Raw genomic sequence first — 114678 nt, forward strand, 5'->3', positions numbered from 1 at the left:
GTCTATGCCGCAGTTGGGTGCGATGCCCGGGGTATCGCACCCAACCGCAGCCCCACCCCGGGCATCGCACCCAACTGCGGCATAGACCGGGGTGTCACACCCGGCTCCGGCCGCGTACCCCGAACTCACCCCCGCGCCTGGAGGACGACACACGCCTGCAGGCAGACGCCACCGGACAACCTCATCCCACGAGCGCGGCCAGATCAGCACCATGGGTGTGGAGAGGGTGACCCGCAGAAGATCACAAGGAGCCGCAGAAGACCAGACCCAGGGACAAGCAACCGACATCATCGGCGCACACAATGCCGGACATCTGCCGCTTCCGTTAGCACCCGAAGCGCCGCTCAACACGCGTGGTGGCTGGCTGGCCTCCCGGTTGGCCGTTCCTCGTGGGCATTCGGGGGTCGGTTGGCTGGCTGTCCCGATTGGCGGTTCCTCTCGGTCGTCGGTTGGGCGGTTGTTGCGGTTATTCTGAATCTTCCAGGCGGAAGCCGACCTTCATGCCGACCTGGAAGTGGGCCACCTCGCCGTCCTGGATGTGGCCGCGGACCTCTGTCACCTCGAACCAGTCGACGTGGCGCAGGGTTTGGGCGGCCCGGCGGATGCCGTTGCGGATGGCCTGGTCGACGCTCTCCCCTGACGTGCCGACGATCTCGGTGACCCGATATGTGCGATCCCCCATGATGTCCTCCGAACTCATCGTTGATCGCATGATCATATCGTGGCGGCGTAGGGTGGAAACATGAAGGTCAGACGCCGTAACCGCCCGGAAGTGCATCAGGTGACGGACGCGCAGCCGAGCCTGTCGGCCGATATTCGCAAGCGCGAGATCTCCTACGTCATCAAGATGAGCATCCGTGTCGTCTGCCTCATCTTGGCCGTAACCGTGCCCGCGCCCTGGCCGATCCGTGCACTGTTCATCGCGGGCGCTGTGCTTTTGCCGTACCTTGCCGTGATCGGGGCCAATGAGCGGGCCGCGGGGCTGCCCGCACCCTTGGACGATGCTGAATCTAACCAAAACGAGATACCACGGCATCGACGCGAGATCGGGTCGTGACTAAGTCTTGACGCATCCCAAGGGTGGTAGGTGTACAGTTTAGCCAAGCGCTCTGGTCCCCCGTCGGAGCGCTGGTGCCGGCGTTCCGGGCCCCCGTCGGAACGCCGATGAAGCGATGCCGGGTGGTTTGCCCCCGTAACCACCCGGCATCGCCCTTTTCTGGAGTCGTGCGTGGATCTGGTAAGAGCGGCGTCCCTTTTAACTTTTGATCGATCCTCGTGACCTCTGGCTTGGCACCCGTTTACTCCTCCGGCCAGACTTCTGCTCCTCCTCCGGCAGGCTTCCGGGGTGCTCCTCGAGCGATACTTCGGTTACTCCTCTGGCAGGCTTCCGGACTGCTCCCCCTGCGAGACTTCGGTTACTCTTCCGGCCAGGCTTCGGCGAGGGCGGAGATGCGGGCCAGCGCGTCCGGCGGGGCCGTGCCGGCGCCTTGGGCGAGGCCGAGCAGGTAGGCGGTCAGCGGCGCGGCCGGGCGGGCGACGCCGTGCGCGACGTCCTTGGTCATGTCGAGGATCGCGTCGCGGTCCAGCAGGGCGGGGTCGACGCCCAGCTCCGCGCAGACCCGGGCCGTCCACTGCTCCAGCACGTTCACGCCGTCTCCCGTCGGTTGGCCAACGCCAGATCGTCGGTGGTGTCGCAGTCGAACCACGGCACCCGGTCCCGCACGGCCACCCGTGCCGGTTCCAGGGGCCCGAGCACGCCGTGCAGCGAGCGCCCATCGTAACGAGCCAGCGCGTCGGTCAGCACATCGCGCCGCCACACCCCGGCCAGCCACTGCTCGCGCCCGGTGTCGTCGACGAGCACGGCTCCCGTGCCCGCCGCCAAGAGCAGCGTTTCGACGTCAGCGGAGGTGAAGAAAGGCAGATCTCCGGCCAGCAACGCGACCCAGGGCTGACCGGCGTAGACCAGGCCCGCGCGCACGGCCGGAACCGGACCGCCGCCGGGCGGATCCTCCCTGGTGAAAACGACCTCGCCAGGATGCGCTAACTCCCGCCGGTCTCCCACGATTATCAGGCGATGCGCGGTAGACACAGCCGCCGCGACACGCTCGACCAGCGAACGCCCACCGACCAGCGCGCCTGGTTTATCCGCCCCACCGAACCTGCTGGCCCGGCCACCGGTGAGGACAATCGCGTCAAAAGGGGGGATCCCATCGCCTGCCGCCTCGGCGGCCATGCCATCCCTTGGCGCATCCGAACCCGCCGCGCCACCCTCTGGCCGACCTTCGGCCAGCGCGCCACTCCCAGGCCAGCCTTCGATCGCCATGCCACCCTCGTGCCGACCTTCGGCCAGCGCGCCGCCCCCTGGCCAGCCTTCGGCCGCGGCGCCACTCCCAAGTCGGCCCTCGGCCGCCGTGCCGTTCGCTGGCCAGCCTTCGGCCGCGGTGTCAGGGACCGGGGGCATGGTTTAGCCGCCGATGGCGGACATTGGGCGGGCGGGCTGGAGGAAGGTGGGGTCGTCGATACCGTGGCCGGCCTTCTTGACGCGGACGGCGGCCAGCCATCGCTGGGCGAGCTCGTCGTCGGACGCGCCGGCGCGCATGGCGGAGCGTAGGTCGGATTCCTCGGTGGCGAAGAGGCAGTTGCGGACCTGGCCGTCGGCGGTCAGGCGGACTCGGTCGCAGGCTCCGCAGAACGGTCTCGTGACCGAGCCGATCACGCCGACCTTCGCGGGGCCGCCGCCGACCAGGAACAGTTCGGCGGGGGCGCTGCCGCGCTCGCGGGGGTCGGCGTCGGTGAGGTCGAACTCCGCGCGTAGCGCCGTGAGCATCTCGTCGGCGGTGATCATGTTGGCGCGGCTCCAGCCGTGCTGCGCGTCCAGGGGCATCTGCTCGATGAAGCGCAGCTCGTAGCCGTGCTCCAGGCAGAACCGGAGCAGCGGGACCGCCTCGTGATCGTTGATGCCGCGCATCAGCACGGCGTTGACCTTCACCGGGGTGAGGCCGGCCTGTTCGGCCGCCGCCAGGCCGTCCAGCACGTCCTTGAGCCGGTCCCGGTGCGCCAGCTTGATGAAGATGTCCCGGTCGAGCGTGTCCAGCGAGACGTTGACCCGGTGCAGCCCGGCCTCGGCCAGCGGGCCGGCCAGCCGGGCGAGTCCGATGCCGTTGGTGGTCAGGGAGAGCTCGGCGCCCAGTGAGGAGGTCCGGGCCACGATGTCGACGATCTCGCGGCGCAGCAGCGGCTCGCCGCCGGTGTAGCGCACCTCGGTGATGCCGAACCGCTCCACGCCGATCCGGACCAGCCGGACGATCTCGTCGGCGGTCAGCAGCTCGGGCTTGGGCAGCCAGTCCAGGCCTTCCGGTGGCATGCAGTAGGTGCACCGCAGGTTGCACCGATCGGTCAGCGACACCCGCAGATCAGTCGCCACCCGCCCAAACGAGTCGACCAGCACGGGCAAACCTCCATCGCACGAGATCTCCCCAGCCTATGCCTCCGATCTCCGTCGCTCCAAAGCGGCCCTAGTGACGCCCCACAGGTTCAACGCGGACAAGACAGTGACGGGACTCCGGCCAGGCTCCTATGGAGTCACGACGCCACGTCCCGTGAGCGCACACGAACGCCTCCCTGCCAGGGCCGACAGGTCCCGTTGAGGACCCAAGATCAGTCAGTCAGATGATCGTTCAGATCCTGGCGGGAATCGTTCGCCGACATCATCACTCGGAACGGAGCCCCTCACGAGGCCTGGCCGTCCTCGCAGGGGCGCCCTCGTCCCGGGGCCTGCACATGACCCGGTGGATTTCCGCGATCGGTTAACGGGCGGCCGCATGGAGCCGCCTGTGCGATGGTGAATTTTATGATCTGGGCGGCGATGTTCCGTTTGGTGGTGGTCGCGGCCGCAGTGATCGGGATGGTTTACACGTGGATCGCCCTGGACAGCCCGCTGAACCCGCTGGTTCTGTTCACCGTGCAGAGCAATCTGCTGCTCGCGGGGTATTACTTCTGGCGGGTGGTGAGCAGGCGACCGGCTTCGGCCGAGGTCAAGGGGGCGGTGACGCTCTACATCGTGATAACCGGGCTGGTGTGGCATTTTCTGCGCATGGGCGGAGCGAGCCCGTTCGAGCGGCTGTCGCTCTCCGGCCTCGGCTTGGGCAACTTCCTGCTCCACTACGTGACACCGGTCATGGCCGTGATCGACTGGCTGGTCTTCGACCGGATCGCTCCACGGCCGAGGTGGGTGGCCGCTCTTCTGTGGCTGGTCTATCCGGTGGCGTACATGGTCTTCGCCCTGGTCCGGGGCGTTCTGCTGCCTGCGGGGGCATGGAAGCGGTACCCGTATCCGTTTCTGGATGTGGACAGGTTCGGGTATGGCGGAGTGGCGCTCATGGCGTTGGCGCTGGCCGTCTGCTTCGCGTTACTCGGCTGTGGGCTGATCGCCCTGCATCGCCTCGTCAAGCGCGCCAGCCGTACCTAAAACCAGTGGGATCTCGTGCGGCGGCTGGGCACACTGGAGGCCGACGAAAGGATCATCATGCCGAACGAGGTCGCCCCGAACGTGCTTTCGTGGGCGAGTGACCTGGACCCGGGCGCGATCACGCAGGCCGCGCGCGCCGCCCGGATGAGCTTCGTGGCGGGGCACGTCGCGCTCATGCCGGACGCGCACGTCGGCATCGGCGCCACGGTCGGATCGGTCATCCCCACCGAGGGCGCGATCATCCCGTCCGCCGTCGGCGTGGACATCGGCTGCGGCATGATCGCGACCAGGACGTCGCTGACCGCCGAGGACCTGCCGCACTCGCTGGACGCGCTGATGCCGCTGGTGGAGAAGCGCATCCCGGCCGGGGTGGGCAAGGGCCACGAGGACAGCGCGATCGACCACGCGCTGGACGCGCTGGGCCGCCCGCACACCGAGCTGACGGCCAAGCAGGCGCACACGGTCTCGGTCCAGTTCGGCACGCTCGGCTCGGGCAACCACTTCGTCGAGGTCTGCCTCGACGAGCGGAACCGAGTCTGGACGGTGCTGCACTCCGGCTCGCGCGGGATCGGCAACCAGCTGGCCACCAAGCACATCGTGGACGCCAAGAACATGATGGAGCGCCAGACGATCGCGCTGGAGGACCCGGCCATGGCCTACCTGGTCCAGGGTACGCCGGAGTTCACCGCCTACATCGAGGACATGCTGTGGGCGCAGGCGTACGCGATGGCGTCCCGCGCCCGGATGAACGTGGTGCTGAACAACGCCCTGTTCAGCATCGTCAAGAAGGGCGAAATGGTGGAAACCATCAATTGCCACCACAATTTCGCTCAGCGGGAGAAGCATTTCGGCACCGACCTGTGGATCACCCGGAAGGGCGCGATCAAGGCCGACCGGGGTGACGACGGCGTCATTCCGGGGTCGATGGGCACCCAGTCGTACATCGTCCGCGGGCTGGGCAACCCGGAGTCGTACAACTCCTGCTCGCACGGCGCCGGGCGGCGGATGTCGCGCGGCCAGGCGCGGCGGGAGCTGACCGCGAGGTCGCTGAAGGAGGCCATGCACGGGCGGACCTGGAACGCCAGCCGGGCGGCGGCGCTGGTGGACGAGCACCCGAAGGCGTACAAGTCCATCGACAGGGTCATGGCCGACCAGCGGGACCTGGTCGAGATCCGGCACACGCTGCACCAGGTCTTCAACTACAAGGGCTAGACCCCGGCGCCCCGGGCGAGAAGCAGGGCGACGCCGACCGCGGCCACGGCGATCGCGGTCAGGAACGGGGCGCGCGGGCGGCGCGCCCCGAACGTCCAGCTCGCCGCCGTCAGGATCGAGGCGGCGGCGAGAGCCGTCCAGCCGGGCAGTCCTGGAGTTCCAGGTGGCGCGAGGACGAGCAGTGCCGCGGCCAGGAGCAGCGGGACGGGGGCGAGGGCCCGGACCCGGCGGGCGCCGAGCCGCTGCGGCAGGCCGCGCACGCCGGTGGCCAGGTCGGCGTCGATGTCGGGCAGCACATTGGCCAGATGCGCGCCGAACCCGAGCAGCGCCGCGGCGCCCACCGCCCACCAGGCGGGCAAAGGGCTGCCGGGCAGGCCGGCCGCGACGAACACCGGAACCAGCCCGAACGCCACCGTGTACGGCATCCAGGACAGCGCGGTGGCCTTCACCCCCAGGTTGTACGCCCATGCGACAGCCACCGCCGTCAGATGCGCGACCGCGGCGGGCAGCCCGGACAGCAGCGACAGCGGCACGCAGAGCACCAGCGCCACGGCCGCCGCGACCCCGACCGCGCGCACGCTGACCAGCCCGAGCGCGATCGGCTTGCCCCGCTGCCCGGTCGCGATGTCCCTGGCCGCGTCCACGGCGTCGTTGCACCAGCCGACGGATAACTGCCCGGCCAGTACGGCCAGCGCCACCCCCGCGCACGCCGCGATCGACCGCCCGCTCCCCGCCACCAGCGCGGTGACCAGGGCGGTGACGGCGAGGGTCGGCCCGGGATGGCAGGCGGCCACCAGCCCGTGCGCGGGTGTCAGCCGGAGGAGGGCGGGGGGGTCGCTCACAGACCGGAAATGCCCCCGGGACATAACCCTTACACCAGATTAGAAGCGTGATAAGTCGGGCATGTCCGGAAACGGGGGGTGGGCGAGTTGAAGTTGGGCATTAGTGATTCGACAGGTAACCGTGAGACGGGGAGCCTGATGTCCCGTATTGCCGCTGTTTATGGTGCTGTGCCACCGAATCGATATCCGCAGGCCGAAATCACAGACGCGGTCGCGCGGATGTGCCCGGGCGCCGATCGGCGAGTGCTGGATCGCCTGCATCGCAGCGCGAAAGTGCAGCACCGCCATCTCGCGATGCCGCTGGCCGACTATGAGAAATTGTCCGGTTTCGGGATGGCCAACGACGTCTTCATCGAGGCCGCCCTCGATCTGGGCGCGGAGGCCGTGCTCGGCGGGCTGGCGGAGGCGGGGCTGACCGCGCGGGACGTCGACATGATCATGTTCACCTCGGTGACCGGGATCGCCGCGCCCAGCATCGAGGCCCGCCTCGCCGGCCGGCTCGGGCTGCGCCCGGACGTGAAGCGGGTGCCGGTGTTCGGGCTCGGCTGCGTGGCCGGGGCGGCCGGGATCGCCCGGCTCCACGACTACCTGCGCGGCTGGCCGGAGCACGTGGCCGTGCTGCTGTCGGTCGAGCTGTGCTCGCTGACCCTGCAGCGCGGGGACACCAGCGCGGCCAACCTGGTGGCGGGAGCGCTGTTCGGCGACGGCGCGGCGGCCGTGGTGGCCGTGGGCGGCGCCCGGGCGGAGCGGTCACACGCGACGGTGGTGGCCACCAGGAGCCACCTGTATCCGGGTTCCGAGCATGTCATGGGCTGGGACGTGACCGACACCGGGTTCCGGATCGTGCTCGACGCGGGGGTGCCGGACGTGGCGCGGAGGTATCTCGGCGACGACGTCCGCGGCTTCCTCGCCGATCACGGGCTGACCATCGAGGACGTCTCCGCGTGGGTCTGCCATCCCGGCGGCCCGAAGGTGCTCGAGGCGGTCGGCGAGACCCTGGACCTGAAGCCCGGCGCGCTGGACGTCACCTGGCGTTCCCTGGCCGGGGTGGGCAACCTGTCCTCCTCGTCGGTGCTGCACGTGCTGCGGGACACGATCGCGCTGCGCCCGCCGCCGGGCACGCCCGGGCTGCTCATCGCGATGGGTCCTGGATTCTGTTCCGAACTCGTGTTGTTGACCTGGTAGGACTGGCGGCATGGGATACACGCTGCTGGTCCTGCTGGTCGGGGTGGAACGGCTCGCCGAACTGGTCGTGGCGCGGCGCAACGAGCGGTGGAGCCGGGAGCGGGGCGCGGTCGTGTCCGGCCAGGGGCACTATCCGTGGATGGTCGCCCTGCACACCGGCCTGCTGGCGGGCTGCCTGATCGAGGTGGCCGTGGCCGACCGGCCGTTCCTGCCGTGGCTCGGCTGGCCGATGCTGGCCCTGGTCGTCGCCGCGCAAGGGTTGCGCTGGTGGTGCATCGCCACGCTGGGGCCGCAGTGGAACACGCGGGTGATCGTGGTCCCGGGGATGCCGCTGGTGACCGGCGGGCCGTACCGGTGGATGCGGCATCCGAACTATGTGGCGGTGGCCGTCGAGGGGGCGGCGCTGCCGCTGACGCACACCGCCTGGGTGACCGCGCTGGTCTTCACCGCGGCGAACGCGGTGCTGATGGTGGTCCGGATCCGGTGCGAGGAGGCGGCGCTACGCCTGGCCACGGCATGATCGACGTTCTGGTGGCGGGCGGCGGCCCCGCCGGTCTGGCCACCGCGATCCGGGCGCGCCTCGCCGGGCTCACGACGGTGGTGGTGGAGCCGCGAGCCGGGCCGATCGACAAGGCGTGCGGGGAAGGCCTGATGCCGACCGGCGTGGAGGCCCTGGAGTCGCTCGGCGTCATCGTGGACGGCTGGCCGCTGCGCGGCATCCGCTACCTCGACGCCCGCCACGACGTCGCCGCCGGTTTCCCCGGCGGGCGCAAGGGCCTGGGCGTCCGTCGCACCGCCTTACACGCCGCTCTAGCCGCCCGGGCCACGAGCCTGGGCATCGAGGTCGTCCCCGGCCGCATCGACGGCGTGCGGCAGTTCCCCGGCCACGTGGAGGCGGCCGGACGCCACGCCCGCTGGCTGGTCGCCGCCGACGGCTTACACTCCCCCATCAGAACCATGGCCGGCCTCTCCCGCCCCGTCTCCGGAACCCGCCGGTACGGCTTACGCCGCCACTACCGCGTCGAACCCTGGACCGACTACGTGGAGGTCCACTGGGCCACCGGCGGCGAAGCCTACGTCACCCCCGTCGCCCCCGGCCTGGTCGGCGTGGCCGTGCTCAGCTCCGTCCGCCGCCCCTACGACGACCATCTCGCCGACTTCCCCGCCCTCACCGCCCGCCTGACCGGGACCGCCGCGACCCGCATCCGCGGCGCGGGCCCGTTACGCCAGCGGGCCCGCGCCCGGGTGGCCGGGCGGGTGCTCCTGGTCGGCGACGCCGCGGGCTACGTGGACGCCCTCACCGGCGAGGGCCTCTCGCTCGCCTTCCAGTCGGCCGACGCGCTGGTCCGCTGCCTGGCCGGCGAAAGGCCCGGGGACTACGAACGCCAGTGGCGGCGCCTCTCGTCCCGGCACCGCGCCCTGACCGGCGCCCTCCTGGCGGCCAGGAACACCCGGCCGACCGCGCAGCTCATCGTCCCCGCCGCGCACGCCCTGCCCGGCGTCTTCCGCGCCGCGGTCGCCCTGCTGGCCTGAACGGCAGGACGGCCCGGTCTCCCGCGGGAGACCGGGCCGTCCTGTGCCGAGGTGCCTACTTCTTGACGACCTTCACGTAGTCGTACGCCTCGGAGCTCGCGAGATCGCGGGTTCCTTCGAAGCGGACGCCCCAAGTGCCAGACTTGAACGCCTTGACCTTCGTGTAGAACGTGCCGTCGGGGTTCGTCTCGATCGTGTCGACATAGCGCCACTTGTGCGAGCCCTTGGGCAGGAAGTAGACGTCGATCTCCTCCCAGCCGAGCTTGTACCAGTCATGCCAGTACTTGCGGCTTTCGTAGCAGGAGGAGGAACTGCCATCGAGTTCGACCCTTGCCTTGTCGTACTCGTAGTACCGGTCGCCGTAGCACTGGGCGACCTGAAGGCGACCGGACAGGGACAGCTTGCGGCCCTGCTTGACCGGCTCAGGGCTCGCGTTGAAGCCCACGAACCGGGTCCCCTTAGGACTCTTCGGCGGAGTCCAGGTGTGGTGCTTGACGAAGAACGAGCTGTCGCCGAAAACCTTCCGGCCGTTGACGCCCTCGGCGACAACGCGCACGCTCCACGAGCCGACCGGGTCGTTCCAGCCGATGGTCTTGGAGAACGTCTCCGCGAACCAGATCGGCTTGTACTCCGGGGCCGGCGTCTTCTCGTCATCCTTCTTGTCCCACGGACCGTTGCCGCCGTCGTGGCCGCCGCCGTCCCAATGGTGCCCCTTGGGAACGAAGTAGACCTGTGCGGACTTGAGATCCACACCCTTGACGGTGACCGATACGGTCTCCGAGTCGCGGCGGTGCTTGAGCACCACCTCGCTGGGGTTGACCACGATGCTCGTGATCTTCGGGTCGGGCCCGGGATGGTGCCCATCATTCGGGCCGGGATCCGCGTACGCGGGCCCCGCCACCGCGAGCGCCGAGGCGCCCACGGCGGCCGCCACTAAGGCGGTTGCCATTCGTCTGACCATAGAGGGTGCTTCCTCTCCCCGTTAACACACACGCTCTGAGGTAGAGCGCGCCTACGTCATAGACGCGTCAAGACAGGGAAAAGTTGCGTTAAAGACAGTGAAAAACTGATCACGATCTGGCAACGGAACCTTCATCCCGTGCGTCTAATTACGCCGTGGGCGCCGCTCGGGGCTGATATCCGCCGCATAACGCGAGGTAGCGGGGAATTCCACCCGATAAACCCCCTCTCCGGCTGGTTTGACCCGCTGGTCGAACGATCCGTCCCGCCGGGTCCGCGCGGTCGCCACCGTCTGCCAGTCCCCGCCCGTCCCCCGGAACCGGATGAGCACCTCCTTCCGCTTACGGAACGGCCTGCGGCCCAGCAAGCCGTACGGATCCAGGCGCATCAGCGTCCCGGAGACCCGGACCTTCTTCCGCTCGCTCACCGCGACCCCCTGCAGCGCCGTCTCCCGCCGCAGGTGGAACGTCGTGTACGCCTTGACCTCGTTACCCGCCTGATCAGTGGCCGTGGCGGCGATCGTCCACACGCCGCTGGGATACCACCGCGTCAGCCCCACCTGCGGATTGAACCGCCAGGTCTGCCACCCCTCCGCGGCCAGCCGGAACCGGTGGAACCCCACCGGCGGGCGGACCGCCGTCGCCGTCAGCTCCGCGACCGCGGGCTTCGCCACCGGAACGGCGGGCGCCACGGGCGGAACGGCGGGCACCGCGGGCTCGGTCTCCGGAACGGCGGGCGCCACGGGCGGGACCGCGGGCTCGGCCGAGGTTTCCGCCGAGGTTTCCGCCGGGGTTTCCGCCGGGGTTTCCGCCGGGGTGAGCTCCGGGGTCACGCCCGTCAGATTCGTGGCGCCCGCCGGCGGGCGCCCGGGCTCGACCAGCACGGTCACGCCCCGCACGCCGTGCGCCCCCCGGGCCACCACATCGATGACCAGTTTCACCGCGCCGGTGGCCCGGACCACGGGCTCCGCCGGCCGCAAACTGATGGACCTGATCGCCAGCTCCGTCTCCGCGGCCCGGGCCGGAACCCCCGGCCAGGCCAGCGTCGTGACGGCGGTCAGCGTCGCGAGAATTCGTCTCGTCATGGCGCAGAACGCTAGGCAGCCCACGGCAAAACGAACGGACCCGACACACACCCCGAATGGCAAACGAACAGGGCCGCCCGGAACGGACGGCCCTGGCGGGAAGCGGATCAGTCGCGGTACATGTCGTCGATGATCTCCGCGTACTTTGCGTGGATCACCCGGCGCTTGAGCTTCAGGCTGGGCGTGAGCTCCTCGGTCTCCGCCGTCCACTCCACCGGCAGCAGCCGCCACTTCTTCACCTGCTGCACCCGGGCCAGCTTCTCGTTGGCCGTCTCGATGGCCGCCTCCACGGCCTTGAGCACGTCGGGGTGCTCGGCCAGTTCGGCGAGGGACTCGTAGGCGATGCCGTTGGCCTGGGCCCAGCCGGGGGCGACCTCGCCGTCCAGGGTGAGGATGGCGACGGGGAACGGGCGGCGGTCGCCGTAGGCGAGGGCCTGGCCGATGAGGGGGTGTTCCTTGAGGTAGTTCTCGATGTTGGCCGGGGAGATGTTCTCGCCGCCGGCGGTGATGATGAGCTCCTTCTTGCGGTCCACGATCCGGACGAAGCCATCCTCGTCGATGGAGCCGACGTCGCCGGTGTGCAGCCAGCCGTCTTCGTCCAGGAGCTCGGCGGTGGCCTCGGGGCGGTCGAGGTAGCCGGTGGTGTTGAGCGGGCTGCGGGTGATGATCTCGCCGTCCTCGGCGATGCGGACCTCGACGCCGGGTTCGGCGCGGCCGACGGTGCCCAGGCGGTAGCTGGCGGGGCTGTTGGCGGTGAAGGCGCCGGTGGTCTCGGTCATGCCGTACACGTCGAGGACCTTGAGGCCGAGGCCGGCGAAGAAGCGCTGGACCTCCAGGGGCATCGGCGCGGCGGCGGTGGCCAGCCAGCGCGCGTTCTCGAAGCCGATCATCATCCGGATGATGCCCAGCAGCGCGGCGTCGGCCTGCTCATAGGCGGCCTGGACTTCGGGGCTGGGGGTGCCGCCGTGCTGGCCGGCCTCCACGTAGGCGAGCCCGGCGGCCATCGCGGCGCGCACGTTCTCCTGCTGCTCCTCCGGCTGGGTGGCCAGCAGGGCCTGCAGCCGGGCCATCATCTTCTCCCAGACCCGGGGCACGCCGAAGAACATGACCGGCTTGACCGCGCCCAGCGTGGCGCCCAGGTTGGCCAGGTCGGTGCAGAAGTGCACGTGCGAGACCTTGAACACCGGCAGGTAGAGGGACAGGACCCGCTCGGCGATGTGCGCGTAGGTGAGGTAGGAGATCTGGGTGCCCTGGGTGGGCAGCGAGGTCATCCGGTCGGTGGCGCCCACCTCGAACAGCACGTTGCGGTGGGTCAGCGGCACGCCCTTGGGCATGCCGGTCGTGCCGGAGGTGTAGAGCACGGTCACCGTGTCGTCGGGGCCGACGGCCCGCCACCGCTCCTCGGCCGCGGCGGGGTCGGCCGCGAGCGAGGACGCGCCGAGGGCCAGGAAGTCCGCCCAGGACAGCTGGTCGCCGGTGGCCCCCTCCAGCATGATGATCTTGGTTAGGGCCGGCAGCTCGGCCAGGATGGGCTCCCACCGGGATAACTCGCGCGGCCCGCCGAGCACGACGACCTTCGCGCCGACGTTCTGGGCCACGAAGGAGACCTGGTCGGGCGCGAAGGTGCTGTAGACCGAGACCGGCACCGCGCCCGCGTGCACGGCGCCCAGGTCGGCCAGGACGTGCTCGCTGCGGTTGACCATCATCAGCGCGACCGCGTCGCCGGGCTGGAGGCCGAGGGCGGCGAAGCCCGCCGCGATCTCCAGGACCCGCTGCCGGGCTTCGGCGTAGGTCAGGGTGGACCAGCCGCCCTCCACCGGGTCGGAGTAGGCGGGCGAGTCGGGATACCGCTCGGCCGTCTCCGCGAACTGCTGACAGATGGTCCGGCCGGCGATGTCCTGCTCGATCGCCGCACGTTCCTGAAGGACCTGAGGATCCGCCATTCCACCCTCCGTATGGTTCGTACAGGTGGCCTGCATCGCATCATGTGTAAGCAATCCCTGACAACCCCCCATTTCGACGAGAATTTTCGGCATAGAGCCGGTGATGGGATGATTATTCGGTGACTTCCGTACTCGATCTCGCCGGGATCTTCGTCTTCGCCACCTCCGGGGCGCTGCAGGGCGTGCGGAAGCGGCTGGACGTGGTCGGCATGGCGGTTCTCGCGTTCTTCACGGCGGTAGGCGGCGGCGTGCTGCGGGACCTGTTCATCGGCATCCAGCCCGCCGCCTTCCGGGACGTCGGCTACCTGCTCGTCCCGGTGGCCGCGACCGCCGTGGTGTTCTTCTGGCACCCCCAGGTGGCCCGGCTGATGCCGGCCATCCTGGTGTTCGACGCCGCCGGGCTCGGCCTGTTCTGCGCGGTCGGCACCGAGAAGGCGCTGCTGTTCGGCCTGTCCGCGCCGCACGCGGTGCTGCTCGGCGTCTGCACGGCGGTCGGCGGCGGCATCCTGCGCGACCTGCTCTCCGGCGAGACCCCCGCCCTGCTCTACGACCGCCAGCTCTACGCCGTCCCCGCCATGCTCGGCGCGACCCTGATGGCCGTGCTGTCCCGCCTGGGCGTGTACGACTTCGCCGCCACCCTCGCCGCCGCCCTGCTGGCCTTCACCCTCCGCCTGCTCGCGATGCGCTACTCCTGGCGGGCGCCCCTGGCGCGCGGGGTCACAACGCCGGAATGAGCGAGGCCCGGGGGCTGCGACCGGCCGCCCCCCTGGACGCGGCGATCCGGCGCACCGCGTCCACGAGCACGTCCGGAGGCTGGGTGAACGGCAGCCGCAGGTGGCCTTCCAGGGTTCCGTCGACGCCGAACCAGGGGCCGGGCGCGAGCCGTACCCCCGCGGCGGCGGCCGCCTCGGAGAGCGGCGTCGCGATCGGCGCGCCGAGCCGGATCCAGAGCGAACCGCCGCCGCCGGGGACGCGGAAGCTCCAGTCCGGGAGTTCGCGGCGGAGCACGTCCACCAGGGCCGCGCGGGAGGCGGCGAGGGCGCGCCGCCGTTCGGCCCTGGTCTCCTCGATGCGGTCGAACAGGCGGGCCACGACGAGCTGCTCGAACAGGGCGCTGGCGATGTCCACGGCGGCGCGCAGCACGGCCAGGCGGCGGACCAGGGCGGCGCTCGCCCTGATCCAGCCGATGCGGAGCCCGCCCCACCACAGCTTGGAGGCCGATCCGACGCTGACGACCCGGCCGTCGGTGTCGAAGACCGCCGTGGGCGGCGGCTGTTCCAGGTCGTCGACGGCGAGTTCGGCCCAGGTCTCGTCCACGATCACGGTCATGTCGTGGCGCCGCGCGGCGGCCACTAGAGCGACCCGGTCGTCGGCGCTCATGAGATGGCCGGTCGGGTTCTGGAAATCGGGGATCAGGTAGGCCAGCTGGGCCCCGGACTGCCGGGCCGCGCTGATCAGCAGGTCGAGGTGGCGCCCGTCGGCCGGGATGCCCACCGGCACGATCCTGGCCCCGCGCAGCCGGGCCAGGTCGATCACGTGCGGGTAGGTCGGCGACTCCAGCAGCACCGGGTCCCCCGCCCCGGCGTAGAGCGTCATCAGCAGGTGGATGGCCTGCTGCGCGCCGGTGGTGACGATGATCTGCTCTGGCCGGGTGGCCAGCCCGCGCGCCGTGTACCGCGCCGCGATGGCCGCCCGCAGCTCCGGCAGGCCGATCGGGTCGTACCCCATGCCCAGGGTGAACCGGTGATATCCGGCGCCCGCGTGCGCGAGCGCCTCGTCCAGGAAGCGGGACGCGGCCGGGGCGGCGGCGTGCAGCGGGAGCAGGCCGTCGTCGTCGGCGCTCACCCACGGATTGTCGGCGCAGGCGCTCGGGTCCGGCAGCGCCGTCCAGCTGCCCGCGCCCTGGCGGCTGTCCAGGTAGCCCTGCCCGCGCAGCCGGTCGTAGGCGGCGGTCACGGTGGTCCTGCTCACTCCGAGCTCCTCGGCCAGCTGCCGCTCCGCGGGCAGCCGCACCCGCACCGGCAGCCGCCCGTCCAGGATGCGATCCCGCACGGCCGAGGCCAGCGCCCGATAGTACGGCCGCGCGTCCTGCGGCACCCCGACCAGCCGGGCCAGCTGCCCCGCGCTCATATCCACCCGCCCAATATAGGGCCATTTCCCGAAATTGGCCCTTTATCAGGACTTTCCGCGCCGGAAGGATGGGGGCACTATGACTGAGCTCACCATTCCCGTCGCGTCCTTCCCGGCCCGCCTGCTCCGCCTCTACTCCGGCCTCGCCCTGTACGGCGCGGGCATCGGCCTGCAAGTCGAGTCCGCGCTCGGCAACGACCCCTGGGACGTCTTCCACCAGGGCCTGGCCGTACGCACCGGATGGTCGATCGGCACCTGGATCATCCTGGTCGGCGCGCTGGTCATGGTGTTCTGGATCCCGCTGCGCCAGAAACCCGGCCTGGGCACGATCAGCAACATCGTCCTGCTCGGCCTGTTCGCCGACGCCACCATCTGGCTCGCCCCCACGCCGGGGCAGCTGGCCGTCCGCTGGGCGTACCTGCTGGCGGCGGTCGTGCTGGTGGCCTTCGCGACCGCCCTCTACATCGGCGCGGGCATGGGCCCGGGCCCGCGCGACGGGCTGATGACCGGCCTGCACCGGGCGGGCCTGTCCATCCGGCTGGCCCGCACGATCATCGAGGTCGGCGTGCTGGCCGTCGGCTGGCTCCTCGGCGGAACCGTGGGAGTCGGCACCCTGGTCTTCGCCGCCGCGATCGGCCCGCTGACTCAGCTGTTCATGCGGTTACAGCGTGTAGCGTGACGGCATGCGGATCGAGGATTACGCGCTCATCGGGGACATGCAGTCGGCGGCCCTGGTCGGGCGGGACGGTTCGATCGACTGGCTGTGCCTGCCCCGGTTCGACTCCCCCGCGTGCTTCGCCAAGCTGCTCGGCGAGGAGTCCCACGGTTCCTGGTGGCTGGGCCCCAGCTCGGGCGGGCCCGCCACGCGCCGCGCGTACCGGGGGGAGACGCTCATCCTGGAGAGCGTCTGGGACACCCCGGGCGGCACGGTCAAGGTGATCGACTTCATGCCGCCCCGGCACACCAACCCGGATCTGGTCCGGGTCGTGGAGGGCGTGGCCGGCACGGTGGAGATGAGCACCGAGATCCGGATCAGGTTCGACTACGGCAGGATCGTGCCGTGGGTGCGGCGCGCGGACCACCACGTGCAGGCCATCGGCGGCCCCGACTCGGTCTGGCTGCGCTCCTCGATCCCGCTGAAGGGCGGCGACTACAAGCACAAGGCCACCTTCCGGGTCTCCGCCGGAGAGCGCCAGACGTTCGTGTTCACCTGGCATCCCTCGCACCAGCCCCGCCCCGAGGACATCGACCCGATCGACCAGCTCGCCGAGACCGAGGACTTCTGGACGGACTGGGTGGCCTCCGGCCGCCACGGCGGCCCCTGGCGGGACGCGGTGGTCCGCTCCATGGTCACCCTCAAGGCCCTCACCTACGCGCCCACCGGCGGCATCGTGGCCGCCCCCACCACCTCGCTGCCCGAGGACCTCGGCGGCGTCCGCAACTGGGACTACCGCTACTGCTGGCTGCGCGACGCCACCATGACCCTGGACGCGCTCATCCAGTCCGGCTACCTGGAGGAGGCCGGAGCCTGGCGGGAGTGGCTGCTCCGCGCGATCGCGGGCCGCCCGCAGGACCTCCAGATCATGTACGGCGTGGCCGGCGAGCGCCGCCTCCCCGAGATGACCCTGGACTGGCTGCCCGGCTACGAGGGCTCCCGCCCGGCCAGGATCGGCAACGGCGCGGTCGACCAGCTCCAGCTGGACGTGTACGGCGAGGTCATCAACTGCCTCTACCAGTCCCTCCGCCACGGCCTGCCCCAAAACGACCACGCCTGGCAGCTGACCCGCAAGATGCTGGACTTCATCGAGACCGGCTGGGACCAGCCCGACGAGGGCCTGTGGGAGGTCCGCGGCCCCCGGCGGCACTTCACCCACTCCAAGGTGATGGCCTGGGTGGCCGCCGACCGCGCGGTCCGCGTGGTCAAAGAGCTGGGCCGGGCGGGCCCCGCCGAGAGGTGGCAGGCGCTGGCCGATCACATCCACGCCGAGGTCCTCCGCAAGGGCTTCGACGCGGAGCGCAACACCTTCACCCAGTCCTACGGCTCCCGCGAGCTGGACGCGGCCCTGCTGCTGATCCCGATGGTCGGCTTCCTGCCGCCGGAGGACCCCCGCGTGCACGGCACCGTCGACGCCGTGGAGCGCGAGCTGAGCAGCGACGGCTTCATCCTGCGCTACCCGATCGCCGAGGCCAACAGCGTGGACGGCCTGCCCGGCGGCGAGGGCGCGTTCCTGGCCTGCAGCTTCTGGCTGGCCGAGGCCAAGGCCAGGATCGGCCGCAAGGAGGAGGCGGTGGAGCTGTTCGAACGCCTGCTGGGGCTGCGCAACGACGTCGGCCTGCTGGCCGAGGAGTTCGACCCGCGTTACGGCCGCATGGTGGGAAATTTCCCGCAGGCGTTCAGCCACGTGCCGCTGATCCACACCGCGCAGGCCCTCAGTTAGCCCCTCCGGCCAGACGGGCCAGCAGCCGGGCGAACTCGGCGGGCGGGGTGACCACCAGGCGCACCTGGCCGTCCTGGGCCACCAGGTCGGCCTGGATGCGGGTGAGCCGGTCGTGGTGCCACCAGTACACGTGCGGGCTGAGCCCGTCGGCGCGCCGCTCGTCGAACTCGCGCTGGGCGTAGACGCGCAGGCGTTCCAGGGCCCGTACGACGCCGATGCCCTCGACCGGGTGCACGGCGATCGCGCCCGAGTGCGGGAGCACGACCAGCACGCCGTCGGCGGGGGCGGGCATGCGGCGCAGGTGGGCGACGGCGGTGGGCGCGGTCAGCAGGCGCACGCTGACGCCGCCGAGGTCGAGGTGCTCGGCGGTGAGGCGCTCGTCGGCGAGGGCGTTGTCCAGCGCCACGTCGAGGGCCTCGGCGGGCGGGATCGGCCAGCAGAACGCCTCTTCGGGACGGACCGGGCGGCCGCCGATGGTGAGCACCTCGATCAGGTCGGCGCTCAGGTGGCGGCCGATGATCCGGGACGGGTCGGGGATGGACGGGTCGTCGGCGGCGTGCACCCGGGTGCGCAGCAGCGGCTTGATCCGCGGCAGGTTGCAGGCGTCGAACGGCTCGCCGGAGACCGCGTGCGAGAGGTGCTCGGAGACCAGCATCGGCCAGTCCTCGCGGGACCGCCGGGCGGCCTCGCGGCGCAGGCCGACCAGGTTGACGGTGCGGACGGGGCCGGAGCCGTCCCCGGCGCGGTCGCCCATGAGCAGCGAGGTGCCGTCGTTCTCGAAGGTGCACGTGTAGCCCATCGTCTCCACGACGAGCCCGAGCAGCGAGTCGAGGTCCACGTCCTCGGCCGCTCTGGGCTCAGGCTGCACGGGCTGCACGGGCCGGATCCGACCGCGTAGCCGCCGCAACAGACCCAACGCACCCATCCCTTCGCCGCGTTTCAGTTGAAAAGGGCATGCTGAGAAATCCAGCTTCAGGGTGCCTTGTCCGTGTCGCTAATGAGGCCAGTCAGAGAGCACGATTCGGTATCAATGACCCCATCTGCCCCTAGCCACACACTGAACTGTGGTGATCCATGCCCGATCGGCAGTCCCGCGACGATCGGCACTCCCAGCGGAATCAGCCGTTCGGCCAGAATGGGTAGAACGTTCCCGCAGTCCACCCAGGACCCGAGCGCGAAGCCCTTGACCCCGTCGAACGCCCCGTTCTGCGCCAGCTGGGTGAGCATGCGATCAATCCTGTACGGATCCTCCCCCACATCCTCAAGCAGCACGATATGCCCTTCCGCCCGCATCTCGTACGGCGTTCCGCACATCGCCGCCAGCAGCGTCAGATTGCCGCCGATCATGGGCCCGACCGCCCGGCCCTCCGACATCACCCGGTCCCCGGTGACGGCTGTCGGCGTGTGCCCGTGGAACAGCGTCGTGTGCAGGTGCCCCAGCGAGTACGGCTCAGGCCCCTCCGGGTCGGCCAGCGTGGCGCAGGCGGGCATCGGGCCGAACACGGTGGCCAGGCCGAGCCGCCGGGCGAACGCCAGGTGCAGCGCGGTGATGTCGCTGGAGCCGACCAGGATCTTGGATCCGGCCGACTTCATGGCGTCCCAGTCGATCAGGTCCAGCAGGCGGCCGGCGCCGTACCCGCCGCGGGCGCAGATGACCGCGGCCACCTCGGGATCGCACCAGGCCTCCTGGAGGTCGGCGGCGCGGGCCACGTCGGGGCCGGCCAGGTAGCCGCGGCGGGTGAAGATCCGGGAACCGAGGACGACGTTCAGCCCCAGGTCGGTGAGGACACGGCGGCCCCGCCAGAGGCGCTCGGCGTCGAGCGGTCCGGACGGGGCGACCAGGGCTACGGTATCGCCGGGAGCAAGCCTCGGCGGGGTGCGTTCGTGCACCCCCCAAAGGGTGTCAGACTAGGGCTCACCTATGCGACATCCGACCCACATTCTCGTGGTAAACGGCGTAAAGGTCCGACAGCCGGTCTTCGTGCTCGGCGCCCCGCACTCCGGCGCGGACCTGCTCGCGCGTGCCCTGAAACGTTCCCCGGGCTTCCATCTCACGATGGGCCGGGCGCCGGTGGCACGCGTGGTCTACGCGTTCGCCCGCAAGCCGTCCATCGCCAGGAGCGGCGGCGCGCCGCGGGTGCTCCGCGACGTGCTCGCCGAGGCCTGGCAGGTGATGCCGGGCGCGTGCGGGGAGTGCGCCGCGCCGTGCCGGGAGGCGGGCGGCATCATCGGCGCGGGCCCGTGCGCGCTGGAGCAGATCGGCGCGGGCACGCTGGAGAGGTTCGGCGACGCCAGCCCCGACCTGCTCTACAGCGCGCCGGTGCTGCTCCAGGCCTTCCCCGACGCGCGGTTCGTGCAGCTGATCAGGGACGGCCGGGACGTGGTCGCCGACATGCTGGCCGACCCGGCGGCGATGGCCTGGTTCAAGCCGCACATGCTGGCCGAGGACACCGAGTTCCCCAACCCGTTCCTGGGGGTGAACGCGGCCGCGCACCGGGACCGCTGGAAGGCGATGGCCACGGCGGGCAAGAGCGCCCTGCGCTGGCGCGCCGCCATCCGGCTCAGCGCCGTCCTGCGCAAGGAGCTCCCGCCCGAGCAGCTGCTCACCGTCCGCTACGAGGACCTGCACCGCTCCCCCGCCGAGGCGATCGACACGGTCTCCGCCTTCCTGGACACCAAGATCTCCACCATCGCCCTGTACGGCACCAGCGCCCCCAAGGTCGGCGCCTGGAGACGCCGCCTCACCCCGGACGACCTCAAGATCGTGGAGAAGGTGGCCAGGGAGGAGCTCAAGCGGCTGGGCTACCAACGGTGAACTGGGTCCGGTAGAGCTCGGCGTAGAGCCCGCCCCGGGCCAGCAGCTCCTCGTGGTGGCCCCGCTCGGCGACCCGGCCGTCCTGCATGACCAGGATCGTGTCGGCCTCCCTGATCGTGGAGAGCCGGTGCGCGATCACCAGTGAGGTCCTGCCCCGCAGGGCGGTCTTGAGGGCTTTCTGCACGGCCGCCTCGGACTCGGAGTCCAGGTGCGCGGTGGCCTCGTCTAGGACGACGACGGCGGGGGCCTTGAGCAGTAGCCGGGCCAGTGCGATGCGCTGCTTCTCGCCGCCGGACAGCCGGTAGCCTCGGTCGCCGACGACGGTCTCCAGCTCGTCGGGCAGGCTGTGGATCAGGTCGGCGATCTGAGAAGCCCTCAGTGCCTCCCAGACCTCCTCGTCGGTGGCGTCAGGGCGCGCGTAGCGGAGGTTGTTGCCGATGGTGTCGTGGAACAGGTGGGCGTCCTGCATGACCACGCCGACGGTGTCGCGCAGGCTGTCCAGGGTGGCGTCCCGGACGTCGACGCCGTTGAGCCGGACCGCGCCCTCGTTCACGTCGTACAAGCGGGACACCAGGGAGGTCGTGGTGGTCTTGCCCGCGCCGGAATGGCCGACCAGCGCGACCAGCTCGCCCGGCCGCGCGGTGAAAGACACGCCGTTCAAGACCTGGGCGGGTTCGCCCGTCTCGGGCCTGGCCACCGTCTCCAGCGAGGCCAGCGACACCTCGGCCGCGGCCGGGTAGTGGAAGCGCACGTCGTCGAACTCGATCGTGACCGGGCCCGGCGGGATCGCGCGGGCGCCCGGCTTCTCGGCGACCATCGGCTTGAGGTCCAGGACCTCGAAGACCCGGTCGAAGCTGACCAGGGCCGTCATCACGTCCACGTGCACGTTGGAGAGGCTGGTCAGCGGGCCGTACAGGCGCATCAGCAGGGCGGACATGGCGACCAGGGTGCCGAGCTGGAAGGTGTCGCCGATGGCCAGGACGCCGCCGAAGCCGTACACCAGGGCGGTGGCGAGGGCGGCGATGAGGCCGAGCGCGATCCGGAAGACCGTGCCGGCCATGGCCACGGTGATGCCCAGGTCGCGGACCCGGGCGGCGCGCTGGCTGAAGTAGACCGCGTCCTCGTCGGGGCGGCCGTAGAGCTTGGCGACCATCGCGCCCGCCACGTTGAAGCGCTCGGTCATGACCGAGCCCATCTCGGCGTCCAGCTGCATCTGCTCGCGGGTCAGCTGGGACATCTTGCGGCCGACCAGCTTGGCGGGGATCACGAAGATGGGCAGCATGGCCAGCGCGACGAGGGTGATCTGCCAGGACAGGACCAGCATGGTGGCCATCACGATGACCAGGCCGATCACGTTGGACACGACCGAGGACAGGGTGCTGGTGATCGCCCGCTGGGCGCCGATCACGTCGGAGTTGAGGCGGGACACCAGCGCGCCGGTCTGGGCGCGCATGAAGAACGCCACCGGCATGCGCTGGACGTGGTCGAACACCTCGGTGCGCAGCTTGTAGATCAGGCCCTCGCCGATGCGGGCGGAGAACCAGCGCTCGCCCATGCTCAGCATCGCGTCCAGCACGGCCAGGCCGGCGATGGCCAGGGCCAGCCAGACCACCAGGTCGATCCGCTTCTGCGGGATGCCGGTGTCGATGATCGCCTTCACCAGCAGCGGGTTGGCGATGACGATCATCGAATCCGCCACGACGAAGGCCAGGAAGGCCGCGATCTGCCAGCGGAACGCGCCCGCGTACCGCGTGATGCGTCGGACCGTGCCCGGCTTGAGCCGTTCGTGCATCACCGAGCTGTCGCGGCGCATGGACCGCATCACCGAGGGGCCGTAGCCCCCGCCCATCATCGCCATAGCCGTCCAAGCGTTGTAATCACGTAATCATCAACCCGCCGGACGCCGCCCCGATTCCGGCTCAGCCAGAGGCGAACAAGGTTCTGATCCGCACGATCTGCTCCCTCCGCTCGGCGATCGCCTGCTCCTCCAGGCTGCGCCCGAGGGCGCCTTGCAACAGCCGCTTGGTCGCCGTCGCGGCCCCGCGGTCGGTCGCCAGCAACGCCCCCGCCAGATCCTGTACGGCCTGCGCCAGCTCACCCGCCGGAACCGCGAGCTCCGCCAGGCCCAGCCGCACCGCCTCCTCGGCGCCGACCACCCGCGCGGTCAGGCACAGCTCGATCGCCCGGGGCAGCCCCACCAGCTCGACCAGCGGCTTGGTGCCGGTCAGGTCGGGAACCAGCCCGAGCGCCGGCTCCTTCATACAGAATTTCACATCCTCGGCCACCACCCGCAGGTCGCAGGCGAGGGCCAGCTGGAACCCCGCGCCGATCGCGTGACCGTGCACGGCCGCGATGGAGACGATGTCCGGGCGGCGCAGCCACAGGAAGCCGCGCTGAGCGTCCGCTATCCGTCTCTCGAAAGTGGTTTCCCCGAGAGACGCGGCCGAGACGAACGAGCCCTGCCCGGGCACCCCCTCTGGCGTGAACATGCGCAGGTCGATGCCCGCTGAGAAGGACGGCCCCTCGCCTTTCACGACGACGATCCGCACCTGGTCCGGAATGTGCTCCCCGATCCGGGCCAGGGCCGACCAGGTGGCGAACGTCTGCGCGTTTCGCTTGTCCGGCCGGTCCAGCGTGATCGTCGCGATCGCGCCGTCCACCTCATAGCGCAGTCCGATCTCCGCGAGCTCGCTCGCCGAGACGGCCTCCGCACTCCCCCCAAGATTCGCGTCCACAGTCACCGGCGTCCCCTTCCCCTGCGGTCGCGTCCGAGCCTACCGAACATAGTTCGGCATCTCAGACGCGGCCGCTCGTGGACATACGGGACTGAGCGGCTGCGGTCGCTACTGTGAGGCGGATCTAGCGCTTGGACTTTCCTCGGGTCGCCCCGCCGCGTCCCCTCAGAGTCACACCGGACTCGGAGAGGATGCGGTGGATGAACCCGTACGACCGGCCGGTGGAAGCGGCCAGTGCCCGGATGCTCTCACCCGCGGCATAGCGCTTCTTGAGATCGCTGGCCAGTTTTTCACGGTCGGCCCCGGTCACCCGGGTGCCCTTCTTCAGAGTCTCGGCCACGAGTACCTCCTGTAGTGCCAGACTTCCGCAGCGTTACTCACGCCATGATCAGTCATTTCGGCGAGATCGGCTACCTACTCCCAGGGAAAAGATCCGTACCCGTCAAAATTACGATCAGGCGAGGGCCACAAGATCGGAAAATTCATCGCTCCACGCGTCTTCAATTCCGTCAGGTAGCAAGATCACCCTATCCGGTTGCAGGGCGTCAACTGCGCCCTCATCATGCGTGACTAGCACAATCGCCCCGGAATAGGACCTTAACGCCGTCAAAACCTGCTCCCGGGAGGCCGGATCGAGGTTGTTGGTGGGCTCGTCGAGCAGCAGCACGTTGGCGCTGGACAGCACCAGGGTGGCCAGCGCCAGCCGGGTCTTCTCCCCGCCGGACAGCACCCCGGCGGGCTTGTCCACGTCGTCCCCGGTGAACAGGAAGGACCCGAGGGTCTTGCGCAGGTCCACGTCGGCCAGGTCGGGCCCGGCGGAGCGCATGTTCTCCAGCACGGTGCGGCCCGGGTCGAGCGTCTCGTGCTCCTGCGCGTAGTAGCCGATCTTGAGCCCGTGACCTGGGCGGACCTCGCCGGTGTCGGGCTTCTCCAGGCCGCCGAGGATGCGCAGCAGGGTGGTCTTGCCGGCGCCGTTGAGGCCCAGGATGACCACCCGGGTGCCCCGGTCCACGGCCGCGTCCACGTCGGTGAAGACTTCGAGCGAGCCGTAGGACTTGGACAGTTCGACCGCCGTGAGCGGGGTCTTGCCGCACGGCGCGGGGGCCGGGAAGCGCAGCTTGGCGACCTTGTCGGAGCGCCGCTCGCTCTCCAGTCCTGACAGCAGCCGCTCGGCCCGGCGGGTCATGTCCTGCGCGGCCTTGGCCTTGGTGGCCTTCGCCCGCATCTTGTCGGCCTGCGACATCAGCGCCGAGGCCTGTTTCTCGGCGTTGGCCCGCTCGCGCTTGCGGCGCTTCTCGTCGGTCTCCCGCTGCGCCAGATACGCCTTCCAGCCGACGTTGTAGGTGTCGATCACGCAGCGATTGGCGTCCAGGTGCAGAACGCGGTTTACCGTCGCTTCAAGTAGGCCAACATCGTGGCTGATAATGATCAAGCCGCCCTGGTGTGATCGCAAAAAATCACGAAGCCACCCGATTGAGTCGGCATCGAGGTGGTTTGTCGGCTCGTCCAGGAGGAGAGTCTCCGCTCCGCTGAACAGAATTCTGGCCAGTTCGACCCGTCTGCGCTGGCCGCCGGAGAGGGTTTCCAGGGGCTGTTTGAGCACCCGGTCCGGCAGGCCGAGGCTGGAGGCGATGGAGGCGGCCTCGGACTCGGCCGCGTAGCCGCCGAGCACGTGCAGCCGGTCCTCCAGCCTGCCGTACGCCCGGACGGCCTTGTCGCGGGAGCGTTCGTCGGCCGAGGACATGCCGAGTTCGGCGGCGCGCAGGTCGCGGATGATCTCGTCGAGGCCGCGGGCGGACAGGATCCGGTCGCGGGCGAGGACCTGCAGGTCGCCGGTGCGCGGGTCCTGCGGCAGATAGCCGACATCTCCGGAAATGGTGACAGAGCCGGTGGCGGGGATGCCCTCACCCGCGAGCACCCGGGTGAGGGTGGTCTTCCCGGCCCCGTTCCGGCCGACGAGACCGATCTTGTCACCCGAGTTGACCCGGAAGCTGGCCTTCTCGATGAGCAGGCGCGAGCCGGCGCGCAGTTCGACGTCAGTTGCAATGATCATGATGAGCGGAACACTCCGTGGCAGGCGTGGCTGAGGGGACCCGGTACGAGGAAGTCGATCGATACGCGGGGAGAAATCAATCGGGAGTGCCCATGCCAGCAATTGTAAGACCACCCGGAAGCCCGGCCACCTCGTTTAACCGCCCGCGCCAGGGGTGGGCCCGGCGCGGGCGCTCGGTTTCCAAGGGTCAGTTCGGCGAGTCGGTTCGGAAGCTCAGGTCAGAGGTTCAGGTCGGAGGGTCAGGTCGGAGGGTCAGGTCGGAGGCTCACGTCGGGGGTCAGGAGGCGCGTTCGGCGTCCAGGGCGTTCATCTTGGCGACCTTGCGGGCCGAGCCGCCCGCCTGGAATTCCGAGGCCAGCCAGTGGTCCACGAGCAGGACGGCCACCTCAGGGCCGACCACGCGGGCCCCGAGGCAGAGGACCTGCGCGTCGTTGGACTTGCGGGCGCGCTCGGCCGAGTACGGATCGCTGACCGAGGCCGCGCGGACTCCCGGGACCTTGTTGGCGGTGATGGCCATGCCGATGCCCGTGCCGCAGACCAGGACCGCGCGGTCGAACGCGCCCGCGGCCACCGCGCGGGCGACCACGACGGCGATGTCGGGGTAGTCGGCCTCCCGGGCGTCGGGCACGCCGAAGTCCACCACCTCGTGGCCGAGGGCGGACAGGTGGGCCTTGACGGTCTCCTTCAGCGGGAAGCCGAGGTGATCGGCACCCACGGCGATCTTCACGTGTCCTCCTTCATGGGCCTTGACGGTCTCCTACAGCGGGAAGCCGAGGTGATCGGCGTCCAGGGCGATCTTCACGTGTCCTCCTTCAGGAGCCGTTCCAGGATCCGTCCGGCGGCGCTGAGGGCGGCCGCCAGGGAGACCGCGCCCGGGTCGGGTGTGCCCAGGCTGCGGGCGCCGTGCACGGCGGCGCGGCCCTTGCGGCCCGCCAGGTCGGCGGTGTCAGCGGCGGCCTTGGCGGCCACGGTGGCGGCCTCCCGCCAGACCCTGGGCAGGAAGGTCTCGCGGGAGGCGCCGAAGGTGGCCACGAAGGGGGCCAGCGCGTCCACCATCGTCTTGTCGCCGACCCGCGCGCCGCCGAGACCGGTGATCGCGGCCAGCGCCGCGGCCAGGGCGGTGTGGACCTCGGCGACCGAGGGAGTCGTCGCGAGTTCCGCCCCGGCCGCGGCGAGTCCCGCGCCCCACAGCGCGCCGCTGGCCCCGCCGGCGGCCTCGCTGAAGGCGGCTCCGGCGGCGGTGAGCACGTCGGAGCCGTGGGGTCCCGCGGCCGTGGTGGCGGCCACGGCGGCGCGGAAGCCGCGGACCATCCCGGCGCCGTGGTCACCGTCCCCGGCGACCGCGTCCAGGCGGCCGAGTTCGGGTTCGATGGCCTCGATCACCTCGGCCATCTCGGCGATCATGGCGGCGACCACGTCGGCGCAGCCCGTACGGGGAAGGTCGGCTCGCGCCTCCGCGACCGGCGCGGCCATCGCCACGACGGACGCGGCCACCGCCTGAACGGACGCGGGCATCGCCTGCGCAGGCGCGGGCATCGACTGAACGGGCGCGACCAGGCTGGCGGCTACGGGCGCGGGGAGGTCGGCGGTGACGGCCTGACCGGTCCGGTAGCCGGGGGCGGGGAGGTCGGCGGTGACGGCCTGGCCGGTCCGGTAGCCGGGGGCGGCGGCCGGGGTGTCCAGGTAGGGCTCGATCTCGGGGTCCAGCCAGCACAGCGTGAGCGAGCAGCCCGCCATATCAAGAGATGTCACATACTCGCCCACTTCGGGGCGGACCACCTCGACGCCTTCCCGGGCGAGGATGGCGTCGATATCGCGATAAAGGACGAAAAGCTCCTCGTATTTGGTGTTGCCGAGCCCGTTCAGCAAAACGAGGGCGCGGCGTCCGCCGTCGGGGCGTTCCCGGAGCAGCGGGGCCACCAGCAGTTCGGCCAGCCGCGTCGCGGGAACCCAGTCGGTGGTCTCGATGCCGGGTTCGCCGTGAATGCCGAGGCCCAGCTCCATCTGCCCGGGTTTGACGGTGAACAGCGGCCCGGACCGGCCCGGGAACGTGCATCCGCCGAAGGCTACTCCGAAGGTGAAGGTGGCCGCGTTGACCCGATGTGCCAGGGCTTCCAGGTCGTCCATGGCGAGGCCCGCGTGCGCGGCGGCGGAGGCGGCGCGGAACACGAAGAAGCCTCCGGCGATGCCGCGGCGCTGGTCCCGCCTCTCGCTCGGCGCGCTGGCCACGTCATCGGTGACCAGGACGATCCTGGCGTCCACGCCCTCCCGCCTGGCGCGTTCCACGGCCGCGCCGAAATGCATGACATCGCCGGAATAGTTACCGAAGGACAGCAGCACCCCCGCGCTGCCGTCCAACGCCTTGATACACCGGTACACGTGCTCGGCCGACGGGCTGGTGAACACGTCCCCGACGACCGCGCCGTCGCACAGGCCCGGCCCGACGAGCCCGGCGAACGCGGGATAGTGGCCGGATCCGCCGCCGATGAGCACTGACGCCCGTCCCCTGGCGGGGGCGGTGACCGACATGACGCCCGAAGCGGACGGGACTCGCCGCAGGTAGCGGCCGTAGGCGGCGGTGAGGCCATCGAGGAACTCATCCTTGAAGCCCGTTTCGGCGTTGTAGACGTGTGTCATGGATCGACCTCCAGCAGTGCGGTGAGATGGTCCAGGACCTGGTCGAGGGAATGGCAGACGGCCACGGCCATCGCGGCGGCATCCTCGGCCAGCGGGTACCGCGCGTGTTCGATGGCCAGCACCCGCAGCCCGGCCGCGGCCGCGGAACGGACCCCGTTGCTGGAGTCCTCGACCGCGAAACTCGCTTTCGGATCGATGCCGAGGCGGTGGGCCGCCTCCGCATACACGTCCGGAGCAGGTTTCCCGGCCCGGACCTCGGCGCTGGAGACGGTGACGCGGAAATGGCGGCCCAAGCCCATCGTGCCCATGACCGTGTCGATGATCGCGCGCGGCGCGGAGGAGGCCAGCGCCACCGGCGCCCGCCGGGCGACCTCGGCCACCATCTTCTCCGCCCCCGGCAACAGGCTCACCCGACCCGAGTCATACGCCCCCGCGACGAACGCCACCACCGCGTCAGAAGCAGCCCGCGGGTCGGCTCCCGCCCGTCCGCCCAGGTAGGCGCCCCACTCCTGGACGCTCATCCCCTGACAGCCGCGGGTGTCCTCCGGCGTCCACGGGTAGCCGTGGTCGGCCGCGAACCGCGTCCAGCCCTCCTCCCACAGGAACTCCGACATGACCAGCACACCGTCCAGATCGAAGATCACCCCACGCCTGCTCACGACGCCTCCCAGGCGCGGGCGGGCCGGAACGCCTCAGACTTGCTCACAACGCCTCCCGGAGGTGGGCGTGGCGGAGGGTCTCCTGCCCGGCCATGGCGTCTCCCGGGCGGATCCGAACGCCTCAGACCTGCTCACAACGCCTCCAGGAGGCGGGCGCAGCGGAGGGTCTCCTGCCCGGCCATGGCGTCTCCCGGTGGTAGACGGGGTGCAGCGCCTGGTACAGGCGGCGGTAGTTGGCGAAGCGGCCGGTGTAGGCGGTCATCCTGGCTCGATCCGGCTGGTAGGTGCGTTCGATGGCCACCCGTTCCTTCAGGGTGGCGAAATCAGGCCAGTGACCGAGCCCGACCAGGGCGCATGCGGCCGCGCCGAGCGCGCCGGCGTCCTGAGGGTTCGCCACGGCGTGCAGGGGGCGGCCGAGGACGTCGGCGAGGATCTGGATCCACTGGGTGCCGATGGTGCCGCCGCCGACCGCGCGGATCGAGCCGATGGGCTGGCCGAAGGCTTGCCCGTACTCCAGCGCCCAGCGCATCTGGAAGGCCACGCCCTCCATGACCGCGCGGAGCAGATGCGCCGGGCCGTGGTTGAGGCCCAGCCCGACGAAGGCGGCGCGCGCCCGGTCGTCGAAGACCGGCACCCGTTCGCCGCTCAGCCACGGCGCGAAGATCAGGTCGTCCATCTGGTCCGCGCATCCGGCCACCAAGCGGTCAATCCTGGCGTAGTCAATCCGGCCGTCGATCCGGCCGTCGATCCGGCCGTCCGTCTCGCCGTTGGCGTGGACGCCGAGGGTGCGGCCGATCCAGGCCAGTGCCGCGCCGCCGGTGGCGATCTCCAGCCAGAGAATCCAGAGGTTCGGGTCCATGTGGCCGATCACGCCCAGCCGCCCGGCCGGGTCACGTCCCGGCTGGGCCATGCTCACCCCGAAATAGATGGCGGTGCCCAAGCTGACGTGCACGTCGCCGGGGCCGACCGCGCCGGAGCCCGCCTGGCTGGCCGGGACGTCGCCCGCCCCGACCATGACCGGGGTGCCGGGGGGCAGGCCGAGTTCGGCGGCGAGGGAGTCCCGGATCGGCCCGGCGACGTCGGTCGCGGCCCTCACCTCGGGCAGCAGCTGGACGGGGATGCCGAGTTCCTGGCAGACCGCCCAGTTCCAGTCCCGCCGCTCCCGGTCGTACAGCCGGTACGCCGACGCCCCCGCGTGGTCGACCACCGCGACGCCGGTCAGCCACATGACCACGGCCTCCTTGCAGTCCAGCAGCTTGACTGACCGCGCGAACACCTCCGGCTCCCGATCCCGCAACCAGAGGATCTTGGGCAGGATGTCCTTGGCCGATACCACCGAACCGAGCCGCTCGAACTGCTCCCCCGGCGGCATCCGCTCCGCCAGCGCGACCGCCTCCCCCGCCGACCGCTGGTCCAGCCAGCTGAGCATCGGCAGCAGGGGACGGCCCGCCGCGTCCACCGGGACCACGTTGAACATCTGCGCGGTCACGCTGACCCCGCCGATGCCAGGGTTCCCCGCGGCCAGCGCCCGGCCCACCTCCAGGGTGGCCGCCAGGATCTCCTCCAGGTCCTGGTCGACCCAGCCGCTCTCCTTGGCCCGCAGGCCGTACGACCGGAAGGCGCTGTCCAGCAGGCGGCCCTCGGCGTCGGTGACGACGCCCTTGACGCCGCTGGTGCCCACGTCGAACGCCAGGATCCTCATGAGCCGTTGCCGAGGATGTCGGGGAGGATGTCCAGGAAGCGGTCGTTCTGCTCCTCGGTGCCGACGGTGACCCGGATGTGGGAGCCGCGGAGCCGGTGCGCGCTCATCGCCCGGATGAGGATGTTCTGGGCGAGGACGGCGTCGACGACAGGCTGGACTTCCTGTCCGGTGCCGGAAATGTCGGCGAGCACGAAGTTCCCCTCAGACGGGTAGGCGACGACGCCGTCCATCTCCTGCAGGCCCTTGTAGAGCCGGTCGGCCTCGCCGCTGATGTGGCGTCGCCGCCGTTCCAGCTCCGCCGGCTCGCCGAACGCGGCCAGGCATCCCCAGATGGCCATCAGGCTGATGCTGAACGGGATCCGTACCCGGTCGACGACGTCCGCCAGCCAGGGGTCCGCGATCGCGTACCCGACCCGGAGCGCGGCGAGGCCGAAGCCCTTGGACATCGTCCGGGTCGTCACCAGGTTCGGATATTTCGTGACAAGGTGGGCGAAGGACTGGCCGTAGCCGCATTCCAGGTACGCCTGGTCGATGATGACCGGGATCTCGGTCTCCGCGAGGCGCTCCACCTGCTCGACGGACCAGCCCCTGCCGGTCGGGTTGTTCGGGCTGCACAGGAAAATGATCTTCGTGCGCGGGGTGATCGCCCGCAGCATCGCGTCCACGTCCAGCTCCCAGGACTCGGTCAGCGGGACGAACACCGGCGTGCTCCCGCACAGCCGGGACTGCGTCTCGAAGAACGCGTACGTGGGGGTCGGGATGATGGTCTCGTCGCCCGGGCCGGTCAGCACCCGGGTCAGCACGTCGAGGATCTCGGTGGAGCCGTTGCCCAGCACCACCGACTCGACCGGCACCCCGCAGTGGGCGGCCACGGCGGCCCGCAGGTCCTGCCCCGAGTACGGATACAGGTGCCCGACGGCCATCGCCTCGGAGACGGCGCGCAGCACGGCGGGCGACGGCGGGATCGGGCATTCGTTGGACATCATCCGCGCGAGCTCGCGCCGCCGCCAGGCGAAGTCGTGGTGGGTCGCGTTGTACGGCGCCGCCTCGGCGAAACCCGGCCGGACGAAGCTCTGGATGGAGCGGGTCACAGGTCTAACCTTTCGATGCGGGGCGGCGGCGGGCAGACCGCCGCCCCTGGTGGTTCAGTGCGGGGCGTCCGCGCGGGGAATGCCCGCTTGGCCTCGGGTGAGCCGGGCACGCAGGACGGTGACGTACCAGACGGCGGCGATGAGGAAGAAGATCCCGGCCATCAGCGCGGTCTGCCGGTTGGCCTCGGGGATCACCAGCTCGCCGACCACGAACAGCGACCACAGGAACGCCACCCAGCGGACCGGGGTGGCCCAGATCCCCAGGCTGAACGAGGAGGCCTTCGACAGCCGTTTGGTCGCCGACGCGTAGAGGACGGCGCCGATGGTGAGGGCGTAGACCGCGTAGTAGCCGACCGAGGCCATGCCCACGATCAGGCCCACCGTCTCCTTGGCCAGGTAGGTGCCGACCGTGATGAGCGCGACGCTCATCAGGGCGATCACCGACAGCGCCCACGCCGGGGATCGGCGGCGGGACACCTGGGAGAGCCTGGCCGAGCCCGGCAGCATCCGGTCCCTGGACATGGAGAACATCAGCCGGGAGGCCGCCGCCATGTTGGCCAGGCCGCCCGCGTACAGGGCGATCATCGCCACGATCTCGAACACCGCGGACCCGGCGGTGCCGAGCGCGCCGCGCAGGATGTGCGTGATCGGGACTTCCGCGGAGGTCGTCTCGGCCAGGTTCCCGATGTTCATGGTGAGCGCCACGAGCATGAAGAAGCCGATCGTCAGCGACACGACCAGCGCCGTGACGACCGCCCGCGGCACCTGCTTCTTGGCCATCTTGGTCTCTTCGGCCAGGTCGGCCGCGCCCTCGAAGCCGGTCAGCACCCAGATCGCCAGCAGCGACGACATCAGCAGCGCGCCGGTGAACCCGGGCCCGTCCACGGAAGAGGTGGTCAGGAAGCCTAAGTCCTGTACGGGGTTGGTGACGAAACCCACCACGAGCAGGATGATCGTCAGGACGATGGACAGGCCGAGCTCGGCGACGAACGCGGCCGCGTTATTGATCTTGGCGGCGAGCTTCACGCCGATCAGGTTGATGATGAGCTGGGTGAGGGTGACCACGATGACGACGACCAGCGTCGAGGTGGGCGTGATCGTCAGCCCGAGACGCTCCTGCAGGATGGGCGCGAGGCCGAAGTTCAGGCCGGTGAAACCCGGGATGAAGGCCATCAGACCGGCCCAGCCGACGAACCAGCCGTAGTGGGAGTTGATCAGGCGGCTGGTCCACTGGAAGGCGTAGCCGCTGATCGGCATGCGCCCGGCGAGTTCGGCCAGCACCAGCGCGACCAGGACCTGGCCGACGGCGACCACCAGGAAGGTCCAGACGAAGACGGGCCCGATCATGCCCAGGGAGTAGGCGTAGGTGGTGAAGATTCCCGCGGTGATGCACATGCAGGAGATCGAGATGGAGAGCGAACTCATGAGGCCCATGGTTCGGTCCAGCTGCGGTTCGTAGCCGAAGGACCGGAGTTCCTCGTCGTCCGTCAAACCATCCTGGATCCCCCGATCGTCGCTTTTTGGAATCACGAAATCACCCTTTCTCGGATGTGCAGGCCGGGTGAGGGGAGCCCGGCTAGGTGGTGCTGTCGTCCCCCTCGAACAGGTCCGCTCTGCCGTGCCGCAGTCGCCGTACGGTCAGGTGGAACACGCCCGGGACGTAGTGCTCGCGCGAGGCCAGCACGGGGTGCCCGTCCGCCGACTTCTCGATCTGGTCGAGACGCAGGACCGGGCTGTTGCGACGGCATCCCAGCGCGGCGGCCATCCGGGTGTTGGCCAGCGTGGCCGACACCTCCGCGACACCGCCGAGCAGATGGATCTTGCAGTCGCGTTCCAGGAAGCGATAGATCGACCCGCCGTCGTACCCCGGGGATCCCGAACGCTCCAGGATCTCCAGCGGCATGACATCCAGGCCGTGGGCCGCGGGAACGCCGTCCACGCGGATGATCCGCTCAACCGAGAAGACCCGGTCGTCGGTCTTGAGGTCCAGCGCCGCGGCCATCCAGCTCGACGCGGCCTCCTCATGCGCGCTGACCACCTCCACGCCCAGCGTCGCGTTCGCGGCGAGAACCGCTTCGGTGACACCGATGTCGAGGTCGAGCGAGGTCTGCACCCGAGGCTGCTTCTGGGCCACGAAGGTTCCGACTCCGTGCACCCTGCGCACCAGCCCGTCCGCCTCCAGGCCGCTGAGGATCTCCCGCAGCGTGGGACGACTGATTCCGTACTGCTTCGCCAGCGCGGGCTCGGACGGAAGACGCTGACCTGGCTGCAGCCGACCGTCGGCTATCTGCGCCACAAGCAGACTCCGCACCTCCTCGGAGAGAGGCAGTCGCTGTCCAGGTGGGATGAAGGATGGGCCATTCGGCATGTGTTGTAAGATGTCAGACAACTAGGAGTGGGTCAAGAGCGGTCTTTGATAACGGTTCAGTTCAGGCCGGGGGTGCGTCGGTGATTCTTATTCGTACGGCGCGGAACAGAGACGGGGTCTCGGTCAGGACGGCGAGCTTGGGGTCGGGGACCGTGAGGAAGGGTTCGCGTTCCAGGGCGAACAACGCCGTGAGGCGGCGATCTTCGCGGAGCTCGTCGATGGCTCGTTTGTCGCCGCCGACGATGAGAGCGTCCAGGCTGTCGATGTGCGGGAGCAGTACCCGCGCGGCGACATCGGCAGCGGCTTGCAGCGCCTCCGTGGACTGCTTCTCCCGGCGCCGGGCGAACCTGTGCTGCGACCAGCCGCCCGCCGCGCTGCGCCCGTGGACCAGGCGCGCGCCCACCTTCGAGGTCACCAGGCGGTCGCCGTCGAATACGCCTGCCGCGTAGCCGCCGAGGCGCACGAGGAGCACGCCGACGCGCTTGGAGCTGTTCGCGTGGGCGATCAGACCGGCGATGGCGTCACCGTCGTGAGCCAGAGGCGGGAACGGAACGTGACACTCGGCCACCGAACCATCCGGCGCGCTCAACGTGACAAGGCCGGGCGAAGCCTCCACGGAAGGTTCCCCATGACGGTCAGCGAAGCCACGGATCCACCGGCCGACACGTTCCGGCCCGACCGAGACCCATCTCCCCCCGCCCGCGGCGGGCCTTGCCGTCATAAGAAGCCAGCCTAGTCATTGCGCAACGCGAAGAGCCCGCGTGAGCGGGGGCAGGGGCGAATGGGGCAGGGGCGAAGCCCCGGAAACAAAAGGGAGGGTGGGTGGGAGATCCACTGCAACCAGCCAAATCCGGTCGCAGGGGCGAAGCCCTCGGGACAAGGGTGTACGGGCTGGTATTCACCGCAACAAACGGGGAAATGTCGGTGAACTTCATTTCACACGGCAGCTGCCGTACCTGCGAGGAGACCAGAATTCAAGGGTGTCGGTTCCCATTCCCCTCTCGGCGCCGGTCGCGACCTCTCCGCCGTCCGCGGAACACTCGCCCTCCGGGCCGTTCACCGTGTCGGGGTACATCCCCGCCTGGAACGCCGCCCCGGCCACCGGAATGCCGGGCCACGACGACCCCCAGGCCAGCACCAGCGGCCCCGCCGCCGTCTTCACCCCCGTCGTCGACCTCGACACCGGCGGCGTGATCGCGGTCCAGGTCACCACCGAAGGCCGTTACGGCGCGCACGCGACCGACCTCACGGCCACCGTGAACGCCGTACACGCCGCCTCCACCGAGGAAGCCCGGCTGCCGCTCGTCCTGTCCATCCCGGCCGCGGCCGTCATCGCGGGATCCGCCGGACTCGCCCCCCTGAACGAGGCCATGCGCGTCGGCGGCCGCCGCCCCCGCGAGGTCATTCTGGTCCTCGATGGCGACATCCACACCGAAGACCGCCCCCACCTGCTCGCGGGCATCGATGGCCTGCGCGCCGCCGGCTACCTGATCGCCTTCGGCGGCCTGGGAGTCAGCCAGCTCCCCCTCGACGTCCTGGCCGACACCTCCCCCTACGTCATCATGATCGGCACCCAGCTGGTCGACCGCATCCCCCGCGACGCCCGCCGGGGCGCCCTCGCCGAATCCCTGGTCACGATGGCCCGCGGCATCGGCGCCCACGTCCTGGCTCCCGGCATCCGCGACGAATCCCAGCTGGGCGCCATCCGGAGCTGGGGCATCCGCCTCGCCCAGGGCCCCCTCCTGGCCCCCCACGACTGGAAGCCCTCCCACGGCCGCGTCCACGTCCCCGTCCCGATCCCCGAGGCCACCCCGATGGCGGCCCTCCTCGGCCCCCGCGTCCAGGAGTTCCTCCTCCCCGCGATGACCGTCTCCCAGAACGCGAGCGCCGAAGACGTCGTCAACGCCTTCGGCTCGGAATCGTCCATCACCAGCGTCATCCTGGTGGACGAGTACCAGCGCCCGCAGAGCATGATCGACCGCAGCCGATTCCTGCTCTTCATGGCAGGCGCGTACGGCCACGCCCTGCACGCCAAGAAACCCGCCCACCGCGTGGCCGACACCGCCCGCCTGGTCCCCAAGACCACGCCCGCCATCGCCGCCATGCAACTCGCGGGCCGCGAATCCGAACGCGTCTACGACGACCTGGTGGTGGTCGACGAGGTGGGCCGCTGCCTGGGCATCGTCCACGTCAGCGACCTCATCCGCCACGTCGCCAACCAGCCGGCGAAAGTCTGACCGCTCAGAGGAGCCGTGAAATCCGCCCGGTCTCCAGCGAGTAGTACGCCCCCACCACCCGCAACCCACCACTGCGAATCCTCGGCGCGAGCAGCGGATCACGCGCGAGCTGCCGGGTCACGTTCATCGTGTGGTCCCGCACCATGCTCTCCACCAGCAGCGGATCGACGATCACCCGCCCCCGCCCGGTCATCCGCGCATACGCGGGCCGCAGCGCCGTCACGATGTGCTGCATGCCGCCCGGCAGCCGATCCCCCTTGCTGAGCGCCTGCGCCGCCGCCGTCACCGCCCCGCACCGCTGATGCCCCAGCACCACCACCAGCGACGCCCGAAGATCCTCAGGCCCGTACTCGATGGCCGCCGTGACCAGTGGATCCACCGTGTGCGCGGCCGTCCGCACGGCCAGCACGTCCCCCACGCCCGCGTCGAACACCATCTCCGGCGGCACCCGCGAGTCGATGCACGACACCACCACCGCGTACGGCGCCTGCTCGCCCGCCACCTCCAGCCGCCGCGCCACATCCTGATTCGGGTGAATCGACCGCCCCGACGCCCACCGCTCGTTCCCGGCCATCAGCAGCCGCCAGGCCTCCTCCGGGGTGCGCGGCGCCCGCTCCGGCAGCAGCTCGGGCCGATCGCTCGACCCGACCGCCACTCCGCCGACGAACCCGGCGCCCGCCAGGAGCCCTCCCGCGAGCACCGCTCCGCCGTACAGGAATCGCCTACGCTTCACACGCGCGCCACTACTCACAGTGACAATTGTCCGCGTGCGAACCCGCGTTGTCCGCCGCTTCGCGAACTACAAGCGACAGGCGTAGATATCGGTCACGAGGATGGCCTTGGCGCCCAGGTCCCAGAGCTGATCCATGATCGACTGGTGGCCCTTGCGCGGCACCATGGCCCGCACGGCCACCCAGCCCTCCCGGTGCAGCGGCGAAACGGTCGGCCCTTCCATCCCCGGCGTGATGTCGATCGCCTCATCGATCCGCTCCGCGCGGATGTCGTAATCCATCATCACGTAGTCCCGCGCGACCAGAACGCCCTGCAACCGCCGCACGAACTGCTGGAATACGGGATTGTCCGCCGCCCCCACCTGCTTGATCACCACCGCCTCGGACGTGGCGATCGGCTCCCCGAACACCTCAAGCCCGACATTCCTCAGCGTCGTCCCGGTCTCCACGACATCGGCGACGGCGTCGGCGACCCCCAGCCGCAGCGCCGTCTCCACCGCCCCGTCCAGCTTGATCACCCGCGCGTCCACGCCCTGGTCCGCGAGATACTTGCTGAGCAGTCCCGCGTACGACGTGGCGATCCGCTTCCCCATCAGATCCTCGACACCGGTGTACGCCCCCGGCGTCGACGCGAACCGGAACGTCGACCGCCCGAACCCGAGCGGCACGACCTCCTCCGCCGGGGCCCCCGAGTCGAACAGCATGTCCCGCCCGGTGATCCCCGCGTCGAGGGTGCCCTCCCCCACATACACGGCGATATCCCGCGGGCGCAGGAAGAACAGCTCAGTGGAGTTCTCGGGGTCGACGACCACCAGCTCCTTGCTGTCCTTCCGCGGCCGATATCCGGCCTCTTTGAGAATGGTCTGGGCGGCCTCGGTAAGAGCACCCTTGTTCGGTACGGCTAGACGCAACATGATTCGCCCCTCGGCATCGGATCTTCACCTGGTTTACCTGGGTTGCCGGACTCACGCGGAGTCCTACAGATGCTTGTACACCTGGTCCAACCCGATTCCCCGCGCCACCATCAGCACCTGCAGGTGATACAGCAACTGCGAGATCTCCTCAGCAGCCCGATCCGCCGACTCGTACTCCGCCGCCATCCACACCTCGGCGGCCTCTTCCACGATCTTCTTCCCGATGGCATGCACCCCAGCGTCCAGCGCCGCCACCGTCCCCGACCCTTCCGGCCTGGTACGCGCCCGCTCGGACAACAAGGAGTACAGCTCATCGAAGGTCGTCATGATCCACTCTCACATTCACGGAATCTGCCAGGTCAACCCTAGCTGCCACTTTCCCGATTCCGTGTGACCGTCCACGCTCCGAGACCCCCATGTCGGCGCACGACAGCACATCACTCCAGAAAATTGGTCAGGCCAAATCTTGACAGGGCTACACCCCGGTGGCACGCTCAACCGCACCACCAACCGCCAACTAGCGACTCCCCTCCCTGGTCACTGGAGATAGATCATGCGTCGTTGGACAATCATAGCGGCAGGCGTCCTCTTCATCCTCCCCACCGCCTGCGCCACAGAAGAGACATCAACGGGAACTGGTAAGACCACTATCGGCATGGTGACGCAAGCGTGGGACAACCCCGCGATCAAGGACATGGCCGATGCCGCCATCGCGCAGGCCGGTAAGCACGCCGATGTGGAATTGCTGGCCCAGGACAGCGCCAACATGCAGGACATGATCAGCAAGGTGCAGACCATGATCTCGCGTAAGGTCGACGCCCTCGGCATCGAGCCGTGGGACAAGCAGCAGATCATGCCGATGCTTCAGCAGGCCAAGCAGGCGAACATCCCGGTCTTCATCCTCCAGTCGGAGGTACCCGGCACCGACGGCAACGGCCTGGTCGTCTCCTCGCTCATCGGAAACGAGACCGAGGGCGGGAAGGTCGCCGGCCGGTGGCTCGGCGAGCAGCTCGGCGGATCCGGCCGCGTTCTCGTGCTGGAGGGGGCCCCGGCGGATACGCCGGGGATCGAGCGGGCGAACGGTTTCGAGCAGGGCCTGGCCGAGACCGCGCCGGACGCCAAGGTGGTCGCCCGCCAGCCCGCCGACTGGGCACGGGACAAGGCCCTGCGGGTGACGACGGACCTGCTCACCGCCAACTCCGACATCGATGCCATCTTCGCCGACAACGACGAGATGGCGTTCGGAGCGCTGTCCGCCCTGCGTGCCCGCAAGCTGGCGGACAAGGTGACCCTCATCGGCTACAACGGCACGTGCATCGGCCTGCAGGCGACCTACCAGGGAACCTTCGCCGCCGACGGGGTCCTGTTCCTGGACCTGATCGGGGCCGAGTTCATCGACGCGTCCCTGGCCACCATCAAGGGCGAGAAGGTTCCCGCCAAGATCGAGCCGCCCATCACGCTGCTGACGACCGCGCACCTCAAGGAGATCGAGCAGGGCGCGACGAGCGTGACGGTGAACGGCAAGCCGTTCGAGGTGGACGACCTGCTCCGGGCGCGGGTCACCAAGGCCATCTCGGGCACGTGCTGATGACAGCGGCGACACTCCTCAACGCCGTCGAGGTCAGCAAGACGTACTCCAGTGTCAGGGCGCTGGACAGGGTGAGCTTCACCCTCGAGCCGGGTGAGATCCACGCCCTGGTCGGGGAGAACGGAGCCGGCAAGTCGACCCTCATCAAGGTGCTGACCGGCGTGCATTCCCCCGACCCCGACGGGGGGCGGCTGGAAGTCAACGGCGAGCAGACGGTCCTGCGCAATCCGCTGCACGCGGAGAAGCTCGGCATCTACGCCATCCACCAGCACCTGCCGCTGGTGGACGGGCTGAGCATCCTGGAGAACTTCCTGCTGGGCAAGTCCCGGGCGGCGCAGCGCACGACGCGGTGGGGGATGCTCGACCGGCGCGGCGCCAGGCCCATCGTGGCGGAGGCGCTGGCGCTGATGGGGCTGGACTTCGACGTGACGACGCCGATCTCCGCGCTGTCGGTGCCCGAAGCCCAGCTGGTGCAGATCGCCCGCGCGCTGGCCACCGACGCCAAGGTGCTGATTCTCGACGAACCCACGGCCTCGCTGACCGCGGCCGACCGTGACGCCCTGTTCGACCGCCTGCGGGACATGCGCGAGCGCGGCGTGGGGCTGGTCTACGTCAGCCACCGCCTGGACGAGATCACCACGCTGTGCGACCGGGCCACGGTGCTACGCAACGGCGCGGTCGTGGAACGGCTCGGCAAGGCGAACCTGGACGTGGGCTCCATGATCGCCGCGATGCTGGACCGGCCGGTCCAGGCGATGTACCCGCCGACGGCGGAGCCCTCCGGCGAGGCGCCGATGCTCACGCTCTCGGACGCTGTGGTCGGCACCGCGCCTCCGCTCTCGCTGAAGGTCCGGGCCGGTGAGGTCCTGGGCCTCACCGGCCTGGTCGGCGCCGGGATGGTGGAGGCCGCGGAGACCCTGGCCGGCGTGCGTCCACTCGCCCGCGGCCGACTGACCGTCGAGGGCAGGCGGATCCGCGTCTCCTCCCCCGCGCAGGCGATGCGCGAAGGGATCAGCCTCGTCCCGGAGGACCGATCGCACGCCCTGGTGGCCGGGATGAGCATCGAGCGCAACCTCGCGCTGACGATCGCGGCCTGCCCGGCCGTGCGGGATTCGATCCGCGGCGCCGGCACGGTGCTGCGGCGCCAGCGGGTACGGCGGGCGGCGCTGAAGGCGATCGGCGACTTCAACATCCAGCCAGGGGATCCGGCGGCGCCCGTGGGCGGGCTCAGCGGCGGCAACCAGCAGAAGGTGGTCATCGCGAAGGCGGTGGCGACCCGTCCGAAGGTGCTCATCCTGATCGAGCCGACGGCGGGCGTGGACGTCGGCGCGCGGGCGGAGATCTATGCGATCCTGCGCGAACTGGGCCGCACGGGCGTGGCCGTGATCCTGGTCAGCTCGGACGGCCAGGAGATCTGCGGCATGAGCGACCGGGTGCTCGTCTTCCGTCGCGGTACGGTGGTCGCCGAACTGCCCCGCGGGACGGACGAAAAGGAGATCATGCTGCATGCGACAACCTCCTCCGTGCATCCCGCAGTCTGATGCCGTGACGGCGCCCCCTCCTCGCCTCTCACATCCGCACCGGGCCTCCGGTAGCGTGAAGACCGTGTCGGGCCCTCTCCACGACGTGAAAGAGCATGTCGTCAACCTGATTCTGAACGGCGAGCTCTCCCCTGGAGACGCGCTGCCTGCCGAGCGGGAGCTCGCGACCCGGCTGGGGGTCTCCCGGCCGCTGGTCCGCGAGGCGCTGCGGAGCCTGGAGGCCGTCAACATCGTCGAGTCCCGGCGCGGCGCGGGCACCTACGTCACGGATCTGAGCCCGGAGTTCCTCCTGGCTCCGCTGAGCTACGCGTTCCGGCTGGTTCGCGGTTCGGAGATCGACCTGTTCGAGGTGCGGCGCTTTCTCGAACCGCAGGCCGCGGCGATGGCGGCGATGCACCTGCCGGAGGACGATCTCAGCGAGCTCGACCAGTTGCTCGACGAGCTGGACGCCTCCGACCAGCGCACCTTCCCCGAGCTCGACATCGCCTTCCATGAGTGGATCGTGCGCCGCACGAACAACCGCCTGCTGCTCAGCGTGATCCGCGGCATCCGCGATCTGGAGTATCAGGTGCTCGCGGTGACCGCGACCAGCGCCGAGTCCCGGCTGCTGTCCGGCGTCGAGCACAGGACGATCGCCTCGGCCATCCGGGCACGTGATCCGGAGCGGGCGAAGGCGGCCATGCTGCTGCACCTGGCCCGGGTGGAAGACCAGTTCCGCCCAGGTAAAGCCTGAGAAACGCCACCCACGCCAGGCCGGTCGCGAACCCGCGACCGGCCTGAAGCGTCCTGGTCAGACCGCCGGTCCCTGGCCATCAGTCCCTGGCCATCAGTCCCTGGCCATCAGTCCCTGGCCATGGCGGCGGCCCGCAGCACCATCGCGGCGAGCAGGCGGATCTTGGCCCGGTCCGCGACTCCCGCCTGCTCCGCGTCCCGTGAGACGGCTCGCCTGAGTGTCTCGGCGTCGGCCGCCGGGTCCGCGGCCAGAGCCGACTCGGTCTCCGCGGCCCGGAACGGCCGGTCCGCCGCGCCGAACGCGACAACGCGCGGGCGTCCGCCGGGCGGCAGCAGGCAGGCGGCCCCGGCCTCGGCGAAGTCACCGTGCCGCTGCGCGAACTCGCGGAAACCCCAGCGCGTGCCCGGCGGGGGGATCTCCAGGGAGAGCCGTACCAGGATCTCGTCCTCTTCCAGCGCGGTGGACATGTATCCCCAGAAGAAGTCCGCCGCGTCCACGGTGCGAGAACCGGTGGCCGAGCGGACCTCGAGGCGGGCGTCCGCCAGGAGCATGGCGGCGGGCATCTCCGCCGACGGGTCCGCGTGGACCACGCTTCCTCCGACGGTGCCCCGGTTGCGGATCTGGTCGTGGCCCACCCAGGTCGCCGCGTGGGCGAGCAGGGGCCAGTCGCGCCGTACCAGGCTGGAGGAGGCGACGGTCGCGGTGGTCACCATGGCGCCCAGGGACAGGTGGGAGCCGGTCACCTCCATCGAGGTGAGTTCCGCCACCCCGCCCAGGTCGATCAGCACCGGCGGCCGGACCAACCGGAAGTTCATCATCGGGATCAGGCTCTGGCCTCCGGCGATCACCTTGCCGCCGTCCGCGGCGGCCTCGGCCAGCAGGGTCGCGGCTTCGTCGAGCCCGGTGGGGGCGTAGTACTCCATCATCGCGGGTTTCACGGCGACCTCCAACATCTGGACTGACCAGTTTCTCGCTGGCTAAGGATAGATTCCCTGATGAAGACCTGCAAGATTCCGAACACTATCGCCATTCACTAAGGATTGGTCAGGCCAATCGCTTGACTGGTTTCGATGGTTTCTGCCAGGCTTCCTGGCATTCCCCTTGGTTCGACCCTCGGAAGGGCAGGAGGGCACGTGAAAACCCAACAGGCGCCGGGCGCGCACACGCGGGCTCCGGCACCGCCGGCCGGGCGCGCCGGCCGGATTCTGCGCGGCGCGCGATCCTCGGTCGGCGGAACGGCGGCGGCCCTGATCATCATCTGGATCGGCCTCACGGCGGCCGCGCCGAGTTTCGCCACCGTGTCGAACCTGCTGAACATCTTCCTGGCCGCCTCGACCCTGGCGATCATCGCCGGCGGGCTGACCCTGGCGCTCATCGCCGGGGAGATCGACCTGTCCCTCGGGTCGGTGGAGGCACTGGCCGGATCCCTGGCCGCCGTCCTCATCGTGACCATCGGGCTGCCCTGGCCGCTCGCCCTGGTGCTCGGCGTGCTGGCCGGGGCCGCGGTCGGCGGGGTGAACGCGTTCTTCACCAGCAAGCTGGGCGTGCCCTCGTTCGTCACCTCCCTGGCCATGCTCAGCGTGGCGGGCGGCGCGGCCTACCTGCTCACGCAGGGCACCTCGGTGTTCGGGCTGGGACCCCAGTTCGGCGCGATCGGGCAGGGCAGCCTGTCCGGCGTCCCCGCGCCGGTCCTGATCGCCGTGGTGATCCTGGCGGTGCTCGCCTTCGTCCTGCACCGCACCTCGTTCGGCCTGAACATCTACGCCGTCGGCGGCAACCCGGAGGCGGCCCGGCTGTCGGGGGTGAACGTCCGGCGTACCAAAGCGGTCGTGCTCGTGCTCAGCGGGAGCCTCGCCGGCGTCGCGGGCATCATCCTCGCCTCCCGGCTCGACGCCGGCTCGGGAACCGTCGGGGCGGCCGACCTCATGGCGGCGATCGCCGCGGTCGTGATCGGCGGCACGTCGCTCAACGGCGGGGTCGGCAGCATCGCCGGGACGGTCGTCGGAACCGTCCTGATCGCCAGCATCCAGAACGGGCTGGTGCTGCTGAACGTCACGGCCTTCTGGCAGCAGGTGGCGATCGGTTCGCTGATCCTCATCGCCGCGCTGCTCGACCGTCTTTCCAAGATCAGTACTAAGTCGGGTCGGGAGCAGGCGAGGTGATGATGTCTGACGGTAGGGCCCAGGGCCTTTGTTCCGCCGGTTTCCCGGTCGGCTGTGCCATCCCCGGTGACCGTGGCCAGGTCACTCCTTCTCCTGCTCCCGCCACTTCGAACTGGGCGTGCGGTTCTCCCGCACCCAGCTCACCGACGCCGTTCACCGGCAGCATGCGGTTTCTCCCGCCAGGGCTTGTTGGCTCTGGGCGGGACGACGATTCCAGACATGTTGATCAGGCCGCACCGATCAGGCGACCGGTAGGCGACCACGTTCAGGCCGAATTGCCTGCCGCGTTTGTGCCGCTTGCCGATGAAGATCGCCAGCCGATCGGTCACGAAGTCCCTGATCTTGTCGAAACGCAGGGTGGAGTGCCCGTACTTGAAGTACGCAAGCCAGCCGCGCAGGAAGTCGTTGAGGTCCTGCACCACCGCTTCGACGCTCAGCAGCAGCCGGGACCGGATGGTGAGCTCCCGAATCCGCTCTCGTGCCCGCCGCATCGCCTTGTCGCTGGGCCAGCGAGCCAGGAAGTAGACCCGTTTGGCGCCGCGCAGCCCCTTCGCCCGCACCATCTTGTGGTGGAAGCCGAGGAAATCAAAACCGTCCTCGCCTTCCCGCAGGCAGATGATGCGGGTCTTGGCCTCCTTCGGCTCCAGACCGAGGTCGGCCAGCAGCCGCCGCAGCCGCGCCAGCGCGTCTTCGGCCTGCTGCCGGGATTTGCACATCACCACGAGGTCATCGGCGAACCGGATGATCACACCATGCTCGCGTTCGTCCCATACCCGGTCAATCCGGTGCAGGTAGACGTTGCAGAGCAAGGGGCTGATCGGACCGCCTTGAGCGGCTCCGGTCACCTCACGCCGGACCTGCCCGTCGGCCATCACTCCAGCGCGCAGAATCTGCCGCAGGAGCTTCAGGACGCTCTGGTCCACGACGCGTTCCTCGATCGCTTGCATCAACCTCTCGTGCGGGATCGCCGAAAAGCAGTCGGCGATGTCCGTCTCGACCACCCACCGGCGGCCCTTCCACGCCTCATCGATGACGACTTGGAGAGCATCATGCGTGCTGCGTTTCGGGCGGAACCCGAAACTGCACGGCAGGAAATCCGCCTCGAAGACCGGTTCAAGCACGATCTTCAACGCGGCCTGCACGATCCGGTCCCGAACCGTCGAGATCGCCAGCAGCCGATACCCATCCTTCGACCCCGGCTTGGGGATCAGCACCCCACGCGCGGGCGAAGGACGGTACCGGCCCTCTCGCAGTTCGGCGGCCGGCTCATCGAGCAGACGCCGCACGCCATACTCCTCGACCTGGTCCAGGGTGGTCTGGTCGATGCCGGGAACGCCGTTGTTGACGCGCACCGCGACCCAGCCACGCCACAGGACGTCCCCGCGGAGGACTTTGTCCATGAGCGTGTGAAACCGTCGTCCGGGATCGGCCTTGGCCGTCCGGTAAAGCGTGTGCTGCAGGGCACGCACCTTGTCCCGGGGAACTCCCGGAATGGCGGGACTAGCCGACGAGTCGGCACTCACCAAGCACCTCCAACCACCTCACCACGCATCGACGAAGCAGGGGCCCTTCCCTCACCGCCGGTTATGTTGTCCGGTCGGCTCAAGCAGTACTACGGCCCCCTCCGACTCCCTTCCGGCCGGCTTCCACTTCCCGAGTTCATCGGTTATAGGTCACCACGCTCCGATGACAATTTCCGCAGGTCATCGGGCCGGGGAGGGTCTCTCCAGTTCCCGCCGCCACTATCTGCACGTTCCGAGCCCCTTACGCCGAGGGATCCATCACGGCTGCACCTTCAGGATCTTCACCGCTTCCATGGCCTTCGCCCTTCTCCTCCGGGCTCGGCATCCCCACGTCCCGCCCTCACAGGCAGGTGCCATAACGACGCGGCAGGCTTCACTTCACGTTACGGACCGCACAGTTGCACGCCCCCTCAAGAGACGCTCGACGCTGGGCTTCGACCCCGCCCGTTTCCAGACGACGCCGCCAGCCTGCTACCGGGCTCCCTGACGACTACCCGGACCGGACTTCCACCGGCAAGCGACGACGAGCTTACGCAACCGATCGTCAACCACTCATTCGATCAACCACCAATCACTACTGGACGCACAGGAGTCACCGCATGAGCGCCCCCGAACAGTCCGAGATCCAGGCCCTGGACCTCATCATCCGCAACGGCATCGTGGTCAACGCGGAGTCGATGGGACAGCTGGACGTCGGGATCAAGGACGGCGTCATCGTCGCGGTCGGCCAGATCGACACCCCCGCCGCCGAGATCGTGGACGCCTCCGGATGCTTCGTGGCGCCCGGCGCGATCGACGTGCACACGCACTTCCATCACTGGGTGAGCTACGTCGGGTCGCACAACGCCGACGACTACGACACCGGCACCCAGGCCGCGGCCTCCGGCGGCATCACCACCGTCATCAACTACGCCTTCCAGGAGGAGGGCGAATCGCTGCGTACCGCCGTCGACCGTGACCTGGAGCTGGCCGAAACCCAGGCGAACATCGACTACGGCCTGCACGTCGTCGTGACGAACCAGGCCGACACCGTGGTGAAGGAGTTCCCCGCCCTGGCGGCCGACGGATTCACCAGCGTCAAGGTCTTCGGCGCGGTGACCGGATTCCAGCTGCCCGACGCGGGCATCCTGCGGGTGCTGGAGGAGGCGGCGGCCAGCGGCATCCTCGTCAACGTGCACGCCGAGGACGGCGCCCTCATCGAGCACCTCACCCAATCCTTCCGCGACCGCGGGCACACCGGCGTGGAATACCTGCCGCGGGCCCGGCCCGCTCAGGCCGAGGCGATCGCCACCCGGAAGATCGCCGAGTACGCGGCCTTCCTCAAGGCTCCGGTGTACTTCGTGCACCTGTCGACGGCCGCCGCGCTTGAGGCGGTCCGCGAGGTGCGCACCCGCTTCGACAAGATCTTCGTGGAGACGCGGCCGGTCTATCTCTTCCTTGAGGAGAGCGTCTACGAGCTGCCCGAGTCCGAGGGCAACAAGTTCGTGTGCCTGCCGCCGATCCGCTCCACCGAGGACAGCGAGGCGCTCTGGGAGGGTCTGCGGCTGGGCGACATCGACACCTACGCCACCGACCACGCTCCGTGGCGCAGCGAGCAGAAGCTCGCCGAGGCTCCGTTCTGGAAGATCCCCGCGGGCGTGTCCAACCTGCAGACCAGCGTGCCGATGCTGTTCTCCGAGGGGGTGCGCACCGGACGCCTGCACCCCTGCCGCTTCGTCGCCGTGACCTCCGCGAACCCGGCCAAGCTCTTCGGGATGTATCCGAAGAAGGGCGTCATCGCGGTGGGGTCTGACGCCGACATCGCCGTCATCGACCCGGGTGACGTGCGGGTGCTCACCGCCGACCAGATGCACTCCAAGGCCGACTACGACCCGTACGAGGGGTACGAGTGCCACGGCTGGCCGCGCTACGTCTACTCGCGCGGCGAACTGGTCGCCGAGCGGGGCCGGGCCATCAGCCGCCCTGGCCGCGGGCAGCTCATCCGGCGGGGCGCGAGCTCCTTCGACACGGTCTGAGCGGGTGGTGACGTGGCCAGCGAACGCATGCTGACGGCGGCGCAGGTGCCCGCCGGAGGCGTCGACGCCGACGCGATCGACGCCATCCACCTGGCGGCGGGCCGGCACGACCTGATCGTGTTCCCTGAAATGGCGAACGTCCCCTACTTCCCGGTGGCCCCCGGCCTGCACGAATGGCTCGCCGACACCTTGGCCGGCCAGGACGAGGAGAGCCTGCTCTCCCCCTACCGCCGCCTCGCGCGGCGTACGGGCAGCTACGTCGTCGCCGGCCTGTGCCTGCCGGGTCCTGACCTCACCCGCAACGCGGCGGTCGTCTTCGACCGGGCCGGGGAGCTGCTTCCCGGCCGAGGCCTGCTGTCCGGCGAGGTGACACTCAGCTATGACAAGACCCACCTGTGCAACGTCCGCCACTACGGTTCGGTCTTCCTCGAGGATCACTATTTCCGGGCGGGCCCCGAACTGGTGGTCTGGGACCTCGACTTCGCCCGGATGGGCGTGCTCATCTGCTACGACCGGCACTTCCCCGAGGCATGGTCGACGCTGCGCGCGAACGATGTCGGCATCGTCGCCGTGCCCACGGCCTCACCGGCGGGGACGGCGCCGACCTTCCTCGCCGAGATGCAGGCGATGACGCTGCAGCAGTCGGTGTACGCCGTCGTGGCGAACCGCGCAGGACCGGAATCACTGCCGGGGATCTGGACTACCGAATACCTGGGGCAGTCGGCCGTGTTCGGCCCCGACGGGTCCGTTCTGAACGTGGCCGGCGACGGCCTCTTCGAGCAGGCCCGCGCCCCGTACGACACGGCGGCCCTCGACTCCGTCCGCGCGGCGATGGGGCTGGCCACGAGCCGGCGCCCCGCCTTGTACCAGATCTGATCCCGTCCATTGAATCTAGGAGAGCTCACGTGAGACGAGTGGCCGATGCCGTCGCCGAGACCCTGCGGGCCCAGGAGATCGATGTCTTCTTCATGCTGACCGGCGGCGACCCCGCGCTGTGGACCGCCCTTCAGCGCCAGGGCATCAGGATGATCCCCTGCCGGAGCGAGCAGGGCGCGGCCTACATGGCCGACGGCTATGCCAGGATGACCGGCCGCCCCACCTTCGTCTACGGCCAGCACGGCCCGGGGTCGGCCAACATCTCCTCGGCGCTCGCGGACGCGTACTGGGCGATGAGCCCGGTCGTCTCCCTGACCAGCTCGGTGCCGGCGGCGACCCGCGACCGCCACGAGTACCAGCTGCTGGACCAGCTGGCGATGCACCGCCCGGTGACCCACTGGGCCGGGGAGGCGCTCCGCGGCTCCCACGTGCGATCGATGCTGCTGCGCGCCATGCACGAGGCCACCAGCGCGCCCGGCCCCGCGCACCTGGACATCCCGCGCGACGTGCTGGCCGAGCCGCTGGAGGACGGCGGCACGCCGGACGCCCCGGCGGCCACGCTGCGGGCCCCGCAGTACCGGACGGCTCCCGCGCCGGAGGCGGTCAAGGCGATCGTGGCGCGCCTGTCCGGCGCACGCCGAGTCGTGATCATGGCAGGGTCCGGTTCCCGGGTCTCGGGGGCCGACCCCGAGGTGCGGCTGCTGGCCGAGGCCCTGCGGGCGCCGGTCGTCACCTCCATCGGCGGCAAGGCGTCCATCAGCGAGGCGCACCCGCTCGCGGTGGGCGTGGTGGGCCGCTACGCGGCCGGGGTGGCCAACGACGTCGTGGACGAGGCCGACCTGGTGCTCGTGCTCGGCAGCCGGTTGGGCAGTGTGACCAGCGACTCCTTCACGATGTTCGCCTCCGCGGACCTCATCAGGGTCGACACCCGCTCGGACGCGCTGGACCCGTCAGCGGCCCTCAACGTGCTGGCGGACGTGAAGCTCACCGCCCAGGCCCTGCTCTCCGAGCTCGGCGCCGACCCGGGGGCCGCGCGGGACACCGCGTGGGTGGCCTCGGTGAGCGAGCGGGTCGCCGGGTGGCGCGAGAACGCGCTCAAGGTGCCCTCCACGGGAGGCGAGTCCGGGCAGATGCACCCCCGCGAGGTGGTGTCCGCGCTGTCCGAGTCGCTCGCACCCAGCGACGTCGTGGTCGCCGACACCGGCTACATGGCGGCCTGGGCCGGAGTCCTCTACCAGGCGCGTGCGGCGGGAACCACCTTCCTGCGGGCCGCGGGCTCGCTCGGCTGGGCGATCCCCGGAGCGCTCGGCGCCCAGCTGGCGGCGCCGGAGCGCCGGGTCGTCTGCGTCACCGGTGACGGCGGGACCGGATACAACATCGCCGAGCTGGAGACCGCGGTACGGGTGGGCATCCCGGTCACGATCGTGGTGGTCAACAACGGCACCCTGGCCTTCGAGTACCACCTGCAGAAATACGTGGAGAAGAACGTCATCCCCGAGATCAACGACTTCTCCGACGTCGACTACGGAGCCGTCGCGCGCTCGCTGGGCGCGGCAGGCGTGCTGGTACGTTCCAAAGGCGAGCTGGATGACGCGCTGGCGACCGCGGCGCGGAGCGAGGCTCCCACGCTGATCGACGCCCGCGTCGACCGGGAGGCGATCGCCCCCGTCACCTCGTACGCGAATCAGGGCATCGACCCGTCCGCTCTCTGATCTGTGCCAAGGAGGCCGCCGATGCCTTACGTCCGGACCACCGTCAACGGCCAGCCGGTCGAGCGCGAGGTGGAAGCTCGCCTGCTGCTGTCCGATTTTCTCCGCCACGAGCTGGACCTGACCGGCACGCACGTCGGTTGCGAGCACGGTGTCTGCGGCGCCTGCACCGTGCTCGTCGACGACCGGCCGGTACGGGCCTGCCTGATGCTCGCCGTGCAGGCGAACGGCAAGCCGGTGCGGACCGTGGAGTCCCTGGCCGAGCCGGGGCAGCCGCTCTCCCGCGTGCAGGCGGCCTTCAAGCGCAACCACGCCCTGCAGTGCGGGTTCTGCACCCCGGGAATCCTCATGTCGCTCACCGCGGTGCTGGAGGAGGAGGGACCTGTTTCGAAGGAGCGGGCCGTCGACGCCCTTCGCGGGCACCTGTGCCGGTGCACGGGCTACCGCAACATCATGACCGCGATCGACGAGATCTGCGCGGAGCCGAAGGAGGTGGGAGGCGGTGCCGGGTAACGTGGGGCGGCGGATGCCGCGGCTGGAGGACGACCGGCTGCTGCGCGGGAACGGGATGTATCTCGACGACATCCACCTGTCGGGCTCGCTGCACGCGCACGTCGTCCGCAGCATGCACGCGAACGCGCGGATCGCCGGCATCGACGTCGAAGGCGCCCGGCGGGCGCCGGGGGTGCGGCTGGTCCTGACCGGCCACGACCTCGGCGACCTCAACGGCCCGCTACCGCTGCTGGGCCCGCACCCCAGCCTGCTGGCGCCGCGCACCCAGCGGCCGCTCGCGGTCGACCGCGTCCGGTACGTGGGCGAGGCCATCGTCATGATCGTCGCCGAGGACCGCTACCTCGCCGAGGACGCGGCGGACCTGGTCCAGATCGACTACGAGCCGCTGCCGGAGGTCGTCGAGTTCGACGACGCCCGGCGCGGCGACCGGTTCGTGCACGACGACATCGCCGACAACGTGGCCGCCGTCGTGTCGCAGGTCAGGGGTGATCCCGAAGAGGTGATCAGGTCCGCGCCGCACACCCTCGCGCTGAGCCTGGACATCGAGCGCAGCTGCGGCAGCCCGCTGGAGGGCCGCGGCGTGCTCGCCGACTGGGATCCGCGCCGGCAGAAGCTGACCGTGTTCGATTCGACCCAGTCACCGGTCGCGATCCGCCAGGGGCTCAGCCGGATCCTGGACGTGCCGCTGGACCGGCTGGAGGTCTCCGCGCCCGACGTCGGCGGCGGGTTCGGAACCAAGATCATGCTGTTCTACCCGGAGGAAGTGCTCGTTCCCTACGCCGCGCTGCGGTTGAGCCGGCCGGTGAAGTGGACCGAGGACCGCTGGGAGCATTTCATCAGCGCCAACCAGGAGCGGGGACAGCACCACGAGGCCGTCGTGGCGTTCGACGACAACGGGCGGATCCTGGCGGTAAGCACCGATTTCGATCACGACACCGGCGCCTACGTTCCGTACGGGATCGCCGTACCAGCCGTTACGGGAACACACCTGCCCGGACAGTACGACATCGAGCACTACCGCTACAGCGGCCGGGTGCTCTACACCAACAAGCCGCCGGTGAGCCCCTACCGGGGCGCCGGCCGGCCGCAGGGCGTCTTCGTCATGGAGCGCCTGATCGGGGCGGTCGCCAAGCGGCTGGGCACGGAGCCGTGGCGGGTGCGCCGCGCCAACCTCATCCCGTCCAGCGCATTCCCGTACGACACGGGGCTTGAGCTGCACGACCGCAGCCGGGCGATCTACGACAGCGGCAGCTACGTCGAGGGCTTCGACCGGATGCTCTCGCACGTCGACGTCGAGGCGTTCCGGGAGCGGCAGCGCGCGACGCGAGCCGAGGGCCGCCACCTCGGGCTGGGCATGGCCACCTATGTCGAGGGCACCGGTGTCGGCCCCTACGAGGGATGCGCCGCGACGCTGAACAGCAGCGGGCGGATCGTGCTGGAGGTGTCCGTCCCGTCCCAGGGACAGGGCCATGCCACCACCTTCGCCCAGATCGCCGCGGACGTCATCGGCTGCGCGGCCGAGCAGGTTCACGTGGTCACGGCGGCGGGAGGCCCCACCGCGGTCGGCCACGGCACGTTCGGCAGCCGGGCCGCGGTGATGAGCGGCAACGCGGTCGCCGCCGCCGCCCACGCGCTGCGGGCGAAGATCCTCGCGGCCGCGTCAGTGCTGCTCGAATGCTCCGCGGAAGACCTGGAGACCAGGGACGGGAACGTCTTCGTGCGCGGTGCCGAGAACGCCCGGGTGAGCCTGGCCGACATCGCGAGCGGCGCCAACCCCATCCAGTACCCCGGCACGGACAGACCCACCCCCTGGGTCTCCCGGGAGCCCGGCTCCGACGCGCCGGTCTCGCTGTCGGCCACCGAGTACTTCCGCAGCGGTCAGTGGGTGTTCGGCAGCGGGGCCCACGGCGTGATGGTGGAGGTCGATCCGGGCACGGGACGGGTCACCATCGACCAGTACGTCGTCGTCCACGACTGCGGGCGGGTCATCAACCCGCTGGTCGTGGACGGCCAGGTGGTCGGCGGGCTGATCCAGGGCATCGGGGGCGCGCTGCTGGAGCGGCTGACCTTCGCCGACAACGGCCAGCCCACCACCACCAGCTTCCTCAACTTCCACCTGCCGACCGTCGACGACCTGCCCCCGCTGGTCCTCGATCACCTGGAGACCCCCTCCCCGTGGAACCCGCTCGGGATCAAGGGCACGGGAGAGGCGGGCATCATCCCGGTCGCGGCGGCGATCGCCGAGGCCATCGAGGACGCGCTGTCCCCGTTCGAGGTCCCCGTCACCTCGATGCCACTCTTCCCGGCGGACATCCGCACCGCTATCGATAGGACTGAGCCATGAATCTCGAACATAGTTTCGACATCTTGGCGGAGCCGGATGTCGCCTTCGCCTACCTGATGGACGTGAACCGGGTGGCGACCTGCGTACCGGGCGTGAGCCTGCAGGAAGAGCTGGGCGAGAACACCTACCGGGGCACCCTGAAGGTCAAGGTCGGTCCCGTCACCGTGACGTACGGCGGCATCGCCCGCATCATCTCGGCGGATCCGGTCACCAGGGTCGCCGCGATCGAGGCGGAGGGCGAGGAGAGCGGCGCCGCCGGGTCGGTTCGCGCCAAGGCCACGATGTCGGTGGTGCCGGCGGCCACCGGATCGCGCGTCACCGTGAGCACGGACCTCGCGCTCACCGGTCGCGTCGCCACCATGGGCAAGGGAGTGATCGAGCAGGTCGGCAACCGGATGGTGGCCCAGACCTCCCAGCGGATCGAGCAGGCCATCCTGGAGTCGGTCGCGAGTTCTCCGGCGGTGGACGTCACCGGCCCGCTCGCCACCGGCAGTGCGCCTCCCGCCCGGCCGGAAGCCGCCGGGGACGGATCGGCGCTGCGGGTGATGCCGTTGCTGGGATCCCTCATCGCCGACTGGGTCCGCCGGACCTTCGGAAAGATCTTTGGTGCTCGCCGGAACCGCGCGAGCCGCACCACTCCCGGGGAGCGGAAATGACGCACACGACGCACTGGATCGACGGCAGGCCGTGGGGCGGCGCCGGCGAACGGCGCGGCGAGGTTTTCGACCCCGCGACGGGTCAGGTGACGGGACGCGTCGACCTCGCATCCCCCGCCGAGGTGGACGAAGCCGTCGCCGCGGCGGCCGGCGCCTTCCACGCGTGGCGCGAGGTGTCGCTGACCAGGCGCACGCAGGTGATGTTCGCCTTCCGGGAGTTGCTCAACGCCCGCAAGGAGGAGCTGGCCGCGATCATCACCGCCGAGCACGGCAAGGTCCTCGCCGACGCCCTGGGCGAGGTGACCCGCGGGCTGGAAGTGGCGGAGTTCGCCTGTGGCATCCCTCACCTGCTCAAGGGCGGTTTCTCGGAGAACGTCTCGACGAGGGTGGATTCGTACTCGATCCGCCAGCCGCTCGGCGTCGTGGCCGTGATCTCTCCGTTCAACTTTCCTGCCATGGTGCCGATGTGGTTCCTTCCTGTCGCCATCGCCGCCGGCAACACCGTCGTGCTCAAGCCCAGCGAGAAAACCCCCGGCGCGGCCGATTTCATGGCCGCGCTCTGGAGTGAGGCGGGGCTGCCCGACGGCGTGCTCAACGTCGTGCACGGCGACAAAGCGGCGGTGGACCGGCTGCTCGACCACCCCGACGTCGAAGCCGTCTCGTTCGTGGGTTCGACGCCGATCGCGAAATACGTCTACGAGCGGGGCACCCGGGCCGGCAAGCGGGTCCAGGCGCTCGGTGGCGCGAAGAACCACATGGTGGTGCTCCCCGACGCCGACCTCGACCTGGCCGCCGACGCCGCGATCAACGCCGGCTTCGGGTCGGCGGGAGAGCGGTGCATGGCGATCTCCGCGCTGGTGATCGTCGAGCCGGTGGCCGACGCGCTCATCGCCAAGATCGTCGAGCGGATGGCGCGGCTGCGGATCGGCGACGGCCGGCACGGCTGCGACATGGGGCCGCTGGTCACCCTGGCACACCGCGACCGGGTGGCCTCCTACCTCGACGCGGGCGTGGAGGCAGGAGCGGAACTCGTGGTGGACGGCCGCAAGCAGGGCATCGACGGCGACGAGCGGGGTTTCTGGCTCGGCCCGACGCTGTTCGACGGGGTCACCGCGGAGATGCCGCTCTACACCGACGAGATCTTCGGGCCGGTGCTCTCCGTGCTGCGGGTGCCGACGTACGAGGCGGCGCTCGACCTGGTGAACGGCAACCCATACGGCAACGGCACCGCGATCTTCACCAGGGACGGCGGCGCGGCCCGGCGTTTCCAGCACGAAGTCGAGGTCGGCATGGTCGGGATAAACGTGCCCATTCCCGTGCCGATGGCCTACTACTCGTTCGGCGGCTGGAAGCAGTCGTTGTTCGGTGACTCCCATGCGCACGGCACTGAGGGCGTGCACTTCTTCACCCGCGGCAAGGTCGTGACCTCCCGATGGCCCGACCCGAGCCACGGCGGAATCAACCTCGGCTTCCCCACCCAGGACTGATTCAGTCACTTGGTTTCGATGGGCAGGCCGTCCGCCACGGCGGCTAGGACCGCCGCCGCGGCGACCCACCGCTGCCGCTGCCGCCGCTCTCGCAGCGCGTCGGCGGCGAGGCTCGTCGCAGGTCCTTCGACCGGGTCCCAGATGTCGCTGACAACCTCGGTGGCGGTCTCGATCGTCACCCCCACTGGCTGACGAGAATGTTCCCGGTGACGAGGGCGAGCGCGAGCACGACGAGGTGCGTCCCGATGAGTCGGTCGGCGCTTATCAGTCCAGCGAAGACGGCGAAGGCCCCGCCGGGTGACCGGCGGGGCTTCGGAGCCGACGTGCGAGAGAACCTCAGTTGAACGGGTTGTCGTAGAACCCGGAATTGGTGTGGTACGTGCTGTTCGGCGGGTTGAACTTCACTCCGTCCACCGTGAGCGTCACATTGCTGACGGTCCCGCCGGGCGTCACCTCGCCGCTGACGAGGTAGGCCGGGTTCGTGCACTGCGGAATCGTCACTTGGGTGCCGCCCCCGGACCACAACGTGGTCCGTAAGCCACCGTTGACGGACGCGTACAGACTGGGCCGGCTGTAGCTGGCCTGCCAGCACATCGCGATCGAGTAGCGGTACTTGGCGTTCCCGTTGTCGAACGCGATCGTCCCGTACGCCCCGGACAGCTTGAAGCCCTGCCCGTACACATCGATGCTCACCGCGATGTCGGACCCGTACGCGGCGTGCGCCGGCGCCACCGGCACCACGAGCGCGGCGACCACCGTCAGAGCAATCGTAAGGACTCGCGAAAAACGTGCCACCAATTTCCACCTTCCCTCGACGAATATCGCTTTGAGGCGATTATTTTGGCAGGACTTCTGACTGTCCACTTGCCAAATATTGACAAATATGTAACCCTCACATATTCAGAATGTTCGGACTTTGAATATTCTTTCTCGCCGCTGCTGAAATGCCTGGTCATTGGGGCACGTTCACGCAACCACGCCGCACCCGGCGGGCGTCCCTGTCCACGCCGTCGCGGCCACGCCGCCCCACCCGGGGTCAGCAGGGTCGGCCCAGGCACGGAAGAACAAGTACAATTTCTCGGCGTACGTGATCGACGGTCCGGAGAACCAGCATTTCCGACGAGCAGGGAGCAAAATGACGACCCGATGGCCGGAAATCCTCGAATATTATCGCATGCTGCTGGACGAGGAGAAATGGCTCTCCTCGGCCATGTGCTGGACGGCCGTCGAAGGAGGCCAGTCACTCACGGAAATCGCCGTGCGGGTCTCGGGGCGCCCGGAGCTTGAGGGCCCACGGGACATTCACGAACTACCGCATGGCGAAAAACTGACGGTAAGTGCCGGGCTGGTTCCGCCGGCAGTCGTCCTTTTCGAAGCGGGCGGTTTCCTGGGCAGTCACCCGCCGGTCCTGAAACGGCTTAGCACCGACTCGGACGTGTATTCGGTATTCTGGGACATCGACGGGAACAACTACCTCAGCCGCGCCTCCCAAGGACGCCTGCTGACCCGCCTCGACGTCACCGAACCCGAAGAATGGCCGGACGGATGTGAGGAAGCCTGGCCCGAATTGCGGCGCCTCCATCAGGCCGACGAGGACGACTGGCAAGCCACCGCGCTCGCCGTCGTCGAACTCTCCACCGGCCGGAGACTGACCCGGGAATGGCTGCGAAAGCCGCACCATTTCTTTCAGGCGACCTGGCCTCTTACGTACGAGAACGCGACTCCCCCGCCATCCCGCGCAACGGGTGGATTCGGCACACCGGCCGGCCTGATGGAGTCCGTCATCGCTGATTTCGAGTTCGGAGATTTCCTGGTGGTGCACGAGGCATTGGCCTCCCTACGGGCTGGGTCTTATGCGTCCGAGGAACTGATGATGCGGATCCGCCTCGAACTGGTACAGGTGATGACCGCCGACTTCTACGCGCACGACGAAGGAGAGATGGAAGACAACCCCAGGTGGCGAAGGATGCAGGCGGCTCTGGCCCTGTCGATGGCTGTCGAGGAGCCTGGAATCCGGCCACCGGGGTTCGGCGTCTTCAACCATGCGGAACTCGCGTACGGCGACCAGTGGGCCCAGGTCAAAGAGAGATTGGGCCTTCCATAACATCCCTGGGATCATCTTGGTGCGGGACAGCAAGAACCCCAAGGCCGCGTGCACCGGTTCACCGTCAGCAAATTGAACCGGCGCCGGTCCAGGCAGGGATCGTCTGGACCGGCGCGGTGCTGGGCCAAGCCCGGGTTATGCGCGGGTCCATCGCTGGTTGGCGCTGCCGTTGCAGCTGGCGATGGTCACAGTGCTGGTGTTACTCGTGCCGGTCACGGCCAGGCACAGGTTGTTGGCTCCGTTGGTGACGGTGCCGTTGCTGTTGAAGTTCCACTGCTGGTTGGTGTTGGTGTGGCAGTCCCACAGCTGGACGCGGGTTCCGGAGCCGGCGCCGGTCGGGGAGTCCAGGCACTTGCCGAGGATCTGCAGCTGCCTGCCGGAGGTGTAGGAGAACCGCTGGTTGGGATTGGTGTGGCAGTCGTAGATCTGGAACAGGGTGCCGTTGGCGGAGGCGCTGTTCGGCGAGTCCACGCACCGGCCCGCCCCGTCGTTGCGCAACCGGAACGACGCGGAGGGACTGACCGACGGGCTCGGGCTCGGCGAGACCGGTGGGGTGGGGCTGACAGTCGGGACGGCGTTGAGGGCGTTGAGAACGGAGGTGTAGGCGGGCTTCTTGTTGCCGCCGCTGAACAGCAGCGGGGTGTCGCCCGAGCGCCAGGAGTCCTGGTCGCGGACGCCCCACACGGTGATGCCGTTGCAACGCGGCACGGCCAGGCAGTCGTTCACGACGTTGGCGTACGTGGTCGCCGAGGCGCCCTGGATGTCCAGCTCGGTGATCTGCACGTCGACGCCGAGCGCGGCGAAGCTCGACAGGGCGGTGCGGAAGTTGGCGTTGTAGGGGCTGCCGCTGTTGAAGTGAGCCTGGAAGCCGACGCAGTCGATCGGTACGCCGCGCTGCTTGAAGTCGCGGACCATGTTATAGACGCCCTGGGTCTTGGCCGCGGTCCAGTTCTCGATGTTGTAGTCGTTGTAGCAGAGCTTGGCGGCCGGGTCGGCGGTGCGCGCGGTGCGGAAGGCGACCTCGATCCAGTCGTTTCCGGTGCTCTGCAGGTTGGAGCTGCGACGACCACCGCCGCTGCCGTCGGCGAAGGCCTCGTTGACCACGTCCCAGGCGAAGATGTTGCCGCGATAGTGGGCCATCACGCCGTTGATGTGGTCGATCATCGCCTGGCGGAGGGCGCTGCCGGACAGGGACTGCATCCATCCGGGCTGCTGGGAGTGCCAAGCCAGGGTGTGCCCACGTACCCGCTTGCCGTTCTGCACGGCCCAGTTGAAGACGCGGGTCAGCGTTGGTGAAGTTGAACTGGCCGCGGTTGGGTTCGGTGGCGTCGATCTTCATCTCGTTCTCGGCCGTCACCATGTTGAACTCGGCGTTGGCGATCGAGGTGTACTGCGAGTCGCTGAGCTTGCTCGCGTTGATCGCGGTACCGAAGTACCGGTTGCTCTGCGCGGCCGAGGCACCCAGCGTACTCGCGGCATTGGCCGGGGCGGATATGCCCACCACGGCCAGACCGGCGCCGAGGACGCCCACGGTGCCAATGATGAGAGCATTTCGGAAACCTGACGGACGCGTGCGGCGTCCGCCGTCCGGGACGGCATTGTCGATCACGCCTGTTCCTCCACTGGCACCTTGAACCGGACGAGATACGGCTCGCGGCGCGATGGGTGCAACGAGCCATCGCGAGCGAGCCGACGGTATGCCGCTGACCATGGGGCGCATATCCAGCTACTGAGGACCCAGTTTGAGAAATGTAACGAAATGTGTCAACAATCTCTAGAAACTTTCGAATCTCGATATGCAGTCTGAGTCTGTGAACTGCTCAGATGCAAAGATGATCTTTGAAACTTTCCTCACGGGCCGAGCAAGTAGAGCTTTTCGGGCCCTCGACCCGAAATTTTTCGTAACCTCAAAGCTTCGGGCGGGCCGTACCCTACATGCCCGATAGCTAAGGGACGGTCGGCTGGACAAGGGCGCGGAGGCATCGCGTCTCCCGCCCGGCTGCGGAATGAGCCACGCAGTTCGCCGCCGGCGACGCCCGTGATCGCGGCTGGCCGGGCAGATCGCCAGTGGCAAACTTGCCGAGGGAATGCCGTTCCCCACCTCAAGACGCTGATGCGCAACTACCGCATTGCACGCTCGACCGCGGCGCATGGGATGCTGCAGCCCCCTAGCGAGGGCATTGACCTGATCGCATCCTGTGTTCGCGGACTTCGCGGAGGGCAGTCAGTCACAGTCTGGCGTAGGCCAGGGGACATTATCCTTGGGCCGTTCGTTCACGTCCCACTCGCCTTTTCTCGCAGCCCAGGTGGAGCATGAGATGTTCGAGCTGCTGTCGAAGCTTGCGGAGATCTTCTCGTCCTATGGCCAGCAATACTTCACGGGCAGACGGGGCGCCAAGGACGCCAAGGTCGCCCAGTGCTTACTCGACGTCATCCTGACCCTCCAGGAGCTGGTCGCACGTGGGGAGCGGATCCTGCTCCTGGCCGAGGAGCCGGATGAGGAGTTCGCCGATCAGCTGCAGCGGCAGATCGACGGCCTCGAGGCGCTGCGAACGAAGCTGGAGGGCACCCGCGCCCTGCTGACGACGATCGACGTGGAGTTCTACCTCGACCTCGTCGTCTTCATCGACGTCAAGTCGGGATTGCTGAAGAGGTGGGTCCAGCAGGCGAGGCGCAGCGCCTACTCCACGACTACGCTGTTCTTCCTGCCGCCGGAAGACCTGGACGCGGCTCTGGAGAGCGGACGCTCCCATGCCAACGCGCAGGGCATGGAACTCGACCGGTCCGACTATTTGCTCGTCCTGGCCGAGCGGCTGGCGCAGGTGCGAGCCACCGAGATACGTGATATTCGCAGGGTGTCCGGCACCGAGCTGGGCCCGGAGATCGGCGCGGCCCGCACCAGGCTCGATGGGGCGAGGAAGCTCTGCCGCGCTCTCCTAGAGAGCATGGAGCAGACCCTGGGCGCGGAGGCGCTCGCCCGGCTACGCCGCGATCTCGCTCACTGACGCCTATCGGTTCTCCTTCTCAGACCTGGGTCCCTCGGATAGCCGAGAGCGGCCAGGGCGTAGCTGCCTATGCCGGTGGCGTGCACGCGGAGCTGGCCGAAGCCGAGGAGCTCGCCGACGCGTTCGGTGTTGAAAAGTAATCGCTGAAACAGCCCGGTGCCCTTGCCCGCGCCGGTGATGCGGATCTCGTCCAGAGTGAAGTCATCGTTGGGGAAGGAGAAACCCAGCTGCAGCAGCCCCACCGGGGTCTCGTCGGCGTAGACCCGCAGGCTCGCCTCACCGCCGCCGTCCGGATAGATCGCGACCGAGGCCTCGGCGCCGGGCAGCCCGTCGAGCAGGCATTCGGCGAAGACTTCCGGACTGACCCGGATCCACTGTCGCCAGGCTTCCACCAGCTCCTCGTCGATCCGTCCGAAACTCACCCGCGGCACCGAGAAGTCGCTCTGCGTTAAGCTCGCCGAATCGAACCGAGCCGGGGCGGGCGAGGGGGCGCCAGTAAGCGGGATCGAGCGGGCATCCTCGAGGAGTTCGTCCCAGAGCGGGTCGGCCCGGAACGGCGGGAGCATGAGATCCTCGCCGAACTCCGTCCAGACGCTGTGCCAGTACGCCGCCGACGTCGCCGGCCGCATGCCGAGCTTCATCGCACCTGCGATCATGCATCGGAGCAGCAACATGGTTCCACCGATCGAGGCCAGATTAAGCTCTGCCGACTCCTGGCAGTGGACGGCGAGTGCTCTGCTGTCGCGCTCCATCTCCGAGTAGGCGACTAGATGCGGCATATTGCTCACGGTCACCGCGATCTGGGAGTCGAGCACCGAACTCTCCGCCGCCGGCTCGAAGACCGCATCGTCGGCGGTGACGATGAGCGGCCGGACCTCGTCGCCGTCGAGCAGCACGATTTCCAGGGCTCTCTCCCCACGGGGTCCGAAGATCGGCTTCAGCTGGAGGACAGCCTCCGGCGCCAGCCGTACCTCGTCCTGGATCGCCGGGATGCGGACCTGCAGCAGGCCTTGCGACCACGTGATCTCCAGGCCGGGCAGGTCCGCCAGTGCACGCTCGATCTCAATGCCCTCCACAACCGGATTGTGATCCCGGAATGCGGCATTGTCCTGTTGTCAGCAAATCCGTTAGCAAGATCGGCACGGTTAGCGTCCTTGAACTTCCTCGCCGCGCACGCGAGTCACGCGATCCGGTGTTCCGAGGCCTTCCGTTTGGATCCACCCCCGGCCGCGCACATGCCCGGCCGCGATAAGGGCTTCACGCTGCCCAGGCGGGGCAAGCGTGGGTTGTACATCTGGCACAAATTTTCGCCCGTGTCGGAGAACACGTAGCGCTCTGCGTAGATCACACCCTGATGCACCCACTCGTACCGATCAACCGCACGGCACACCAATGCGGCAATCCACTCGACAGCCCGAGCGGCGACTTCCTCAGCCGGGCCCGCCGCCTCCATCCCAAGGCTCGTGGGGGTATCAGGAAGCGTGAACAGCTGATTGTGCAGACGGTCTGCCTGGATCCGGCCGTCAAGGACGTGGATGCCTGCCGCCAGAATTTCCAGGTTCGCGTCCATCGGGGAGAGGCTGACGAGGACGATCGGTAGCAACCCGTCGGCGGTGGACTCCATCCACAGGTCAAGCCCTCGGCCGACTGGGTGCAATTCGAGCCTGGCGAGGACGAGTCGCTGACCTTCGCTTAGAAGACTGTCGTGTTCGTGCCAGTCGTCAAGGAACACCGAATGAGTGTAGATCCAGGTGGCAGCGGACCGCCAAGCCGGAGCCTCGGCCGACATCCGCGCCATAGTCATCGAGGACGTGTGTCAGGCTGAGAGCCATCACGCCAGGAGGGCGCGCCAGCGGTCGGCCGACTCCATCATGTCCAGGCTGACCCGCTCCAGGAACGCCCCTCCTCTGGCCAGCCGCTGCCCCACGGGCTGGTCGAGCCCGGACGTCTCCGCCGCCGCCATCGCGGCCTGCGCCGCCTCGAGCGTCTGCCGGGAACTGATCACGATCGAGTGGTACCAGGCGTCGTCGTCGACCACCGCGAACACGCTGGCGCTGGGCACCTTCGCGCTGCTGCGCAATCCGGCGCAACTGGCCGCGCTGCGCGCCGACCCCGCGCTCGCCGACCAGGCCGTGGAGGAGCTGCTGCGGTATCTGAGCGTCGCCAAGACCTTCATGAGGACGGCGCTGGAGGACGTCGAGCTGGGCGGCGAGACCATCGAGGCCGGTACGACGGTCATCCTGTCGTACAACACCGCCAACCGCGACCCCGGGCGCTTCGCCGATCCCCACGTGCTCGACCTCCGGAGGCAGGACGGCGGGCACCTGGCCTTCGGCCACGGCATCCATCAGTGCCTGGGTCAGCAGCTGGCCCGCGTCGAGATGCGAGTCGCGTTCCCCGCGCTGGTCAACCGCTTTTCCACGCTGCGCCTGGCCGTACCGGCTGAAGAGGTTGGCCCTAGGCGTCCCCCTCCCCACGCCTGTATTAGCCGGCGGGTGCTGCGACACTCGACGGGTGGACGACGAGCTGACTGCGGCGTTGGTACGCCTACGGGAGGCGTTCGCCCGCTATCCCCGGAGGCCTCTGCTTGATGGTTGCCCCCATTGCCGGGGTTCAGTGGCGGTGGATGAGGACGACTTGTTCTCGTTGACAATCAGTCTGGGTAACACCGTCGGGAACAGCGATGACGTGAAGAGTCTCTTGCCATTGCTGCTCGAGCGGCTCGTCAGGGGAAGTGACCTCGACGAGAGCATCGTCCTGGGCAAACTGGTCCGCGAAGGCTGGCGGTCCTGGCCGACCGTGGAGCAAGAGGCTATCAGTGGCTACCTCACGGCGGTTTGGCGTTCTCTGTTGACGAAGTATCCGCCGCGAATCGGCTCGTTTCGAGACGCGGCCGATTTCCTCGGCGTGATCGACGAACTCGCCGAGAGCGTGGCGCCGTTCCTCAGCCTGTGGGAAGGCACCTCTGGCCCGGAGGCAGACCGTCACCTCGCCGACCTGGTGGTCGGCTGGGTCAGCGGATCCCATCTGCCCGACGCGGTCCTCACCTGGCTGCATTGCGACTCGACTAGGAACCGCCTGTATGGCGCGTTCGAGCTCCATCACGACACGCCTTGGGCCGACGACTTCGCCCGAGCCTACGACTATCTCGCCTGAGCCTCGCCTATCCCGTTTGTCGGCATCCAGTTCGGCGTGGGCTATGGGCATGGTGATGATGCCGGGACTGATCGAGTTGGTCCGGGCGCCCGGCTTCCCCATTCCGCCGACGCCAATGACGACGAGAACGTTCTGCGACATGGTCGCGAGCTCCTTCCCGTGCCGGCACGCCGCCGTGTCTCCAGCCTGTCGCTCACCTCGCGGTGCGCATGGGTGGATACTCCATCAAGTATAACTTGTCATATTTGTGAGGCTGCGCGAACTCAGGAAGGGGCATTCCATGCCAGATCAACGCCCGCGGAGGAGCCGCATGCCGAAGGTCGTCTGGTTGCTCGCCATCATCGGATTCACGACCATGGTCGGCTCGGGCGTGGTGGCGCCTTCGTTGCCCGCCCTGGCCATCGAGTTCGGCATCACCGCCGGCGTCGCGAGCCTGGCGGTGAGCGTCTTCGCGGCCATGCGGCTCGTCGGGGGGCTCGCCACCACCGGCCTGCTCCGGGTGTGGACACTCCGGACGCTGCTCTCGGGTGGACTGCTCCTGCAGGGGCTGTCGGCGCTTGGCGCCGGTCTGGCGCCCGAGGTCATCAGTTTTCTCGTGGCGCGGGCCGTGGGGGGCATCGGCTCGGCCGCCTTCACGGCCGCGGCGACGGGCCTGCTCATCGCCACGGTGCCGGCGGATGTACGCGGCCGGGCGATGAGCACGTTCATGACCGGCATCTCCCTCGGCACCGTCTCGGGACCCGCCATGGGTGGCACGCTCGCGACGCTGAGCGCCCGGCTGCCCCTCGTGGGGTACGGCGTCGCCACCACCCTCGCCTCGGTACTCGCGTTCGTCCTGCTGCGCCCGCACCGGACGCTCCGGGCAGCGGGGTCGGCCCCGATGCAAGACGCGGCGAACGGCTCCACGCGGGCCACGGCCCGCGCCCTCGCCACCGACAAGGTCTTCGTCGCGGTCCTGATGTGCCAGTTCATCGCGGGGTGGATCTTCTACGGCATGCGGTCGGGGTTCATCCCCCTGCACCTCGCCGCCGCGGCGTACTCGACCGCGTTCATCGGCCTCATGGTGTCGCTGACCGCGCTGTCGCAGGTGGCGGGCTCCGCCATAGCGGGGCCGTGGTCCGACTCGCGCGGCCGCTACGGGCCGCTGCTGGCCGGTATCGCGTGCACCGCGATCTCGCTGGTGTTCATCGCACTGCCCGACCGGATGCCGCTGGTCGTCGCCGGGTTCGTGCTGCTGGGTCTCGCCGCGGGCGGGGTCAACTCCGTCAGCTCCGCCCTGCTGGGCGATTCCGGCCGTGGCACGAACTCGACGGCCCTGGCCGCGTACATGGTCGCCATGGACCTCGCGGCCGTGGTGGGTTCCCTGGTCAGCGGTGTCCTCGCCGACTCGGTGGGATTCCCCGCCGCCTTCGCGCTCGCCGGCGCGCTCACGTTGGCGGCGGGAGCGTTCGTGCTGCGCGCGAGGAGGTGATCGATCGCGGTCCGGAGAGCGGGCCACGCGAAATTTACTCTTGTGTAACACGTTATATAACTGGTTATACTTATCCGGACGGCGGAGATGCCGCATCCCTCGAAGCAGCGGACAGGGCGAAGCGGATGCCGACGACAGGAGCGGCGGCGCACCACCACACCCGCCGAAGCCGTCTCAAGGCCGAGACTCGGAGACCCCCTATGCAGATCCATGCCAACGAGCACCCCCTCACCACCGACAAGGACATCTCCAGCCGCGCCTTCTGGGCCCAGCCGTTCGCGGAGCGGGAAAAGACCTTCGCGTGGCTTCGCCGGAACGCGCCGGTAAGTTGGCACGCTCCCATCGAAGTGCCCGGGCTGCCTCGGGATGTTCACCGCCAGGCCGGGTTCTGGGCCGTCGTCCGGGCCAAGGACATCACCTTCGTCAGCGAGAACCACGATCTGTTCAGCTCGGCGCTGGGGACCGCGACCGTCCGCCCCATGGACGAGACGTTGCGGCAGCCTCCGACCTTCCTGCATATGGACCCGCCCGAGCACACCGCCTATCGGAAGGTGATGAGCGCCGCGTTCACGCCGAAGGCGGTGGCCAAGCTCAGCCGGAAGATCGAGGAGCGGGCGCGGGAGATCATCGATCGCGTCGCCGGGGCGGGCGAGTTCGACTTCGTCGCGGAAGTGTCCTGCAAGCTGCCGATGCTGACGGTCGCGGACCTTCTCGGCGTCCCCCCGGACCTCGCCGAGGACTTCGCGCGGGCCGGTGACGAGGTGATCACCATCGGAGCGGCCCCGGAGGAGCTTCCCCCGGGCGTCTCGTACCAGGAATACGCGGCCGAGCGGATGCGATTCCTCTTCGCGCTGGGCGCGGAGCTCGCCGCGCATCGTCGCAAGCACCCGGCCGACGACATCATGACCAGCCTCGTCCAGGCGGAGTTCGACGGACGCAAGCTCACCGATCAGGACATCAGCTCGATGATGATGCTGCTGAGCGTCGCCGGCAACGACACGACCAAGCAGACGACGTCGCAGACGGTGATCCAGCTCGATCGTCATCCGGACCAGCGTGCCTGGCTCATGGAGGATTTCAGCGGCCGGATCGCGGGAGCGATCGAGGAGTTCGTCCGGCACGCCTCGCCGGTCATCGCCTTCGCCCGGACCGCCGGCACCGACCTCGAGCTCGACGGTGTCCCCATCCAGGCCGGCGACAAGGTCGTGATCTTCTACGCCTCCGGAAACCGCGATGAGACCGTCTTCGAGAATCCGGAGCGCTTCGACCTCGCACGCGGGCGGTCCCCGCATGTCGGTTTCGGGGGCGGCGGCGTGCACTACTGCCTGGGCAACGGGGTGGCCAAGGCACAGCTGCGCGCCCTGTTCCAGGAGATTCTCACGAAGCTGCCCAATCTCGAGGTCGGCGAGCCCGAGTACCTGCCCAGCGAGTTCATCAACGGGGTCCGCCGCCTGCCCGTTCGAGTGTCCTAGGAAGCCGCCATGAAGATCGTTATTGATCGCGGCCGGTGCACGGGCATCGGCATCTGCGAGTCGGTGGCACCGGATCACTTCGAGGTCGACGAGGACGGAACGTTGCAGCTCATCAGCCTCGGCATCAGCGAGGACGAACGGCCGCTGCTGGAGGAAGCCGTCCGGTCCTGCCCCGCACGCGCGCTGCGCCTCGAAAACCGCCTCGAAAACCGCATGGAAAACCGCGTCGAAACCCAGGGAGCGGGCCAGTGACGACCACCGATGTCGGCGCACGGACCTTCGTCGCGACCGCCGCCGGTCGCGATCTCGTCACCAGCGACCGGTTCGACGTGATCAACCCCGCGACGGGTCAGGTCCTCGCCACCGCCCCGTGGGTGCTTCCGGGGCAGCTCGACGAGGTTTTCGCCGCGGCGGCCGCGGCCGGCCCGGGGTGGGCGCGCGACGAGGACCGCCGGCGGGTGGCGATGCGCGAAGCCGCCGCCGTGGTCGAGGCACGCGTGGACGAGCTCGCGGTGATCCTCACCTCGGAGCAGGGCAAGCCCCTCAACGATGCCAAGGGGGAACTCGGCCGGGCCGTGTCGTGGTTGCGCTACTACGCGGATCTGGAGATCCCGCGCGAGATCGTCCGCGACGACGACCAGGCGTTCCAGGAGGTCGTTCGCCGGCCGATGGGCGTCGTCGCCGCGATCACGCCGTGGAATGTTCCGATCGGCCTCGCCATGTGGAAGATCGCCCCGGCGCTGCGGGCGGGGAACACCATCGTGGTCAAGCCGTCGCCGTACACGCCCCTGACCACCCTGGCGGTGGGTCACCTCCTGCGGGAGGTGCTGCCCCCCGGCGTGCTCAACGTCGTGTCAGGACCGGAGCCGCTGGGCGCCGCGCTCGTCTCCCATCCGGTGCCACGCAAGGTCAGCTTCACCGGCTCCACCGCGGTGGGGCGCCTGGTCTCCCGCGCCGCGGCGGAAGATCTGAAAAGGATCACTCTGGAACTCGGCGGCAACGATCCGGCGATCATTCTGCCGGACGTCGATGTGAACGCGGTCGCTCCGGCGCTGTTCTGGGGTTCGTTCATGAACAACGGGCAGGTCTGCCTCGCCGCGAAGCGGATATACGCCCACCGCGACATCTATGCGGATCTCGCCGACGCGGTGGCCGAGATCGCCGTGTCGGTGCGCGTGGGGAACGGCCTCGACGAGGGCACGCGGCTCGGTCCGATCAACAACAAGCCGCAGTTCGAGCGCGTCGAGATGCTGGTCGAGGACGCTATGCGGAACGGAGCCGCCGCGCGCGCCGGCGGTCGCGCCCTCGACCGGGCGGGCTACTTCTTCGCGCCGACGATCCTGACGGGCGTCCGCGACGGGGTGAAGGTCGTCGACGAGGAGCAGTTCGGCCCTGTCATGCCGATCATCGCCTTCGACCACGAGGACGACGTCGTCGAACGCGCGAACGCGAGCGAGTACGGACTGACCGCCTCGGTGTGGTCAGCCGATATCGAGCGCGCGTACCTGATAGCCGACCGGCTCGACACCGGTCAGGTCTCCATCAACGTCCATGGCGGCGGAGTGCTGCCGACCCTGCCGTTCGGCGGCCACAAGGCCAGCGGCGTCGGAGTCGAGAACGGGCCCTGGGGCCTGCACGGCTTCACCGAACTCCAAGTGATCAGCGGGCCACCCCGGCCACGAGCGTAGGTCCCAAGCCGGTCGCGGCCGGCTGTCAAACAGTTCACCTCGGGGGTTTCGCCACCAAGAGGGAGTACCCGAATGACCACAGCCGAAATCCGTCCAGTCACAGCAGGTAAGAAGCAGAGATCGCCATGGTGGGTCATCATCGGCGCGGGCATCGCCGGAATGTGCGCGCCGGGACCGGTTTCGCTCGGCACCCTCGGCCTCTTCGTGCTGCCGATGAACGCCGAACTCGGATGGAGCAGGACCCAGGTGTCCGCGGGCTTCACCTTCGCCGCGTTCGGCATGGCCATCGGGCTCGTCGTCGTCGGCCGCCTGCTCGATCGTCTCGCCGTCCGGTGGATCATCATCCCGAGTTTCCTCGGCTACGCGACCGTGTTCGCCCTCCTGGCGGCGGTCGGCAAAGACTCGCTCCCGCTCTACTACACGCTGCACTTCCTGGTCGGCCTACTGGGCTCCGGCACCAGCATCCCGTTCAGCAAGGCCCTGGTGAGCTGGTTCGACAACAGGCGCGGCATGGCGATCGGAGTGATGACCGGCTTCTGGGGGCTCGGCTCCTCGCTCATGCCACTCCTCGCCAGTCCGCTCATCACCCTCTTCGGGTGGCGGGGCGCCTACGTGGTGCTCGCCCTGCTGGTGATGATCGTCGCGACCTCGGCGGTGAGCGCCCTCGTCCGCGTACGTGCCGAGCGCAGCCTGCGCGGGCGGCTGGTCAAGGAAGTCGTCGACGCGCGGTCCGCGAGCGTGGTGACCCTGGACGTGCCCGGCCTCACCTTCAGGCAGGCGCTTCGAAGCCGCCAGTTCTGGATGATCACGCTTGGCCTGGGCATGGCCGGTCTGACCGTCACCGGCATTCAGGTGAGCCTGGTCCCCATGATGGTGGACCGCGGCATCGAGCCCGCGCAGGCCGCGTTCCTGCTCACCATCTTGGGCCTGTCCGGCCTGGTCGGCCGGGTGGCGGGCGGCTTCGTCATCGACCGGGTTCCCGGCCGGATCATCGGCGCCGTCGTCGTCCTGATCCCCATCGCCGGCCTGCTGTTCCTGCGACCGCCGTTCGCCGTCGTCGCGGTCGCGGTGGCGGTGATCGGTCTGGCTCTGGGCATCGAGAACGACCTTGTCGTCTTCTTCATCACGCGCTACCTGGGGACCCGCGAGTACGGCCGCATCGTGGGCGTGATCCAGGCCGCCTTCCTGATGACCTCCGCGTTCGGCCCGGTGGTCTTCAGCGCGGCCCACGACCAGTTCGGCTCCTACAGCACGATCATCCCCGTCTTCATCGTGGGCCTGGTCGTGTCGGCGATCGTGATCCTGCTCCTCGGCAGGTACCGCTACCCGGCGGTGCGCGGTTTCGACCAGCTCGCCGCCAAGGACGAGCTGGCCGCCGCGGAAATCCTCAGCGAGCAGGCCGGGAGAGAGGGCAACACCACGCCCGCGGCCGAAGGAGCGCAACGGTGACCGAGCACCTGGTGTGGGGAGTCCACGAATCCTTCCGGGCCTACGTCGAGGAGATCGGCGAGATCCGGGTCGAAGCGCCCGCGTCGGCCGTCGGCTCCGGGTTCCTTTTCCGCCGTACGAGCTACGCCGGCCGGTACACGGGGACGGTGCTCTTCACCGCGCACGGGGGGCTGCTGCGCCTCGAGGTGCGCGACCCCTCGATCCACCGCGAGGGAGAGCGGCTCGTGCTGAGCGTGGTGGACCCGACCGCCCGGCTCCGCATCCTCGCCGATCTCGTGCCGGCCGGGGACGGGAGCGGCTTTCACGCCACGCTGGCCCCGGAAGGAGCCGTCGCGTTCGATTTCCGCTACCCGGCGGGATCTCCCCTCGCGCCGCTACGCCTCGACCCACCATCCGACCATCACGCGACCACGAGGAGAACATGAACACCCCGCTGACACCGAAGGCATCGCAGGTCACGACACCGTTCTGGGAGGGAACCAAGCAGGGCGAGCTGCGGATTCAGCGGTGCAACGCCTGCGCGCGGTTCTACTTCCAGCCGCGGACGTCCTGCCGCCACTGCCAGTCGCTGGACGTCGAGTGGCGGCCGGTCTCGGGCCGGGCGACCCTGGCGTCCTATGTGATCAACCGCAGGCCCATGTGGGGCACGGAACCGCAGGTGATCGCCCTCGTCGAGCTGGACGAAGGCCCCCGGCTGATGACCAACATCGTCGAGGTCGCGGCGGACCCCGAAGCGCTCCCCCTCGGGATGCGGCTTGAGGTTCGCTTCTCGGAGCGCGGGGACATGTCCCTGCCGATGTTCGCCCCGGCCCGAGGGGAGGCCTGATGGGATCCATGCACCACGGCGGCGTCGTCATCGTCGGTGCCGCCGAGACCACCGAGCTGGGCACGCTACCGACCACCCCAGAACGTGAACTGCACCTCGACGCGGCGCGGAACGCGCTCGCCGACGCGGGCCTGACCACGGCCGGCATCGACGGGATCGCCACCGACCGCGCCCCGGTCTACGAGATATCCGACGCGCTGGGGATCCGGCCGCGGTGGTTCGACGGCACCGCCGTCGGCGGCTGCAGCTTCATGGTCCACGTCCGCCACGCGGCGGCGGCCATCGCGGCGGGCGCGGTGGACACGGTGCTCATCACGCACGGGCAGTCGGGTCGATCCCGGGTGGAGGCTCCGCCCTACGTGCTCGATCCCTCGAGCCCGGCGGGTCAGTTCGAGCAGCCGTACGGCGCGCTGGCGCCGTACTCCACCTTCACGGTGCCGGTGCTGGCTTTCCTGAAGTCCCGCGGGCTGACCCGCCGTGACCTCGCGGAGGTCGTGGCGGCGCAGCGCGAGTGGGCGGTGCCGAACCCGCGGGCGCTGCGCCGCAAGCCCGTCACGGTGGACGAGGTGCTGGACGGTCCGGAGGTCGCCTACCCGTTCACGAAGGACATGTGCTGCGTCGTGACCGATGGCGGCGGCGCGCTCGTCCTCACGAGCGCCGAACGGGCCAGGGACCTCGACGGCGCCGAGCGGCACGTCTACCTGCTCGGGTCCGGCGAGGGCGCCGAGGGGCCGCTCGTTTCGCAGATGGACGACCTCACCTCGTTCGGTCCGTTCCGGACAGCGAGCCAGGAGGCGTTCCGAACGGCGGGCATCACGCATGCCGACGTCGACCACGCCATGTTCTACGACGCGTTCGCCCACCTCCCGCTCTACATGCTCGAGGACACCGGTTTCGTCGGGCGCGGCGAGTCCGGGGAGTTCATCCGGGCGGGGCACACGCTGCCTGGCGGCCGGCTGCCGATGAACACCAACGGCGGCGGCCTGTCCTACACCCATACGGGGAGGTACGGGATGTTCGCCATCCAGGAGGCGGTCCGCCAGCTGCGCGGCGAGGCCGTCGTCCAGGTCCCCGGCGCGAGGATCAGCTTCGTCCAGGGCGTCGGCTACATGTTCGGCGCCGCCGGCAGCCTCGTGCTCGCCAACGTCCCCGGTTGAAGAAAGGAACACGAGATGACCGTTGACCCGACGAAGGTCGGCACCACGCTGGAGGGCTCTCCGGCGAGCTGGGATTCGAAGGACGCCCTGCTCTACGCGCTCGGTGTGGGCGCGGGCGCCGAAGATCCCCTCAAGGACCTGAAGTACACCACGGAGAACAGCGAAGGGGTGCCGCAGGAGGTGCTGCCGACGTTCGCGACGGTCATGACCGGCGGTGTCCGCAGACATCCGACCGAGCTCATCGGCTCCGTCCCCCGTTCCAGCATCCTGCACGGCGAGCAGAAGGTCGTCCTGCACCGGACCATCCCGACGGCGGGGACCGTCGTCTCCGACGGAGAGATCACCGGCATCTACGACAAAGGCAAGCACGCCAACCTCGTCACCTCGTCGGTGCTGACGGATGCCACGTCGGGAGAGCGCTACGCGGAGGTCCAGTCGACGCTCGTCCTGCGGGGGGAGGGAGGTTTCGGCGGCGATCCGGGACCGGCCACCCGCTGGGAGGTTCCCGCCCGGGAGCCGGACACGATCGTGAGTCACCCGACCAGGGTCGATCAGGCGCTGCTCTATCGCCTGAGCGGAGACCGCAACCCGCTGCACTCCGACCCCGCCTTCGCGGCGAAGGCGGGGATGCCGCGGCCGATCCTGCACGGCCTGTGCACGTACGGCTTCGCCGGGAGGGCCCTGCTGGCGGCCATAGCCGACGATGACCCGGCTCGGTTCGGCGAGTTCTCCGTGCGATTCGCCTCGACCGTCAACCCCGGGGACGTGCTGGACACGTGGATCTGGCGCACCGACGACGGGGCGATCTTCCAGACCCGGGTGGGCGACGCCGTCGTGCTGGACCGGGGGGTGTTCCGTCTCCGCTAGTCCCGCGCTCGCGTCGCGGCGTCCAGCTGGGCGCACGCGAGGTCGATCATGTCGTACACGATGTCGATGTCCATGATTCCGCTCAGCCACTGGCCGACGGCGGCGCCCCAGACCAGGCGGACCATCCGAAGCAGCCGAAGCTCCTCTCCCGTCGCCGGGACGCCGTCCGACTCGAGCGCCTGCCGCGCGAGATCGATCAGGTACGTCTCGGACGAGCCCGGCAGTTGTTCGATGTGCTCGATCTGGTGAACGCCGGAGAAGACCGAGACGATCGCGCGGCCCAGGTTCGGTTCGCGGGTCACCTCCACGAACGCGCGTTTGAAGACGCGGCCCACCCTGTCCCCTCGAGTGCCTCCCTCGATCGGGTGAGCCTCGTTGTAGGCCGCGTACCGCCCGACCTGATCGACGGCGAGAAGGGTGAGCAGGGCGACCTTCGAGGGCACGAGCCGGTACAGCGTGACGGTCGTCATGCCCGCCCGCTCGGCGACGGCACGCATCTGGACGGCGTCAGGTCCGCCTTCGAGGGCCAGCTCGCGGGCCGCGTCAACGGCCCGGCGCCTCCGTTCGGCGGCGTCCTCCGCCGACCTGCCTCGTATGCGCGTTGTCATGCTCTCGCTTCCATCTGACCAGGCTCGGCCCTCTACTCTACCAGCGGATCAGCTAAGTATAACGTGTTGCACATAAGCATAACGTGTTCTACCATTGACGCACCCGTCCACGGACCTGCGGAAACGCCGGATCCATGACGTTCGACAGAGAGAAATCACCATGAACAGTGGAGCCATACTCGATGGGCGCGTGGCCATCGTCACCGGAGCAGGCCGAGGCATCGGCGCGGCGGTGGCCCGCCTCTTCGCCGAGCAGGGCGCCAAGCTCGTCCTCAACGACCTCGGGGCGGACCCGGACGGCACCGGGAGCGACGAAGGCCCGGCCCACGCCGTCGCCGAGGAGATCGTCGCGGCGGGCGGCGAAGCCGTCGCCAACGGGGGCGACATCGCCGACACCGCGACCGGCGAGGAACTCGTCAAGCTCGCGGTCGAGCGATTCGGCGGCCTGGACGTGGTCGTCAACGTCGCCGGCATCCTCCGCGACAAGATGATCTTCAATCTCGCGCCCGAGGACTGGGACGCGGTGATCCGGGTCCATCTTCGCGGCACCTACAGCACCGTCAAGCCCGCGAGCGCCTACTGGCGCGGGCGGCGAAACCCCGAGGGGCAGTACCGGATCATCAACTTCGCCTCCAACTCCGGCCTGAACGGAGCCCCAGGCCAGCCCAACTACGCGGCGGCGAAGATGGGCATCGTCGGGTTCACCTACTCGCTCGCCCAGGCGCTCGGCCGTTACGGAGTGACGGCGAACGCGGTCTCGCCCTCGGCGATGACCCGCCTGGTGGCAGCCGTCGTCGACCCGTCGAACGAGGCGGTGGCCGAACTGCTCCCCGAGAACATCGCCCCGGTCGTCGCCTATCTCGCCAGCGAGAAGTCGGGCTGGCTGAGCGGCCGCGTGATCGGCTCGGCCGGGCGGACCCTGAGCCTGTACAACAATCCCAGCGTGATCTCGACCGTCGAGAGCCCTGGCGACTGGGACCTGGACTGGCTGGCGGAGAACGTCGAGGCCGTGTTCCGCCCGCTCGCCGACGGCCTCGTCCGGATCCGCCACGCCGGATAGCCGGCATGGCGACCAGCACATCCACCCTGCTCGTCGTGGGAGCGTCCCTGGCCGGACTGCGCGCGGTCGAGGCGGCCCGCCGGGAAGGGTTCGGCGGATCGATCACCCTCATCGGCGACGAGGCGCATCTCCCCTATGACCGGCCGCCCCTGTCCAAGGGGTATCTGAAAGACGACAGGGCGGCGGACTACTTCCGTTCCGAGCACGAGATCCGCGCCGGGCTCTCGGTCGGGCTACGCCTGTCGACCCGCGCGACCAGACTCGATCCCCTCGCCCACGAAGTCCACACGGCCGACGGCGACGTGCTCGGATACGAGCGGCTCGTGGTGGCCACCGGAGCGAGCCCCCGCTCGATTCCCCAACTCGCCGCCAAGCCCGGCGCGTACACCCTGCGGACCGTGGACGACGCGGCGCGGCTTCGCGCGGCGATCAACCCGGGCGGCGAGGTCGTGATCATCGGAGCGGGTTTCATCGGCTCGGAGATCGCCTCCTCGGCTCGCGAGAAGGGAGCGCACGTCACGATCGTCGAGGCCGCGCCCGTCCCGCTGGTACGCGCGGTGGGCGACCAGGTCGGCCACGCCCTGGCGGGCATCCACGGCCGCCACGGCACTCGGCTGCTGTGCGGGACCACCGTCGAGGAGGTCATCGGCGAGGAGCGCGTCACCGGTCTTCGGCTGAGCGACGGCGAGACGGTGCCCGCCGACGTCGTGGTCGTCGGGATCGGCGCCGCGCCCGCCACGGCGTGGCTGCGGGACTCGGGTATCGCCCTGCATCCCGTCGACGGCGGCGTCATCTGCGACGAGTACCTGCGCTCGTCGCTGACCGATGTGTACGCGGCCGGCGACGTCACGTACTGGCCGAACGGCGTCCTGGACCTCACGATGAGGCTCGAAAACTGGACGAACGCGGCGGACCAGGGAGACCGGGCCGCGCTGAACGCGCTCTACCCCCACCGCGCCGCGCCCTTCCGCACCGTGCCCTACTTCTGGAGCGACTGGTACGGCAATCGTTTCCAGTTCGCGGGCACCCCGCTGGCGGACGAGGTCGTGTTCGCCCGCGAGGACGAGTCCAGGCTCGTCGCGCTCTACCGGCGGGCCGACCGGCTCACCGGCGCCGCCACCGTCAACGAACCGCGCATGATCATGAAGCTCCGGCGGCTCATCGCCGACCGTGGGTCATGGGAAAGCGCACACGAATTGGTCCGCGCCGTGGGCGCACCGACCAGGCAGAGGTGATGACCATGCCGATTTCCGCCACCGCGGCGGTGCTGCACGCGCCCGACGCCCCGTTCTCCCTGGAGACGATCCAGCTCGGCGAGTTGCGCCCCAACGAGTTGCTCGTCGACATACACGCCACCGGGCTGTGCCATACGGATCTGTTGCCGCGGCTGCCGGCCTTGGGGGAACGGCTGGTTCCGCTCGTGCTCGGCCACGAGGGCGCCGGCGTGGTGATCGAGGTCGGTTCGGCCGTGAGCTCGATCAAGCCGGGCGATCACGTGCTGCTGAGCTTCGACTCCTGCGGCGTTTGCGAGCGGTGCCGAGCCGACGACCCCGCGTACTGCCGCCACTTCAGAGCGATCAACCTGACGGGGCAGCGTCTGGACGGCTCCGTCGCCGCGCTGGACAGGCACGGCATCCCCGTGGCGAACCGCTGGTTCGGCCAGTCGAGTTTCGCCACGCTGGCGATCGCCACGGAGCGCAACACCGTGGCGATCGACCCCTCGCTTCCGCTTGAGGTGCTCGCGCCGCTCGGGTGCGGTCTGCAGACCGGGGCGGGTGCCGTACTCAACGAGATGAAGCCCAGGCCGGGGCAGTCGATCGCCGTCCTCGGCGTCGGCGCGGTCGGACTGGCCGCCGTCATGGCGGCCGGGATCGCCGAAGCCGCCACCATCGTCGCGGTCGACCGCCACGCGTCCAGGCTCGAACTCGCCGCGCGACTCGGGGCGACGGCGCAAGTCTTCGGAGACACCGGCGAGCTGCGCAAGGCGATCGCCGGTGACGGGCCAGGGCTCGACTTCGTGCTGGACACGACCGGAGCACCCGAGGTGATCAGAGCCGGAGTCGCCGCGCTCAGACCACATGGGCGCGCCATCCTCGTGGGCGCCGGAGCGAGCCCGGTCAGCTTTCACCCCAGCGAGCTCACCGGCGTCACCATCGGCTACATCCTCGAGGGGAGCGCGAATCCCAAGCGCTTCCTGCCCGAACTCGTGGCTCACTGGCGTGCGGGCCGATTCCCCATCGAGCGTCTGATCGCGTCCTACCCGCTCGCCGACATCGGCGCGGCCGAAACCGACATGCTCGCGGGACACGTGGCGAAGCCCGTGCTCGTCACTCGGTGACCTTTAAAGGAGCGAACATGACCACAGGTACGACCAGTGCGCTCCAGGGTGTGCGCGTCCTCGACTTCTCCGCAGGGGTCACCGGTCCCGTCGTCGGCATGCTGCTCGCCGACTTCGGCGCTGATGTGATCAAGGTGGAGGGCGTCGTCGACGACCCGGCCCGCCGGCTGCCCGGCTTCGCGGTCTGGAACAGGAACAAGCGCAGCGTCGAGGTGACCCCCGCCGATCAGCGGCAGATCGACTGGCTGACCGAGAGCATCCGCGGCGCCGACGTGTGCATCCTCGGATCGGGCGGAGAACTGTCCGATTGGGGGGAGCAGGTTGCCCTGGCAGGCGCGAGTAACCGGGGACTGGTGACCCTCCGGCTTCCGGCCTACCTCGACGGGTCGGCGCCCTGGCCGGACGGGCGGGAGTCCCATGGGCTCCTGGCCGCCGCCGGAGCGCAGGCGATGCGGCAATCGTCCAACACCGGCGGGCCAATCGAGTCCGTTTCGCCATACCTTCTTTACGTCCAGGCGGTCTGGGCGGCGGCGTGTGTCGTGGCCGCACTCGTCGAGCGTACGATATCCACCCGCGGGCAGAGCGTGACGGTCAGTGGCATGAACGCGATCATGGTCGCGCTGGCCGGGCTGCTCGGCACCGACCCTGCCCAGCCGGATCCGCCGACGGACCTCGGCCCGACGGGACGTCACCCTACGTACCGGCACTTCCGATGCGGTGACGGAGAATGGGTCGCGTGTGGCGCCCTCGGCGCGAAGTTCGAAGTGGCCGCGCTGGAGGCTCTCGGCCTCCACGACGTCCTGGCGGACCCGCGCATCGACGGCGTCACGGCCCGCCTCGTCCTCCTGGACAATCTGCCGTGGGTGCAGCCCCGGGTCAACGCGGCGTTCGCGGCCCGGAGCAGTGCCGAGGTCCTCGCGCTACTGTCCAGCCGGGGAATTCCCTGCGGACCCGTGCGGTCGCGCGAGGAGTGGTTCGATCATCCGCAGACCAGCGCGATCGGCATGCGCGTCAGCGTCGACGACCCCGAGCGCGGCACCGTGGAGATGCCGGGCGTGGTCCTCTCCCTCGCCAAGACGCCCGGCACCGTGCGCGGTCCGGCCCCCCGCCGTGGCGAGCACAATGGCGCCTCCCCATGGCCGCCGAAGGACACCCGTGAGCCGAGTCCGCCGCGGTACGCCGAGGGCCCGCTGGCCGGATTCAGGGTCCTGAACACCGGAACGTTCGTCGCGACTCCGTACGCGGGTTTCCTGCTCCGCGAACTCGGCGCCGACGTCGTCAAGGTGGAGCCCCTCGGCGGCGACCCGTTCCGCGCCACCGGATACACCTTCAACCGTGGCATGCGAAGCATCGCGCTCGATCTTGGGCGCCCCGAGGGCCAGGCGGTGTTCCACCGTCTGGTGGCCTCGAGCGACGTCGTGATGGACGGCATGCGGCCAGGTGTGATGGCCAAGCTCAACATCGACTACGACTCGCTGAGGAAGTCGAACGAGCAGATCATCACGGTGTCGCTGTCGGCGTTCGGTGAGGGCGGTCCGCTGAGCGGGCGGCCCGGCGTCGACATGGTCGTTCAGGCGATGAGCGGAATGATGTCGTCCTGGGGAGGAGACGACGTCCCGATCGCGAACACCATCGCGATCAACGATGTCACCGCCGCGGCGATCTCGGCACTCACGACCGTGCTCGCGCTCTACCACCGCCAGGTTACCGGCGAGGGACAGCGGGCCTGGGACTCGCTCGCGGGGGCATCCCTCTACCTGCAGATGAACGATCTCGTACGGTACGCGGGCCGCCCACGCCCGGCGGTCGGCAGCGCGGACCTGCGAAGGCTCGATCTGGCACAGGGCTACTACGCGACGGTGGACGGCTGGATCTATCTCCACGCCCGCGGCGGCGAGGAGGAGGCACGCACGGCGCTGCGAGCGGCAGGGCTGTACGAGGCCGGCGACGACTCCTCCCCGGAGCGACTGATCGCGTCCCGCACCTCGGCAGAGGTGATCCGGGCCGCGGAATCGGCCGGCCTCCAGGCCACTCGCGCCCGAACCGTCTCCGAGGTGCTCCGCGACCCCGACCTCCTGGCGGCGGAGGTGTTCCACATCCGGACCTCGGTGACCGGCTCCAGCTTCATGATGACGGGCAGGCACGCGGTGTTCAGCCGTACCCAGCGGAGCGGCCCGCTCGATCCACCGGGCATAGGACAGCACACGGCCGACGTCCTCACCGAGTGCGGCTTCGACCAGACAGAGATCGACGTTCTCCTCTCAGCCGACATCGCCCGCGGCGGCGGCGCCATGAAACGCGCCTTGATGACGCCGTATCGTTGACGGTCCGCCGGGACGATCGATCCCCTGGCGCTCCCCGCAGGGGGGCGCCAGTTCGGCATCGCCTGTCCGGCGCGTTCGAGCGCCATCACGACACGCCGTGGGCCGATGACTTCGCCCGAGCCTACGGCTGCCTCGCCTGAGCCCGCGCGTATCGAACCCCAGGCCTGCTCGGTGAAAGATCACCCAGGTCCGATCAGCGCGTTGGCGCCGAGGAGGACCTTGATGTCGCCCGCGAAGGCGCCGTTGGTGATGTTGACCGTGTAGTCGGGGAGTTCGAGGAGGTTGGTTTTGCGGTTGAGGCGTTCCACGCGGATGCGGACAGGGGTGTCGCCTGAGTGGATTGTCAGGATTCGTTTGAGTTCGCTGACTAAGTCCTGGGTGATGCGTTCCTCGCGGAGGGCGATGACGATGGGCTCGCGGCCGTCCGCCTGGATGCCGGAGATGTCGAGGAAGGTGATGTCCATCGCGTTGAAGGAGACTGTCGCCTCTTCGCCGTCGCCGCGGGAGCGGATTCGGCCGGTGACCGAGACGACCAGGTCGGGGGCGAGGTTGCTGCCGTAGAGCTGGTAGGTGTTGGGGAAGCAGGGGACCTCGATGGAGGCGTCGTGGTCCTCGATGGTGAGGATGGCCCAGACGTCGCCCTTCTTGGTGACCTTCTTGTCGACGCCGGAGATGATTCCGGCGATGCGGACGTTGCCGAAGCCCGCCTGGCCGTCGAGGACCTGGGCGACGGTGAGGTCGCGGTTGCGTTCGAGGACGCGTTCCGCGCCGTTGAGCGGGTGGTCGGAGACGTACAGCCCGAGCATTTCGCGCTCGAAGGAGAGTTTTGTCTTCTTGTCCCATTCGCCGTCGGGGACGACGACGTGGAAGACGTTGTTGTCGCCGCTGTCCTCGAAGGCGTCGAACAGGGAGTCCTGGCCGACGGCCTCCTTGCGTTTGACGTCGATGACCGAGTCGATGGCCTGGTCGTGGATCTGGACGAGGCCGCGGCGGCTGTGGCCGAGGCCGTCGAAGGAGCCCGCCTTGATCAGTGATTCGATGGTGCGCTTGTTGCAGACGACCTGGGGGACCTTGGTGAGGAAGTCATTGAAGTCGGTGAAGATGCCCTTGGCCTTGCGGGCGGAGATGATGCCGTTGATGGCGTTCTCGCCGACGTTCTGGATCGCGCCGAGCCCGAATCGCACGTCCTCGCCGACGGCGCTGAACTGGAGCCCGGATTCGTTGACGTCGGGCGGCAGGACCTTGAGTTTCATGCGGCGGCATTCGGCGAGGTAGATCGCCATCCGGTCCTTGTTGGTGCCGACCGAGGTGAGCAGGGCGGCCATGTATTCGGCCGGATAATTGGCCTTGAGATACGCCGTCCAGTACGACACGAGTCCATACCCGGCCGTGTGGGACTTGTTAAATCCGTAGGAGCTGAACGGTTCCAGAACGTCCCAGACGGCTTTGGCGGCTTCCTCGGTGTAGCCCTTGCCGACCATTCCGGAGGAGAAGGTGGCCCATTGTTTGTCCATCTCCTCCTTCTTCTTCTTGCCCATCGCCCGGCGCAGGATGTCGGCGCCGCCGAGGGTGTATCCGGCCAGCTGCTGCGCGATGGCCATGACCTGCTCCTGGTAGACGACCAGGTGGTATGTCGTGCCGAGGATGGGCTCAAGGGCGTCCTTGAGCGCGGGGTGGATCGGCTTGATCTCCTGCTGCCCGGCCTTGCGCAGCGCGTAGTTGGTGTGCGCGTTGGCACCCATCGGGCCGGGCCGGCCCAGGGCCAGAACCGACGAGATGTCTTCGAATCGGGCCGGGGCGATCAGCTTCGTCAGATCGCGCATCATCGAGCTGTCGAGCTGGAAGACGCCCAGCGTGTCGCCACGGGCCAGCAGCTCGTAGGTCTTCTCGTCGTCCAGCGACAGCTTGAGCATGTCCAGGTCGATGGCGCGGTTGCTCTTCACGTTCTGGATCGCGTCGCCGATGACGGTGAGGTTGCGCAGGCCGAGGAAGTCCATCTTCAGCGCGCCCATGTTCTCGCTGCTGGGCCCGTCGAAGCCGGTGATGCGGGCGCCGTCGTCGGGGCGCATGAAGATCGGCATGACGTCGATCAGCGGCTGGGAGGAGAGGATGACGCCCGCGGCGTGCACGCCGGTGCCGCGGGTCAGCCCCTCCAGGCCGAGCGCGGTGTCGATGACCTGCCGGACGTCCTGGTCGTCCTCGTAGAGCTTGCGAAGTTCGGTGGCCTCGGCATACCGGGCGTGCTTCTCGTCGAAGATGCCGGTGAGCGGGATCTCCTTGCCCATGACGGCGGGCGGGAACGCCTTGGTGATCTTCTCGCCGACCGGGAAGGGATAGCCGAGGACGCGTGCGGCGTCCTTCACGGCCGCCTTCGACTTGATCGTCATGTAGGTGATGATCAGCGAGACGTTGTCCTCGCCATAGCGTTCCGTGACATATCTGATCATGTCACCGCGCCGGCGCTCGTCGAAGTCCAGGTCGACGTCGGGCATGGAGATTCGTTCGGGGTTCAGGAACCGCTCGAACAGCAGCGAGTGCTCGATGGGGTCGAGCTCGGTGATGCCGGTGACATACGCGACCATGGAACCGGTGGCGGAGCCTCGGCCGGGGCCCACCCAGATGCCGCTGTCCCGCGCGTACTGACAGATGTCGGCGACGACGAGGAAGTAGCCGGGGAAACCCATGTTCTCGATGACGCCGAGCTCGTACTCGATCCGCTCCAGCACCTCCGCCGGCACGGGGTCGCCGTAGCGCCGGACCGCGCCGCCCTGGGTCTCCTTGCGCAGCCAGCTCATCTCGGTCTCCCCTTCGGGGACCGGGAACTTGGCGGCCAGGTCGCGGTGGGCGAAGACCTCGTCATAGGCCTCGACGCGCTCGGCGATCAGGAGCGTGTTCTTGCAGCCCTGGGCCCAGAGCTCCGAGTTGGGGTCGAGCGCCCACATCTCCTCGGCGGAGCGCACGTAGTAGCCGTTGCCAGAGAAACGGAACCGGTTCGGGTCGCTGATCTGGGAGTTGGTGCCGACGCAGAGCAGCGCGTCGTGCGCGGTGGACTGGTCTTCAGTGACGTAGTGGGAGTCGTTGGTGACCAGCGGGGGGATGCCGAGGGCCTCCCCGATCCGCAGCAGGTCGCTGCGGACGCCCGTCTCGATCGGGATCCCACCATGATCCATGATCTCCAGGAAGTAGTTGTCCCGCCCGAAGATCTCCTGGTATTTCGCGGCGTGTTCCAGGGCCTTGTCATACTGCCCCAGCCGCAGCCGGGTCTGGACCGCGCCGGACGGGCAGCCGGTGGTGGCGACGATGCCCTCGTGATACTCCGCGAACAGCTCATCGTCCATGCGCGGATACTTCTTCATGTGGCCTTCGAGCGAGGCCAGCGACGAGATCCGGAACAGGTTCCGCAGCCCCTGGGCGTTGATCGCCCACATCGTCTTGTGCAGATATGTCCCGCTGGCCGACACGTCGCCGCCGAGGCCGGTGCGCTCATCGGACTTGCGCTGGTGCGGCTCGCCCCAGAACACCGGCCGCTTGTGGAACCGGGACTCGGGACTGATGTAGCCCTCGATCCCGATGATCGGCTTCACCCCGGCCGCGGTCACCTTGTTCTGGAACTCATACGCCCCGAACATGTTCCCGTGATCGCTCATGGCGATCGCGGGCATCCCCAGCTCAGCCGCCCTCGCGGCTAGCTTCCCGATCTTCGCCGCCCCGTCCAGCATCGAATATTCGGTGTGAACATGCAGGTGAACGAACGAATCAGCCACAGGGGATCTTGGCCTTTCGAGCAGGGACCGACAGACCCTCAAACTCTATCGACCCCGACCGACAAGTCTGATGCGCAACCCAGAAACGGATCCAAGCCCCATGATCATCGGGCGTGGCGGACCGGCTCCCGCCGGGGAGCGGGAGCCGGGCCGCGATGGTCAGGTCGCTGTGCAGGTCACGGGATTGGGGAGGCCGTTGGTGCTGGACCAGCTGGCGTTGAAGCCGAAGGTGGTGGTGGCGTTCGGGGTGAGTGCCCCATTCCAGGACATGTTGGTAACCGTGATGTTGGCACCGCTGGTGGTGTGGGTGCCGCTCCACAGCTGGGTGATGGTCTGGCCGTTAGGGAACGCCCATTTCACCGACCACGCGGTGGTGGGGGTGGTGCCGGTGTTCTTCACGGTTACCGTCGCGCCGAAGCCGCCGGGCCATTGGTTGGTGACCACGTAAGTCGCTGTGCAGGCTTTCCCAGGAACGGGCGACGGGGACGGACTGGGGGAAGGCGAGGGCGACGGAGAGGGGGAAGGTGAGCGGGACGGCGAAGGTGAAGGTGAAGGGCTGGGAGATGGTGACGGGGAGGAAGGGCCGTTCTTGGCGGCCATTCGGGTGGAGTGGTCGCGGAAGATGGCGAGGGCGGGGTCGCCGAATTTGACCGAGTGATTGTCGCCGCCCGCGGATCGGTGGGGATACCACCAGAAGGCGGAGCCGTCCCCGCCCTGAGCTTCGAAATGGTTGTAGATCTCAGTCCACCACTGGTTGCGTGTGCCGTTGATGTCGGTGTTCCACTCGCCCATGAAGAAGGGTTTCCCGACCAGGTCATGGGAGTCGGAGATCCACCGGGTGATCAGCGTTTTCGTCTGTTCCAGGCTGAGCGCCGCCCACCCGGCCTGCGGATACGGATGAGCCGACGTGAAATCGATGTACGGCGACTGGTGAATGTAGACGAACGGATTACCCTCGTCCCCACCGAACCCGTAACGCGATTCATGACCTTCCAGGCCGGTGCCGAGCATGTGATTGGGATCGATCCCCTTCACATGCGCACCCATCTCGTCCACCCACGCCCGCAACGTGGCTCCGCTGACATTCTCGGCCGCGCTGACATCCTGGTACCGAGGCTCGTTCATGAGCTCCCACGCGAAAATGGCGGGCTCGTCCTTGTACTTGACGCCGCTGTAGTGGTTCGTCCTGTTCAGCACGTACGACACGTAGTTCTTGTACTGCACGAAGCAACCAGGGCATTGCGTCTTGTTGAAGAACTTGGCGCGACCGGGATGCCCGCCGCTCAGCCCTTCCCATTGGAGGCGCGTATCGATCCCCCCGTACGCCTCCCAGTAGTTCTCGAAAACCGGGATCAGCTTGATCCCATGCGATTTGGCGGACTGGATCACATAGTCGAACAGCGCGAACTGCTGGTCGTTGTAGACGCCTTTGGGCCTTTCGAAGCCGTGCCAGTCCTCGTGGCTGAACATCCAGAGGCGGAGGACGCTCACCTTGTCGGCCTGCAGATCGGCGAAGTGGGAGTCGATCTTGGCTTTGTCCATGTACTGGGTCTCGGTGTCGCCGAAACTGCCGCCGAAAGTGAACACGTCGTAGGTGTTGGCGCCGGCGAAGTAGAACGTACGCCCGTCAAGGCAGAAGTGAATGCCGCAACGGTAGGCGAACCCCGCCGGTACGGCGGCTCGCGCCGGAGTGCGTGTCACTAGAACGCCGGAGACGGCGAGGACGAGTGCGAGCAGCGCGGCGAGCAGAACGCGATGGGAGCGATGGGCGGGCAAAGAATCTCCTCGGTACGGGATCTGATCGAAGACAGCGCCTGACCCGTTGTCAAAGCCCAGTGAAGTAATGGACCGGTTAAGTCACAAGAGGTGACAGCACACCCCTTCGATCAACTGGAGCGACGCGGTCCCAGGACCGAGTTCCGATGAAACGTTCATTCGGAATGGTCGGACCAGCAGGGACAGCGCGCCAGCCTGTAACTGATCCGGTTCAGCCTCCTGCCCTGGCGAAAGCGCGCACTATTCGAAGCGCGTAGCGGTCGGTTCTGTGAGTTTGCCGAGCAGGGGAAGCACGGAAGCGATCATGGCCAGGGCGGCGAGAACGCCCGAACCCAGGGCGAGGGCGTAACCGGGGTCGGGTGCGCTCCAGACCGCTCCGGCGATGCGGCTGAGCAGGTAGGACGCGCACAAACCCAGGATGGCGGCGCCCGCGGTCGCCGCGATGATCGGTCCCGCGGCCTCCAGCAGGACCACAGCGCGGAGCTCGGCCAGCCGTACGCCGCAGACGCGCAGCAGGCTGAACGGGCGGCGACGCTGGAGCAGCCCGTCGACCACGGCGACGGTCAAGGCGCACCCGGCCACGAACAGGACGAAAAGCGTGGCGATCCGCAGGCCGCCTTCGAGTTCGCGGAGCTGCCGCAGGTCGAAGGCTTGAAGGTCGCCGCGCGTGGCCGACCGGCTGCCGGGCAGCAGCAGGGCGGCCTGGGTGCGCACCCGCTCCTGAGCCGCCTCATCGGTGGCGGTCTGGACGTATAGGGCGCTGATCGGCCACGTCGCCGTCTGCTCTGTGGGTTCGACCAGCTTGGTGACCGAGGCGAGCGCCTGCGGCGGCCGCCCGGCGAGCGACGTCACCCCGGCCGGGCACGAGAGCGTGACGATACGGGCGAGATCGGCGCAGGCGATCGCGACCGTTCCGCCGGAGCGGTGCACGGCCAGCACACCCCGCGCATCGGGTGAATCCGCCAGCCGCGCGGCCGACTCCCGTATCCGCTCACGCGCCGCTCCCCCGGTACGGATCTCCACTACGCCGTCGCGCAGTTCGGCCCGCTGGGGAGGGCTCTGCGCGGCGCTCCCGCTCACCCCGGCGAACATGGTGGTGACGAACGTGGCCAAGACCACGCCGCTGATGGCGCGGAAGGCCGCGTACGGATCGGCGGCGAGCCGTCGCGCCGCCAGCAGGGCGGTCACATGGCCGGTGGCCGCGCTGATCAGCTGGGCGATCACCCGGCACAGCCACGGGCCCGCGATCACCAGGCCGACCAGGATGAGCAGGTAGGAGACACCGACCAGCACCTGGATCACGACGCCCTCCTGGGAAATCCAGCCACTCTGGCGGAGCAGCCCGGCGGCCGCCAGGGCCACCGCGCCGACGGCGACAGGAAGGGCTCGCCACGGAGTCGGCGCGCGGCGCGGCGCGCGCCGGGTGACGCCGAGCGGCGAGACGGCGGCACGGCGCAGGGAGGCGGCCGTGCTGGCGGCGGCGAGCAGCGGAACGCCCACCAGGACCAGCACGAGAGACGCGGCGGGAACGGCCACATCCGCGGCGAAGAACCGCGCCCCGTCAAAGGTGACCAGCCGCGCGGCGACCGGCCGCCCGAGCAGATAGCCGAGATAGCCCAGCACGATTCCGGCCAGCACGGCCGGAGCGGTCTCGGCGACGGCGAGCAGCGTGATCTGCCCTCGGGTCGCGCCCACCAGCCGGATCGCGGCCAGGCGCTGCTCGCGGCGGGCGGCCGACAGCCGCGTCACCGTGCCCACGAACACCAGCACCGGCACCAGCAGGCCGATGGCGACCACGATGACCAGGATCTTCAGGAACCCGGTCACGACGAAGGAACCCGGTGCCGCGTGCACGCCCCGGACCGTCACGGCACCGCCGAATCCCCGCAACTCTTCCGGCGTACGGCCCGTGACGGCGACCAGTTCGTCCGGATGAGCCAGCCCCCGCTCGCCGATGATCATGCTGATGCGGCCGCCCAGCCGGTCCCCCAGCTCCTCGGACGGCATTGTGGCGAGCAGGTCGCGCAGCGCGGGCGAGACGGCGACCTCGCCGGGGCCGGGCAAACGATCGAGGCCGGGGATCGCGGGCGGACGCGGGCCGAGCGGGGCGAGGTTCACCCGCAGCAGGTCCTGGCCGCGGACATGATCGTCGGCGGCCAGCCACAACATCAAGTCGGGAGCGGTCGGCGCGCTGTCCTGACCGGTCTGGTGCCAAGCCAGCCGCTGCTCACGCGCCTCCAGAGCGGGCACGGCGGTAAGCGTCATCAAGATCAGGGTGACTCCGATGGCGACCCCGAACGAGGCGAGCGCCAGCCGGGCCACGCCTTCACGGCCGCCGGCGAAAGCCAGTCGCAGGCCCAGACGTAAGGCGCTCATCAGGCTTCCACCGGAGCGGTGACCCGGCCGTCGCGGACGATCACCGTTCGATCGGCGTGGGCGGCCACGCGCGCCTCGTGGGTGACCAGCACGACGGTCGCGCCCTGCGTTCTGGCCGCGTCGATCAGCAGGTCCATCACCTGCTCGCCCGCCAGCGAGTCCAGGGCGCCGGTCGGCTCGTCGGCGAAGACCACCCGCGGCCCGGCGGCCAGCGCCCGGGCGACCGCCACCCGCTGGCTCTGCCCGCCGGACATCTGCCCGGGAAGCCGGTGTTCCAGCCCGTCCAGGCCCAGCCGGGGAAACCACGCGCGGGCCACGGACATGGCCTCCCGCCGTTTGCTCCCCGCCAGGAGCAGGGGGAGCGCGATGTTCTCGATCGCCGGGAGCTCGGGCACCAGCTGGCCGAACTGGAAGACGAACCCGAAACTGGAGCGGCGTAACCGGCTGCGGGCCCGGTCGTTCAGCCCGGCCAGCGGCACGCCGTCCAACCGGACCTCGCCCTGGTCGGGGGTGATGACCCCGGCCAGGCAGTGGAGCAGGGTCGACTTGCCCGAGCCGCTCGGCCCCATGATCGCCACCACCTCCCCGGTCCGCACGGTCAGGTCGGCGCCTCGCAGTGCGAGGGTGGAGCCGTATTCCTTGCGCAAGCCCGTAGCCCGCAAGATGGCCTCACTCATCGGACCTCCTGGTCGATCCACCGCAGATCGGCCTCAAGGTCGATGAGCCCGAGAAGGACGCGGTTGATGGCAACGCTCGGACTATACACGTTAAGTATACTCTCCGAGAATACCGGCCATGAAAGCGCCACTGATGAGATGATCCGGCGGACGCGCCCTGAACGCGTAAGCCCCGCTGGAGCGCGCTCCAGCGGGGCTTACGAACGAATCAGTTAGCGGCCGTGACGGCTGCCCGTGTGGCCGCCGGGGCGGCCGCCCTGGCGGAAGCCGCCGCCCGTGCGCGGGCGGAAGCCGCCGCGCTGTTCGGCCGGGCGCGCCTCACCGTTCCAGCCGCCGCGCGAGTCGGGCCGGCCTTCGCCGTTGTAGCCGCCCCGCGTCTCGGTACGGGGACGCTCCCCGCCCTGGTAGGACCCACGGTTGTCGCCGTTGCCCCGGTATCCGCCACGCTCGGCGCCCCGGTCCTCGAACCGGCGCCCGCCGTCCCGGTCACCCGTGAACGAACGCCCGCGCCCGGCGGGCCGGTCGCCGTTGAACGGCCGGTTGTTGCCGTACGGCCGGTCGCCGGCCGGACGATCCTGACGGTCGTAAGCGGGCCGGTCATACGCCGGGCGATCGTTGCCGAATCCACGGCGATCGTCGCGGTCGTACGAACGCCCGTTGGGACGGTCGTTAGGCCGGTCACTGGAACGGTCGGCCGGGCGGCCGTTCTCGCGCGGACGGTCGCCGCCGAACGTGCGCGGCCCGCGGTCGTCGCGGAACTGCCCGCGCGGGGCTCCGCCGCCATTGTCACGACTGTCCCGGCGCCGTGCCTCGCCGTCCTCCGCCGGGCGGCGGTTGAAGTCCTCGGACCGGTTGCGGTCGGCGTACCGGCGCGGGCGCCGCTCGCCGTCGCCGAAGCCGCCGCGCGGGCCGCGCTCCTTGGTGGCCCGCAGCGGCTTGCGCACGTCGGGCTCCCAGACCGGGATGGACTCGCCGGAGGGCTGCTGCGCGCCCGCGATCTCGGCCAGCACCGGGTCCCCGGGCACGACCTTGTGCCGGGACGGGTTGATCCCGGCCCGCCGCGCCATCGCCTCGGTGGTCCTGCGCTCGTTCGGCATAACCAGCGTCACCACCGAGCCCCGCTCCCCGGCGCGAGCCGTACGGCCGCCGCGGTGCAGGTAGCTCTTGTGGTCCGCCGGCGGGTCGATGTGCAGCACCAGGGTCACGTCGTCGACGTGGATGCCCCGGGCCGCGACGTCCGTACAGACCAGGACCTGGACGTTGCCCTCACGGAACTCGCCGAGGATCCGGGTGCGCTGGTTCTGGCGCTTGCCGCCGTGCAGGCCGCCGGCCTTGACGCCGACCCGGGCGAGCTGCTTGACCACGCGGTCCACGCCGTGCTGGGTGCGGACGAACATGATCGTGCGGCCCTCGCGGGCGGCGATCTCGGCGGTGACGTCGGGCTTGTCGTGGAAGGTGACCTGGAACATGTGGTGTTCCATCAGCTCGACCGAGGAGGTGGCCGGGGAGAGCGAGTGGGTCACCGGGTTGGTGAGGAAACGCCGGACGAGCTTGTCGACGTCGCCGTCGAGGGTGGCCGAGAACAGCAGGCGCTGGCCGTCGGCGGGGGTCTCGTTCAGGATGGCGCTGACGACGGGGAAGAAGCCGAGGTCGCACATGTGGTCGGCCTCGTCCAGGATGCTCACCTGGACGTCCTCAAGGGAGCACTCGCCCTGTTCCATCAGGTCGGTCAACCGGCCGGGGGTGGCCACGATGACCTCGACGCCGCGGCGCAGCGCCTCGACCTGCTTGCCCATGGACATGCCGCCGACCACGGTCTTCATCCGCAGGCTGAGGCCGCGGCCGAGGGGCTCCAAAGCGTCGGCGACCTGGAGGGCCAGCTCGCGGGTGGGCACCAGGATGATCGCCCGGGGACGGCGCGGCTGCGCCTTCTCACCAGCGATCCTGGCCATCATGGGCAGGCCGAAAGCGAGGGTTTTGCCAGAGCCGGTCTGGCCGCGTCCGAGCACGTCGTGCCCGGCGAGGATGTCGGGGATGGCCGCTCGCTGGATCGGGAACGGCGCGTTGATGCCGGCGCGGGCCAGGCCCGTGACGAGCGGGCGGGGCAATCCGAGCAGGGTGAACTCCGACACCGCCGGGGTCTCGGGGGCGAGAACGTCGGCGGTGACGGGCATAGCGGGGTCAAGCGTGGTCACGAAGTCGTGCCTTTCCATAGAAGATGACGTGCCGCAGCACGGGCGTGGGCGCGTCACTTCTGCGTAAGGACGAGCCAGGTGGTCCGGACGGCCTCAGGCCGTTCCGGACGAGGCACCCCTTTCAGGTGCCGGACGGTGCCGGTTCTGCGCACCGCCCCTGAGGCCGGGGATCCGTCCCCGGCCACGTCGCAGCCACGTCAGCGTGGCGCGAAATCTGCTCAGCAGTGTGCAGGTGCCGCGGTTCACAGTCGCGGCGAATAGTCACTGGTCGTGACCGACCCAGCGGCTTGGAAAAGCCGGAGTCCGATCTATCTTACCCCGGATTTCCGGGCGTCATGACCATCACACGTTGAAGCCCAGCATGCGCAGCTGATCGCGACCCTCATCGGTGATCTTGTCGGGTCCCCACGGCGGCAGCCACACCCAGTTGATGACCACGCTGGAGACCATGTCGGCCAGCGCCGAGTTGGCCTGGTCCTCGATGACGTCGGTGAGCGGGCAGGCCGCGCTGGTGAGCGTCATGTCGATGGTGGCGACCGGCCGCTCGCCCTCGCCGGCGGCGTCCAGGTTGAGGCCGTAGATGAGGCCCAGGTCGACGACGTTGATGCCCAGCTCGGGGTCGACGACGTCCTTCAGCGCCTCCATGACGTCGTCCAGAGCCAGATCGCCGTCATATGCCGCCACAGTCGGCGTCTCAGTGGGCTTGCTCATCAGGAACTCCTCACCACAGCGTCCTTGTATGCCATCCAGGCCAGCAGCGCGCATTTCACCCGCGCGGGGAACTTGGCCACCCCGGCGAACGCGACGGCGTCACCGAGCACCTCTTCGTCGGCCTGGACCGTGCCCCGGCCCTGCATCAGCCGGGTGAACTCGTCGACCACCGCGAGCGAGTCCACGACCGTGGACCCGGCCGCCAGCTCGTGCAGCACCGACGCGGCGGCCTGGCTGATCGAGCAGCCCTGCCCTTCGTACGACACGTCGGCGACCTTGCCCGACTCCACCTTGACCCGCAGCGTGATCTCGTCGCCACAGGTCGGGTTCACGTGGTGAACCTCGGCGTCGTACGGCTCCCGCAGGCCACGCCCCTGCGGGTGCTTGTAATGCTCCAGGATCAACTCCTGGTACATCGATTCCGCGATCATCCGAACACTTTCTGCACATGATGGAGCCCGCGAACCAGGGCGTCGATCTCGTCGGTGGTGTTGTAAAGGTACAGCGAGGCCCGCGTCGTGGCCGGAATGCCGAACCGCAGGTGCAGCGGCCGCGCGCAATGGTGCCCGACCCGGACGGCGATGCCGAACACGTCGTCCAAGATCTGCCCCACATCATGCGGATGTATGTCGAAGCCACCCGGCGTCTTCAACGTGAACGACACCGTGCCTCCCCGCGACACCACCGACCGCGGACCGATCACCCGCAATCCCGAAATTTCCGACAAGGCTTGCAACGCGTACCCGGTCAGCTGGTGTTCCCACTCCTTGATGGCGGGCATGCCGACGTCGGTGAGGTAGTCCACCGCGACGCCCAGGCCGATGGCCTCGACGATCGGCGGGGTCCCGGCCTCGAACTTGTGCGGCGCCGGCGCGAACGTCGACCGGTCCATCCAGACCGCCTCGATCATCTCGCCCCCGCCCAGGAACGGCGGCATCGCGTCCAGCAGCTCCGCCTTGCCCCAGAGCACCCCGATCCCCGAGGGACCGACCATCTTGTGCCCGGTGAAGGCGATGAAGTCCACGCCGAGCTCGGCCACGTCCACCGGCTTGTGCGGCACCGCCTGGGAGGAGTCCAGCAGCACCAGCGCGCCCACCTGGCGGGCTCGCGCCAGGATGGGCGAGATGGAGTTGACCGTGCCGAGCACGTTGGACTGGTGCGCGAACGCGACGACCTTCGTGCGCTCGTTGACGAGCTCGTCCAGGTTCGACAGGTCCAGGCGGCCCTCGTCGGTGACGCCGAACCAGCGCAGCGTGGCGCCGCTTCGCTGGGCCGCGAACTGCCACGGCACGATGTTGGAGTGATGCTCCATCTCGGTGATGACGATCTCGTCACCGGGGCCGAGCCGGAACCGCTCGTCGGTGTTGAGGGGGTTCCCGAAGGCGTACGCGACGAGGTTGATCGCCTCGGAGGCGTTCTTGGTGAAGATCACCTCGTCCCGGGAGGGCGCGCCGATGAAGGCGGCGATCTTGTCGCGGGCGTTCTCGTACGCCTCGGTGGATTCGGCGCCCAGCGCGTGGTGGGCCCGCCCGACGTTGCTGTAGTGCATCGACAGGTGGTCCCGCATGGCCTCGATCACCTGGACCGGCTTCTGCGAGGAGTTACCCGAGTCCAGGTAGATCAGCGGCCGCCCGCCGGGCAGCTCGCGGGAAAGGACCGGGAAGTCCTTCCTGATCCGCTCCACATCAAGGCCGTCCATCAGAGCGCGGCCTTCGTGTACGCCTCGTAGCCCTCGTCCTCCAGCTTCTCGGCCAGCTCGGGCCCGCCCTCCTCGACGATCCGGCCGGCCGCGAAGACGTGCACGAAGTCGGGCGTCACGTAGCGCAGGATGCGGGTGTAGTGCGTGATCAGCAGCACCCCGGTGTCGCCGGACTCGCGAAACCGGTTGATGCCCTCGGAGACCACCCGCAGCGCGTCCACGTCCAGGCCGGAGTCGGTCTCGTCGAGGACGGCGATCTTCGGCTTGAGCAGCTCCAGCTGGAGGATCTCGTGCCGCTTCTTCTCGCCGCCGGAGAAGCCCTCGTTGGTGTTGCGGGTGGCGAAGGAGCCGTCGATGGCCAGCGCGTCCATGCCCTTCTTCAGGTCCTTGGCGAACTCGCGCAGCTTGGGGGCCTCGCCGCGGACGGCGGTGACGGCGCTGCGCAGGAAGTTGGAGACCGAGACGCCGGGCACCTCGACGGGATACTGCATGGCCAGGAACAGACCGGCGCGGGCGCGCTCGTCCACGGTCATGTCCAGCAGGTCCTCGCCGTCCAGCAGGACCCGGCCCGAGGTGATCGTGTATTTGGGGTGGCCGGCGATCGCGTACGCGAGGGTGGACTTGCCGGAGCCGTTGGGGCCCATGATGGCGTGCGTCTCCCCCGAGCTGACCACCAGGTCGACCCCCTTGAGGATCTCCTTGTCGCCGACGGAGACGTGCAGGTCGTGAATCTCAAGCGTGGACACGGTCATGACTCCTTCGAGAGCGAGACATAGACGTCGTCGCCGTCGATCTTGACTGGATAGGTGGGAACAGGCCTGGTGGCCGGAGGCCCGGTCGGCTTGCCGGTGGCCACGTCGAAGCAGGAGCCGTGCAGCCAGCATTCGAGGGTGCCGTCGTAGACGTCGCCCTCGCTCAGCCTGACCTCGGCGTGCGAGCACACGTCGTGGAGCGCGAACACCCCTTCGCTGGTGCGCACGACCGCGACCGGGGTGCCGTCGACCTCGACGGGGATGACCCCCTCGTCCGGGATGTCCGCCAGCTTGCAGACCTTTTCGAACGTCATCGGGTGAGCTCCGCTTCCACCGCCGCCAGCACGCGTTCCTGGATCTCCGGCACGTCGATGCGCTGGATCAGCTCGTTGAAGAACCCGTGCACGACCAGCCGCCTGGCCTCCGACTCGGGGATGCCGCGCGCCTGCAGGTAGAACAGGTGCTCGTCGTCCAGCCGCCCGGACGCGGAGGCGTGCCCCGCGCCGGTGATCTCACCGGTGAGGATCTCCAGGTTCGGCACGGAGTCCGCCCGGGCCCCGTCGGTGAGCAGCAGGTTGCGATTGAGCTCGTAGGTGTCGGTGCCGGTGGCCTCGGCGCGGATGATGACGTCGCCGATCCAGACGGTGTGCGCGCCCTCGCCCTGCAGGCCGCCCTTGTAGATCACGTTGCTGCGGCAGTCGGGGACGCTGTGGTCCACCAGCAGCCGGTGTTCCAGGTGCTGCCCGGTGTCGGCGAAGTAGAGGCCGACCAGCTCGGCGTCCCCGCCGCGACCGGCGTAGCCGATCCTCGGGGAGAGCCGGACGACGTCGCCGCCGAGGGTGACCACGATCGACTTGAAGGTGGCGTCCCGGCCGATCAGCGCGGTGTGCTGGGCCAGGTACACCGCGTCCCGGTCGCTGTCCTGCAGGGCCACGAAAGTGACCTTCGCGCCGTCGCCGACCAGGAACTCGACGTTCCCGGCCCGGACGCCGGTGCCGGTGTGGGTGACCACGACGACGACCTCGGCCATCGGCTTGACGTCCACGACCAGGTGGGTGAAGAGCGTGCCGCCCTCGCCGTGCACGTCGATCCGGATCGGCTCGGCGACCACGGCCTCGCGCGGCACGGTGAGCACGGTCGCCTTCTCGAACGAGGCGAACGCCTGGGCCGCGACCCGGTCGGCGGGCTTGCCGGCCTTGCCGACCCGGGGGTCGTCGCGGCCGACCAGCTCGGAACCGATCCCCTCGGGGAGGAACAGTTCCACCTTGTCGGTGCCGTCGGAGACGGCGGAGCCGTCGTGCAGGCCCTTCAGCCGGGACAGCGGCGTGAACCGCCACTCCTCCTCGCGCCCGGTGGGGACCGGGAAATCGGCGAGGTCGTATGAGGCCTTCTCGTGCAGGGTGACGAGAGGCTTGGTCTCCAGGCCCATGGTCAGCCCACCGCTCCTTCCATCTGCAGCTCGATGAGCCGGTTGAGCTCCAGCGCGTACTCCATCGGGAGCTCGCGCGCGATGGGCTCGACGAAGCCGCGGACGATCATCGCCATCGCCTCGTCCTCGCCCAGGCCGCGGCTCATCAGGTAGAAGAGCTGGTCCTCGGAGACCTTGGAGACGGTGGCCTCGTGACCCATGGAGACGTCGTCCTCCCGCACGTCCACATACGGGTAGGTGTCGGAGCGGCTGATCTGGTCGACCAGCAGCGCGTCGCACTTCACCGTCGAGGCGGAGCCGTACGCACCCTCCTCGATCTGCACCAGACCGCGGTACGACGTGCGCCCGCCGCCCCGCGCCACCGACTTGGAGATGATGGTGGAGGAGGTGTTCGGCGCGAGGTGCACCATCTTCGAACCGGCGTCCTGGTGCTGGCCCTCGCCCGCGAACGCGACCGACAGGGTCTCGCCCTTGGCGTGCTCGCCCATCAGGTAGACGGCCGGGTACTTCATGGTGACCTTGGAGCCGATGTTGCCGTCGATCCACTCCATGGTCGCGCCCTCGTACGCCACGGCGCGCTTGGTGACCAGGTTGTAGACGTTGTTCGACCAGTTCTGGATGGTCGTGTAGCGGCAGCGGGCGCCCTTCTTCACGATGATCTCCACGACCGCGGAGTGCAGCGAGTCGGAGGAGTAGATCGGCGCGGTGCAGCCCTCGACGTAGTGCACGTACGAGTTCTCGTCGACGATGATCAGGGTGCGCTCGAACTGGCCCATGTTCTCGGTGTTGATCCGGAAGTAGGCCTGCAGCGGGATCTCCACGTTGACGTTCGGCGGCACGTAGATGAAGGAGCCGCCGGACCAGGTCGCGGTGTTGAGCGCGGCGAACTTGTTGTCGCCGACCGGGATGACCGTGCCGAAGTACTCCTTGAAGAGCTCCTCGTGCTCGCGCAGGCCGGTGTCGGTGTCGACGAAGATGACGCCCTTCTCCTCAAGGTCCTCGCGGATCTTGTGGTAGACGACCTCCGACTCGTACTGCGCGGCGACGCCGGCGATGAGGCGCTGCTTCTCCGCCTCGGGGATGCCGAGCTTGTCGTAGGTGTTCTTGATGTCGGCGGGCAGCTCGTCCCAGGACGCGGCCTGCTTCTCGGTGGAGCGGACGAAGTATTTGATGTTGTCGAAGTCGATGCCGGTCAGGTCGGCGCCCCAGGTGGGCATGGGCTTCCTGCCGAACAGCCGCAGGCCCTTCAGCCGCAGGTCGAGCATCCATTCCGGCTCGTTCTTGAGTCCGGAGATGTTGCGGACCACGTCCTCGGAAAGGCCACGGCGCGCCACGGCTCCCGCGGCGTCCGAGTCGGACCAGCCGAACTTATAGTTCCCGAGGCCTTCCAGCTCCGGGCGGTCGGTGATAGTCACCTTCCGGACTCCTTGCTCTCTCTTTGCTGCGGGCTGAGGATTACATGCGATCGGGGGCTTACATGGGTGGTGCAGATGCCGTCGCCGTGCGCGATGGTGGCCAGGCGCTGCACGGGCGTCCCGAGCAGCTGCCCGAAGGCCTCGGTCTCGGCCTCGCACAACTGGGGGAACTCCGCGGCCACGTGCGCGACCGGGCAGTGGTGCTGGCAGAGCTGCTCACCGCCGGTGCCGGTCTTGCTCGCCGAGGCCGCGTAGCCGTCGGCGGACAGGGCTTCGGCCAGCACCCGCAGCCGCTGGTCCTCCGGCACCTCTCGCATGATCGGCGTGAGGCGGGCGACCAGGGCGGACACCTGCGAGCGGGCGAAGTCGGTCACGGCCTCGCCGCCGAGGCGGTCGGCCAGGAAGCGCAGGGCGCTCCCGGCCAGGTCATCGTATGCGTGTTCGAAGGCGCTGCGGCCGGCGTCGGTGATGCCGAACAGCTTCGCCGGGCGGCCCCGGCCGCGCTGCCCGCGCTGGCGGGCGGTGCGCGGCTCGATCATGCCTTCGGCCAGGAGGTTGTCAAGGTGGCGGCGGACGGCGGCCGGGGTGAGCCCGAGCCGTTCGCCGAGCGCGGCCGCGGTCACGGGGCCGTGCTCCATGATGAGCCGGGCGACGTGGGCACGGGTCCCACGCTCGGCCGACGGCACTACACCAGGCGCCTGCGGCACAGCAGAGCGCCGCGAGGCCGCGGTCTCCCTAGTGTTCGCCATCCCGGTCACGTATTTCACAACATCAGTGTGGCGTAATTCCTTCCCTCACCACAAACGGAAGCGGGATACGCGAAGAATGTAATTTGTCACGCAGGCAAGCCTTACCTAACCTGGGCAAACGCGATGATGGGCCGGAACCGATCAAGGTCCCGGCCCGTAATTCGCGATCAGGCCTGCTGCCAGGCGGCGAAAGGCGCGCGCTGCGGGTCGGCGAACACCGCGAACCGCCCCATGTCGGGCACGGTCATCGGCCCGTAGAGCTGCCGGGCGCCGAGGCCGCGCGCCTGTGCGATGGTGGCGTCCAGGTCCGCGGTGCCGAGGTAGACCAGCCAGTGCGCCGGCACGTCGGCCGGGAACTGGCTGCCCATCTCCATCATCCCGCAGACCGTCTCCCCGGCCATCATGAACATGGTGTACGGCATGGAGCCCATCATGCGATTCTCCGTGGTCCAGCCGAAGACCCGGGTGTAGAAGTGTTTGGCCGCCTCGACGTCGCGGGTGAGCAGCTCCACCCAGTTGAGGGTGCCCGGCTCGCCGGCCACCTGGGCGCCGGGGTGGCGGTTGGACTGCCAGACGCTGACGTACGCGCCGGTCGGGTCCTGGAAGACGGCCATGGTGCCCTCGTCCACGATCTCCATGGGCTCCATGATCACCGTGCCGCCGGCCTCCCGGACCGCCTGCGCGGTCTTCCCGGCGTCTTCGGTGGCGAAGTAGGTGTTCCAGCTGGTGGGCTGGTTCTCGCTCATCGTCCGGCCGATCCCGGCCACCGCCTTGCCGCCGCGGCGGAACATGCCGTATCCGCCGGTTTCCGGGCGGTCGTCGAACTCGGCCGTCCAGCCGAAGAGCTGCCCGTAGAAGTCCGCCGACTCCTCGACGTTGGTGCTGGACAGGTCCACCCAGCAGGCCGTGCCCGGTCGATACCTCGTGAACTCCGGCATGCCGATCCCCCTTCTCGGTGACACAGGACGATTTAAGAGTTACACGTGCTTTGTCCCGAAATCTGCTGACTTTGCGGGATTCCATGCAAGGGTTTACCTGGGACGCCGGAGGCGGGAGCGGGCTCGGCACTCCCTAAACTCGTAGGCATGATTTCCCCTGCCGTCGAGATCACCGGCCTGGTGAAGCGGTACGGGCGGACCACAGCCGTCGACGGGCTGACCTTGAGGTGCGCTCGTGGCGAGGTGACGGCGATTCTGGGCCCCAACGGCGCGGGGAAGACCTCCACGATCGAGATCTGCGAGGGATTCCTGCGGTTCGACGCGGGTTCGGTGCGGGTGCTCGGCCTGCTTCCCGGGGACCCGAGCCTGCGGGCCAGGGTCGGGGTGATGCCGCAGTCCGGCGGGGTGCCGCAGGCGATCAGGGCGGGCGAGTGGCTGCGCCTGGTGTCCCGGTTCCACGCCCATCCGCTCCCGGCCGCCGCGCTGCTGGACCGGCTGGGCCTGACCGAGCACGCGCGCACGCCGTTCCGGCGGCTGTCCGGCGGGCAGCAGCAGCGGCTGTCGCTGGCCGCCGCCGTGATCGGGCGGCCGGAGCTGGTGTTCCTGGACGAGCCGACCGCCGGGCTGGACCCGCAGGCCAGGCACGCCTGCTGGGAGGTCGTCGGCGAGCTCAGGGCGGCCGGGGTCTCGGTGGTGCTGACCACCCACTACATGGACGAGGCGGAGAAACTCGCCGACCACGTCGTCATCATCGACCGGGGCCGCGTCGTCTCCGAGGGCAGCCCCGCCGCCCTCACCGGCGCGGAACGCCAGCTCCGCTTCCGCGCCAGGCCCGGGCTCGACCTCGACGAACTGCTCGCCGCCCTGCCCGCGGGGAGCGCCGCGAAGGAGTCCCCGGCGGGCCACTACATCATCGAGGGCCTGGTCGATCCGTCGCTGCTGGCCACCGTGACCGCCTGGTGCGCCACCGAGGGCGTGACGACCGAGGACCTGAGCATCGAACGCCGCACCTTGGAGGACGTTTTCCTCGAGCTGACGGGAAGAGAACTCAGGTGAACCGCCGCCAGGTTCTGGAGCCCGCACAGACACGCCAGGACGAACCCATCCGGATCCGGCAAGTCCGAGATGCCCAACCGGTTCGGCTGATCGTGAGATTTCGGCATTGCCAACCGGTCCGAATAGCGAGAGTCCGACAGGTCCCGGCGCTCCAAGTCCGATTTTTCCGACAGATCTTGGCGGATTCATGGCGATGACGACTCTCGACTTCCGTCCCGCGCCCGGGGCCGCGCCGCTCGGGCGGATGGTGCTCGCGCAGGCGGGGGCCGAGGTCCGGGCGATGCTGCGCAATGGCGAACAGCTGCTGCTGACCATGATCATTCCGGTGCTGCTGCTGGTCGGCTTCTCCAAGGCGCCGCTGCTGGACGTGGCGGGCGAGCGGGTGGATTTCGTGGCGCCCGGCGTGCTGGCGCTGGCCATCATGTCCACCGCCTTCACCGGCCAGGCGATCGCGACCGGGTTCGAGCGGCGTTACGGCGTGCTCAAGCGCCTGGGCGCCACTCCCCTGTCGCGTACCGGGCTGATGCTGGCCAAGACGGCGGCGGTGCTCGCCGTCGAGGTGCTCCAGGTCGTGGTGCTGGTCGCGGTCGCGCTGGGGCTCGGCTGGTCGCCGCGGGGTAATCCGCTGTGGGCAGCGGCGCTGATCCTGCTGGGCACGGCGGCGTTCAGCGGTCTCGGCCTGCTGATGGCCGGGACCCTGCGCGCGGAGGCGACGCTGGCGGGGGCGAATCTGGTCTACCTGGTGATGCTGGGTCTCGGTGGAGTGGTGCTTCCGCTGTCGACGTATCCCCAGGGGATCCAGCCCGTGCTGGAGTTCCTTCCCCTGGGCGCCTTCACGGACGGGATGCGTTCGGTGCTCGCCGAGGGCGGCGGGTTGCCGTGGCTGGCGGTGTGCGTGCTCGCGGGGTGGGCGGCGGTGTCGCTGACGCTGGCCGCGAGAACGTTCCGGTGGGAATGACCGCAAAGTCCACCCGCCCTTCCCATGAGGGATATTTAACTGTTCGCCCGAATTGGGGGCATACCTCTACGATTTGAGGGCTGCCTGGCTCATATGTGTGAGGAGTTGCGCTCGTGACCGCCGAGACCGTTTCCGGGTCCGCACGGCCGTACAGGATTCGGATCGGGGCGGGGGTCAGGGCCGCGTCCGACGCCGTGCCGCCGTCGGGGCTGGTGTTGCTGGGGATCGTGTCGGTGCAGGTGGGGGCGGGGCTGGCGAAGAATCTGTTCGCGATGTTGCCGCCGAGCGCGGTGGTGTTCCTGCGGATCAGCACGGGGGCGCTGGTGCTGGTGGCGCTCGCGCTGCCCCGGGTGCGCGGGCTCAGCCGCAAGGATCTGCTGGCGGGGGCGGCGTTCGGGGTCAGTCTCGGGCTGATGAACCTCTCGTTCTACGAGGCGCTGGCGCGGCTGCCGATGGGGATCGCGGTGGCGATCGAGTTCATCGGGCCGCTGACGGTCGCCGTGGTGGCGTCCCGGCGCAGGCTGGACCTGCTGTGGGTGGTGCTGGCGGCGGCCGGGATCATGCTGCTCGCGCCGTGGGGGAAGGCGGCGGGCACGAGCTGGGCGGGGATCGGGTTCGCGCTGGGGGCGGGGGCGCTCTGGGCGGCCTACATCCTGCTGTCGGCCTCGGTCGGGCGGCGCTTCCCCGGGACCACGGGATTATCCTTCGCGATGCTGGTGTCCACGCTGGTGGTCGCGCCGGTGGGGATCACCGCCGGGGGCATGGACCTGCTCCGGCCCGAGATCCTGCTGCTCGGGCTCGGCGTCGGGCTGCTGTCGTCGGTCATTCCCTACACGCTGGAGCTGGAGGCGCTGCGCCGGATGCCCAAGCGGGTGTTCGGCATCCTGATGAGCCTGGAACCGGCCGCCGCCGCGCTGGCCGGGCTGTTCATCCTGGGCGAGTTGCTGCACCTGCGCGAGTGGGCGGCCATCGGCTGCGTGATCATCGCCTCGATCGGCGCGACGAGATCCTGATCATTCAGGCTTGTTGGCCCAGATCCCCCGGACGTGCTGGATGTGGTGGTTCATGATGTGCTCGGCGGCGGTCCCGTCGCCGCGGCTGAGGGCGTCGAGCAGGTCGAGGTGCTCGTGCGCCGAGTTGGCCAGCACGCCCCGGTCGGCCAGGCCCTTCAGCCCGTAGAGCCGGGCCCGGCCGCGCAGGTCGCGGACGACCTCCACCAGGTGCGCGTTGCCGGACATGCCCAGCAGTTCCAGGTGGAAGCGCAGGTCGGCGTTGACGTAGGTGAGCAGGTCGCCGCGGACGGCGGCGGTGACGATCTCGCGGGCCAGCGGGCGCAGGCGCTCGAACTCGGCCGCCCTGGCCGGGTCGGCCAGCCGGGCGACGGTGGGGACCTCGATCAGCTGGCGGAGCTCGGTGATCTCGTCCAGGTCCCGTTCCGACATCTCGGTGACCCGGAAGCCCTTGTTGCGCACGGCCTCGACCAGGCCCTCCTTGGCCAGGTCGAGCATGGCCTCCCGGACCGGGGTGGCCGAGACGCCGAACTGGGCGGCCAGCACGGGAGCCGAGTAGACCACCCCCGGCCGCATCTCCCCCGCGACCAGGGCCCCCCGCAACGCCTGGGCGACCTGCTCGCGCAGGCTCAGCCGCTCCCCCACCGCCGGCAGGCCGAGCCCTTCAGCTCCCCGAGCCATCCCACTCCCCACTCGCGTACTCCCTGCCAGCATGACATCCGTTCCGGGGCTTTCCGGGGCCGGAATGGTTCCGGCGGGATGGCCAAAGGGGGATCGTACCGTTTCGCATCCGGACAAACGGCATCAGGTGATCAGAGTAAGAATCCATTGGGGAACGGGTCAGAGGGGTCGAGGAAATATTGGGCGGTGCCGGTGATCCAGGCGCGGCCGGTGATCGTGGGGATCACGGCGGGGAGTCCGGCGACGGTGGTCTCCTCGATCAGGCGGCCGGTGAAGCGGGTGCCGATGAAGGATTCGTTGACGAAGTCCGTACTAAGCGGGAGTTCGCCGCGGGCGTGGAGCTGGGCCATTCTGGCGCTGGTGCCGGTGCCGCACGGGGAGCGGTCGAACCAGCCGGGGTGGATCGCCATGGCGTGGCGGGACAGCCGGGCGTCGGATCCCGGGGCGAGGAACTGCACGTGGTGGCAGCCTTTGATGCCGGGATCGAGCGGGTGCGCGGGTTCGGGAATGGCATCCATGATCGCCAGCCCGGCGTCAAGGATCTGCTGCTTGTACGCCCGATCGAACGGAAGCCCGACGGCTTCGATGGGGACAATCGCGTAGAAATTCCCGCCATAGGCGAGGTCGTACGTTATTTCGCCATATCCGGTGACTTTTATGGTCTGGTCCAGGGCGACGCTGAACGAGGGCACGTTCTGGATGGTGACCGAGGTCGCGGCTCCGTTTTCGACGGCGACCGACGCGGTGACCAGACCGGCGGGCGTGTCGAGCCTGATCGTCGTCACCGGCTCGGTCACCTCGACCATTCCGGTCTCCACCAGGACGGTGGCGACGCCGATCGTGCCGTGCCCGCACATGGGCAGGCAGCCGGACACCTCGATGTAAAGCACTCCCCAGTCGGCGTCCGGGCGGGTGGGCGGCTGCAGGATCGCGCCGCTCATCGCCGCGTGGCCGCGCGGCTCGTACATGAGCAGGGTGCGGACATGGTCCAGGTTGGCCATGAAATATTCGCGGCGCTCCGCCATGGTGGCGCCCGGGATCACCCCGACCCCGCCGGTGATGACGCGGGTCGGCATGCCCTCCGTGTGCGAGTCGACGGCGTGGAACACCCGTTTGGTCCGCATGTCAGCGCAGTCCTTCCGCGAGTGCCTTCTCGGTCGCCGCCCGGACCGCCGCCGCCTGCGCGGGCAGCAGCGGCTGCCTGGGCGGACGGCAGCCGCCGCCCGGCCGTCCGGCGAGGTCCATGGAAAACTTGATGGCCTGGACGAACTCGATCTTGGCGTCCCAGCGCAGCAGCGGATGCAACGCACGATACAGCGGCTGCGCGACGCCCAGATCCCCGGCCATGGCCGCCCGGTAGAGGCGCACCGTGGCCTCGGGCAGCGCGTTCGGGTAGCCCGCGACCCAGCCGACCGCGCCGGCCAGCGCCAGTTCGAGCAGCACGTCGTCGGAGCCGACCAGCAGGTCCAGGCCCGGCGCCTGCTCCGCGATCTCGTACGCCCTGCGGACGTCGCCGGTGAACTCCTTGACGGCCACGATCAGGCCTTCGGCGTACAGCTGGGCCAGCAACGCCGGGGTCAGGTCGATCTTGGTGTCGATCGGGTTGTTGTAGGCGACGATCGGCACGCCCGCCTCGGCCACGATCCGGTAGTGCTCGATCGTGGCGCGCTCGTCGCCGCGGTAGCTGTTGGGCGGCAGCAGCATGACCGCACCGCAGCCGGCCTCCCCGGCCTGCTCGGCCCAGCGCCTGGCCTCCTGGGCGCCATAGGCGGCGATGCCCGGCATGACGCGGTCCGCGCCGATGGCCGCGACGGCGGTGCGCACGACCTGGGCCCGCTCGTCGGCGGTCAGCGTCTGGTACTCCCCCAGCGACCCGTTCGGCACGACACCGTCACAGCCGGACGCCACCAGCCACCGGCAATGCTCGCCAAAGGCATCGAAATCTACGGACAAATCAGCTTTTAGTGGGAGCGCCGTGGCCACCATCACGCCGCGCCACGGCTTCTCACGTGTCATCGTTGGATCTCCTCAATGGGTAGGCGGCCAGGTCCTGCAAGCTGATGGGCTGCGCGATCGGGCGGCGCGGCGGTGGCGGGTCCTCCCCGGCCAGCCGGGCGACGGCGTACCCGCACATCCGGCCCTGGCACCAGCCCATGCCCGGCCGGGCCAGCGACTTGATCGACCGCGCGTCGGTGGCGCCCAGCTCCTGCGCTTCGCCGATCGCCCGGTACGGAACCTCCTCGCACCGGCAGACGATCGTGTCCTCCCGCAGCCAGCTCCGCCAGCCGTCCCGGACGGGAAACACCTCGTGCAGCAGCCGCGCGAACGCCCACGCCCGCTCCCTCCGCCGCGCGATTCCGGGCGGGACGGGCGTGCCGGTGATCGAGTGCGCGGCGATGACCCCTTCGAGCTCGGCCAGCTCCGCGCCGCCGACGCCGGTGGTCTCCCCGGCCGCGTACACGCCGGGAACCGAGGTCCGCATCTCCGCGTCGACGGCCACGATGGGACTGCCATCGGAGTCCCGCGTGGTCGCGCATCCGAGCTGCACGGGCAGATCGAGCTGCGGCACGAACCCGTAGCCCACCGCGAGCACGTCACACTCGATGTCCCGCGTCTTGACCGCCCGCCACTCCGCGTCGATCTTCGCAACGGTGACTTTCGTGAGCTCATCGGTCCCATGCGCCGCGACGACGGCCTGTCCCCGGTGGTACGGCACCCGATGCCGCGCCAGTTGTACCCCATAACCGGCACCTTCGAGGACTTTGGCCGGATACCGCGCCAATGCACCCACCCGGCGAGCCGCCTCGAACACCCCGACAACGTGCGCACCAGCGGCGGCGAGCCCAGCCGCGACAGGCAGCAGGAACGGCCCGGTCCCCGCCACCACGATCCGCCGCCCAGCCACCACAAGATTCCCCTTGAGCAGCGCCTGCGCGCCCCCACCGGTCATCACCCCGGGCAGATCCCAGCCGGGAAACGGCACCACCCGATCGTGCGCCCCCGTCGCGATCAGCAACCGCTCGGCCGCCAGCGTCCCACCGTCGTGGTGCACCGAGAACGAAGGTTCCACCGCCCACACCCGGCGCCCCAGATGAAGATCCACCCCAGCCAGACGATCACGAAGCCGCAGAAAGTCCCGCCTGGGTGAAGGCACGGAAACGGGCAGTCCAGACCCACCGCCTGGCTTAGGTCCACCGCCTTGCTTAGGCCCGCCGCCTGGCTTAGGCCCGCCGCCCGCGCGGCCACCCCGCCCGACCTCGATACCCGCGTGCCCGCCTAGCTGGAACTCGCCGCCTGCACCGCCACCCCGATGAGGCCGGTCGCCGGTCGCCCCATCCCACGAGGTTTCCTTCCATACACCGAAGTCTGGCGGCGGCTGGCGATGGAACTGACCGCCGAGCTGTGGAGCGGCGTCGATTAGTGCGACGTCCAGTCCCGCTCGGGCCGCGGTGCCCGCTGCCGCCATCCCGGCCGGGCCGCCCCCGATGATTATGAGGTCATATTTCATGACGGGGTCACCTCGTCCCCGGGGTGGGCCACCGTCAGGCAGGCGCGGACGTTGGGTTCGCCGTTGACGGTAAGCAGGCAGTCGAAGCAGACGCCGATGCCACAGAACAGGCCGCGCGGGCGGCCGTTGATCCTGGTGGTGCGCCAGGATCGGATTCCGGCGGCGTGGAGAGCCGCGCCGATCGTCTGGCCGGGTCGAACCGGGATGGGCCGCCCGGAGAAGACGATCTCGAAGGGGGCGGTCATGCGAACCTCTCGGGACGGAACGGGAAAACGTCTATATCCAGTCGGTCGCCGGACCCTCCCAATCCACCGGATTCGCTCAATTCGGCGAAGGGGTCGGAGGGATCGGATCCGCTGGAAGAGCCGAATCGGCTGGAAGGGACAGGGCGGTCGGAAGAGCCCAGTTGGCCGGAAGAGCTGGTGAGGAGCTGGGAGATCAGTAGGCCGGTGGCGGGGGCGAGGCCGATGCCCGCGCCTTCGTGGCCGGTGGCGTGGTAGAGGCCGGGGGCGCGCGGGTCGGGGCCGATGACGGGGAGGTGGTCGGGGCAGTAGGGGCGGAAGCCGCAGTAGGCGCGGATCGCTTGTTTGCCGGCGAGGGCGGGGAACAGCGCGATCGCCTGCTCGGCCAGCCGGGCGAGAACCGGATAGGCGATATTTCGGTCATATCCGACTCGTTCGCGGCTGGCGCCGATGAGGATCGTTCCCGCCGGGGTGCCCTCCACGACCGCCGAGGTCTCCAGGCCCTCGTCTTCGCTGGCCACGTTGGTGACGTACGCGGCCGTGTAGACCTTGTGCCGGATCAGCGGCTCGGGGAGCGGTTCGGTGACCAGGATGAAGCCGCGTCGCGGCAGCACCGGCAGGTTGATCCCCGCCAGGGCGGCGACGTCGCCCGCCCAGGTCCCGGCGGCGTTGACGACGGCTCCGGCGCGCAGCTCGCCCTCATCGGTCCGGACTCCGGTGACCCGGTCTCCCGATCGGGCGAAACCGGTCACCCGTACCCCCGTACGAACCTCGGCGCCGGACGCGCGCAGCAGGCGGGCGGCGGCGAGCATGGGCTGGACCTGGGCGTCCTGCGGGTAGAAGACGGCACCCGCCAGCCCGCGCGCGATATGCGGCTCGTACTCCTCCGGATCCACCACGGCGGCCCGCACCCCGCTGGACTCCTGCTTGGCGGCGAGCCCGGTCAGCGCGGTCAGCACCTCGGGCGTCTCGGCGACGACCAGCCCGCCCTTCGGCTCGTACTCGAACCCCCCGACCGCCGCGGCCAGCTCCGCCCAGAGCCCGGACGACAACAACGCCAGATCCAGCTCAGGCCCCGGCTCCTTATCCGAAACCAGGACATTGCCCTCGCCGGCCCCCGTGGTTCCGCCCGCGACCGTCCCCTGATCCACCACGACGACGCTCAACCCGGCCCGCGCCGCATAGTAGGCACACGCGGCCCCCACGACCCCCGCTCCGATCACCACCACGTCCGGCATGGAAGTAAAATGTCACATTCCACTATGCCTTCGCAAGAGGGCGAAACGGGGACCGCACCCCTGGCCACCTACGATGTCAGGCGTGAACCTGCGCTCCCTCCATCAGTCGTTCTGGACCCCCACCCAGCGAAGCATGCGCTCATGGGCCCTCGCGGCGGTCGTGGTCAACGCGGGCATCACCGTCACCGGCGCCGCCGTCCGGCTGACCGGTTCCGGCCTCGGCTGCCCGACCTGGCCGAGATGCACCCCCGACAGCTTCATCCCGGTCGCGCACCCCGAGATCTCCCCGATCAACACCGCGATCGAGTTCGGCAACCGCATGCTCACCTTCCTCGTCCTCGCGGTCGCGGTGGCCTGCTTCCTGGCGGCCCTGCGCCTGACCCCCCGCCGCCCCGCCCTGGTCAGGCTGGCCGTGCTCCAGCCGCTCGGCGTGCTCACCCAGGGCCTCTGGGGCGGCCTGGTCGTCCGCAGCGCCCTCAACCCGGTCACCGTGAGCGTGCACTTCCTCATCTCGATCGGCATGATCGCCGCCGCCTTCGCCCTCTACGCCCGCTCCGGCGAAGCCGACAACCCCCCGCAACGCCTGGTCCACCGCGACATCCGCACCCTGGGCTTCGTCCTGGTGGGCGCCGTCCTCACCCTCCTGGTCGCCGGCGTCGTCGTCACCGGCACCGGCCCTCACTCCGGCGACGAGGCCGCCTCCCGTTTCGCCTTCGACATCGAGACCGTCGCCCGCATCCACGCCGACCTCGTCTGGGTCGCCGTCGGCCTCACCATCGCCCTGGCCTTCGCCCTCCACGTCACCAACGCCCCCGGCCTCGCCCGCCGCGCCGCGCTGACCCTCTTCCTGGTCGAACTCGCCCAGGGAGTCATCGGCTACGTCCAGTACTTCCTGGCCGTCCCCGCTTTCCTGGTCGGCCTCCACGTCCTCGGCTCCACCCTGGTCTGGATCGCCACCCTGCGGGTGGTGTTCCTCATGCGCGACCGCGGCGCCCTGGTGGGCGCCGGACCCGTGTTCGCCCACGCGGAATCACGTTAGACCGGCGGCGGGTACTGGGTGCCCGGGGGAACGTTCGGGGGTGCGCCGGGGGCGTAGCCGGGCGGGGGGACGCCGCGGGCGGCGGAGGCCTGGTGGCGTTCCGGAATGGGGAAGTTGGTGCGGGCGTAGGCCATGAGGTCGGCGAAGGCGCGTTGCCTGGCGCGGAAGTCGGGCTCGTTGACGCCGCCGCGGACGGCGCGTTCGTGGAGGAGGCCGAGCTCGGTGGCGGCGAGCTGGTAGTCGCTCATGGCCCGCACCCCGGCCTTGCCGCCGTGCGCCTTGGCCCATTGCCGGGCCTGGCGGCGTTTCTGCAGCGAGGAGAGCATGAAGATGTCGGAGGCGTTGATGAGCCCGTTCGCCTCGTACGGCGGCAGGTAGTGCTGGATGAGCCCGACGATCCGCTTCCGGTCGCGGACGATCACCCACAGCTCCACGACGAGCAGCGCCATCAGGAGCAGGTAGGCCACCGCCAGGCCCTGGAACCCGCCGAAGGAGGCGAGGCCGTTCCAGAGCCCGTGCAACACCATGGCCCCAAGCCACCCGAGCAGGACCACCCAGCCCGCGCCCTTGTGCAGCGCCGCGTACGCCACCGCGATGCCGATCATCGACGTGAACAGCGGATGCGCGAACGGCGACAGCACCCCGCGCAGCACCACGGTGGCGGCCAGGCCCTCGGGGCCGTTGTCGGCGAGCGCCGCCAGGTAGTAGCTGACGTTCTCCGACATCGCGAAGCCGAGGCCGACCATGCTGGCGTAGATGATGCCGTCGGTGGGGCCGTCCAGCTCCTGCCGCCGGAAGCGCAGCAGCCCGAGCAGGACCAGGCCCTTCATCGTCTCCTCGACCACCGGCGCGCCGATGGTGGCGACGTAGTTGCGGGCGGTGACCGCGTCCCCGAGCCGGTTCTCGACGTAGATCAGGTTGAGCGAGTTGAGGATGCCCGCGATGAGCACGGCCACGCCCGCGCCCCAGGCGAACGCGAAGATCAGGTTGCTGCGCGGCTCCGGCTCCATCCGGTCCAGCGCCAGCACGCCCGCGAGCAGCAGCGGCACCGGCGCGATGGCCAGCGCCAGGGCGATGAAGAACTGCACCGGATCCCCGTTGAGGATGTCGAAGGAGAACGACACCAGGGCACAGATCCCCGCCACGACGAGACCGAGAATCAGGCCGACCGACGGGCGTTCCCTCAGCACCGCGCGCGGATCAAGGCTCGCCATTCCGCGAGCGTAACCGACCCCCAACGTCCTGTCCGCTCCCGGTGACCAAGATTATCCTCTGACGATTCTCGTCAGACCAGGAGCGAGTCTACGGCCACGGCCAGGAACAGCAGCGCCAGGTAGATGTTGGACCAGTGGAAGAACCGCATCGGCCGCAGGTCGACCCCGGTCTTGCCGGCGTTGAGGCGGTGGCGCAGCGCGTACACCTCGAACAGGCAGGCGGCGCCGAGGACGGCGGCGACGGCGGGATAGAGCGGGGTGGTCTGGGCGATCGGCCACAGCAGCAGCGAGCAGAGCACGGTCGCCCAGGTGTAGGCGATGATCTGGCGGACGACGACCCGGTCGGAGGCGACCACGGGGAGCATCGGGACGGCGGCGGCGGCGTAGTCCTCGCGGTAGCGCATGGCCAGCGTCCAGGTGTGCGGCGGCGTCCAGAAGAACACCACGCCGAACAGCACCACGGGCGCCCAGGCCAGCTCGCCGGTGATCCCGCCCCAGCCGATCAGCACCGGCATGCAGCCGGCGATGCCGCCCCACACGATGTTCTGCGACGTGCGCCGCTTCAGGATCATCGAGTAGACGAGCACGTAGAACAGGATGGCGCCCAGCGACAGCCACGCCGCGAGCCAGTTGACCGTCAAGGCCAGGCCAAGAGTGGACAGCGCGCCCAAAATCACACCAAAGATCAGCGCGCCGCGCGGCGAGACCTGGTGGCGGGCCAGCGGGCGGCGGCGGGTGCGCCGCATCACCTCGTCGATGTCCCGGTCGATGTAGCAGTTGAGCGCGTTCGCGCTGCCGGCCGAGAGGGTGCCGAACAGCATCGTCCAGGTGGCGGGCCACAGGCCGGGCAGCCCGCGGGCGGCCAGGAACATGACGGGCAGCGTGGTGATCAGCAGCAGCTCGATGATCCGCGGCTTGGTCAGCGCCACATAGGCCCGCAGGACCTCGCCGACGGTGCGGCGGGCCGTTCTCGCGGCCCCTGCCGGGGCCATCGTCGGGTTGTTCGTCAGCACCGTCAAGGCGCTTCCAGCACGTGCGGGGTCAACGCGTAACCTCTGATTAGAGCGGATCTCCGGACAGCCGCCGGCAACTTGAGGACTCACTGTAGTCCGGGGAACCGGCGGTCCCTGAATCGGGGCTGCTCAGGTCGGATCGAGCGCGGATCCAGGGCGGATACACGGTGGTCTACCGAACGGTACGACACCCGACCCGTTAAGGTCCCGTGTGGGCGGGAATTGCCAAACCGGCGCGAAAAAATCAGAGGGGATCGAGCAGTTGAGCAGCGCAAGCCTTGAGTGGAGCGACCTCGATCGGCGGACCGTCGACGTGGTGCGGGCCCTGGCGATGGACGCGGTGGAGAAGGCGGGTTCCGGCCATCCCGGCACCGCGATGAGCCTCGCCCCCGCCGCTTACCTTCTTTTCCAGAAGACCATGCGACATGACCCGTCCGACCCGACATGGGTGGGCAGGGATAGATTCGTCCTTTCGTGCGGGCATTCCAGCCTGACGCTCTATATACAGCTCTACTTGTCCGGGTACGGCTTGACGCTGGACGACCTGCGCGGCCTGCGCCAGTGGGACAGCCTCACCCCCGGCCACCCCGAGCACGGCCACACGGCCGGCGTCGAGACCACCACGGGCCCGCTCGGCCAGGGCATCGGCAACGCGGTCGGCATGGCCATGGCGGCCCGCCGCGAGCGCGGCCTGTTCGACCCGGCCGCCGAACCCGGCGCCTCCCCCTTCGACCACCACATCTGGTGCGTGGCCTCCGAGGGCGACATCGAGGAGGGCATCAGCCACGAGGTCAGCGCCCTGGCCGCGCACCAGCAGCTGGGCAACCTGACCGTGCTGTTCGACTCCAACCACATCTCGATCGAGGACGACACCACGATCGCCCTGTCCGAGGACGTGGTCGCCCGCTACGAGGCGTACGGCTGGCACACCCAGACGGTCGACTGGACCGAGACCGGGGAGTACGTGGAGAACGTCCACGCGCTCAACGAGGCCCTGGAGGCGGCCCGCGCCGAGACCGAGCGGCCCTCGTTCATCCGGCTGCGCACGATCATCGGCTGGCCCGCGCCGCACAAGCAGAACACCGGCAAGATCCACGGTTCCGCGCTGGGCGCCGACGAGGTGGCCGCCACCAAGCTGGTGCTGGGCATGGACCCGGAGCAGCACTTCGCGGTCCCGGACAACCTCCTGGAGCACGCCCGCCACGTGGTGGACCGGGGCAGGGCCGCGCACGCCGAATGGGAGAAGTCCTACCTGGAGTGGCGGGACGCCAACCCGGACCGGGCCGCCCTGTTCGACCGGATGGCCACCAGGACCCTGCCCGACGGCTGGTCCCTGGCGCTGCCGGGCTTCGAGGTGGGCTCCTCGATCTCGACCCGCAAGGCGTCCGGCGAGGTGCTGTCCGCGCTCGGCCCGGTCCTGCCCGAGCTCTGGGGCGGCTCCGCCGACCTGGCCGAATCCAACAACACGACGATGAAGGGCCAGCCGTCCTTCATCCCGGAGGAGTTCCAGACCAAGGAGTTCCCCGGCAACCCGTACGGCCGGACGCTGCACTTCGGCATCCGCGAGCACGGCATGGGCGCGATCCTCAACGGCATCGCCCTGCACGGCGGCACCCGGCCGTACGGCGGCACGTTCCTGGTGTTCAGCGACTACATGCGGCCAGCGGTCCGGCTGGCCGCGCTGATGAAGCTGCCGGTCACCTACGTGTGGACGCACGACTCGATCGGCCTCGGCGAGGACGGCCCGACCCACCAGCCGGTCGAGCAGCTGTGGGCGCTGCGCGCCATCCCCGGCCTGGACGTGGTCCGGCCGGCCGACGCCAACGAGACGGCCGCCGCCTGGCATGTCGTGCTGGAGCACAAGGACCGCCCGGCCGCGCTGGCGCTGACCCGGCAGAACCTGCCCGTCTACGAGGGCACCGGCGACGCCGCCAAGGTCGCCAAGGGCGGCTACATCCTGGCGGAGGCCTCCACCGGGCAGCCCGAGGTGCTGCTCATCGGCACCGGCAGCGAGGTGGAGCTGGCCGTGGAGGCGCGCGAGCTGCTGGAGGCGGAGGGCATTCCCACCCGGGTGGTGTCGATGCCGTGCGTGGAGTGGTTCCACGCGCAGGATCTGGCCTACCGGACGACCGTGCTGCCGCCGGCGGTGAAGGCGCGGGTCGCGGTCGAGGCGGGGATCGCGCTGGGCTGGCGGGAGTTCGTGGGAGACCATGGGAACGTGGTGAGCCTGGAGCACTTCGGCGCGTCCGCGCCGTACAAGACCCTGTATCAGCAGTTCGGCCTGACGGCCGAGCGTGTGGTGGCCGCGGCCAAGGGCAGTATCGCGAAGCTGGGCGGCGACCCCGGCGAGACGACGGGAAACTAGACATGAGCGAGAACCTCAACAAGCTGACCGGTTTCGGGGTGTCGATCTGGCTGGACGACATCAGCCGGGAGCGGCTCAAGAGCGGGAACCTGGCCGCGCTGATGCGCGACAAGCGCGTCACCGGCGTCACCTCCAACCCGACGATCTTCGCGGGCGCGCTGAGCAAGGGCGACGCCTACCAGACGCAGCTGCACGACCTGGCCATCCGCAAGGTCTCGGTGGACGAGGCGGTGCGGGCGATCACGACGTTCGACATCCGGTGGGCGGCCGACGTGCTGCGCCCGGTCTACGACGCGACCGGCGGCGTGGACGGGCGGGTCTCGATCGAGGTGGACCCCCGGCTGGCCAGGGACACCGCGGCGACGATCGCCGAGGCGCGGGCGCTGTGGTGGCTGGTGGACCGGCCCAACCTGTTCATCAAGATCCCGGCCACCGTGGAGGGGCTGCCCGCGATCACGGAAGCGCTCGCGGAGGGCATCAGCGTCAACGTCACGCTGATCTTCTCGCTGGAGCGGTACCGCGCGGTCATGGACGCCTGGCTGACCGGCCTGGAGCAGGCGCAGGCCAAGGGCATCCCGCTGGCCGGGATCGAGTCGGTGGCCTCGTTCTTCGTGAGCCGGGTGGACACCGAGGTGGACGCGCGGCTGGACAAGATCGGGACGCCGGAGGCGCTGGAGCTGAAGGGCAAGGCCGCGGTGGCCAACGCCCGCCTGGCGTACGCGGCCTTCGAGGAGGTCACCAACACGCCGCGCTGGCAGGCGCTGCGCGCGGCCGGAGCGCGGCCGCAGCGGCCGCTGTGGGCCTCCACCGGCACGAAGAACCCGGAATATCCGGACACGCTGTACGTGGACGAGCTGGTCACCGCCGGGACCGTGAACACGATGCCGGAGAAGACCCTCAACGCCGCCGCCGACCACGGCAAGATCTCCGGCGACACCATCCGGCCCTTCTACGAGCAGGCCTGGAACGCCATGGCCGCGCTCAAGGAGACCGGCATCGACTACGACGACGTGGTTCGCGTCCTGGAGGACGAGGGTGTCGAGAAGTTCGCGGCGTCCTGGCAGGAGCTGCTCAACACCGTCCAGGCCGAGCTGGGGAAGGCCTGATCATGACCGTTGAGGTGTTTCTGGGCGACGCCGCCGGCGCCGTCCAGAACGTGAAGGCCCAGCTGGTCGCGGACGGTGTCCCCGCGGCGCTCGCGGCCGGGGACGCCACGCTGTGGGGTCCGGACGCGCGGGCCGAGGCGGAGATCCGGCTCGGCTGGCTGACGCTGCCGCGGACCAGCAGGGAGCTGCTGCCGGAGATCGCCAAGCTGGTGGAGCGGGTGCGGGCCGAAGGGCTCGACCACGTGGTGCTGGCCGGGATGGGCGGCTCCTCGCTCGCCCCCGAGGTCATCTGCGCCACCGAGGACGTGCCGCTGACCGTGCTGGACACCACCGACCCCGGGCAGGTGCGGCGCGCCCTGAGCGACCGGCTCGATCACACGATCGTGGTCGTCTCCAGCAAGAGCGGCGGCACGGTCGAGACCGACAGCCACCGCCGGATCTACGAGCAGGCGTTCCGGGACGCCGGGATCGACCCGGCCGAGCGGATCGTGGTCGTCACCGACCCGGGCTCGCCGCTGGAGAAGGCCGCCGCCGAGGCCGGATACCAGGTGTTCCTGGCCGACCCCAACGTGGGCGGCCGCTACAGCGCGCTGAGCGCGTTCGGCCTGGTGCCGAGCGCGCTGGCGGGCGCGGACGTGGAGCGGCTGCTCGACGACGCGGCCGCCATCCAGGGCTCGCTGGCCCAGGACGAGGGCAACCCCGGCCTGGAGCTCGGCGCGCTGCTCGGCGCGATGGCGCTGGCCGGGAAGGACAAGCTGATCCTGCGCGACAGCCTGTCCGACATCAACGGCCTGCCCGACTGGATCGAGCAGCTGATCGCCGAATCCACCGGCAAGTCCGGCACGGGCATCCTGCCGGTGGTCGGCGCGGAGGCGGCCGAGGCGCAGGACCAGTTCGTGGTCAACATCGGCGCCGAGGGCGACATCCGGGTCGACGGCCCGCTGGGCGGGCAGTTCCTGGTCTGGGAGTACGCGACGGCGATCGCCGGGCGAGTCCTCGGCATCGACCCGTTCAACCAGCCGAACGTGGCCGAATCCAAGGAGAACACCGCCAAGATCCTGCAGTCGGCTCCGGAGATCGGCGCGCCCCTGCTGGTCGACGGCCCGGTCGAGGTGTACGGCGAGCTGCACGGCCACCCCAGGAACCTGGCCGACGCGCTGACCGCGCTGCTGCACGCGATCCCGTCCGAGGGGTACCTCGCGATCATGGCGTATCTGGACCGGGAGGCGGCCTTCGACGCGGCGGCGCTCGGCTCCGGCGACTTCGAGCAGACGGCCGAGGCCTGGGCCGCCGCCGACGTGGCCACGCTGCGGTCGCTGCTGGACTACCGGACCACGCACGCGGTCACCTTCGGGTGGGGGCCCCGGTTCCTGCACTCGACCGGGCAGTATCACAAGGGCGGGCCGCAGGTCGGGGTGTTCCTGCAGATCACCGGCGCGGTTTCCGACGATGTGGCGGTGCCGGGCAAGCCGTACACGCTGGGGCAGTTGCAACTGGCGCAGGCCCTGGGGGACATCGGGGCGCTACGGTCCCGTAACCGGCCTGCTCTACGGTTGCATCTGACCGATCGGGAGGCTGGGGTCGCCCATCTGCTCGCCGTCGCCGAGGAGCTCTGAGCAATGGCACGAAACACTGGGGGCAAAGCGGAGGCCGCGATCGCGGAAGAGGCGCACACGGCCGCGGCCGCAGTGGCGGCCACCGCCACCACCGCGGAGGCGTTCGAGAACAATCCGCTGCGTGACCCCCGGGACAAGCGGCTGCCGCGCGTCGCCGGGCCGTGCGTGCTGGTGCTGTTCGGGGTGACGGGGGACCTGGCCAAGCGCAAGCTGCTGCCCGCCATCTACGACCTGGGCAACCGGGGGCTGCTGCCGCCCGGGTTCTCGCTGGTCGGGTTCGCCCGGCGGGACTGGGCGCATGAGGACTTCGCGCAGGTCACGTACGAGGCGGTCAAGCAGTACGCGCGCACCCCCTTCCGGGACGAGGTCTGGAAGCAGATCTGCGAGGGCATCCACTTCTGCCCGGGCGAGTTCCACGACGAGGGCGCGTTCGACGTGCTCGCGATGATGCTCAAGGAGATCGACGAGACCCGCGGCACCGGCGGCAACTACGCCTTCTACCTGTCGGTCCCGCCGAAGTTCTTCCCGACCGTGGTCGAGCAGCTCAAGCGCACCGGCCTGGCCCAGGCCCCCGAGGGCTCCTGGCGCCGGGTCGTGATCGAGAAGCCGTTCGGGCACGACCTGAAGAGCGCGCAGGAGCTGAACGCGATCACCAGCGCGGTCTTCCCGGAGAGCTCGGTCTTCCGGATCGACCACTACCTGGGCAAGGAGACCGTCCAGAACATCCTGGCGCTCCGCTTCG

The 114678-nt window shown here is 69.4% G+C and carries 102 protein-coding genes and 2 pseudogenes (1 of these 104 only partly in view); 47 read left to right on the forward strand and 57 right to left on the reverse strand.

Annotation, left to right across the window (positions count from 1 at the left end; translation table 11 throughout):
* Positions 1-466: 466 nt before the first annotated feature.
* Positions 467-682, reverse strand: a complete 216-nt coding sequence (locus tag Amac_RS23765; RefSeq protein ID WP_155342881.1) for a dodecin — start codon at positions 680-682, stop codon at positions 467-469.
* Between the two features lie 60 nt (positions 683-742).
* Here Amac_RS23765 and Amac_RS23770 point away from each other — a divergent pair, with 60 nt between their 5' ends.
* The gene (locus Amac_RS23770) at positions 743-1057 is read left to right on the forward strand and encodes a DUF3099 domain-containing protein (RefSeq protein ID WP_155356605.1); all 315 of its coding nucleotides are present in this window, start codon (positions 743-745) and stop codon (positions 1055-1057) included.
* 358 nt (positions 1058-1415) lie between these two features.
* Here the strand turns inward: Amac_RS23770 and Amac_RS23775 are convergent, their stop codons facing one another.
* Genes Amac_RS23775 through moaA form a run of 3 tightly spaced genes read right to left on the reverse strand, consistent with a single transcriptional unit; the run spans position 1416 to position 3448 of the window.
* Positions 1416-1649: a DUF6457 domain-containing protein gene (locus tag Amac_RS23775; RefSeq protein ID WP_155356606.1), complete on the reverse strand. Its 234-nt coding sequence runs from the start codon at positions 1647-1649 to the stop codon at positions 1416-1418.
* Positions 1646-2461 (reverse strand): molybdenum cofactor guanylyltransferase, encoded by an 816-nt coding sequence (gene mobA, locus Amac_RS23780; RefSeq protein WP_246268619.1) that lies wholly within the window; start codon positions 2459-2461, stop codon positions 1646-1648. Before mobA ends, Amac_RS23775 begins: the two co-directional genes overlap by 4 nt.
* 3 nt (positions 2462-2464) lie before the next feature.
* Positions 2465-3448, reverse strand: coding sequence for a GTP 3',8-cyclase MoaA (gene moaA, locus Amac_RS23785; RefSeq protein ID WP_155356607.1), 984 nt, complete (start codon positions 3446-3448; stop codon positions 2465-2467).
* A 417-nt stretch (positions 3449-3865) separates the two neighbouring features.
* On the opposite strand from moaA, the gene Amac_RS23790 reads away from it, so the two are divergent.
* Positions 3866-4468 carry a Pr6Pr family membrane protein gene (locus Amac_RS23790; RefSeq protein ID WP_155356608.1) on the forward strand — a complete coding sequence of 201 codons (603 nt, stop codon included), beginning with the start codon at positions 3866-3868 and terminating at the stop codon, positions 4466-4468.
* 57 nt (positions 4469-4525) lie between these two features.
* Positions 4526-5680, forward strand: a complete 1155-nt coding sequence (locus tag Amac_RS23795; RefSeq protein ID WP_155356609.1) for an RtcB family protein — start codon at positions 4526-4528, stop codon at positions 5678-5680.
* Here the strand turns inward: Amac_RS23795 and Amac_RS23800 are convergent.
* A complete protein-coding gene (locus Amac_RS23800) occupies positions 5677-6522 on the reverse strand; it encodes a UbiA family prenyltransferase (RefSeq protein ID WP_246268621.1) in 846 nt (281 codons plus the stop codon). The two genes, Amac_RS23795 and Amac_RS23800, sit on opposite strands and share 4 nt — an antisense overlap.
* Before the next feature lie 138 nt (positions 6523-6660).
* On the opposite strand from Amac_RS23800, the gene Amac_RS23805 reads away from it, so the two are divergent.
* Genes Amac_RS23805 through Amac_RS23815 form a run of 3 tightly spaced genes read left to right on the forward strand, consistent with a single transcriptional unit; the run spans position 6661 to position 9240 of the window.
* Positions 6661-7707, forward strand: coding sequence for a type III polyketide synthase (locus Amac_RS23805; protein WP_155356611.1), 1047 nt, complete (start codon positions 6661-6663; stop codon positions 7705-7707).
* 10 nt (positions 7708-7717) lie between these two features.
* The gene (locus Amac_RS23810; RefSeq protein WP_155356612.1) at positions 7718-8227 is read left to right on the forward strand and encodes an isoprenylcysteine carboxyl methyltransferase family protein; all 510 of its coding nucleotides are present in this window, start codon (positions 7718-7720) and stop codon (positions 8225-8227) included.
* Positions 8224-9240, forward strand: coding sequence for an NAD(P)/FAD-dependent oxidoreductase (locus Amac_RS23815; RefSeq protein WP_155356613.1), 1017 nt, complete (start codon positions 8224-8226; stop codon positions 9238-9240). The genes Amac_RS23810 and Amac_RS23815 overlap by 4 nt, the downstream gene beginning before the upstream one ends.
* 55 nt (positions 9241-9295) lie before the next feature.
* Here Amac_RS23815 and Amac_RS23820 read toward each other — a convergent pair whose 3' ends face one another.
* The 3 genes from Amac_RS23820 to Amac_RS23830 form a co-directional block, all read right to left on the reverse strand.
* Positions 9296-10189 carry a hypothetical protein gene (locus tag Amac_RS23820; protein ID WP_155356614.1) on the reverse strand — a complete coding sequence of 298 codons (894 nt, stop codon included), beginning with the start codon at positions 10187-10189 and terminating at the stop codon, positions 9296-9298.
* A gap of 156 nt (positions 10190-10345) precedes the next feature.
* Complete coding sequence (locus Amac_RS23825; RefSeq protein WP_155356615.1) at positions 10346-11284, reverse strand: hypothetical protein; 939 nt, start codon at positions 11282-11284, stop codon at positions 10346-10348.
* Positions 11285-11391: 107 nt separating this feature from the next.
* Positions 11392-13227, reverse strand: coding sequence for an AMP-dependent synthetase/ligase (locus tag Amac_RS23830; RefSeq protein WP_155356616.1), 1836 nt, complete (start codon positions 13225-13227; stop codon positions 11392-11394).
* Between the two features lie 119 nt (positions 13228-13346).
* On the opposite strand from Amac_RS23830, the gene Amac_RS23835 reads away from it, so the two are divergent.
* On the forward strand, positions 13347-13961 hold the full coding sequence (locus Amac_RS23835) for a trimeric intracellular cation channel family protein (protein WP_155356617.1): 615 nt from the start codon (positions 13347-13349) through the stop codon (positions 13959-13961).
* On the opposite strand, the gene yczR is transcribed toward Amac_RS23835, so the two are convergent.
* Positions 13945-15357, reverse strand: a complete 1413-nt coding sequence (yczR, locus tag Amac_RS23840) for a MocR-like transcription factor YczR (RefSeq protein WP_174900217.1) — start codon at positions 15355-15357, stop codon at positions 13945-13947. The genes Amac_RS23835 and yczR overlap by 17 nt on opposite strands.
* Before the next feature lie 79 nt (positions 15358-15436).
* Between yczR and yczE the strand changes: the two genes are divergently transcribed.
* Together yczE and Amac_RS23850 are read left to right on the forward strand one after the other, a co-directional pair.
* A complete protein-coding gene (yczE, locus tag Amac_RS23845) occupies positions 15437-16036 on the forward strand; it encodes a membrane protein YczE (RefSeq protein ID WP_155356618.1) in 600 nt (199 codons plus the stop codon).
* A gap of 4 nt (positions 16037-16040) precedes the next feature.
* Positions 16041-17795, forward strand: a complete 1755-nt coding sequence (locus tag Amac_RS23850; protein ID WP_155356619.1) for a glycoside hydrolase family 15 protein — start codon at positions 16041-16043, stop codon at positions 17793-17795.
* On the opposite strand, the gene Amac_RS23855 is transcribed toward Amac_RS23850, so the two are convergent.
* Complete coding sequence (locus Amac_RS23855; protein WP_246268622.1) at positions 17788-18672, reverse strand: hypothetical protein; 885 nt, start codon at positions 18670-18672, stop codon at positions 17788-17790. The genes Amac_RS23850 and Amac_RS23855 overlap by 8 nt on opposite strands.
* 95 nt (positions 18673-18767) lie before the next feature.
* The gene (locus tag Amac_RS23860) at positions 18768-19685 is read right to left on the reverse strand and encodes a S66 peptidase family protein (protein ID WP_155356620.1); all 918 of its coding nucleotides are present in this window, start codon (positions 19683-19685) and stop codon (positions 18768-18770) included.
* Positions 19686-19716: 31 nt separating this feature from the next.
* Here Amac_RS23860 and Amac_RS23865 point away from each other — a divergent pair, with 31 nt between their 5' ends.
* Positions 19717-20610, forward strand: a complete 894-nt coding sequence (locus Amac_RS23865) for a sulfotransferase (protein WP_155356621.1) — start codon at positions 19717-19719, stop codon at positions 20608-20610.
* Here the strand turns inward: Amac_RS23865 and Amac_RS23870 are convergent.
* From Amac_RS23870 to Amac_RS23925, 12 genes are all read right to left on the reverse strand, one after another.
* The gene (locus Amac_RS23870; RefSeq protein ID WP_155356622.1) at positions 20585-22468 is read right to left on the reverse strand and encodes an ABC transporter ATP-binding protein; all 1884 of its coding nucleotides are present in this window, start codon (positions 22466-22468) and stop codon (positions 20585-20587) included. The genes Amac_RS23865 and Amac_RS23870 overlap by 26 nt on opposite strands.
* Positions 22469-22529: 61 nt before the next feature.
* Complete coding sequence (locus Amac_RS23875; RefSeq protein WP_373869833.1) at positions 22530-23351, reverse strand: enoyl-CoA hydratase/isomerase family protein; 822 nt, start codon at positions 23349-23351, stop codon at positions 22530-22532.
* Between the two features lie 118 nt (positions 23352-23469).
* Positions 23470-23685: a helix-turn-helix domain-containing protein gene (locus Amac_RS23880; RefSeq protein ID WP_155336977.1), complete on the reverse strand. Its 216-nt coding sequence runs from the start codon at positions 23683-23685 to the stop codon at positions 23470-23472.
* Positions 23686-23799: 114 nt separating this feature from the next.
* Positions 23800-25398, reverse strand: a complete 1599-nt coding sequence (locus tag Amac_RS23885) for an ABC-F family ATP-binding cassette domain-containing protein (protein WP_155356623.1) — start codon at positions 25396-25398, stop codon at positions 23800-23802.
* Between the two features lie 277 nt (positions 25399-25675).
* Positions 25676-26125 (reverse strand): ribose 5-phosphate isomerase B, encoded by a 450-nt coding sequence (rpiB, locus tag Amac_RS23890; RefSeq protein WP_155356624.1) that lies wholly within the window; start codon positions 26123-26125, stop codon positions 25676-25678.
* Positions 26126-26196: 71 nt separating this feature from the next.
* A complete protein-coding gene (locus Amac_RS23895) occupies positions 26197-28035 on the reverse strand; it encodes a dihydroxyacetone kinase family protein (protein WP_155356625.1) in 1839 nt (612 codons plus the stop codon).
* Positions 28032-28694: an HAD family hydrolase gene (locus Amac_RS23900; protein WP_246268624.1), complete on the reverse strand. Its 663-nt coding sequence runs from the start codon at positions 28692-28694 to the stop codon at positions 28032-28034. The genes Amac_RS23895 and Amac_RS23900 overlap by 4 nt, the downstream gene beginning before the upstream one ends.
* Positions 28695-28815: 121 nt before the next feature.
* Positions 28816-30396 (reverse strand): xylulokinase, encoded by a 1581-nt coding sequence (locus tag Amac_RS23905; protein ID WP_155356626.1) that lies wholly within the window; start codon positions 30394-30396, stop codon positions 28816-28818.
* On the reverse strand, positions 30393-31487 hold the full coding sequence (gene hisC / locus Amac_RS23910; protein WP_170322612.1) for a histidinol-phosphate transaminase: 1095 nt from the start codon (positions 31485-31487) through the stop codon (positions 30393-30395). Before hisC ends, Amac_RS23905 begins: the two co-directional genes overlap by 4 nt.
* A 54-nt stretch (positions 31488-31541) precedes the next feature.
* Entirely contained in the window at positions 31542-33017 is a 1476-nt protein-coding gene (locus Amac_RS23915; protein ID WP_155356628.1) for an APC family permease, read from the reverse strand.
* 46 nt (positions 33018-33063) lie between these two features.
* Positions 33064-33798, reverse strand: a complete 735-nt coding sequence (locus Amac_RS23920) for a GntR family transcriptional regulator (protein ID WP_170322613.1) — start codon at positions 33796-33798, stop codon at positions 33064-33066.
* A gap of 118 nt (positions 33799-33916) precedes the next feature.
* Positions 33917-34576: an acVLRF1 family peptidyl-tRNA hydrolase gene (locus Amac_RS23925; RefSeq protein WP_155356630.1), complete on the reverse strand. Its 660-nt coding sequence runs from the start codon at positions 34574-34576 to the stop codon at positions 33917-33919.
* A 259-nt stretch (positions 34577-34835) separates the two neighbouring features.
* Between Amac_RS23925 and Amac_RS23930 the strand changes: the two genes are divergently transcribed.
* Positions 34836-36092, forward strand: coding sequence for an EAL domain-containing protein (locus Amac_RS23930; protein WP_246268628.1), 1257 nt, complete (start codon positions 34836-34838; stop codon positions 36090-36092).
* A 4-nt stretch (positions 36093-36096) separates the two neighbouring features.
* On the opposite strand, the gene Amac_RS23935 is transcribed toward Amac_RS23930, so the two are convergent.
* The 3 genes from Amac_RS23935 to Amac_RS23945 all read right to left on the reverse strand — a co-directional run bounded on the left by Amac_RS23935 (position 36097) and on the right by Amac_RS23945 (position 38064).
* Entirely contained in the window at positions 36097-36825 is a 729-nt protein-coding gene (locus Amac_RS23935; RefSeq protein ID WP_155356631.1) for a carbonic anhydrase, read from the reverse strand.
* A gap of 66 nt (positions 36826-36891) precedes the next feature.
* Positions 36892-37737 (reverse strand): ATP phosphoribosyltransferase, encoded by an 846-nt coding sequence (hisG, locus tag Amac_RS23940; RefSeq protein ID WP_155356632.1) that lies wholly within the window; start codon positions 37735-37737, stop codon positions 36892-36894.
* 63 nt (positions 37738-37800) lie between these two features.
* Positions 37801-38064, reverse strand: coding sequence for a phosphoribosyl-ATP diphosphatase (locus Amac_RS23945; RefSeq protein WP_155356633.1), 264 nt, complete (start codon positions 38062-38064; stop codon positions 37801-37803).
* Between the two features lie 328 nt (positions 38065-38392).
* On the opposite strand from Amac_RS23945, the gene Amac_RS23950 reads away from it, so the two are divergent.
* The 3 genes from Amac_RS23950 (at position 38393) to Amac_RS23960 (ending at position 41599) form a co-directional block, all read left to right on the forward strand.
* Positions 38393-39325: a sugar ABC transporter substrate-binding protein gene (locus Amac_RS23950; protein WP_170322614.1), complete on the forward strand. Its 933-nt coding sequence runs from the start codon at positions 38393-38395 to the stop codon at positions 39323-39325.
* Positions 39325-40866, forward strand: a complete 1542-nt coding sequence (locus Amac_RS23955) for a sugar ABC transporter ATP-binding protein (RefSeq protein ID WP_246268642.1) — start codon at positions 39325-39327, stop codon at positions 40864-40866. Before Amac_RS23950 ends, Amac_RS23955 begins: the two co-directional genes overlap by 1 nt.
* 64 nt (positions 40867-40930) lie before the next feature.
* On the forward strand, positions 40931-41599 hold the full coding sequence (locus Amac_RS23960) for a FadR/GntR family transcriptional regulator (RefSeq protein ID WP_170322615.1): 669 nt from the start codon (positions 40931-40933) through the stop codon (positions 41597-41599).
* Positions 41600-41706: 107 nt separating this feature from the next.
* On the opposite strand, the gene Amac_RS23965 is transcribed toward Amac_RS23960, so the two are convergent.
* Positions 41707-42537 carry an FAD binding domain-containing protein gene (locus Amac_RS23965; RefSeq protein WP_170322616.1) on the reverse strand — a complete coding sequence of 277 codons (831 nt, stop codon included), beginning with the start codon at positions 42535-42537 and terminating at the stop codon, positions 41707-41709.
* A gap of 195 nt (positions 42538-42732) precedes the next feature.
* On the opposite strand from Amac_RS23965, the gene Amac_RS23970 reads away from it, so the two are divergent.
* On the forward strand, positions 42733-43761 hold the full coding sequence (locus tag Amac_RS23970; RefSeq protein ID WP_170322617.1) for an ABC transporter permease: 1029 nt from the start codon (positions 42733-42735) through the stop codon (positions 43759-43761).
* Positions 43762-43901: 140 nt separating this feature from the next.
* Here the strand turns inward: Amac_RS23970 and ltrA are convergent, their stop codons facing one another.
* The gene (ltrA, locus tag Amac_RS23975; RefSeq protein ID WP_155356639.1) at positions 43902-45284 is read right to left on the reverse strand and encodes a group II intron reverse transcriptase/maturase; all 1383 of its coding nucleotides are present in this window, start codon (positions 45282-45284) and stop codon (positions 43902-43904) included.
* Between the two features lie 599 nt (positions 45285-45883).
* Here ltrA and hydA point away from each other — a divergent pair.
* The 7 genes from hydA to Amac_RS24010 are packed head-to-tail and all read left to right on the forward strand — an operon-like array spanning position 45884 to position 54884.
* On the forward strand, positions 45884-47299 hold the full coding sequence (gene hydA / locus Amac_RS23980; protein ID WP_155356640.1) for a dihydropyrimidinase: 1416 nt from the start codon (positions 45884-45886) through the stop codon (positions 47297-47299).
* 12 nt (positions 47300-47311) lie between these two features.
* A complete protein-coding gene (locus Amac_RS23985; RefSeq protein WP_155356641.1) occupies positions 47312-48175 on the forward strand; it encodes a carbon-nitrogen hydrolase family protein in 864 nt (287 codons plus the stop codon).
* A gap of 29 nt (positions 48176-48204) precedes the next feature.
* Positions 48205-49887 (forward strand): thiamine pyrophosphate-binding protein, encoded by a 1683-nt coding sequence (locus Amac_RS23990; RefSeq protein ID WP_170322618.1) that lies wholly within the window; start codon positions 48205-48207, stop codon positions 49885-49887.
* A gap of 21 nt (positions 49888-49908) precedes the next feature.
* Positions 49909-50397 carry a (2Fe-2S)-binding protein gene (locus tag Amac_RS23995; RefSeq protein ID WP_155356643.1) on the forward strand — a complete coding sequence of 163 codons (489 nt, stop codon included), beginning with the start codon at positions 49909-49911 and terminating at the stop codon, positions 50395-50397.
* Positions 50387-52741, forward strand: a complete 2355-nt coding sequence (locus Amac_RS24000; RefSeq protein WP_246268630.1) for a xanthine dehydrogenase family protein molybdopterin-binding subunit — start codon at positions 50387-50389, stop codon at positions 52739-52741. Before Amac_RS23995 ends, Amac_RS24000 begins: the two co-directional genes overlap by 11 nt.
* Entirely contained in the window at positions 52738-53397 is a 660-nt protein-coding gene (locus Amac_RS24005; RefSeq protein ID WP_155356644.1) for an SRPBCC family protein, read from the forward strand. Before Amac_RS24000 ends, Amac_RS24005 begins: the two co-directional genes overlap by 4 nt.
* The gene (locus Amac_RS24010) at positions 53394-54884 is read left to right on the forward strand and encodes a CoA-acylating methylmalonate-semialdehyde dehydrogenase (RefSeq protein WP_155356645.1); all 1491 of its coding nucleotides are present in this window, start codon (positions 53394-53396) and stop codon (positions 54882-54884) included. Before Amac_RS24005 ends, Amac_RS24010 begins: the two co-directional genes overlap by 4 nt.
* 5 nt (positions 54885-54889) lie before the next feature.
* Here Amac_RS24010 and Amac_RS24015 read toward each other — a convergent pair whose 3' ends face one another.
* Entirely contained in the window at positions 54890-55063 is a 174-nt protein-coding gene (locus tag Amac_RS24015; RefSeq protein ID WP_155356646.1) for a hypothetical protein, read from the reverse strand.
* 157 nt (positions 55064-55220) lie between these two features.
* Positions 55221-55640, reverse strand: coding sequence for a hypothetical protein (locus Amac_RS24020; RefSeq protein ID WP_155356647.1), 420 nt, complete (start codon positions 55638-55640; stop codon positions 55221-55223).
* Between the two features lie 379 nt (positions 55641-56019).
* Between Amac_RS24020 and Amac_RS24025 the strand changes: the two genes are divergently transcribed.
* A complete protein-coding gene (locus tag Amac_RS24025; protein WP_155356648.1) occupies positions 56020-56988 on the forward strand; it encodes a DUF6461 domain-containing protein in 969 nt (322 codons plus the stop codon).
* Positions 56989-57123: 135 nt separating this feature from the next.
* Here Amac_RS24025 and Amac_RS24030 read toward each other — a convergent pair whose 3' ends face one another.
* Together Amac_RS24030 and Amac_RS56355 are read right to left on the reverse strand one after the other, a co-directional pair.
* Complete coding sequence (locus Amac_RS24030; protein WP_373869834.1) at positions 57124-58188, reverse strand: endo-1,4-beta-xylanase; 1065 nt, start codon at positions 58186-58188, stop codon at positions 57124-57126.
* 115 nt (positions 58189-58303) lie between these two features.
* Positions 58304-58708, reverse strand: a pseudogene (locus tag Amac_RS56355) (endo-1,4-beta-xylanase); the annotation flags it as partial.
* 598 nt (positions 58709-59306) lie between these two features.
* Here Amac_RS56355 and Amac_RS24035 point away from each other — a divergent pair.
* Positions 59307-59993 carry a hypothetical protein gene (locus tag Amac_RS24035; RefSeq protein ID WP_155356649.1) on the forward strand — a complete coding sequence of 229 codons (687 nt, stop codon included), beginning with the start codon at positions 59307-59309 and terminating at the stop codon, positions 59991-59993.
* On the opposite strand, the gene Amac_RS24040 is transcribed toward Amac_RS24035, so the two are convergent.
* Both Amac_RS24040 and Amac_RS24045 read right to left on the reverse strand, forming a co-directional pair.
* Positions 59987-61069 carry a hypothetical protein gene (locus Amac_RS24040; protein ID WP_155356650.1) on the reverse strand — a complete coding sequence of 361 codons (1083 nt, stop codon included), beginning with the start codon at positions 61067-61069 and terminating at the stop codon, positions 59987-59989. The genes Amac_RS24035 and Amac_RS24040 overlap by 7 nt on opposite strands.
* A gap of 104 nt (positions 61070-61173) precedes the next feature.
* Positions 61174-61725 carry a hypothetical protein gene (locus tag Amac_RS24045; protein ID WP_155356651.1) on the reverse strand — a complete coding sequence of 184 codons (552 nt, stop codon included), beginning with the start codon at positions 61723-61725 and terminating at the stop codon, positions 61174-61176.
* 289 nt (positions 61726-62014) lie between these two features.
* Here Amac_RS24045 and Amac_RS24050 point away from each other — a divergent pair.
* The 11 genes and pseudogenes from Amac_RS24050 to Amac_RS24100 form a co-directional block, all read left to right on the forward strand.
* Positions 62015-62584: pseudogene (locus Amac_RS24050) on the forward strand (cytochrome P450); the annotation flags it as partial.
* A 31-nt stretch (positions 62585-62615) separates the two neighbouring features.
* Positions 62616-63149 (forward strand): hypothetical protein, encoded by a 534-nt coding sequence (locus tag Amac_RS24055; protein WP_155356652.1) that lies wholly within the window; start codon positions 62616-62618, stop codon positions 63147-63149.
* A gap of 310 nt (positions 63150-63459) precedes the next feature.
* Positions 63460-64620, forward strand: a complete 1161-nt coding sequence (locus tag Amac_RS24060; protein WP_170322620.1) for an MFS transporter — start codon at positions 63460-63462, stop codon at positions 64618-64620.
* A gap of 200 nt (positions 64621-64820) precedes the next feature.
* On the forward strand, positions 64821-66092 hold the full coding sequence (locus Amac_RS24065) for a cytochrome P450 (protein WP_155356654.1): 1272 nt from the start codon (positions 64821-64823) through the stop codon (positions 66090-66092).
* 9 nt (positions 66093-66101) lie between these two features.
* Complete coding sequence (locus tag Amac_RS24070; protein WP_155356655.1) at positions 66102-66344, forward strand: ferredoxin; 243 nt, start codon at positions 66102-66104, stop codon at positions 66342-66344.
* A complete protein-coding gene (locus Amac_RS24075) occupies positions 66341-67780 on the forward strand; it encodes an aldehyde dehydrogenase family protein (protein ID WP_155356656.1) in 1440 nt (479 codons plus the stop codon). The genes Amac_RS24070 and Amac_RS24075 overlap by 4 nt, the downstream gene beginning before the upstream one ends.
* Before the next feature lie 72 nt (positions 67781-67852).
* Positions 67853-69229: an MFS transporter gene (locus Amac_RS24080; RefSeq protein WP_155356657.1), complete on the forward strand. Its 1377-nt coding sequence runs from the start codon at positions 67853-67855 to the stop codon at positions 69227-69229.
* A complete protein-coding gene (locus tag Amac_RS24085) occupies positions 69226-69654 on the forward strand; it encodes an HtaA domain-containing protein (RefSeq protein ID WP_155356658.1) in 429 nt (142 codons plus the stop codon). Before Amac_RS24080 ends, Amac_RS24085 begins: the two co-directional genes overlap by 4 nt.
* Positions 69651-70055: a Zn-ribbon domain-containing OB-fold protein gene (locus Amac_RS24090; protein WP_155356659.1), complete on the forward strand. Its 405-nt coding sequence runs from the start codon at positions 69651-69653 to the stop codon at positions 70053-70055. Before Amac_RS24085 ends, Amac_RS24090 begins: the two co-directional genes overlap by 4 nt.
* A complete protein-coding gene (locus Amac_RS24095) occupies positions 70055-71212 on the forward strand; it encodes a thiolase C-terminal domain-containing protein (RefSeq protein ID WP_155356660.1) in 1158 nt (385 codons plus the stop codon). The genes Amac_RS24090 and Amac_RS24095 overlap by 1 nt, the downstream gene beginning before the upstream one ends.
* Before the next feature lie 15 nt (positions 71213-71227).
* Positions 71228-72079 carry a MaoC family dehydratase gene (locus Amac_RS24100; protein WP_155356661.1) on the forward strand — a complete coding sequence of 284 codons (852 nt, stop codon included), beginning with the start codon at positions 71228-71230 and terminating at the stop codon, positions 72077-72079.
* Here Amac_RS24100 and Amac_RS24105 read toward each other — a convergent pair.
* Complete coding sequence (locus Amac_RS24105; protein ID WP_155356662.1) at positions 72076-72687, reverse strand: TetR/AcrR family transcriptional regulator; 612 nt, start codon at positions 72685-72687, stop codon at positions 72076-72078. The two genes, Amac_RS24100 and Amac_RS24105, sit on opposite strands and share 4 nt — an antisense overlap.
* A gap of 160 nt (positions 72688-72847) precedes the next feature.
* Between Amac_RS24105 and Amac_RS24110 the strand changes: the two genes are divergently transcribed.
* The 4 genes from Amac_RS24110 to Amac_RS24125 are packed head-to-tail and all read left to right on the forward strand — an operon-like array spanning position 72848 to position 78409.
* Positions 72848-73747 (forward strand): SDR family NAD(P)-dependent oxidoreductase, encoded by a 900-nt coding sequence (locus Amac_RS24110; RefSeq protein ID WP_155356663.1) that lies wholly within the window; start codon positions 72848-72850, stop codon positions 73745-73747.
* A 5-nt stretch (positions 73748-73752) separates the two neighbouring features.
* Complete coding sequence (locus tag Amac_RS24115; RefSeq protein ID WP_155356664.1) at positions 73753-74982, forward strand: NAD(P)/FAD-dependent oxidoreductase; 1230 nt, start codon at positions 73753-73755, stop codon at positions 74980-74982.
* A gap of 5 nt (positions 74983-74987) precedes the next feature.
* Complete coding sequence (locus tag Amac_RS24120; RefSeq protein ID WP_246268634.1) at positions 74988-76085, forward strand: NAD(P)-dependent alcohol dehydrogenase; 1098 nt, start codon at positions 74988-74990, stop codon at positions 76083-76085.
* 17 nt (positions 76086-76102) lie between these two features.
* Complete coding sequence (locus Amac_RS24125) at positions 76103-78409, forward strand: CaiB/BaiF CoA-transferase family protein (protein ID WP_155356665.1); 2307 nt, start codon at positions 76103-76105, stop codon at positions 78407-78409.
* A 179-nt stretch (positions 78410-78588) separates the two neighbouring features.
* On the opposite strand, the gene dnaE is transcribed toward Amac_RS24125, so the two are convergent.
* The 14 genes from dnaE to Amac_RS24195 form a co-directional block, all read right to left on the reverse strand.
* Positions 78589-82173, reverse strand: a complete 3585-nt coding sequence (gene dnaE / locus Amac_RS24130) for a DNA polymerase III subunit alpha (RefSeq protein ID WP_155356666.1) — start codon at positions 82171-82173, stop codon at positions 78589-78591.
* 159 nt (positions 82174-82332) lie between these two features.
* Positions 82333-83949, reverse strand: a complete 1617-nt coding sequence (locus Amac_RS56360; protein ID WP_246268636.1) for a cellulose binding domain-containing protein — start codon at positions 83947-83949, stop codon at positions 82333-82335.
* A 240-nt stretch (positions 83950-84189) separates the two neighbouring features.
* Complete coding sequence (locus Amac_RS24140; RefSeq protein WP_155356667.1) at positions 84190-86325, reverse strand: FtsX-like permease family protein; 2136 nt, start codon at positions 86323-86325, stop codon at positions 84190-84192.
* Entirely contained in the window at positions 86325-87002 is a 678-nt protein-coding gene (locus Amac_RS24145; protein ID WP_155356668.1) for an ABC transporter ATP-binding protein, read from the reverse strand. The genes Amac_RS24140 and Amac_RS24145 overlap by 1 nt, the downstream gene beginning before the upstream one ends.
* 212 nt (positions 87003-87214) lie before the next feature.
* Entirely contained in the window at positions 87215-89197 is a 1983-nt protein-coding gene (locus tag Amac_RS24150; protein WP_246268638.1) for a DEAD/DEAH box helicase, read from the reverse strand.
* 342 nt (positions 89198-89539) lie between these two features.
* Positions 89540-89908 carry a metal-sulfur cluster assembly factor gene (locus Amac_RS24155; protein ID WP_155356670.1) on the reverse strand — a complete coding sequence of 123 codons (369 nt, stop codon included), beginning with the start codon at positions 89906-89908 and terminating at the stop codon, positions 89540-89542.
* Positions 89908-90339, reverse strand: coding sequence for a Fe-S cluster assembly sulfur transfer protein SufU (sufU, locus tag Amac_RS24160; RefSeq protein WP_155356671.1), 432 nt, complete (start codon positions 90337-90339; stop codon positions 89908-89910). The genes Amac_RS24155 and sufU overlap by 1 nt, the downstream gene beginning before the upstream one ends.
* Complete coding sequence (locus Amac_RS24165) at positions 90336-91607, reverse strand: cysteine desulfurase (protein ID WP_155356672.1); 1272 nt, start codon at positions 91605-91607, stop codon at positions 90336-90338. Before Amac_RS24165 ends, sufU begins: the two co-directional genes overlap by 4 nt.
* Positions 91607-92359 (reverse strand): Fe-S cluster assembly ATPase SufC, encoded by a 753-nt coding sequence (sufC, locus tag Amac_RS24170; protein WP_425544284.1) that lies wholly within the window; start codon positions 92357-92359, stop codon positions 91607-91609. The genes Amac_RS24165 and sufC overlap by 1 nt, the downstream gene beginning before the upstream one ends.
* Positions 92356-92673, reverse strand: coding sequence for a Rieske (2Fe-2S) protein (locus tag Amac_RS24175; protein WP_155356673.1), 318 nt, complete (start codon positions 92671-92673; stop codon positions 92356-92358). The genes sufC and Amac_RS24175 overlap by 4 nt, the downstream gene beginning before the upstream one ends.
* Entirely contained in the window at positions 92670-93788 is a 1119-nt protein-coding gene (sufD, locus tag Amac_RS24180; RefSeq protein WP_155356674.1) for a Fe-S cluster assembly protein SufD, read from the reverse strand. The genes Amac_RS24175 and sufD overlap by 4 nt, the downstream gene beginning before the upstream one ends.
* Positions 93789-93790: 2 nt before the next feature.
* Positions 93791-95203 carry a Fe-S cluster assembly protein SufB gene (gene sufB / locus Amac_RS24185; RefSeq protein ID WP_155356675.1) on the reverse strand — a complete coding sequence of 471 codons (1413 nt, stop codon included), beginning with the start codon at positions 95201-95203 and terminating at the stop codon, positions 93791-93793.
* On the reverse strand, positions 95200-95952 hold the full coding sequence (locus Amac_RS24190; protein ID WP_155356716.1) for a helix-turn-helix transcriptional regulator: 753 nt from the start codon (positions 95950-95952) through the stop codon (positions 95200-95202). The genes sufB and Amac_RS24190 overlap by 4 nt, the downstream gene beginning before the upstream one ends.
* 167 nt (positions 95953-96119) lie before the next feature.
* On the reverse strand, positions 96120-96890 hold the full coding sequence (locus Amac_RS24195; RefSeq protein ID WP_155356676.1) for a VOC family protein: 771 nt from the start codon (positions 96888-96890) through the stop codon (positions 96120-96122).
* 147 nt (positions 96891-97037) lie between these two features.
* Between Amac_RS24195 and Amac_RS24200 the strand changes: the two genes are divergently transcribed.
* The 3 genes from Amac_RS24200 (at position 97038) to Amac_RS24210 (ending at position 99917) form a co-directional block, all read left to right on the forward strand.
* Entirely contained in the window at positions 97038-97946 is a 909-nt protein-coding gene (locus tag Amac_RS24200) for an ABC transporter ATP-binding protein (protein WP_155349371.1), read from the forward strand.
* A 193-nt stretch (positions 97947-98139) separates the two neighbouring features.
* Positions 98140-98904 (forward strand): ABC transporter permease, encoded by a 765-nt coding sequence (locus Amac_RS24205; RefSeq protein ID WP_155356677.1) that lies wholly within the window; start codon positions 98140-98142, stop codon positions 98902-98904.
* Positions 98905-99017: 113 nt separating this feature from the next.
* On the forward strand, positions 99018-99917 hold the full coding sequence (locus Amac_RS24210; RefSeq protein ID WP_155356678.1) for an EamA family transporter: 900 nt from the start codon (positions 99018-99020) through the stop codon (positions 99915-99917).
* Here Amac_RS24210 and Amac_RS24215 read toward each other — a convergent pair whose 3' ends face one another.
* The 6 genes from Amac_RS24215 to Amac_RS24240 form a co-directional block, all read right to left on the reverse strand.
* Positions 99918-100595 (reverse strand): GntR family transcriptional regulator, encoded by a 678-nt coding sequence (locus tag Amac_RS24215; protein WP_155356679.1) that lies wholly within the window; start codon positions 100593-100595, stop codon positions 99918-99920.
* Positions 100596-100726: 131 nt separating this feature from the next.
* The gene (locus Amac_RS24220; RefSeq protein WP_155356680.1) at positions 100727-101719 is read right to left on the reverse strand and encodes a proline racemase family protein; all 993 of its coding nucleotides are present in this window, start codon (positions 101717-101719) and stop codon (positions 100727-100729) included.
* A 1-nt stretch (position 101720) separates the two neighbouring features.
* Positions 101721-102611, reverse strand: coding sequence for a dihydrodipicolinate synthase family protein (locus Amac_RS24225; protein ID WP_155356681.1), 891 nt, complete (start codon positions 102609-102611; stop codon positions 101721-101723).
* Positions 102601-104103: an FAD/NAD(P)-dependent oxidoreductase gene (locus Amac_RS24230; RefSeq protein WP_155356682.1), complete on the reverse strand. Its 1503-nt coding sequence runs from the start codon at positions 104101-104103 to the stop codon at positions 102601-102603. The genes Amac_RS24225 and Amac_RS24230 overlap by 11 nt, the downstream gene beginning before the upstream one ends.
* Entirely contained in the window at positions 104100-104348 is a 249-nt protein-coding gene (locus Amac_RS24235) for a (2Fe-2S)-binding protein (protein ID WP_155356683.1), read from the reverse strand. The genes Amac_RS24230 and Amac_RS24235 overlap by 4 nt, the downstream gene beginning before the upstream one ends.
* Positions 104345-105583: an NAD(P)/FAD-dependent oxidoreductase gene (locus Amac_RS24240; RefSeq protein ID WP_155356684.1), complete on the reverse strand. Its 1239-nt coding sequence runs from the start codon at positions 105581-105583 to the stop codon at positions 104345-104347. Before Amac_RS24240 ends, Amac_RS24235 begins: the two co-directional genes overlap by 4 nt.
* A gap of 73 nt (positions 105584-105656) precedes the next feature.
* Between Amac_RS24240 and Amac_RS24245 the strand changes: the two genes are divergently transcribed.
* Positions 105657-106622, forward strand: a complete 966-nt coding sequence (locus tag Amac_RS24245) for a COX15/CtaA family protein (protein WP_155356685.1) — start codon at positions 105657-105659, stop codon at positions 106620-106622.
* On the opposite strand, the gene Amac_RS24250 is transcribed toward Amac_RS24245, so the two are convergent.
* Positions 106619-107836: a PrsW family intramembrane metalloprotease gene (locus tag Amac_RS24250; protein WP_155356686.1), complete on the reverse strand. Its 1218-nt coding sequence runs from the start codon at positions 107834-107836 to the stop codon at positions 106619-106621. The two genes, Amac_RS24245 and Amac_RS24250, sit on opposite strands and share 4 nt — an antisense overlap.
* 71 nt (positions 107837-107907) lie before the next feature.
* Complete coding sequence (locus Amac_RS24255; RefSeq protein WP_373869835.1) at positions 107908-108855, reverse strand: heme o synthase; 948 nt, start codon at positions 108853-108855, stop codon at positions 107908-107910.
* A gap of 325 nt (positions 108856-109180) precedes the next feature.
* Between Amac_RS24255 and tkt the strand changes: the two genes are divergently transcribed.
* The 4 genes in view from tkt to zwf are tightly spaced (at most 3 nt apart) and all read left to right on the forward strand, a layout consistent with a single transcriptional unit that may run on beyond the window.
* Positions 109181-111214 carry a transketolase gene (gene tkt, locus Amac_RS24260; RefSeq protein WP_373869836.1) on the forward strand — a complete coding sequence of 678 codons (2034 nt, stop codon included), beginning with the start codon at positions 109181-109183 and terminating at the stop codon, positions 111212-111214.
* Between the two features lie 2 nt (positions 111215-111216).
* Positions 111217-112320 (forward strand): transaldolase, encoded by a 1104-nt coding sequence (tal, locus tag Amac_RS24265; protein ID WP_155356687.1) that lies wholly within the window; start codon positions 111217-111219, stop codon positions 112318-112320.
* A gap of 2 nt (positions 112321-112322) precedes the next feature.
* Positions 112323-113936: a phosphoglucose isomerase-related protein gene (locus Amac_RS24270; protein WP_155356688.1), complete on the forward strand. Its 1614-nt coding sequence runs from the start codon at positions 112323-112325 to the stop codon at positions 113934-113936.
* 3 nt (positions 113937-113939) lie between these two features.
* Positions 113940-114678 carry the beginning of a glucose-6-phosphate dehydrogenase gene (gene zwf, locus Amac_RS24275; RefSeq protein WP_155356689.1) on the forward strand. 881 nt of this gene lie beyond the right edge of the window, so the window shows 739 of its 1620 coding nt (coding positions 1-739); it begins with the start codon at positions 113940-113942; its stop codon lies beyond the right edge, outside the window.

It is taken from the genome of Acrocarpospora macrocephala (assembly GCF_009687865.1).
GTDB classification, from domain to species: Bacteria; Actinomycetota; Actinomycetes; order Streptosporangiales; family Streptosporangiaceae; genus Acrocarpospora; species Acrocarpospora macrocephala.

Excerpts from the sequence above, each read along its gene's own strand:
- Amac_RS23850 (WP_155356619.1), top strand. The coding sequence starts at position 16,041 with ATGCGGATCGAGGATTACGCGCTCATCGGGGACATGCAGTCGGCGGCC.
- tal (WP_155356687.1), top strand. The coding sequence starts at position 111,217 with ATGAGCGAGAACCTCAACAAGCTGACCGGTTTCGGGGTGTCGATCTGG.
- Amac_RS23870 (WP_155356622.1), bottom strand. The coding sequence starts at position 22,468 with ATGGCGATGATGGGCGGGGGCTACGGCCCCTCGGTGATGCGGTCCATG.
- Amac_RS23955 (WP_246268642.1), top strand. The coding sequence starts at position 39,325 with ATGACAGCGGCGACACTCCTCAACGCCGTCGAGGTCAGCAAGACGTAC.
- Amac_RS24100 (WP_155356661.1), top strand. The coding sequence starts at position 71,228 with ATGACCGTTGACCCGACGAAGGTCGGCACCACGCTGGAGGGCTCTCCG.
- Amac_RS23945 (WP_155356633.1), bottom strand. The coding sequence starts at position 38,064 with ATGACGACCTTCGATGAGCTGTACTCCTTGTTGTCCGAGCGGGCGCGT.
- Amac_RS24230 (WP_155356682.1), bottom strand. The coding sequence starts at position 104,103 with ATGAAATATGACCTCATAATCATCGGGGGCGGCCCGGCCGGGATGGCG.
- Amac_RS24140 (WP_155356667.1), bottom strand. The coding sequence starts at position 86,325 with ATGAGCGCCTTACGTCTGGGCCTGCGACTGGCTTTCGCCGGCGGCCGT.
- Amac_RS23950 (WP_170322614.1), top strand. The coding sequence starts at position 38,393 with ATGGTGACGCAAGCGTGGGACAACCCCGCGATCAAGGACATGGCCGAT.
- Amac_RS24270 (WP_155356688.1), top strand. The coding sequence starts at position 112,323 with ATGACCGTTGAGGTGTTTCTGGGCGACGCCGCCGGCGCCGTCCAGAAC.
- Amac_RS24225 (WP_155356681.1), bottom strand. The coding sequence starts at position 102,611 with ATGACACGTGAGAAGCCGTGGCGCGGCGTGATGGTGGCCACGGCGCTC.
- Amac_RS24090 (WP_155356659.1), top strand. The coding sequence starts at position 69,651 with ATGAACACCCCGCTGACACCGAAGGCATCGCAGGTCACGACACCGTTC.
- hydA (WP_155356640.1), top strand. The coding sequence starts at position 45,884 with ATGAGCGCCCCCGAACAGTCCGAGATCCAGGCCCTGGACCTCATCATC.
- Amac_RS24200 (WP_155349371.1), top strand. The coding sequence starts at position 97,038 with ATGATTTCCCCTGCCGTCGAGATCACCGGCCTGGTGAAGCGGTACGGG.
- Amac_RS24165 (WP_155356672.1), bottom strand. The coding sequence starts at position 91,607 with ATGGACGGCCTTGATGTGGAGCGGATCAGGAAGGACTTCCCGGTCCTT.
- yczE (WP_155356618.1), top strand. The coding sequence starts at position 15,437 with ATGACTGAGCTCACCATTCCCGTCGCGTCCTTCCCGGCCCGCCTGCTC.
- Amac_RS23995 (WP_155356643.1), top strand. The coding sequence starts at position 49,909 with ATGCCTTACGTCCGGACCACCGTCAACGGCCAGCCGGTCGAGCGCGAG.
- Amac_RS24125 (WP_155356665.1), top strand. The coding sequence starts at position 76,103 with ATGACCACAGGTACGACCAGTGCGCTCCAGGGTGTGCGCGTCCTCGAC.
- Amac_RS23815 (WP_155356613.1), top strand. The coding sequence starts at position 8,224 with ATGATCGACGTTCTGGTGGCGGGCGGCGGCCCCGCCGGTCTGGCCACC.
- Amac_RS24030 (WP_373869834.1), bottom strand. The coding sequence starts at position 58,188 with ATGCAGTCCCTGTCCGGCAGCGCCCTCCGCCAGGCGATGATCGACCAC.
- Amac_RS24070 (WP_155356655.1), top strand. The coding sequence starts at position 66,102 with ATGAAGATCGTTATTGATCGCGGCCGGTGCACGGGCATCGGCATCTGC.
- Amac_RS24115 (WP_155356664.1), top strand. The coding sequence starts at position 73,753 with ATGGCGACCAGCACATCCACCCTGCTCGTCGTGGGAGCGTCCCTGGCC.
- Amac_RS23925 (WP_155356630.1), bottom strand. The coding sequence starts at position 34,576 with ATGACGGCAAGGCCCGCCGCGGGCGGGGGGAGATGGGTCTCGGTCGGG.
- Amac_RS23765 (WP_155342881.1), bottom strand. The coding sequence starts at position 682 with ATGGGGGATCGCACATATCGGGTCACCGAGATCGTCGGCACGTCAGGG.
- Amac_RS24250 (WP_155356686.1), bottom strand. The coding sequence starts at position 107,836 with ATGGCGAGCCTTGATCCGCGCGCGGTGCTGAGGGAACGCCCGTCGGTC.
- hisG (WP_155356632.1), bottom strand. The coding sequence starts at position 37,737 with ATGTTGCGTCTAGCCGTACCGAACAAGGGTGCTCTTACCGAGGCCGCC.
- Amac_RS23810 (WP_155356612.1), top strand. The coding sequence starts at position 7,718 with ATGGGATACACGCTGCTGGTCCTGCTGGTCGGGGTGGAACGGCTCGCC.
- Amac_RS23895 (WP_155356625.1), bottom strand. The coding sequence starts at position 28,035 with ATGACACACGTCTACAACGCCGAAACGGGCTTCAAGGATGAGTTCCTC.
- Amac_RS24215 (WP_155356679.1), bottom strand. The coding sequence starts at position 100,595 with ATGGCTCGGGGAGCTGAAGGGCTCGGCCTGCCGGCGGTGGGGGAGCGG.
- Amac_RS23830 (WP_155356616.1), bottom strand. The coding sequence starts at position 13,227 with ATGGCGGATCCTCAGGTCCTTCAGGAACGTGCGGCGATCGAGCAGGAC.
- mobA (WP_246268619.1), bottom strand. The coding sequence starts at position 2,461 with ATGCCCCCGGTCCCTGACACCGCGGCCGAAGGCTGGCCAGCGAACGGC.
- Amac_RS23825 (WP_155356615.1), bottom strand. The coding sequence starts at position 11,284 with ATGACGAGACGAATTCTCGCGACGCTGACCGCCGTCACGACGCTGGCC.
- Amac_RS23770 (WP_155356605.1), top strand. The coding sequence starts at position 743 with ATGAAGGTCAGACGCCGTAACCGCCCGGAAGTGCATCAGGTGACGGAC.
- Amac_RS23820 (WP_155356614.1), bottom strand. The coding sequence starts at position 10,189 with ATGGCAACCGCCTTAGTGGCGGCCGCCGTGGGCGCCTCGGCGCTCGCG.
- Amac_RS24025 (WP_155356648.1), top strand. The coding sequence starts at position 56,020 with ATGACGACCCGATGGCCGGAAATCCTCGAATATTATCGCATGCTGCTG.
- Amac_RS24005 (WP_155356644.1), top strand. The coding sequence starts at position 52,738 with ATGAATCTCGAACATAGTTTCGACATCTTGGCGGAGCCGGATGTCGCC.
- yczR (WP_174900217.1), bottom strand. The coding sequence starts at position 15,357 with ATGAGCGCGGGGCAGCTGGCCCGGCTGGTCGGGGTGCCGCAGGACGCG.
- Amac_RS24205 (WP_155356677.1), top strand. The coding sequence starts at position 98,140 with ATGACGACTCTCGACTTCCGTCCCGCGCCCGGGGCCGCGCCGCTCGGG.
- Amac_RS23865 (WP_155356621.1), top strand. The coding sequence starts at position 19,717 with ATGCGACATCCGACCCACATTCTCGTGGTAAACGGCGTAAAGGTCCGA.
- Amac_RS24235 (WP_155356683.1), bottom strand. The coding sequence starts at position 104,348 with ATGACCGCCCCCTTCGAGATCGTCTTCTCCGGGCGGCCCATCCCGGTT.
- Amac_RS24145 (WP_155356668.1), bottom strand. The coding sequence starts at position 87,002 with ATGAGTGAGGCCATCTTGCGGGCTACGGGCTTGCGCAAGGAATACGGC.
- Amac_RS24190 (WP_155356716.1), bottom strand. The coding sequence starts at position 95,952 with ATGGCGAACACTAGGGAGACCGCGGCCTCGCGGCGCTCTGCTGTGCCG.
- Amac_RS24195 (WP_155356676.1), bottom strand. The coding sequence starts at position 96,890 with ATGCCGGAGTTCACGAGGTATCGACCGGGCACGGCCTGCTGGGTGGAC.
- Amac_RS24240 (WP_155356684.1), bottom strand. The coding sequence starts at position 105,583 with ATGCCGGACGTGGTGGTGATCGGAGCGGGGGTCGTGGGGGCCGCGTGT.
- Amac_RS24060 (WP_170322620.1), top strand. The coding sequence starts at position 63,460 with ATGCCGAAGGTCGTCTGGTTGCTCGCCATCATCGGATTCACGACCATG.
- Amac_RS23805 (WP_155356611.1), top strand. The coding sequence starts at position 6,661 with ATGTCCCGTATTGCCGCTGTTTATGGTGCTGTGCCACCGAATCGATAT.
- Amac_RS24120 (WP_246268634.1), top strand. The coding sequence starts at position 74,988 with ATGCCGATTTCCGCCACCGCGGCGGTGCTGCACGCGCCCGACGCCCCG.
- Amac_RS23795 (WP_155356609.1), top strand. The coding sequence starts at position 4,526 with ATGCCGAACGAGGTCGCCCCGAACGTGCTTTCGTGGGCGAGTGACCTG.
- Amac_RS23885 (WP_155356623.1), bottom strand. The coding sequence starts at position 25,398 with ATGATCATTGCAACTGACGTCGAACTGCGCGCCGGCTCGCGCCTGCTC.
- Amac_RS24110 (WP_155356663.1), top strand. The coding sequence starts at position 72,848 with ATGAACAGTGGAGCCATACTCGATGGGCGCGTGGCCATCGTCACCGGA.
- Amac_RS24155 (WP_155356670.1), bottom strand. The coding sequence starts at position 89,908 with ATGAGCAAGCCCACTGAGACGCCGACTGTGGCGGCATATGACGGCGAT.
- tkt (WP_373869836.1), top strand. The coding sequence starts at position 109,181 with ATGGACGCGGTGGAGAAGGCGGGTTCCGGCCATCCCGGCACCGCGATG.
- Amac_RS23790 (WP_155356608.1), top strand. The coding sequence starts at position 3,866 with ATGTTCCGTTTGGTGGTGGTCGCGGCCGCAGTGATCGGGATGGTTTAC.
- Amac_RS24065 (WP_155356654.1), top strand. The coding sequence starts at position 64,821 with ATGCAGATCCATGCCAACGAGCACCCCCTCACCACCGACAAGGACATC.
- Amac_RS24220 (WP_155356680.1), bottom strand. The coding sequence starts at position 101,719 with ATGCGGACCAAACGGGTGTTCCACGCCGTCGACTCGCACACGGAGGGC.
- Amac_RS24010 (WP_155356645.1), top strand. The coding sequence starts at position 53,394 with ATGACGCACACGACGCACTGGATCGACGGCAGGCCGTGGGGCGGCGCC.
- Amac_RS24080 (WP_155356657.1), top strand. The coding sequence starts at position 67,853 with ATGACCACAGCCGAAATCCGTCCAGTCACAGCAGGTAAGAAGCAGAGA.
- Amac_RS24095 (WP_155356660.1), top strand. The coding sequence starts at position 70,055 with ATGGGATCCATGCACCACGGCGGCGTCGTCATCGTCGGTGCCGCCGAG.
- Amac_RS24105 (WP_155356662.1), bottom strand. The coding sequence starts at position 72,687 with ATGACAACGCGCATACGAGGCAGGTCGGCGGAGGACGCCGCCGAACGG.
- Amac_RS24035 (WP_155356649.1), top strand. The coding sequence starts at position 59,307 with ATGTTCGAGCTGCTGTCGAAGCTTGCGGAGATCTTCTCGTCCTATGGC.
- sufU (WP_155356671.1), bottom strand. The coding sequence starts at position 90,339 with ATGATCGCGGAATCGATGTACCAGGAGTTGATCCTGGAGCATTACAAG.
- Amac_RS24175 (WP_155356673.1), bottom strand. The coding sequence starts at position 92,673 with ATGACGTTCGAAAAGGTCTGCAAGCTGGCGGACATCCCGGACGAGGGG.
- Amac_RS24245 (WP_155356685.1), top strand. The coding sequence starts at position 105,657 with ATGTCAGGCGTGAACCTGCGCTCCCTCCATCAGTCGTTCTGGACCCCC.
- sufD (WP_155356674.1), bottom strand. The coding sequence starts at position 93,788 with ATGGGCCTGGAGACCAAGCCTCTCGTCACCCTGCACGAGAAGGCCTCA.
- Amac_RS23905 (WP_155356626.1), bottom strand. The coding sequence starts at position 30,396 with ATGAGGATCCTGGCGTTCGACGTGGGCACCAGCGGCGTCAAGGGCGTC.
- sufC (WP_425544284.1), bottom strand. The coding sequence starts at position 92,359 with ATGACCGTGTCCACGCTTGAGATTCACGACCTGCACGTCTCCGTCGGC.